General features: G+C 60.1%; 114 protein-coding genes (1 of these 114 running past the window's edge). 49 read left to right on the forward strand and 65 right to left on the reverse strand.

The window, feature by feature from the left end:
* Positions 1–111 precede the first annotated feature (111 nt).
* Together ACR0DB_RS17595 and recR are read left to right on the forward strand one after the other, a co-directional pair.
* Positions 112–456: a YbaB/EbfC family nucleoid-associated protein gene (locus ACR0DB_RS17595; protein WP_170355334.1), complete on the forward strand. Its 345-nt coding sequence runs from the start codon at positions 112–114 to the stop codon at positions 454–456.
* A gap of 63 nt (positions 457–519) precedes the next feature.
* On the forward strand, positions 520–1,113 hold the full coding sequence (gene recR, locus ACR0DB_RS17600) for a recombination mediator RecR (protein ID WP_480552288.1): 594 nt from the start codon (positions 520–522) through the stop codon (positions 1,111–1,113).
* 70 nt (positions 1,114–1,183) lie between these two features.
* Here the strand turns inward: recR and ACR0DB_RS17605 are convergent, their stop codons facing one another.
* Positions 1,184–1,681: a lactoylglutathione lyase family protein gene (locus tag ACR0DB_RS17605; RefSeq protein ID WP_480505333.1), complete on the reverse strand. Its 498-nt coding sequence runs from the start codon at positions 1,679–1,681 to the stop codon at positions 1,184–1,186.
* A gap of 197 nt (positions 1,682–1,878) precedes the next feature.
* Here ACR0DB_RS17605 and ACR0DB_RS17610 point away from each other — a divergent pair, with 197 nt between their 5' ends.
* Positions 1,879–2,367, forward strand: coding sequence for a hypothetical protein (locus tag ACR0DB_RS17610; RefSeq protein ID WP_480552289.1), 489 nt, complete (start codon positions 1,879–1,881; stop codon positions 2,365–2,367).
* On the opposite strand, the gene ACR0DB_RS17615 is transcribed toward ACR0DB_RS17610, so the two are convergent.
* Positions 2,364–3,005, reverse strand: a complete 642-nt coding sequence (locus ACR0DB_RS17615; RefSeq protein WP_480552290.1) for a ribonuclease T2 family protein — start codon at positions 3,003–3,005, stop codon at positions 2,364–2,366. The genes ACR0DB_RS17610 and ACR0DB_RS17615 overlap by 4 nt on opposite strands.
* 131 nt (positions 3,006–3,136) lie before the next feature.
* Between ACR0DB_RS17615 and ACR0DB_RS17620 the strand changes: the two genes are divergently transcribed.
* On the forward strand, positions 3,137–3,898 hold the full coding sequence (locus tag ACR0DB_RS17620; RefSeq protein ID WP_170774713.1) for a DUF1013 domain-containing protein: 762 nt from the start codon (positions 3,137–3,139) through the stop codon (positions 3,896–3,898).
* Positions 3,899–3,951: 53 nt separating this feature from the next.
* Positions 3,952–4,344, forward strand: a complete 393-nt coding sequence (locus ACR0DB_RS17625; RefSeq protein ID WP_170783039.1) for a hypothetical protein — start codon at positions 3,952–3,954, stop codon at positions 4,342–4,344.
* 38 nt (positions 4,345–4,382) lie between these two features.
* Here the strand turns inward: ACR0DB_RS17625 and ACR0DB_RS17630 are convergent, their stop codons facing one another.
* Together ACR0DB_RS17630 and ACR0DB_RS17635 are read right to left on the reverse strand one after the other, a co-directional pair.
* The gene (locus tag ACR0DB_RS17630; RefSeq protein ID WP_480552291.1) at positions 4,383–5,414 is read right to left on the reverse strand and encodes a permease; all 1,032 of its coding nucleotides are present in this window, start codon (positions 5,412–5,414) and stop codon (positions 4,383–4,385) included.
* A complete protein-coding gene (locus ACR0DB_RS17635; RefSeq protein ID WP_480505327.1) occupies positions 5,407–5,715 on the reverse strand; it encodes an ArsR/SmtB family transcription factor in 309 nt (102 codons plus the stop codon). Before ACR0DB_RS17635 ends, ACR0DB_RS17630 begins: the two co-directional genes overlap by 8 nt.
* Before the next feature lie 118 nt (positions 5,716–5,833).
* On the opposite strand from ACR0DB_RS17635, the gene pdxR reads away from it, so the two are divergent.
* The 6 genes from pdxR to ACR0DB_RS17665 all read left to right on the forward strand — a co-directional run bounded on the left by pdxR (position 5,834) and on the right by ACR0DB_RS17665 (position 14,840).
* Positions 5,834–7,294: a MocR-like pyridoxine biosynthesis transcription factor PdxR gene (gene pdxR, locus ACR0DB_RS17640; protein ID WP_480552293.1), complete on the forward strand. Its 1,461-nt coding sequence runs from the start codon at positions 5,834–5,836 to the stop codon at positions 7,292–7,294.
* A 126-nt stretch (positions 7,295–7,420) separates the two neighbouring features.
* On the forward strand, positions 7,421–9,199 hold the full coding sequence (xsc, locus tag ACR0DB_RS17645; RefSeq protein ID WP_480552294.1) for a sulfoacetaldehyde acetyltransferase: 1,779 nt from the start codon (positions 7,421–7,423) through the stop codon (positions 9,197–9,199).
* A gap of 5 nt (positions 9,200–9,204) precedes the next feature.
* Entirely contained in the window at positions 9,205–10,218 is a 1,014-nt protein-coding gene (pta, locus tag ACR0DB_RS17650; RefSeq protein ID WP_480552296.1) for a phosphate acetyltransferase, read from the forward strand.
* Between the two features lie 56 nt (positions 10,219–10,274).
* Entirely contained in the window at positions 10,275–13,121 is a 2,847-nt protein-coding gene (locus ACR0DB_RS17655; RefSeq protein ID WP_480552297.1) for a molybdopterin oxidoreductase family protein, read from the forward strand.
* Between the two features lie 97 nt (positions 13,122–13,218).
* A complete protein-coding gene (locus ACR0DB_RS17660; protein ID WP_170783045.1) occupies positions 13,219–13,968 on the forward strand; it encodes a 4Fe-4S dicluster domain-containing protein in 750 nt (249 codons plus the stop codon).
* On the forward strand, positions 13,968–14,840 hold the full coding sequence (locus tag ACR0DB_RS17665; RefSeq protein ID WP_480552299.1) for a dimethyl sulfoxide reductase anchor subunit family protein: 873 nt from the start codon (positions 13,968–13,970) through the stop codon (positions 14,838–14,840). Before ACR0DB_RS17660 ends, ACR0DB_RS17665 begins: the two co-directional genes overlap by 1 nt.
* Positions 14,841–14,937: 97 nt before the next feature.
* Here ACR0DB_RS17665 and dapA read toward each other — a convergent pair whose 3' ends face one another.
* Positions 14,938–15,810, reverse strand: coding sequence for a 4-hydroxy-tetrahydrodipicolinate synthase (gene dapA, locus ACR0DB_RS17670; protein WP_170783047.1), 873 nt, complete (start codon positions 15,808–15,810; stop codon positions 14,938–14,940).
* A gap of 134 nt (positions 15,811–15,944) precedes the next feature.
* On the opposite strand from dapA, the gene ACR0DB_RS17675 reads away from it, so the two are divergent.
* Positions 15,945–17,909 carry a lytic transglycosylase domain-containing protein gene (locus ACR0DB_RS17675; RefSeq protein WP_480552301.1) on the forward strand — a complete coding sequence of 655 codons (1,965 nt, stop codon included), beginning with the start codon at positions 15,945–15,947 and terminating at the stop codon, positions 17,907–17,909.
* Here the strand turns inward: ACR0DB_RS17675 and ACR0DB_RS17680 are convergent.
* Together ACR0DB_RS17680 and mnmC2 are read right to left on the reverse strand one after the other, a co-directional pair.
* Positions 17,883–18,752: a DMT family transporter gene (locus tag ACR0DB_RS17680; protein WP_480552303.1), complete on the reverse strand. Its 870-nt coding sequence runs from the start codon at positions 18,750–18,752 to the stop codon at positions 17,883–17,885. The two genes, ACR0DB_RS17675 and ACR0DB_RS17680, sit on opposite strands and share 27 nt — an antisense overlap.
* Positions 18,749–19,414 (reverse strand): tRNA (5-methylaminomethyl-2-thiouridine)(34)-methyltransferase MnmC2, encoded by a 666-nt coding sequence (gene mnmC2 / locus ACR0DB_RS17685; RefSeq protein WP_480552304.1) that lies wholly within the window; start codon positions 19,412–19,414, stop codon positions 18,749–18,751. Before mnmC2 ends, ACR0DB_RS17680 begins: the two co-directional genes overlap by 4 nt.
* Before the next feature lie 55 nt (positions 19,415–19,469).
* Here mnmC2 and ACR0DB_RS17690 point away from each other — a divergent pair, with 55 nt between their 5' ends.
* Complete coding sequence (locus ACR0DB_RS17690) at positions 19,470–20,504, forward strand: NAD(P)/FAD-dependent oxidoreductase (RefSeq protein WP_480552305.1); 1,035 nt, start codon at positions 19,470–19,472, stop codon at positions 20,502–20,504.
* Here ACR0DB_RS17690 and ACR0DB_RS17695 read toward each other — a convergent pair.
* The 4 genes from ACR0DB_RS17695 to ACR0DB_RS17710 form a co-directional block, all read right to left on the reverse strand.
* On the reverse strand, positions 20,496–21,287 hold the full coding sequence (locus ACR0DB_RS17695; RefSeq protein ID WP_480552306.1) for an HTD2 family dehydratase: 792 nt from the start codon (positions 21,285–21,287) through the stop codon (positions 20,496–20,498). The genes ACR0DB_RS17690 and ACR0DB_RS17695 overlap by 9 nt on opposite strands.
* 39 nt (positions 21,288–21,326) lie before the next feature.
* Entirely contained in the window at positions 21,327–21,869 is a 543-nt protein-coding gene (locus tag ACR0DB_RS17700) for an NADPH-dependent FMN reductase (RefSeq protein ID WP_480552307.1), read from the reverse strand.
* A gap of 112 nt (positions 21,870–21,981) precedes the next feature.
* A complete protein-coding gene (locus ACR0DB_RS17705) occupies positions 21,982–22,644 on the reverse strand; it encodes a YiaD family glycine zipper/OmpA-like lipoprotein (RefSeq protein ID WP_480552309.1) in 663 nt (220 codons plus the stop codon).
* A gap of 118 nt (positions 22,645–22,762) precedes the next feature.
* Positions 22,763–23,455 (reverse strand): helix-turn-helix transcriptional regulator, encoded by a 693-nt coding sequence (locus tag ACR0DB_RS17710; protein ID WP_170774750.1) that lies wholly within the window; start codon positions 23,453–23,455, stop codon positions 22,763–22,765.
* Positions 23,456–23,557: 102 nt separating this feature from the next.
* On the opposite strand from ACR0DB_RS17710, the gene ACR0DB_RS17715 reads away from it, so the two are divergent.
* Entirely contained in the window at positions 23,558–23,743 is a 186-nt protein-coding gene (locus ACR0DB_RS17715) for a hypothetical protein (protein ID WP_170774752.1), read from the forward strand.
* Here the strand turns inward: ACR0DB_RS17715 and ACR0DB_RS17720 are convergent.
* The gene (locus ACR0DB_RS17720; protein WP_480552311.1) at positions 23,740–24,387 is read right to left on the reverse strand and encodes an RluA family pseudouridine synthase; all 648 of its coding nucleotides are present in this window, start codon (positions 24,385–24,387) and stop codon (positions 23,740–23,742) included. The genes ACR0DB_RS17715 and ACR0DB_RS17720 overlap by 4 nt on opposite strands.
* Before the next feature lie 95 nt (positions 24,388–24,482).
* Between ACR0DB_RS17720 and ACR0DB_RS17725 the strand changes: the two genes are divergently transcribed.
* Both ACR0DB_RS17725 and ACR0DB_RS17730 read left to right on the forward strand, forming a co-directional pair.
* A complete protein-coding gene (locus ACR0DB_RS17725; RefSeq protein ID WP_480552313.1) occupies positions 24,483–24,893 on the forward strand; it encodes a nuclear transport factor 2 family protein in 411 nt (136 codons plus the stop codon).
* Entirely contained in the window at positions 24,880–25,599 is a 720-nt protein-coding gene (locus tag ACR0DB_RS17730) for an SGNH/GDSL hydrolase family protein (protein WP_480552315.1), read from the forward strand. Before ACR0DB_RS17725 ends, ACR0DB_RS17730 begins: the two co-directional genes overlap by 14 nt.
* Here the strand turns inward: ACR0DB_RS17730 and rarD are convergent.
* The 9 genes from rarD to ACR0DB_RS17775 all read right to left on the reverse strand — a co-directional run bounded on the left by rarD (position 25,590) and on the right by ACR0DB_RS17775 (position 36,191).
* Positions 25,590–26,474: an EamA family transporter RarD gene (gene rarD, locus ACR0DB_RS17735; protein WP_480552430.1), complete on the reverse strand. Its 885-nt coding sequence runs from the start codon at positions 26,472–26,474 to the stop codon at positions 25,590–25,592. The genes ACR0DB_RS17730 and rarD overlap by 10 nt on opposite strands.
* A gap of 189 nt (positions 26,475–26,663) precedes the next feature.
* The gene (locus ACR0DB_RS17740; protein ID WP_480552316.1) at positions 26,664–29,117 is read right to left on the reverse strand and encodes a GcvT family protein; all 2,454 of its coding nucleotides are present in this window, start codon (positions 29,115–29,117) and stop codon (positions 26,664–26,666) included.
* 89 nt (positions 29,118–29,206) lie between these two features.
* Positions 29,207–30,151 carry a GlxA family transcriptional regulator gene (locus ACR0DB_RS17745; protein WP_480552318.1) on the reverse strand — a complete coding sequence of 315 codons (945 nt, stop codon included), beginning with the start codon at positions 30,149–30,151 and terminating at the stop codon, positions 29,207–29,209.
* Between the two features lie 4 nt (positions 30,152–30,155).
* Positions 30,156–31,049 (reverse strand): homocysteine S-methyltransferase family protein, encoded by an 894-nt coding sequence (locus ACR0DB_RS17750; protein ID WP_170774764.1) that lies wholly within the window; start codon positions 31,047–31,049, stop codon positions 30,156–30,158.
* Between the two features lie 14 nt (positions 31,050–31,063).
* On the reverse strand, positions 31,064–32,116 hold the full coding sequence (locus ACR0DB_RS17755; protein WP_480552319.1) for an alcohol dehydrogenase family protein: 1,053 nt from the start codon (positions 32,114–32,116) through the stop codon (positions 31,064–31,066).
* A gap of 3 nt (positions 32,117–32,119) precedes the next feature.
* A complete protein-coding gene (locus ACR0DB_RS17760) occupies positions 32,120–34,567 on the reverse strand; it encodes a GcvT family protein (protein ID WP_480552321.1) in 2,448 nt (815 codons plus the stop codon).
* A 15-nt stretch (positions 34,568–34,582) separates the two neighbouring features.
* Positions 34,583–34,963 carry a GFA family protein gene (locus tag ACR0DB_RS17765; protein WP_480552323.1) on the reverse strand — a complete coding sequence of 127 codons (381 nt, stop codon included), beginning with the start codon at positions 34,961–34,963 and terminating at the stop codon, positions 34,583–34,585.
* A 4-nt stretch (positions 34,964–34,967) separates the two neighbouring features.
* Positions 34,968–35,591 carry a LysE family translocator gene (locus ACR0DB_RS17770; protein WP_480552325.1) on the reverse strand — a complete coding sequence of 208 codons (624 nt, stop codon included), beginning with the start codon at positions 35,589–35,591 and terminating at the stop codon, positions 34,968–34,970.
* Positions 35,592–36,191: a helix-turn-helix domain-containing protein gene (locus tag ACR0DB_RS17775; protein WP_480552327.1), complete on the reverse strand. Its 600-nt coding sequence runs from the start codon at positions 36,189–36,191 to the stop codon at positions 35,592–35,594.
* A gap of 102 nt (positions 36,192–36,293) precedes the next feature.
* Between ACR0DB_RS17775 and ACR0DB_RS17780 the strand changes: the two genes are divergently transcribed.
* A complete protein-coding gene (locus ACR0DB_RS17780; protein WP_237215654.1) occupies positions 36,294–36,560 on the forward strand; it encodes a DUF1294 domain-containing protein in 267 nt (88 codons plus the stop codon).
* A 6-nt stretch (positions 36,561–36,566) separates the two neighbouring features.
* Here ACR0DB_RS17780 and ACR0DB_RS17785 read toward each other — a convergent pair whose 3' ends face one another.
* Together ACR0DB_RS17785 and ACR0DB_RS17790 are read right to left on the reverse strand one after the other, a co-directional pair.
* Complete coding sequence (locus tag ACR0DB_RS17785; RefSeq protein ID WP_170774774.1) at positions 36,567–37,019, reverse strand: GAF domain-containing protein; 453 nt, start codon at positions 37,017–37,019, stop codon at positions 36,567–36,569.
* Positions 37,020–37,113: 94 nt separating this feature from the next.
* Complete coding sequence (locus tag ACR0DB_RS17790; protein ID WP_480552329.1) at positions 37,114–38,286, reverse strand: acetyl-CoA C-acyltransferase; 1,173 nt, start codon at positions 38,284–38,286, stop codon at positions 37,114–37,116.
* Positions 38,287–38,391: 105 nt separating this feature from the next.
* On the opposite strand from ACR0DB_RS17790, the gene ACR0DB_RS17795 reads away from it, so the two are divergent.
* The 3 genes from ACR0DB_RS17795 to ggt all read left to right on the forward strand — a co-directional run bounded on the left by ACR0DB_RS17795 (position 38,392) and on the right by ggt (position 40,990).
* Positions 38,392–38,730 (forward strand): STAS domain-containing protein, encoded by a 339-nt coding sequence (locus ACR0DB_RS17795; RefSeq protein WP_480552331.1) that lies wholly within the window; start codon positions 38,392–38,394, stop codon positions 38,728–38,730.
* A gap of 32 nt (positions 38,731–38,762) precedes the next feature.
* The gene (locus tag ACR0DB_RS17800) at positions 38,763–39,203 is read left to right on the forward strand and encodes an ATP-binding protein (RefSeq protein WP_170791198.1); all 441 of its coding nucleotides are present in this window, start codon (positions 38,763–38,765) and stop codon (positions 39,201–39,203) included.
* Between the two features lie 209 nt (positions 39,204–39,412).
* Positions 39,413–40,990 carry a gamma-glutamyltransferase gene (gene ggt / locus ACR0DB_RS17805; protein ID WP_480552333.1) on the forward strand — a complete coding sequence of 526 codons (1,578 nt, stop codon included), beginning with the start codon at positions 39,413–39,415 and terminating at the stop codon, positions 40,988–40,990.
* A gap of 24 nt (positions 40,991–41,014) precedes the next feature.
* On the opposite strand, the gene hspQ is transcribed toward ggt, so the two are convergent.
* Complete coding sequence (hspQ, locus tag ACR0DB_RS17810; protein WP_170774786.1) at positions 41,015–41,341, reverse strand: heat shock protein HspQ; 327 nt, start codon at positions 41,339–41,341, stop codon at positions 41,015–41,017.
* Between the two features lie 80 nt (positions 41,342–41,421).
* Here hspQ and ACR0DB_RS17815 point away from each other — a divergent pair, with 80 nt between their 5' ends.
* Together ACR0DB_RS17815 and ACR0DB_RS17820 are read left to right on the forward strand one after the other, a co-directional pair.
* Positions 41,422–42,303, forward strand: coding sequence for an AEC family transporter (locus ACR0DB_RS17815; RefSeq protein ID WP_170791202.1), 882 nt, complete (start codon positions 41,422–41,424; stop codon positions 42,301–42,303).
* A 60-nt stretch (positions 42,304–42,363) separates the two neighbouring features.
* On the forward strand, positions 42,364–42,945 hold the full coding sequence (locus ACR0DB_RS17820) for a transglycosylase SLT domain-containing protein (protein ID WP_170774790.1): 582 nt from the start codon (positions 42,364–42,366) through the stop codon (positions 42,943–42,945).
* Positions 42,946–42,957: 12 nt separating this feature from the next.
* Here ACR0DB_RS17820 and ACR0DB_RS17825 read toward each other — a convergent pair whose 3' ends face one another.
* The 4 genes from ACR0DB_RS17825 to ACR0DB_RS17840 form a co-directional block, all read right to left on the reverse strand.
* Entirely contained in the window at positions 42,958–43,554 is a 597-nt protein-coding gene (locus ACR0DB_RS17825; protein ID WP_170791204.1) for a LolA family protein, read from the reverse strand.
* A gap of 39 nt (positions 43,555–43,593) precedes the next feature.
* Entirely contained in the window at positions 43,594–46,491 is a 2,898-nt protein-coding gene (locus tag ACR0DB_RS17830; protein WP_480552335.1) for a DNA translocase FtsK, read from the reverse strand.
* Between the two features lie 14 nt (positions 46,492–46,505).
* Positions 46,506–47,687 (reverse strand): aminotransferase class I/II-fold pyridoxal phosphate-dependent enzyme, encoded by a 1,182-nt coding sequence (locus tag ACR0DB_RS17835; RefSeq protein WP_480552337.1) that lies wholly within the window; start codon positions 47,685–47,687, stop codon positions 46,506–46,508.
* A 107-nt stretch (positions 47,688–47,794) separates the two neighbouring features.
* Positions 47,795–49,123 carry an amidase gene (locus tag ACR0DB_RS17840; protein ID WP_170791217.1) on the reverse strand — a complete coding sequence of 443 codons (1,329 nt, stop codon included), beginning with the start codon at positions 49,121–49,123 and terminating at the stop codon, positions 47,795–47,797.
* Positions 49,124–49,176: 53 nt separating this feature from the next.
* Here ACR0DB_RS17840 and ACR0DB_RS17845 point away from each other — a divergent pair, with 53 nt between their 5' ends.
* Entirely contained in the window at positions 49,177–50,439 is a 1,263-nt protein-coding gene (locus ACR0DB_RS17845) for an FAD-dependent monooxygenase (protein ID WP_480552339.1), read from the forward strand.
* Here ACR0DB_RS17845 and ACR0DB_RS17850 read toward each other — a convergent pair.
* From ACR0DB_RS17850 to ACR0DB_RS17875, 6 genes are all read right to left on the reverse strand, one after another.
* Entirely contained in the window at positions 50,436–50,615 is a 180-nt protein-coding gene (locus tag ACR0DB_RS17850) for a Trm112 family protein (RefSeq protein ID WP_170355381.1), read from the reverse strand. The two genes, ACR0DB_RS17845 and ACR0DB_RS17850, sit on opposite strands and share 4 nt — an antisense overlap.
* Positions 50,612–51,253, reverse strand: a complete 642-nt coding sequence (locus tag ACR0DB_RS17855; RefSeq protein WP_480552341.1) for an LON peptidase substrate-binding domain-containing protein — start codon at positions 51,251–51,253, stop codon at positions 50,612–50,614. The genes ACR0DB_RS17850 and ACR0DB_RS17855 overlap by 4 nt, the downstream gene beginning before the upstream one ends.
* 27 nt (positions 51,254–51,280) lie before the next feature.
* Positions 51,281–52,198, reverse strand: coding sequence for a thioredoxin (gene trxA, locus ACR0DB_RS17860; RefSeq protein ID WP_480552343.1), 918 nt, complete (start codon positions 52,196–52,198; stop codon positions 51,281–51,283).
* 76 nt (positions 52,199–52,274) lie between these two features.
* A complete protein-coding gene (locus ACR0DB_RS17865) occupies positions 52,275–53,063 on the reverse strand; it encodes an exodeoxyribonuclease III (protein WP_480552345.1) in 789 nt (262 codons plus the stop codon).
* A gap of 75 nt (positions 53,064–53,138) precedes the next feature.
* Positions 53,139–54,131: an NAD(P)H-dependent flavin oxidoreductase gene (locus ACR0DB_RS17870; RefSeq protein ID WP_480552347.1), complete on the reverse strand. Its 993-nt coding sequence runs from the start codon at positions 54,129–54,131 to the stop codon at positions 53,139–53,141.
* A gap of 250 nt (positions 54,132–54,381) precedes the next feature.
* The gene (locus ACR0DB_RS17875) at positions 54,382–55,068 is read right to left on the reverse strand and encodes a response regulator transcription factor (RefSeq protein ID WP_170355386.1); all 687 of its coding nucleotides are present in this window, start codon (positions 55,066–55,068) and stop codon (positions 54,382–54,384) included.
* Positions 55,069–55,230: 162 nt separating this feature from the next.
* On the opposite strand from ACR0DB_RS17875, the gene ribA reads away from it, so the two are divergent.
* On the forward strand, positions 55,231–56,325 hold the full coding sequence (ribA, locus tag ACR0DB_RS17880; protein WP_480552349.1) for a GTP cyclohydrolase II: 1,095 nt from the start codon (positions 55,231–55,233) through the stop codon (positions 56,323–56,325).
* A complete protein-coding gene (locus tag ACR0DB_RS17885; RefSeq protein WP_480552351.1) occupies positions 56,322–56,822 on the forward strand; it encodes a L,D-transpeptidase family protein in 501 nt (166 codons plus the stop codon). Before ribA ends, ACR0DB_RS17885 begins: the two co-directional genes overlap by 4 nt.
* On the opposite strand, the gene ACR0DB_RS17890 is transcribed toward ACR0DB_RS17885, so the two are convergent.
* Both ACR0DB_RS17890 and ACR0DB_RS17895 read right to left on the reverse strand, forming a co-directional pair.
* Positions 56,806–57,465 carry a YggS family pyridoxal phosphate-dependent enzyme gene (locus ACR0DB_RS17890; RefSeq protein WP_480552353.1) on the reverse strand — a complete coding sequence of 220 codons (660 nt, stop codon included), beginning with the start codon at positions 57,463–57,465 and terminating at the stop codon, positions 56,806–56,808. The genes ACR0DB_RS17885 and ACR0DB_RS17890 overlap by 17 nt on opposite strands.
* A gap of 102 nt (positions 57,466–57,567) precedes the next feature.
* Positions 57,568–58,632, reverse strand: a complete 1,065-nt coding sequence (locus ACR0DB_RS17895; protein ID WP_480552355.1) for a porin — start codon at positions 58,630–58,632, stop codon at positions 57,568–57,570.
* Positions 58,633–58,915: 283 nt separating this feature from the next.
* Here ACR0DB_RS17895 and ACR0DB_RS17900 point away from each other — a divergent pair, with 283 nt between their 5' ends.
* The 4 genes from ACR0DB_RS17900 (at position 58,916) to holA (ending at position 63,517) form a co-directional block, all read left to right on the forward strand.
* On the forward strand, positions 58,916–59,407 hold the full coding sequence (locus tag ACR0DB_RS17900; protein ID WP_480552431.1) for a DUF3576 domain-containing protein: 492 nt from the start codon (positions 58,916–58,918) through the stop codon (positions 59,405–59,407).
* 72 nt (positions 59,408–59,479) lie between these two features.
* Positions 59,480–62,014, forward strand: coding sequence for a leucine--tRNA ligase (leuS, locus tag ACR0DB_RS17905; protein ID WP_480552357.1), 2,535 nt, complete (start codon positions 59,480–59,482; stop codon positions 62,012–62,014).
* Positions 62,001–62,492, forward strand: a complete 492-nt coding sequence (locus ACR0DB_RS17910; protein WP_170774815.1) for an LPS assembly lipoprotein LptE — start codon at positions 62,001–62,003, stop codon at positions 62,490–62,492. The genes leuS and ACR0DB_RS17910 overlap by 14 nt, the downstream gene beginning before the upstream one ends.
* Positions 62,489–63,517 carry a DNA polymerase III subunit delta gene (holA, locus tag ACR0DB_RS17915; RefSeq protein ID WP_480552359.1) on the forward strand — a complete coding sequence of 343 codons (1,029 nt, stop codon included), beginning with the start codon at positions 62,489–62,491 and terminating at the stop codon, positions 63,515–63,517. Before ACR0DB_RS17910 ends, holA begins: the two co-directional genes overlap by 4 nt.
* Here the strand turns inward: holA and ACR0DB_RS17920 are convergent.
* The gene (locus tag ACR0DB_RS17920; RefSeq protein ID WP_480552361.1) at positions 63,514–64,692 is read right to left on the reverse strand and encodes a TIGR03862 family flavoprotein; all 1,179 of its coding nucleotides are present in this window, start codon (positions 64,690–64,692) and stop codon (positions 63,514–63,516) included. The genes holA and ACR0DB_RS17920 overlap by 4 nt on opposite strands.
* Before the next feature lie 45 nt (positions 64,693–64,737).
* Between ACR0DB_RS17920 and ACR0DB_RS17925 the strand changes: the two genes are divergently transcribed.
* The gene (locus ACR0DB_RS17925; RefSeq protein ID WP_480552363.1) at positions 64,738–65,034 is read left to right on the forward strand and encodes an HNH endonuclease; all 297 of its coding nucleotides are present in this window, start codon (positions 64,738–64,740) and stop codon (positions 65,032–65,034) included.
* Here ACR0DB_RS17925 and ACR0DB_RS17930 read toward each other — a convergent pair whose 3' ends face one another.
* The 3 genes from ACR0DB_RS17930 to ACR0DB_RS17940 are packed head-to-tail and all read right to left on the reverse strand — an operon-like array spanning position 65,035 to position 67,117.
* On the reverse strand, positions 65,035–65,772 hold the full coding sequence (locus ACR0DB_RS17930; protein ID WP_480552365.1) for a VOC family protein: 738 nt from the start codon (positions 65,770–65,772) through the stop codon (positions 65,035–65,037).
* Positions 65,769–66,377 (reverse strand): enoyl-CoA hydratase/isomerase family protein, encoded by a 609-nt coding sequence (locus tag ACR0DB_RS17935; protein WP_480552367.1) that lies wholly within the window; start codon positions 66,375–66,377, stop codon positions 65,769–65,771. Before ACR0DB_RS17935 ends, ACR0DB_RS17930 begins: the two co-directional genes overlap by 4 nt.
* Entirely contained in the window at positions 66,374–67,117 is a 744-nt protein-coding gene (locus tag ACR0DB_RS17940; RefSeq protein ID WP_480552369.1) for an SDR family oxidoreductase, read from the reverse strand. The genes ACR0DB_RS17935 and ACR0DB_RS17940 overlap by 4 nt, the downstream gene beginning before the upstream one ends.
* Positions 67,118–67,257: 140 nt before the next feature.
* Here ACR0DB_RS17940 and ACR0DB_RS17945 point away from each other — a divergent pair, with 140 nt between their 5' ends.
* From ACR0DB_RS17945 to lpxK, 5 genes are all read left to right on the forward strand, one after another.
* Entirely contained in the window at positions 67,258–68,781 is a 1,524-nt protein-coding gene (locus ACR0DB_RS17945; RefSeq protein WP_480552370.1) for a DUF2125 domain-containing protein, read from the forward strand.
* Positions 68,782–68,969: 188 nt separating this feature from the next.
* Positions 68,970–70,316: a TldD/PmbA family protein gene (locus ACR0DB_RS17950; protein ID WP_480552371.1), complete on the forward strand. Its 1,347-nt coding sequence runs from the start codon at positions 68,970–68,972 to the stop codon at positions 70,314–70,316.
* Positions 70,303–71,103, forward strand: a complete 801-nt coding sequence (locus tag ACR0DB_RS17955; protein ID WP_480552372.1) for an inositol monophosphatase family protein — start codon at positions 70,303–70,305, stop codon at positions 71,101–71,103. Before ACR0DB_RS17950 ends, ACR0DB_RS17955 begins: the two co-directional genes overlap by 14 nt.
* Positions 71,100–72,335, forward strand: a complete 1,236-nt coding sequence (locus tag ACR0DB_RS17960; protein ID WP_480552373.1) for a 3-deoxy-D-manno-octulosonic acid transferase — start codon at positions 71,100–71,102, stop codon at positions 72,333–72,335. The genes ACR0DB_RS17955 and ACR0DB_RS17960 overlap by 4 nt, the downstream gene beginning before the upstream one ends.
* A complete protein-coding gene (lpxK, locus tag ACR0DB_RS17965; RefSeq protein WP_480552374.1) occupies positions 72,322–73,320 on the forward strand; it encodes a tetraacyldisaccharide 4'-kinase in 999 nt (332 codons plus the stop codon). The genes ACR0DB_RS17960 and lpxK overlap by 14 nt, the downstream gene beginning before the upstream one ends.
* Before the next feature lie 38 nt (positions 73,321–73,358).
* Here lpxK and ACR0DB_RS17970 read toward each other — a convergent pair whose 3' ends face one another.
* On the reverse strand, positions 73,359–74,015 hold the full coding sequence (locus ACR0DB_RS17970; RefSeq protein WP_480552375.1) for a DsbA family protein: 657 nt from the start codon (positions 74,013–74,015) through the stop codon (positions 73,359–73,361).
* 14 nt (positions 74,016–74,029) lie between these two features.
* Positions 74,030–74,536, reverse strand: a complete 507-nt coding sequence (locus ACR0DB_RS17975) for a DUF721 domain-containing protein (RefSeq protein ID WP_480552376.1) — start codon at positions 74,534–74,536, stop codon at positions 74,030–74,032.
* Between the two features lie 81 nt (positions 74,537–74,617).
* Between ACR0DB_RS17975 and mutY the strand changes: the two genes are divergently transcribed.
* Positions 74,618–75,673, forward strand: a complete 1,056-nt coding sequence (gene mutY / locus ACR0DB_RS17980) for an A/G-specific adenine glycosylase (RefSeq protein WP_480552377.1) — start codon at positions 74,618–74,620, stop codon at positions 75,671–75,673.
* A gap of 57 nt (positions 75,674–75,730) precedes the next feature.
* On the forward strand, positions 75,731–76,867 hold the full coding sequence (locus ACR0DB_RS17985; protein WP_480552378.1) for an alkane 1-monooxygenase: 1,137 nt from the start codon (positions 75,731–75,733) through the stop codon (positions 76,865–76,867).
* A gap of 60 nt (positions 76,868–76,927) precedes the next feature.
* Here ACR0DB_RS17985 and ACR0DB_RS17990 read toward each other — a convergent pair whose 3' ends face one another.
* The 4 genes from ACR0DB_RS17990 to ACR0DB_RS18005 form a co-directional block, all read right to left on the reverse strand.
* The gene (locus ACR0DB_RS17990; RefSeq protein ID WP_480552379.1) at positions 76,928–78,328 is read right to left on the reverse strand and encodes an adenylate/guanylate cyclase domain-containing protein; all 1,401 of its coding nucleotides are present in this window, start codon (positions 78,326–78,328) and stop codon (positions 76,928–76,930) included.
* 138 nt (positions 78,329–78,466) lie between these two features.
* Positions 78,467–79,570 carry a DNA methyltransferase gene (locus tag ACR0DB_RS17995; protein ID WP_480552380.1) on the reverse strand — a complete coding sequence of 368 codons (1,104 nt, stop codon included), beginning with the start codon at positions 79,568–79,570 and terminating at the stop codon, positions 78,467–78,469.
* A 107-nt stretch (positions 79,571–79,677) separates the two neighbouring features.
* Positions 79,678–80,295, reverse strand: a complete 618-nt coding sequence (locus ACR0DB_RS18000) for a ribonuclease HII (protein WP_480552381.1) — start codon at positions 80,293–80,295, stop codon at positions 79,678–79,680.
* 109 nt (positions 80,296–80,404) lie between these two features.
* Entirely contained in the window at positions 80,405–80,854 is a 450-nt protein-coding gene (locus ACR0DB_RS18005; RefSeq protein ID WP_480552382.1) for a hypothetical protein, read from the reverse strand.
* Between the two features lie 178 nt (positions 80,855–81,032).
* On the opposite strand from ACR0DB_RS18005, the gene ACR0DB_RS18010 reads away from it, so the two are divergent.
* From ACR0DB_RS18010 to ACR0DB_RS18020, 3 genes are all read left to right on the forward strand, one after another.
* Entirely contained in the window at positions 81,033–81,320 is a 288-nt protein-coding gene (locus ACR0DB_RS18010) for a hypothetical protein (RefSeq protein WP_480552383.1), read from the forward strand.
* Entirely contained in the window at positions 81,292–81,993 is a 702-nt protein-coding gene (locus ACR0DB_RS18015; protein ID WP_170774855.1) for a winged helix-turn-helix domain-containing protein, read from the forward strand. The genes ACR0DB_RS18010 and ACR0DB_RS18015 overlap by 29 nt, the downstream gene beginning before the upstream one ends.
* A 106-nt stretch (positions 81,994–82,099) precedes the next feature.
* Positions 82,100–83,671, forward strand: a complete 1,572-nt coding sequence (locus ACR0DB_RS18020) for a DUF427 domain-containing protein (protein WP_480552384.1) — start codon at positions 82,100–82,102, stop codon at positions 83,669–83,671.
* An 11-nt stretch (positions 83,672–83,682) separates the two neighbouring features.
* Here ACR0DB_RS18020 and ACR0DB_RS18025 read toward each other — a convergent pair whose 3' ends face one another.
* From ACR0DB_RS18025 to ACR0DB_RS18050, 6 genes are all read right to left on the reverse strand, one after another.
* A complete protein-coding gene (locus ACR0DB_RS18025) occupies positions 83,683–84,474 on the reverse strand; it encodes a DUF1217 domain-containing protein (RefSeq protein ID WP_480552385.1) in 792 nt (263 codons plus the stop codon).
* A complete protein-coding gene (gene flbT, locus ACR0DB_RS18030; protein ID WP_480552386.1) occupies positions 84,471–84,872 on the reverse strand; it encodes a flagellar biosynthesis repressor FlbT in 402 nt (133 codons plus the stop codon). The genes ACR0DB_RS18025 and flbT overlap by 4 nt, the downstream gene beginning before the upstream one ends.
* Complete coding sequence (flaF, locus tag ACR0DB_RS18035) at positions 84,872–85,246, reverse strand: flagellar biosynthesis regulator FlaF (protein ID WP_480552387.1); 375 nt, start codon at positions 85,244–85,246, stop codon at positions 84,872–84,874. The genes flbT and flaF overlap by 1 nt, the downstream gene beginning before the upstream one ends.
* A 77-nt stretch (positions 85,247–85,323) precedes the next feature.
* The gene (locus tag ACR0DB_RS18040; RefSeq protein WP_170774865.1) at positions 85,324–86,571 is read right to left on the reverse strand and encodes a flagellin; all 1,248 of its coding nucleotides are present in this window, start codon (positions 86,569–86,571) and stop codon (positions 85,324–85,326) included.
* A gap of 209 nt (positions 86,572–86,780) precedes the next feature.
* Positions 86,781–87,140 carry a flagellar protein FlgN gene (locus ACR0DB_RS18045; protein WP_237215658.1) on the reverse strand — a complete coding sequence of 120 codons (360 nt, stop codon included), beginning with the start codon at positions 87,138–87,140 and terminating at the stop codon, positions 86,781–86,783.
* The gene (locus ACR0DB_RS18050) at positions 87,124–87,405 is read right to left on the reverse strand and encodes a rod-binding protein (protein ID WP_170774867.1); all 282 of its coding nucleotides are present in this window, start codon (positions 87,403–87,405) and stop codon (positions 87,124–87,126) included. The genes ACR0DB_RS18045 and ACR0DB_RS18050 overlap by 17 nt, the downstream gene beginning before the upstream one ends.
* Before the next feature lie 111 nt (positions 87,406–87,516).
* Here ACR0DB_RS18050 and ACR0DB_RS18055 point away from each other — a divergent pair, with 111 nt between their 5' ends.
* The 3 genes from ACR0DB_RS18055 to ACR0DB_RS18065 are packed head-to-tail and all read left to right on the forward strand — an operon-like array spanning position 87,517 to position 90,295.
* Entirely contained in the window at positions 87,517–88,707 is a 1,191-nt protein-coding gene (locus tag ACR0DB_RS18055) for a flagellar hook-length control protein FliK (RefSeq protein ID WP_480552388.1), read from the forward strand.
* Between the two features lie 3 nt (positions 88,708–88,710).
* Positions 88,711–89,373, forward strand: coding sequence for a flagellar hook capping FlgD N-terminal domain-containing protein (locus ACR0DB_RS18060; RefSeq protein WP_480552389.1), 663 nt, complete (start codon positions 88,711–88,713; stop codon positions 89,371–89,373).
* 55 nt (positions 89,374–89,428) lie between these two features.
* Positions 89,429–90,295 (forward strand): phosphotransferase family protein, encoded by an 867-nt coding sequence (locus ACR0DB_RS18065; RefSeq protein ID WP_480552390.1) that lies wholly within the window; start codon positions 89,429–89,431, stop codon positions 90,293–90,295.
* Between the two features lie 5 nt (positions 90,296–90,300).
* Here ACR0DB_RS18065 and ACR0DB_RS18070 read toward each other — a convergent pair whose 3' ends face one another.
* The 5 genes from ACR0DB_RS18070 to ACR0DB_RS18090 all read right to left on the reverse strand — a co-directional run bounded on the left by ACR0DB_RS18070 (position 90,301) and on the right by ACR0DB_RS18090 (position 95,587).
* On the reverse strand, positions 90,301–91,602 hold the full coding sequence (locus ACR0DB_RS18070) for an NAD(P)/FAD-dependent oxidoreductase (protein ID WP_480552391.1): 1,302 nt from the start codon (positions 91,600–91,602) through the stop codon (positions 90,301–90,303).
* Complete coding sequence (locus ACR0DB_RS18075) at positions 91,599–92,417, reverse strand: ABC transporter permease (protein ID WP_170774875.1); 819 nt, start codon at positions 92,415–92,417, stop codon at positions 91,599–91,601. Before ACR0DB_RS18075 ends, ACR0DB_RS18070 begins: the two co-directional genes overlap by 4 nt.
* Positions 92,414–93,304 carry an ABC transporter permease subunit gene (locus ACR0DB_RS18080; RefSeq protein ID WP_170774877.1) on the reverse strand — a complete coding sequence of 297 codons (891 nt, stop codon included), beginning with the start codon at positions 93,302–93,304 and terminating at the stop codon, positions 92,414–92,416. Before ACR0DB_RS18080 ends, ACR0DB_RS18075 begins: the two co-directional genes overlap by 4 nt.
* Positions 93,304–94,431 (reverse strand): ABC transporter ATP-binding protein, encoded by a 1,128-nt coding sequence (locus tag ACR0DB_RS18085; protein WP_170774879.1) that lies wholly within the window; start codon positions 94,429–94,431, stop codon positions 93,304–93,306. Before ACR0DB_RS18085 ends, ACR0DB_RS18080 begins: the two co-directional genes overlap by 1 nt.
* A 70-nt stretch (positions 94,432–94,501) precedes the next feature.
* A complete protein-coding gene (locus ACR0DB_RS18090; protein WP_170791284.1) occupies positions 94,502–95,587 on the reverse strand; it encodes a polyamine ABC transporter substrate-binding protein in 1,086 nt (361 codons plus the stop codon).
* A 140-nt stretch (positions 95,588–95,727) separates the two neighbouring features.
* Between ACR0DB_RS18090 and ACR0DB_RS18095 the strand changes: the two genes are divergently transcribed.
* Both ACR0DB_RS18095 and ACR0DB_RS18100 read left to right on the forward strand, forming a co-directional pair.
* Positions 95,728–96,411 carry a GntR family transcriptional regulator gene (locus ACR0DB_RS18095; RefSeq protein WP_170774884.1) on the forward strand — a complete coding sequence of 228 codons (684 nt, stop codon included), beginning with the start codon at positions 95,728–95,730 and terminating at the stop codon, positions 96,409–96,411.
* Positions 96,412–96,486: 75 nt separating this feature from the next.
* Positions 96,487–97,884, forward strand: a complete 1,398-nt coding sequence (locus ACR0DB_RS18100; protein WP_480552392.1) for an aspartate aminotransferase family protein — start codon at positions 96,487–96,489, stop codon at positions 97,882–97,884.
* 72 nt (positions 97,885–97,956) lie between these two features.
* Here the strand turns inward: ACR0DB_RS18100 and ACR0DB_RS18105 are convergent, their stop codons facing one another.
* The 4 genes from ACR0DB_RS18105 to dapE form a co-directional block, all read right to left on the reverse strand.
* On the reverse strand, positions 97,957–99,255 hold the full coding sequence (locus tag ACR0DB_RS18105; protein ID WP_480552393.1) for a lytic murein transglycosylase: 1,299 nt from the start codon (positions 99,253–99,255) through the stop codon (positions 97,957–97,959).
* 145 nt (positions 99,256–99,400) lie between these two features.
* The gene (gene rnr / locus ACR0DB_RS18110) at positions 99,401–101,659 is read right to left on the reverse strand and encodes a ribonuclease R (RefSeq protein ID WP_480552394.1); all 2,259 of its coding nucleotides are present in this window, start codon (positions 101,657–101,659) and stop codon (positions 99,401–99,403) included.
* A gap of 48 nt (positions 101,660–101,707) precedes the next feature.
* Positions 101,708–102,283 carry a TIGR04282 family arsenosugar biosynthesis glycosyltransferase gene (locus ACR0DB_RS18115; protein ID WP_480552395.1) on the reverse strand — a complete coding sequence of 192 codons (576 nt, stop codon included), beginning with the start codon at positions 102,281–102,283 and terminating at the stop codon, positions 101,708–101,710.
* Between the two features lies 1 nt (position 102,284).
* Entirely contained in the window at positions 102,285–103,424 is a 1,140-nt protein-coding gene (gene dapE / locus ACR0DB_RS18120; protein WP_480552396.1) for a succinyl-diaminopimelate desuccinylase, read from the reverse strand.
* Between the two features lie 207 nt (positions 103,425–103,631).
* On the opposite strand from dapE, the gene ACR0DB_RS18125 reads away from it, so the two are divergent.
* Entirely contained in the window at positions 103,632–104,690 is a 1,059-nt protein-coding gene (locus ACR0DB_RS18125) for a transporter substrate-binding domain-containing protein (RefSeq protein WP_170783110.1), read from the forward strand.
* On the opposite strand, the gene ACR0DB_RS18130 is transcribed toward ACR0DB_RS18125, so the two are convergent.
* Positions 104,687–105,031, reverse strand: a complete 345-nt coding sequence (locus ACR0DB_RS18130; RefSeq protein ID WP_480552432.1) for a hypothetical protein — start codon at positions 105,029–105,031, stop codon at positions 104,687–104,689. The two genes, ACR0DB_RS18125 and ACR0DB_RS18130, sit on opposite strands and share 4 nt — an antisense overlap.
* 95 nt (positions 105,032–105,126) lie before the next feature.
* Between ACR0DB_RS18130 and ACR0DB_RS18135 the strand changes: the two genes are divergently transcribed.
* Entirely contained in the window at positions 105,127–105,462 is a 336-nt protein-coding gene (locus ACR0DB_RS18135) for a cupin domain-containing protein (RefSeq protein ID WP_480552397.1), read from the forward strand.
* A 51-nt stretch (positions 105,463–105,513) separates the two neighbouring features.
* Here ACR0DB_RS18135 and dapD read toward each other — a convergent pair whose 3' ends face one another.
* The 3 genes from dapD to ACR0DB_RS18150 form a co-directional block, all read right to left on the reverse strand.
* Complete coding sequence (gene dapD, locus ACR0DB_RS18140; protein ID WP_480552398.1) at positions 105,514–106,341, reverse strand: 2,3,4,5-tetrahydropyridine-2,6-dicarboxylate N-succinyltransferase; 828 nt, start codon at positions 106,339–106,341, stop codon at positions 105,514–105,516.
* Positions 106,342–106,468: 127 nt separating this feature from the next.
* Complete coding sequence (locus tag ACR0DB_RS18145) at positions 106,469–107,068, reverse strand: GntR family transcriptional regulator (RefSeq protein ID WP_480552399.1); 600 nt, start codon at positions 107,066–107,068, stop codon at positions 106,469–106,471.
* 44 nt (positions 107,069–107,112) lie between these two features.
* Positions 107,113–108,024 (reverse strand): threonine/serine dehydratase, encoded by a 912-nt coding sequence (locus ACR0DB_RS18150; RefSeq protein ID WP_480552400.1) that lies wholly within the window; start codon positions 108,022–108,024, stop codon positions 107,113–107,115.
* Positions 108,025–108,103: 79 nt separating this feature from the next.
* Here ACR0DB_RS18150 and ACR0DB_RS18155 point away from each other — a divergent pair, with 79 nt between their 5' ends.
* Both ACR0DB_RS18155 and ACR0DB_RS18160 read left to right on the forward strand, forming a co-directional pair.
* Positions 108,104–108,946, forward strand: coding sequence for an LOG family protein (locus ACR0DB_RS18155; protein ID WP_480552401.1), 843 nt, complete (start codon positions 108,104–108,106; stop codon positions 108,944–108,946).
* 3 nt (positions 108,947–108,949) lie between these two features.
* Positions 108,950–109,937, forward strand: the 5' portion of a protein-coding gene (locus ACR0DB_RS18160) for a cystathionine gamma-lyase (RefSeq protein ID WP_480552402.1). 110 nt of this gene lie beyond the right edge of the window; only the first 988 of its 1,098 coding nucleotides appear in the window; the start codon lies at positions 108,950–108,952; its stop codon lies off the right edge, out of view.

A 109,937-nucleotide genomic window follows, 5' to 3' on the forward strand; every position in this document is an offset into this window, starting at 1 on the left:
AGGAGAGGTCTTGCAAAAGACCGCGACGACGGGCGGGAGGGCACTGCCCCCTTGTGCCGCACGGGCGCTGTCCGTATCTAGGCGACAAACCGATTAGCAGGAGAAAACGTAATGCTTAAAGGACTCGGCGGTCTGGGCGATATGGCCAAGATGATGAAATCCGCGCAGGATCTGCAGACCAAGATGACCGACATGCAGGAAGAACTGAACAATCTGATGGTTGTCGGCGAATCCGGTGCTGGTCTGGTCAAAGCCACTGCCACCGCCAAGGGCGAACTCAAAGGTCTGGACATCGACCCCTCGATCTTCAACGGCGACGACAAAGAGGTCGTCGAAGACCTGATCCTTGCCGCTATCAAGGACGCGCAGACTAAAGCCGCCGAACGCGCGCAGGCCGAGATGGCCAAGCTGACCGAAAGCATGGGTTTGCCCGCAGACATCAAGCTGCCGTTCTGATAGACACTCCTGACGGTCCAAAGGCCGGGCACCCTGCCCGGCCCCTGTGCAGGGGTATGCGCGTTGAGTTCGAACAGCGACATCGACAATCTGATCGACCTGATGGCCAAACTGCCGGGGCTTGGGCCCCGCTCGGCCCGTCGTGCGGTGCTGCACCTGATCCGCAAACGTGCGCTGCTGCTGACACCCCTGTCGGACGCCATGCAGCAGGTCGCCATCACCGCCCGCGAATGCTTGAACTGCGGCAACGTGGGCACCACGGACATCTGTGACATCTGCGACGCCGAGGCCCGCGCCACCGGAGAGCTGTGCGTAGTCGAAGACGTAGCCGACCTCTGGGCGATGGAACGCGCAGGCGTGTTCAAAGGCCGCTATCACGTGCTGGGCGGGACACTCTCGGCACTGGACGGCGTCGGCCCGGACGAACTGCGCATCCCGCGCCTCAAGCACCGGGTCGCGGCCGAAGGAATCACCGAAGTCATCCTCGCCCTGAACGTCACCGTAGACGGCCAGACCACAGCCCACTACATAGCCGATCAGTTGGAGGGGCAGGTCCGCCTGACCTCACTAGCCCAAGGCGTGCCGATTGGGGGCGAGCTGGACTATCTGGATGACGGGACGATTACGGCAGCACTGAGGGCACGAAAAGAGCTCTGAACTTAGCAAAACGGCAGCATCTGGAACGCTTTGGCCCCTTCCGGCCACACACAAGCTTCGGTCTCATATGTCAGGTGTAAGCCCCCGACGAGTAGGTCAATTCGTAGGAATGGCTATAAATCTCGAAGACAATGCCAAAGGGGTCTTCGACATAGACCATACGGTAGGGCTTCTCACCGGGATAATAGTATCGAATTGGCATCCGCTGCTTGCCACCCGCTGCAACGATTTTTTCCACCAAGCCTTCGACATCCGGGTCTTGGACGCAAAAATGGAACGTACCATTCTGGCGAAAGTCGATATTGTTTTCCGGTACATAATTCCCGTCAAACTCGAAAAGCTCGAACCCAATGCGATCAGCAGTCGCGAGATGTGCAATACGTAGTTTTTTCCATTCCGGACCAAACACATCGGTACACATGACACCAATATCCGTATCATCCTCTACTACATCGGTCGGCGGCATGATCACGTAGAAACCAAGGACTTCGGAGTAGAACTGTACAGCCTCGTCAACGTTTGGAACGGACAAGCCGATGTGAGAGAAAGCTCTTGGATGTTGCGGCATAGCTCGCTCCTTGTTTTATGAGACGAAAACTATTGTGCGACAGCCAAGTTTCAAGCGTTCCCTTGGCAAGGCAAAGCCGGGTTCCGCCATGCACATAGGTGTTCCTTCGTGGCGACATCAGTCAAGAATGGCCTTTGCCTGCCGCACGCGGCGTGTACTATGGCTTTGACCTTGTCCATTTGATTTTAGGAACTGTAATGAAACGCCTTTTTGCTGTCGCACTTGCCGCCTTTACAGCCACTACTACGTTTTCGCAGCAGCTAATCGACAAAGGCTTTGTCGACGGCTGGAACATCATGATGGACCCCGCGCTCGGCAACGGGTGCTTGATCCAGACGGTGTATCAGGACCTCTCGGTCGTGCGTATCGGCTATGATGCGTTGGACAATCGCGGGTATTTTGCCGTCTACAACAAGGCTTGGGGTGATATCAAACAGGGCGAAAGCTATCCGATCCGTTTTGAACTGGACGGCCAGAGCTTTGATGCCACTGCCATCGGGTTCAACCAGCGCGATGTGCCCGGTGCCACCGTCTTTTTCACCGACCGCAGCTTTGTCGAGGCAATCGCAAAGAACAGGACGATGACCGTCTACAACCCAGCAGGCGAAGTTGTGATGGCGATTGACCTTAAAGGCACGGCCAAAGCGCTGGACTATGCGCGCGATTGCCAGAACCGCAAGCTCTAGCGAATCGGGTCGAACAACGCATCCTTGGCCGCGCAGTCGCGGATCACGTCCAGGCCACAGGGCACAGGCGACAGATCGCGGGACAGGCACAGGCGGACCTCTTCGATATAGCCCTGTTTGCAGGTGACGGTGATCATGTCGCGCTCCAGCGCGGGGTTGGCCTTGAGAAACGCCTCTTCCACCACCGAGGCGGGCAGCTTGACCGAAGCGTCCAATTGACGGAACACCTGTGGACGGGCGACGCCCTCATAAGCCCGCCGCGACAAGGCGTAGTAGTCCAATGCAGACAGGCCCGAACAGGTTCCGTGCTTTTTCCACTGGTGCCACGCCAGACCTGACGACCCCTGAATATCCGCCATCTCGCGCGTCATCGCGCGCGACGGCGGGGCGTTGGAGGTCGGGCAATAAGACGGCCAGCCTTGATGAAATTGCGGCCAAAGCCCGTGCAGGATCCACCCATGATCATGCCGCGCATCGCATTGATCAGAGCCGCGCGCATCGCCTTCGCGCGCGCACCAGTTGGGCGACCAGCTCAGCGACAGGACGTAATAGTCGAACACGCCCGCTTTCTCGCCGTCGGCCAATGCGACCAACCCGCTGAACGCCCAAATGACCAGCGCTAAAATCCCGTGGCGCATTCGCCTCTTCCCTTCTTGTCTTTGCGCGACTATATAGGCGCGAAGTTCCCCGACAACGGAAACCTGCCCCAAGATCACGGGGCCGCCGAATTCCGGCGACGGGACAGATGTATGCATTAGGAGGCAGGCTGATGGCAAAACCGCTTATGGCCAAAGCAACCGCCGTTTGGCTGGTGGACAACACCACGATCAGTTTCAAGCAGATCGCGGATTTCGTAGGAATGCACGAGCTTGAAGTGCAGGGCATCGCAGACGGCGACGTGGCTGCTGGCGTCAAGGGTTTCGACCCCATCGCCAACAACCAGCTGACCCAGGACGAGATTGACTCGGCGCAGAACAACCCGCTGCACAAGCTGAAGCTCAAGTTCAACGCCGCTGCGGCAGGTGAGGAAAAGCGCCGTGGCCCGCGCTATACCCCGCTGTCCAAACGTCAGGACCGTCCGAACTCGATCCTGTGGCTGGTTAAGTTCCACCCCGAGCTGAGCGATGGACAGATCGCCAAGCTGGTCGGCACCACCAAGCCCACCATCCAGTCGATCCGCGAGCGCACGCACTGGAACATCGCCAACATGCAGCCGATCGACCCGGTTGCGTTGGGCCTGTGCAAACAGTCCGAGCTGGACGCGATTGTCCAGAAAGCCGCCGCGAAGAAAGCCGCCGAAGGTGGCGTCATGAGCGATGATGAGCGCCGCAAGCTGGTTTCGACCGAGCAGTCGCTGGAAATGGACGCCGCACCGAAAATCCCGACCGCCATCGAAGGGCTGGAAACCTTCTCGCTGTCCGATGACCCGGTCGAGGAAAAAGACGATGAGCCGATCATCGACGCCGATAGCTTCTTCAACCTGCCCAAAGGCGGCGGCAACGAGGAAGAAGACGAAGATCCGCGCTTCTGATACTTAATCAGCCCCGGTCCGAAACGGCCGGGGCTTTTTTGCACGAGATACCTATGCTGAATGCTTTGTCCTCTGTCTTCGGCCCGCACCGTGCGGTGTCGATCTATGCATTTCTGAAAACATGGGGCCTGCTGATGGTGGCGATCGTCGGCACAGTCTCGGTCGCAGCAGCGCTGCTGATACTCAACGATGACGGCGCGCATGAACACGACTCGTACCTGACGGTTGCGGTTTTGACGGCGACCCCGATGAATGGAGACTTGAAACACGGCGTCATCGCGTCGGTTCAACTGCCCGACGGGTCCACCATCTCGATCGACGAATCCAAGGAACACGTAGCTCGCACCGTCGGCGATACCGCCTGCGTCGAAAAACGCGTCTACGTCAAAAGCCAAGAGCCCCGGTACCGGTTCAAAATGCCGAGCCTCTGCGAGGCCAACCAATAAGCAAAACCGCCCGGAGGCATCTCCGGGCGGTTTTTCCTTTAGATCATCTGAAAGATAACCCCTGCGATGATCGCCCCGGTGACCCCCAGCCCAAGGTAGGTCGCAAAGACCCGTGGCTTGACCAGCGACCACACTGCCGCCATCGCTGGGATCGAACTGACCGCACCCGCAATCATGAAAGACATCGCCGCGCCTGCGCTCATCCCCTGCTCGGTCAACCCCGCCAGCAGCGGCGGCGCGACGTAAGAGTTCAGATAGGCGGGCATTCCGACCAGCGCCGCGATCACGATGGGCACCACGCCCTCACCGCCCACCACACGGGCAATCAGATCAGCCGGCACATAGCTGACCAACAGCGCCTCAAGCACATAGGCCAAAGCCAGCCATTTCAGCAGGAACATACCGTTCTGGACGAACTCGGCGCGGAAGCGCGTGCGGCGTTCGGGCTCTTTCCAGAAGGCCCAGACCGGTTTCTCGTCCTGTTTAGGTCCACAACCGCAGCACCCGGCAGGTTTATAAACGCGCAGAGGTTCGGCGAACGCTCCGCCGCGCATCAAGGCACGCACCACGAAGCCTCCGAACAGACCCAAAGCGACGGCGGCGACGGCCTTACCGATGGCAAACGGCCACCCCAATGCACCCGCCGTGATCAGCAGGGTCGGCGGGTCGATCAGAGGCGAGCTGAGCCAGAACGCCATAACCGCAGATAAAGGCGCGCCCAGCGCTAGCAGACCGGCGATAAAGGGGATCACCTCGCAGGAACAGAACGGGGCCAACCCTCCGAACAGGGCGGCGAGGAATATCATCCGCGTTTCGCGCCCTTCAAAAGCGCGGGCGACCATGACCTCGGCCCCCGTTGCTTTGAGGTAGGACAGTAGCAACACAGCGAAAAGGATATACTGCCCGGTATGCGCCAACGCCTTGCCTGCAAACGTTACCACTTCGGTCCAATTGGCCGGGTCCAGAACGGCGACCCCAATCAGAAGGACCAAGATCACCGCCCAAGGTGTCTTGATCAGGTCCTGCGCAACTTTCGCCGGAACCTTCGGGTTTTGTGTTAGCTCAGCCATCGTTTGCGGCCTTTCCCACTTCGTCGGCGCAGCACTCGGACAGGATAAACTGCGCCAGTTTCCTCAACTCGTCATAGTTCGCGCGGTTGATCGTGGTTCGGCCGATCTTCTCCTGCTGCACCACCCCTCCGGCGGCCAGAAACCGCAGGTGATGTGCCAGCGTTGACGGTGCAATCCCGGTTCGGTCCTGGATCTCTCCAACCGTCAGACCGGCCTCACCGGCGCGGACCAGCGTTTTTAGAACCTTCAGCCGGGCCTCGGACCCCATGGCAGAAAATCCCGCAGCGGCGGCTTCCCACATTTCACAACTCCATTAAACTAGATTTCTAGTTATTTAAGTTATTCGCATCGCCCCGTCAACAGTCAAAAATGCGTAAGTCCAGATTGCTCCCCCCATAAGTCCACCCTATAAGATACGCATGGGTATTTCGGTCGACACTTTCTTTCTGGAACTCAACGGTCAGGGCACTCTGCAAGCGCAGATCCAGCAGATGATTGCCGAAGGTATCCTGTCAGGCCGTTTTCATGTAGGTGAGAAACTGCCCTCATCCCGCAAACTGGCTGCCCATCTGGGCGTCAGCCGGATCACGGTGACGTTGGCCTATACGGAACTTCTGGCCAATGACTATCTAACAGCCAAGGGGCGGTCGGGGTATTATGTGTCGGAAAACGCGCCGGTTCCCCCGAAATACACGCCCACCCCGCGCGGCGACGAGACTGTGGATTGGAGCACCGCCCTGGCGCGCAAATTTTCGGACGGGGACACTCTGACAAAGCCCAGCGACTGGCGCGATTACCGCTATCCATTCATCTACGGTCAGGCCGACCGGTCGCTGTTCGATCATGCCAACTGGCGCCTGTGTGCGGTGCGGGCGCTGGGACACAAGGATTTCGATTCCCTGACCGGGGATTATGTCGACCAGGACGACCCTCTTCTGGTCGAATTCATCGCCCGCCATACCCTACCCCGCCGCGGGATCGCCGCAAGACCCGAAGAGATTCTGATCACGCTGGGCGCGCAGAACGCATTGTGGTTGGCCTCGCGCATCTTATTGAACCGCAATCGAACGGCGGTGATCGAGGACCCTTGCTATTATGCTCTGCGCGATCTTTTAAGCCATTCAGACTGCAAAATGGCTCCGGTCGCCGTGGACCGTGACGGGCTGCCGCCAGATGCGCTGCCCGAGCAGACCGATGTGATCTTTACCACCCCCAGCCACCAAAGCCCTACCACTGCCACCATGCCGGTCGAACGCCGCACTGCCTTGCTGGAGCGCGCCCGCGCTTTGGATGCGATGGTGGTCGAAGATGACTATGAATTCGAGATGGCCTTTCTGGGTGCGCCCTCTCCTGCTCTGAAATCCATGGATCAGGACGGGCGGGTGATCTATGTAGGCAGCTTCTCGAAGTCGCTGTTTCCCGGACTGCGCCTTGGCTACATGGTCGGGTCCGCCCCGTTCATCCGCGAAGCCCGCGCCCTTCGGTCGCTGGTTCTGCGCCACCCGCCGGGGCATGTCCAGCGCACGGCGGCCTATTTCCTGTCGCTTGGCCATTACGATGCACAGATCAGGCGCATGTCCAAAGCGCTGGCGTATCGACGCGCAGCGATGGACAAGGCGGTTGAACTCCATGGTCTGACCGTCGCCGGTCGGGGGATCATGGGTGGCTCATCTCTGTGGATGTCAGCCCCCGAGCATATAGACACGACCGATCTGGCCCGAGCCTTACAAGACCAAAGCGTGCATATCGAGCCCGGCGCGCCCTTCTTTTCTGGCGCAAACCGGCCGCGGAATTTCTATCGCCTGGGCTATTCTTCGATCCCGCAGGACCGAATTGATCCAGGAGTGAAACGGATCGCCGAGACGATCCGCAAAGCTTGACTTCGATCTGGACCTAACCCGCCCTGACTTCTGGCCCTAACGCCACCCTGTCCCTTGCGCCAAAACCATATCTAAAGGCGGGGCTGCCAGCCCGGCCAAACTCATATATGCGCGGAGATCAACCAGATGAAAATGACCACCGAAGAGGCCTTTGTTAAGGTTCTGCAAATGCACGGGATCGAACATGCGTTCGGGATCATCGGCTCGGCCATGATGCCGATCTCAGACCTGTTCCCCAAAGCGGGGATCATGTTCTGGGACTGCGCGCACGAGGGCAGCGCCGGCATGATGGCCGATGGCTATACCCGTGCCACCGGCAAAATGTCGATGATGATCGCGCAGAACGGCCCCGGTATCACCAACTTTGTCACCGCCGTCAAAACCGCCTATTGGAACCACACCCCGCTGCTGCTGGTCACGCCGCAGGCCGCGAACAAGACCATCGGTCAGGGTGGTTTCCAGGAAGTCGAGCAGATGAAACTGTTCGAAGACATGGTCGCCTATCAGGAAGAGGTCCGCGATCCGACCCGCGTGTGCGAGGTTCTAAACCGCGTGATCATGCAGGCCAAACGCGCCAGCGCCCCTGCGCAGTTGAACATCCCGCGCGATATGTGGACTCAGGTTATCGACGTCGACCTACCCGCGATTGTGGAATTCGAGCGTCCCTCGGGCGGTGAAAGCGCCGTAGCGCAGGCGGCCGAGCTGCTGTCGAACGCCAAGAATCCAGTGATCCTGAACGGTGCGGGCGTGGTTCTGTCCGAAGGCGGGATCGAGGCATCCAAGGCACTGGCCGAGCGTCTGGATGCGCCGGTATGTGTCGGCTACCAGCACAATGACGCCTTCCCCGGCTCGCACCCGCTGTTCGCTGGCCCGCTGGGCTATAACGGCTCTAAAGCCGGGATGGAGCTAATAAGTGAGGCAGATGTGGTTCTGTGCCTTGGCACCCGCCTGAACCCGTTCTCGACCCTGCCGGGCTATGGCATGGAATACTGGCCTGCCGATGCCAAGATCATTCAGGTCGACATCAACCCTGACCGGATTGGTCTGACCAAAAAGGTCTCGGTTGGCATCATCGGCGATGCGGCCAAGGTGGCCAATGGCATTCTGGCAAATCTCAGCGACACAGCTGGCGACGCCGGTCGCGATGAGCGCAAGGCGAAAATCGCTCAGAAGAAATCCGCGTGGGCGCAGCAGCTGTCCAGCATGGACCACGAGGATGACGATCCGGGCACCACATGGAACCAGCGCGCCCGCGCGGCCAAGCCCGACTGGATGAGCCCCCGCATGGCGTGGCGCGCGATCCAGTCCGCCCTGCCGAAAGAGGCGATCATCTCGTCCGATATCGGCAATAACTGCGCCATCGGCAACGCTTATCCGTCCTTCGAAGATGGCCGCAAATATCTGGCCCCTGGTCTTTTCGGTCCCTGCGGCTATGGCCTGCCGTCGATCATGGGTGCCAAGATCGGCTGTCCGGACGTGCCGGTTGTGGGTTTTGCGGGTGACGGTGCCTTTGGCATCGCAGTAAACGAACTGACCGCCATTGGACGCGAAGAATGGCCCGCGATTACGCAGATTGTCTTCCGCAACTTTCAGTGGGGGGCCGAAAAACGGAACTCGACGCTGTGGTTCGACGATAACTTCGTAGGCACCGAGCTGGACACCAAGGTCTCTTACGCCGGTATCGCGCAGGCGTGCGGCCTGAAAGGCGTTGTCGCGCGCACCATGGACGAGCTGACAGCAGCCCTGAACCAAGCCATCGAGGACCAGAAGAACGGCATCACCACCCTGATCGAAGCCATGATCAACCAAGAACTGGGTGAACCCTTCCGCCGCGACGCGATGAAGAAACCGGTGGCCGTTGCAGGCGTCACCGCCGATGACATGACCCCGCAGGCCGGGGCGTAATCGGCGTGAAGCCTCTGCGCGCCATTCTCGGGACGGCAAGCGCGTCGGACAAGATCATCGCCCTGTCCGAGGGCGACGATCCCCGCGTTGTCGAAGGGGCCGTCAAGGCCGTGAAAGAGAATGTGGCGCGGATCATCCTGATCGGAGACAGGGCCGAGGTTTCGACCCTTCTCAACGCACATCAGGGATATGACCCGGATTGGATCGACATTCACGACCCGGCCACCTCTGACCTGACGCCCGGCCTTGCGCAGGCCCTGTATGAGCGGCGCAAGCACAAGGGTTTGACGCTGGATGAGGCGCGCCAGCAGATCACCAACCGCCTGACCTATGCTGCCATGCTGGTGCAACAGGATATCGCCGACGGCACGGTCGGCGGAGCGGTCGAAACCACCTCGGACACCGTGCGCGCCGCGTTGCAGATCATCGGCACCGCGCCCGAGGCGGCGATGGTGTCCAGCTTCTTCCTGATGCTGTTCTGTCAGGACCATCACGACGTCAAAGGCGCCCGCATCTTCGCCGATTGCGGTCTGGTCGTGGACCCTGACGCGCAAGAGATGGCGGAAATCGCCCGTGCCTCGGCTGACTCCTACACCACCCTGACTGGCGACACAGCGCGGGTTGCGATGCTGTCCTTTTCTACCTCGGGCAGCGCAGACCACCCCAAAGTTTCCAAAGTGGTCGAGGCCACACAGATCGCCCGCGCCAAGGACCCAACCCTGCTGATCGACGGAGAGCTGCAATTCGACGCTGCCTTCGTTCCCGAAGTCGCCGCCACCAAGGCCACGGACTCACCGCTCAAGGGTGAGGCAAATGTCTTTGTCTTCCCCAGCCTGAATGCTGGGAACCTCGGCTATAAAATCGCCCAGCGCATCGGTGGGGTCGAGGCCATCGGCCCAGTACTGCAAGGGCTGGCGAAACCCGCGAACGACCTGTCGCGCGGTTGTTCGTCCGAAGACATCCTGCACATGATCGCCGTCACCGCCGTTCAGGCGCAACACAATGATGCCGGGACATAAGTCGTCCCAAGGCATGAAAACGAAAAAATTATTCCGATTTTTCGCAAAACGTGGGAATGATCGGGTCGCAAGCTGAAAAGGGGGCGCATTTGAACCAGCCAGTGATCGACACCTCGCCCAAGGTTTCCGACGAGGTCCGCAAGACCACCTGCTACATGTGCGCCTGTCGCTGCGGCATCAATGTCCACATGAAGGACGGCAAGGTTGCCTATATCGAAGGCAACCGCGACCACCCTGTGAACAAGGGCGTTCTGTGCGCAAAAGGCAGCGCCGGGATCATGCAGGTCAACGCGCCCTCACGCCTGCGCAAACCGCTGCGCCGAGTTGGCCCACGCGGCTCGGGTGAGTTCCGCGAGATCGAGTGGGACGAGGCAATCAGCACCGCTGTCGGCTGGCTGAACGAGCTGCATGAGACCGCCCCGCAGAAACTGGCCTTTTTCACCGGCCGCGACCAGAGCCAAAGCTTCACCAGCTTCTGGGCGCAGAATTTCGGCACTCCCAACTATGCAGCCCATGGCGGGTTCTGCTCGGTCAATATGGCGGCGGGTGGCATCTACACCATGGGCGGCGCGTTCTGGGAATTCGGCCAGCCCGATTGGGAGCATACCAAGCTGTTCATGCTGTTCGGCGTGGCCGAGGACCACGACAGCAACCCGATCAAGATGGGGATCGGCAAGATCAAGGCACGCGGCGCACGGGTGATCGGTGTGAACCCGATCCGCTCGGGCTATAACGCGGTAGCCGACGATTGGGTCGGGATCACACCCGGCACCGACGGTCTGTTCATCCTGTCGCTGATAAATGTGTTGATGAAAGCGGGCAGGATCGACCTCGATTATCTCAGCCGTTACACTAACGCGCCTGTTCTGGTGAACGCCGCCGAAGGCCCCGAGAAGGGGCTGTTCCTACGCGACGACGACGGCAAGCCACTGGTCATCGACCGCATGACTGGCGAACCAACTGCCTTTGACAAACCCGGTGTCCGTCCGGACCTTTCAGCCACCTATGACAAAGACGGCGTTACGCACCGCCCGGTCTTTCACCTGATGGCCGAGAAATACCTGTCCGACGACCACGCCCCCGAAAAAGTCGCCGACCGCTGCGGCATCCCGGCCAAACGCATCCGCGCGATTGCGGCCGAAATCGCGCGCGTCGCCTTTGACGAGGCGATCGAGCTGGACCACGAATGGACCGACTTCCGGGGCGAGACGCACTCCAAAATGACAGGCCGCCCGGTCAGCTTCCACGCCATGCGCGGCATCTCAGCCCATGCCAACGGTTTTCAGACCTGCCGCGCCCTGCACGTGCTGCAAATCCTGCTGGGCACGGTCGAGGTCCCCGGCGGTTTCCGCTTCAAACCACCCTACCCCAAACCGGTCGAGGCGCACCCCACCCCGCACGGAGACCGCCGCCCCGGTCGCCCTCTGGAAGGCCCACACCTTGGCTTCCCACGCGGCCCCGAAGACCTGCTGCTGGACGAACACGGCAACGCGCAGCGCATCGACAAGGCGTTCACCTGGGAAAACCCGATGTCGGCCCATGGGCTGATGCATATGGTGATCTCGAACGCCGCCGCTGGTGATCCCTACAAGATCGACACGCTGTTCATGTATATGGCGAACATGTCGTGGAACTCCTCCATGAACACCAAGGGCGTGATGGAGATGCTTTCGGCCAAAACCGAAGACGGCAAATATGTCATCCCCAAGATCATCTACTCGGATGCCTATTCCTCGGAAATGGTGGCCTATGCCGACCTGATCTTGCCCGACACCACCTATCTCGAACGGCACGACTGTATCTCGCTGCTGGACCGCCCGATCTGCGAGGCCGATGCCGCCGCCGACGCGATCCGCTGGCCAGTGGTCGAGCCCGACCGCGACGTACGCGGGTTCCAGTCGGTTCTGATCGAACTGGCCAACCGCATGAGCCTGCCGGGCTTCACAAACGAAGACGGCACGCCCAAATGGAAGGACTACGCCGACTATATCGTCAACCACGAACGCAAACCGGGTATCGGACCGCTTGCGGGGTTCCGGGGCGAGGATGGCGACAAAGAAGGGCGCGGCGCGGTCAATCCAGACCAGCTGAACCGCTATATAGACAATGGCGGCTTCTACGTCGCCCATATCCCCGAAGGTGCGGATTACTACAAACCGTGGAACACGGCCTATCAGGACTGGGCGGTCAGCATGGGCCTCTATGACAGCCCGCAACCCTATCTGTTTCAGCTCTACTCCGAGCCGATGCGCAAGTTCCAACTGGCCGCCGAAGGGCACGGAAACAAACAACCCCCCGAGCACCTGCGTCAGCGCCTCAAAGACACGATGGACCCGCTGCCCATCTGGTACGAGACCGACCAGCAGGGCAACGAAGGCTTCACCATCAACGCCCTGACCCAACGCCCGATGGCGATGTACCATTCCTGGGGCACCCAGAACGCGTGGCTACGGCAACTCCATGGACGCAACCCGCTCTACGTGCCGACCAAACTGATGCGTGAACACGGGCTACAAGACGGCGACTGGGCCAAAGTCACCTCGCCCCACGGCGAAATCACCGTTCCGGTGATGGAGATGGCCGCGCTCAACGACAACACCGTCTGGACGTGGAACGCGATCGGCAAACGGAAAGGCGCATGGGCCCTGCAAGAGGACGCGCCCGAAGCCACCAAGGGCTTCTTGCTGAACCACCTGATCCATGAACTCCTCCCCCCAAAAGGCGACGGAATGCGCTGGGCCAACTCGGACCCGATCACCGGGCAGGCCGCGTGGTTCGACCTCAAGGTGAAGATCGAAAAGGCCGATCCGCCATCCGACGCCGAAAGCCAGCCGGAATTCGCCCCGATTCAGTCCCCAGTCGGCACCGGCCCCAAGGACTTGGCATGGAAGGTTGGCAAATGAGCAGGATCCAATCTTCATCTGGCCAAAAATATCCCGGGGAGCGCGAGGGGCTGGCCCCTCGCACCGACCCTCACCACCTACGCGGAGGTCAAAGCACATGACCCAGCTCCCCTCATCGACCGACCGCAAAATGGGCCTCGTCATCGACCTTGACACCTGCGTCGGTTGCCACGCCTGTGTGATCTCTTGCAAAGGCTGGAACACCGAAAACTACGGCGCGCCACTGTCGGATCAGGACGCCTATGGGGCCGACCCCTCGGGCACCTTCCTCAACCGCGTGCATTCCTACGAGGTGCGACCCGCTGAAGGTCCCGCACAACTCATCCACTTCCCCAAGTCTTGCCTGCATTGTGAGGATGCCCCCTGCGTCACCGTCTGCCCCACCGGGGCCAGCTATAAACGGGTCGAGGACGGGATCGTTCTGGTCAATGAAAGCGACTGCATTGGGTGCGGGCTTTGTGCGTGGTCCTGCCCCTATGGCGCGCGCGAATTGGATCAGGCGGAGGGCGTGATGAAGAAATGCACCCTCTGCGTGGATCGCATCTATAATGAGAACCTGCCCGAGGTGGATCGCGTGCCGTCCTGCGTGCGCACCTGCCCCGCCGGCGCTCGTCATTTCGGAGACCTCGGCGACCCGGAAAGCGATGTCAGCAAGCTGGTCGCCGAACGCGAGGGCATGGATCTGATGCCTGAAATGGGCACCAAACCCGTCAACAAATACCTGCCGCCGCGGCCCAAGGACCAGATTGAGGACCAGATCGACATCCTCGCCCCGCTTCTGGCGCCAGTCGCTGAAGAACCCAAAGGCTTCCTTGGCTGGCTCGATAAAACACTGGAGAAGCTCTGATGCATCCAGCCCCTTCCGTCATCATCTTCACTACGCTTTCAGGCCTGGGATTTGGGTTGCTGTTCTTTCTGGGCCTCGGGATGCCCAACGTTTCGGGCTGGGTGGCCTTTGTGTTTTTTGTCATCGCCTACGGCCTTTCGGTCGGAGGGCTGATGGCCTCGACCTTCCACCTTGGCCACCCGGAACGGGCTTTGAAGGCATTCACCCAATGGCGTTCCAGCTGGCTCAGCCGTGAGGGTTGGTGTGCTGTGATCGCTTTGCTCGTGATGGGGCTTTATGCCATTGGTCTTGTTTTCTTTGGCCAACGTTGGGGGTTTTTCGGCCTTATCGGCGCCGGATTCGCCTTGGCGACCGTTTTCACAACCTCGATGATCTATACCCAACTCGAAACGATCCCCCGCTGGAACATGAAACTGACACCAGCCATGTTTCTCAGCTTCAGCCTTGCAGGTGGGTCGCTCTTGGCGGGTCAGACGAGCCTCGCCGTTCCGCTTTTGCTGGCGGCGGCGTTTGTTCAGGCATTTTATTGGTGGCTAGGGGACAAAGCCTTTGCCACCTCTGGCACAGACCTTGGCACTGCCACCGGACTGGGTGCGCGTGGCGCGGTACGGGCCTTTGAACCGCCGCATACGGGAACCAACTACCTTTTGCGCGAATTCGTCTTTGTAGTAGGTCGCAAACACGCCGAGAAACTGCGCATCATCGCGTTTGTTCTGGCCTTCATGGTCCCGGTGTTACTGCTGGTTCTGCCGTTCAGCCATTTCTTTGCCGCCTTGGCGGTGTTGTCTCATATGGCAGGAGTTGCGGTGTCGCGTTGGTTGTTCTTTGCGCAGGCCGAGCATGTTGTTGGCCTGTACTACGGCAAACGATAGGGCACGAGGGGGCCAGCCCCCTCGTGAGCCTGCGGCTCAATTCACCCCCGGTATATTTATGGCCAGATGAAGATCGGACCCGGGTTGAGGCCCGGCGTTACAGCAAGCCCGCGTGTTTCATCGCAGCCTCGATCGCGGCTTTGGTGCTGTCTTCCAATTCCGTGAGCGGCGAGCGGACCTCGGTGCTGCACAGGCCCAGTTTGGACAGTGCGTATTTGGCACCGACAAGGCCGGGTTCGATGAAGATCGCCTCGTGCAGAGGCATCAGACGGTCCTGATAGTCCAGTGCCTTGGCATAGTCGCCCGCGAGCGTGGCCTGCTGGAACTCGGCGCAGAGTTTGGGGGCTACGTTTGCAGTGACCGAGATGCAGCCAACGCCGCCATGCGCGTTGAAGCCCAGCGCTGTGGCGTCCTCGCCCGACAACTGGCAGAAATCCGGGCCGCAGGTGGCGCGTTGCTGGCTGACCCGCGCCAGATCGCCTGTCGCATCTTTGACGCCGATGATACGCGGCAGTTTTGCGAGTTCGCCCATGGTTTCGGGCGACATATCGATGACCGAACGACCCGGAATATTGTAGATGATGATCGGGATATCCGCGCATTCATGCAACGCGCGGAAATGTGCGATCAGCCCTTTTTGCGTGGGCTTGTTGTAGTATGGGGTCACGACAAGAGCCGCATCTGCCCCAACCGTTTGAGCAAATTGCACAAAGCGGATGGCTTCATCGGTATTGTTCGAGCCCGCCCCCGCGATCACCGGCACGCGACCGGCGGCAGCTTTGACCACCTCGGCCACGACGGTTTCGTGTTCATCGTGGCTGAGTGTGGGGCTTTCACCCGTCGTGCCTACAGGGACCAATCCGGTCGAGCCTTCCTGAATGTGCCACTCGACCAGGTGTTTGAGCGTATCCAAGTCCAACGCGCCGTTTGTGAACGGGGTGACGAGGGCTGGCATTGAGCCTTTGAACATGACACGCTCCTTGGTGTGCGGTTAGCAATTTTTTGCCTCGCGCGGCATCACAATCTTGGCGATGTGTGTTGATCCCGGCGGTGCAAGGTTTATCCTGAATGGCTCTATCCTTGGTTGGTTGGGAAATGCAAGGCATGACACGCGTTCTGGCGCTTTTGACAGCTGTGATTCTGATTTCATTCGGGCAAGCAAGGGCCGATGCGGTGGGTGATCTGCGCGCCGGGATGAATGAGATGCGTAAGGGTGACTGGAACGCAGCGTTGCGCGAATCCGGTGCGCGAGGATCGGTGTCGCGCGATATCATCGTCTGGCATTGGCTGCGTGAAGGGTTCGGGACCTCGGGCGATGTACTGGTATTTCTGGATCGACGTCCTGATTGGCCAGGCCTGGCCTGGTTGCGGCGCAAGAGCGAGCCGGCCTTTACCGGGGCTGATCCCGACCGGGTGGTGAAGTTCTATGACGACCTCCCTCCGCAAACCGCTGAAGGGGCACTGAACTACGCCGTGGCACTGAAGGCCAAGGGACGCACCGGAGATGCCGAGGCCGATATCGTGACCGCATGGCGGACCATGCCCATGGGGGCGGGTCTGCAAAAAAACTATCTTGAGAATTTTGAGGCCATGCTGCGGCCTCATCACACGGCGCGGCTGGATCGGATGCTGTGGGATGGCCATTTGGTCAGTGCGGGACAGATGCTGCCTTTGGTCAGCGCCGATCAGCGCAAACTGGCAGAGGCGCGGATTGCCTTGCAAAAACGCCAACCCGGCGTGGATGGTAAGGTTGCCGCCGTACCTAAATCACTGGTGGATGCGCCTGGGCTGGCCTTTGACCGCTTTGTCTGGCGCGACAAGAAAGAGCTGGACGACAGCGCGATTGACCTGATGCTCGCGCGCTCGACCGGGCCCGATGCACTGGGTGAGCCCGACAAATGGGCCGAGGGCCGCCGCCGGTTGGCACGGCTTGAAATGCGCAATGGCAGCGCGGCCAAAGCCTATAAAATCGCGGCCAATCACCATATGACGCCCGAAAATGGGTATGGCTATGCCGATCTGGAGTGGCTGGCCGGGTTTCTGGCGCTGCGGAAACTGAATGACCCGGCCACGGCGGCGCGGCATTTCCAGAATTTCTCGGATGCAGTGGCATCTCCGATCTCGAAAGGACGCGGCGGGTATTGGCTGGGGCGAGCCTACGCGGCGCTGGGCGATGCGGACAAGGCTTATGCGGCCTATGCGATGGGGGCGGACTACCAGACTTCGTTTTATGGTTTGCTGGCAGCCGAACAGATTGGGCGTCCGTTTGACAGCGAATTGGCGAACCCGCGCCGGGCACCACATTGGAAGCAGGCGGATTTTGCCGATTCCAGCGTGTTAGAGGCCGGTTTATTGCTGTTGCAGGCTGGTGAGGACAACCTGTCGGAACGGTTCCTGACTCATCTGGTCGAAAGCCTGGACTCCACGCAAGCCAACCAACTGGGCGATTTGGCCATTGAACTGAAAGAACCCCATCTGGCCGTAATGATTGCCAAGCGCGCAGCCACAGTGGGCATTGTTTTGCCTGCGGCCTATTACCCGGTGCATCCGGTGGCTGATCTGGGTCTTCCGATGGCCAAGGAGATGACGCTGGCCATTGCCCGCCGCGAAAGCGAATTTGACCCCGTCGTGATCAGCGGTGCAGGTGCGCGGGGACTGATGCAGGTGATGCCCGCCACCGCCCAGAACGTGGCGCGGAATCTGGGCATCCTTAGCGGGCACAAGACCTCGAGCCTCACGTCGGACTGGCAGTATAACGCCAAGCTGGGGGCGAATTACCTGTCCGGTCTGGCCGAGGACTTCAACGGCAATGTGGTGATGATGGCGGCTGGCTATAACGCCGGGCCGGGCCGTCCGATCTCGTGGATGGAACGCTATGGCGACCCGCGGGCAGGCGAGATTGACGTGGTCGACTGGATTGAAACGATCCCCTTCAGCGAGACCCGTAACTACGTGATGCGCGTGGCCGAAAGCCTGCCGGTTTACCGCGCACGGCTGGGGCAGCCTGCCCTGCCGGTGCCGTTCTCGCAAGAGCTGACGGGTTCAACCCTGGCGGCGTTCGCGCCATAGGGTGAAGAGGCCCGCCGCAACCACCAAAGCTGCGCCCAGAATGACCGCGGGGCGCAGGGCTTCGCCAAAGACAGAGATACCGATGATGGCGGTCCAGACCAGATGGGAATAGGCAAAAGGCTGCACTGCGCTGGCCTCGGCCAGCTCGTAGCATTTGATCAGCAGCCAGTGGCCCGAGACACCTCCGACGCAGAGCAGTAACATCCACGCCCAATCGGCACGGGCCATCGGCTCCCAGAACCACATGCCGACCAGGGTCATCGCCACTGCCCCGGCTATGCCGGTCCAAAAGAAACTGGTGGCCGCACTGTCCTTGCGGGCCGCATAGCGGGTCAGCAGGCCATACAACGCAAACAGAAAGGCCGAGATCAGCGGCACGATGGCCCACGGGTTGAACACGCCCACGCCCGGTTGCAGGATGATCAGAACCCCGACGCACCCCACACCGATTGCCAGCCAACGCCGCCAGCCGACCTTTTCGCCCAGAACCGGCCCGCTGAGCGCCGCCACCAGCAGCGGATAGCAGATGAACACCGCCATGCTGTCGATCAGCCCCAGCACCGTAAAGGCGAACACGGCCACGCAAACCTCGACCGCCAGCAAGACGCCCCGGAAGACCTGCAAGCCCAACTGGCTGGTCTGTGCCGCTGCCTTTAGCCCTCCGGACGCACGTGCGGCCAATGCGATCACAAAAGCCGCAAAGAACCAATAGCGGATCATGACGACCATGTAGGTGTTGTAGGTCGCCGCCAGATGGCGCGAGATCCCGTCCTGCAACGCAAACACAACCGTCGCCGCGATCATCAGCGCGATACCGGCGCGGATATTGTTCTGCTGGCTCATTCCTTAACCGCGCGGGTCATGTGACGTTTGCGGCCATATCCGGGGGTTCGGGCCACGGTGAAGCCCGCATCGGCCAGTCCGCGCCGAACAAATCCGGCCGCCGTATAGGTCGCCGCAGTGCCGCCTTTGGCCGTGTGATCCGTCACCTGTTGCATCAGGTCCGCGCCCCATAGTTCAGGGTTTTTGGCAGGCGAGAACCCATCCAGAAACCACGCATCCGCCTGCCCTGACCACGCAGGCAGAGTCTTCCGCGCATCGCCTTCGATCACCTCCAGCCGCAGGGTGCCTAGATCACAAGTCCCACCCTGCCATGCGCTTAGAAACCGCTCGGCCCACGGGGTCAGATCGGGAAAGGCAGCCAAGGCACGGGACATGTCATCGCCATCCATGGGGTAGGCCTCGAAACTGGTGAAACTCAGCGGGGCTGTCTGGCCCGAGATCTCCCACGCGGACCAAACCGTCAGCATGTTCAGCCCGGTGCCGAATCCCAGCTCGGCTATGCGGAATCCCGGCGCGAACCGTGCAGGCAGATCATTGCCCGCCAGAAAGACATGCCGCGTTTCCTCCAGCCCGTTCTGGAGCGAAAAATAGGGATCGTCGAAACGGTCCGAGACGGGGATCTGCCCGTCCCGCCATGTCAGTTCGGCACGCTGGTCTGCCATTGGGGAATCCTGTAGCTAAGCGGCGCGACACTGAACAAGGAAATGAGGTTTGGCAATGGTCGATGTGACGGTGCGGGGCGCGGGTATCTTTGGCCTGTCCATCGCTTGGACCTGCGCCCGACGTGGCGCCAAGGTGCAGGTGGTGGACCCGTTTGGCCCCGGCGCAGGCTCCAGCGGCGGGTTAGTGGGTGCGCTGGCCCCGCATGTGCCCGAGAACTGGAACGCCAAGAAAGCCTTTCAATTCGACAGCCTGATCATGGCCGAGCCGTTCTGGACGCAGGTTGAGGCCACGGGCGGCGTCTCGCCCGGTTATGGGCGATTGGGGCGGCTGCAACCCATCGCGGATCAACGCATGTTGGAACTGGCCCACGCTCGCGCGGTGACGGCGACCGAACTATGGCAGCGCCGGGCTGAGTGGCGCGTGGTCGAGACCACTGAAGTAGGCGCATGGTGCCCGCCCAGCCCCACTGGTTTTGTGATCCACGACACGCTCAGCGCCCGGATGCACCCGCGCCGGGCCTGCGCCGCATTGGTCGCGGCGTTGCAGGTTATAGGTGTGCATGTGCAGTCCGATGCACCTGACGTGGGGCAGGTTGTCCACGCCACCGGGTTGGCCGGTTTACAGGAACTCAATAACGCCTTCGGCAAGACGGTCGGCAATGGCGTAAAAGGACAGGCCGCACTTTTGCGCTTTGATGCAGGAGAGGTGCCGCAGCTTTTTGCCGATGCCATTCACCTCGTCCCCCATGCGGATGGCACGCTGGCGATTGGGTCGACCTCGGAACGTGATTATGACGATCCAACCAACACCGATGATGCACTGGACGACGTATTGGACCGCGCCATCCGGGCTGTGCCGCTGCTGCACGGGGCCGAGGTAATCGAACGCTGGGCCGGGGTTCGCCCACGCAGCAAAAGCCGCGCCCCGATGTTGGGGGCACATCCGCTGCATCATGGACAGTTCATCGTCAACGGAGGGTTCAAGATCGGCTTCGGCATGGCCCCGAAAGTGGCCGAGGTCATGGCCGATCTGATGTTGGAGGAACGCGACACCATCCCTGATGATTTCCGCCCCGAGGCCTCACTCTGACCGGCGATGCGCCTCGGCCTGCATACATAGACGCCCGTCGGGGCCGCGCACCCACAGGTCGGATCCGTTCCGGCACAAGGTTGCGGTTTCGAAATGCATCAGCGGCGACGACGCCCGGAAGGAAAACCGCGCCAAAGGTCCCATCTGTGCCTCGGCAAACAGCATCAGCAACTGCGCCAATAGCGGGCCGTGAACGACCAGCCCCGCATATCCTTCGACATCGCGCGCGTAATCCAGATCATAGTGGATACGGTGGCCATTGAAGGTCAGGGCCGAGTACCGAAACAGCAACGTGGTGTCGAAGGCGACTTGCTGCGTCTCGGTCTCATCTGTCCGCGCCTTCGGGGGTGTGGGGGCTGGGCCAGTTGGGTCTTCGCGGTAGACCAGATCCTGCCATTCGGTCACGCACAGCCTGCCCCGCTGCGAGATCTCATGGCGCAGTGTCACAAATCCCAAAGGCCCGCTGCGTCCGGTTTTCCGCGCGGTGCTTTCGCAGACAGAGCGACGCTCGGCCTGCTCACCGGCGACCAGAGGGGTGTGGAAGCTCAGCCGCCCACCCGCCCACATACGGCGTGGCAGGCCCATATCGGGGATCAGGCCGCCCCGTTTCGGATGGCCGTCGCGACCCAGTCCTTGTGGCGGCTCGGTCGTCCAGAAGTAAAGCTGATGAAAAAAAGGCGGCAGCACCGTGTCTGCCGAGATGGAGGGCTTCTGACCCAGCGCGGCCTGCATCGCACAGGCGCGCACCGGGTCGATCATATCGGTCTGGATGTCCTGTTGCATGGGGCCAGACTAGGCATCCGGCCCGTCCCGAACAACCGGTCAGAGACCTGCTTCGGCGCGCAATTTTTGCATCAGGCTCCGCAGCATGTTCTCGTACCTGTCGCTGCGTAGCCGGCCAGCCTCGTCAAACTCATTCGAGCTGTCTGCCAGATGGAATTCGGGCCCTTGTAGAATGCGCGGCTGAAACGGCACCATAAAGCCGCGCAGCACCATCTGGGCGCGCTCACCCCCGGCGCGACCTGCGGCAGCCGACATCACGGCAACCGGCTTGTCAGCCCAGGGTTTTGTCTTGGTGCGGCTTACCCAATCCAGCGCGTTTTTCAGAACACCCGACGGCCCTTTGTTGTATTCCGGGGTCGAGATAATCACCGCATGGGCCTGCGCGATCTGGTCGGACAGTGTTTGAACCGCTGGGGGAATACCCTCGTGCGCCTCCAGATCACCATCATAAAGGGGAAGGTTCAGGTCAGCGTCAATGAAAGTGCCCGCCTCGAACAGGCGTGCCGCCTCGTGCAGCAGCTTGCGGTTGGTGGCGTCTTTGCGCAATGAGCCAGAGAGGCCCAGCAGGATCGGTTCGGACATGAGGAAACTCCGGGTTGTTCGTTTCCTTTTAGTTAGTCCAAGAATGCTGCGCGCCAAAGCATGGTTGACGCGCAGTCACTGTGCATAAATCGCTCTTATCAGAGCGGCCCCGTCAGTTGGGCGTGATCTCGATATCTACGCGTCGGTTTCGCGCTTTGCCCGCAGCGGTCAGGTTCGATGCGATCGGGCGGCTTTCACCCAGACCGATGGTGGTGATCCGCGATCCGTTCACGCCGTTGGCCTGCAGGATATCCGCGACCGAGCGTGCACGGCGTTCGGACAGACCCTGATTATACGACGCCTCACCATCGCTGTCGGTATGGCCGATGACCTCAACATTCGAGTTGGGGTATTTGTTCAGGTTCTGCCCGACCTTTACCAGATCGGCCCGCAGCGCCGGACGCACCGTTGCGCTGTCGGTGTTGAACGTGATGTCGTTTGGCACAGTTACGATCAGGCGGTTACCGGCATTGACGATGATGATACCGTCATTGGCCAGTTGCTGGCGCAGCTCGGCGGCCTGCTGGTCCAATTGGTTACCAATCAGACCGCCACCAGCGGCCCCGATGGCCCCACCGGCCAATGCGCCCAACAAGGGGTCGGAATCATTGGCAATCGCGCCAACGCCCGCGCCAACCAGACCACCCAAAATCGCGCCTTGCTTGGCGTTTTGATTGGGATCAGCGGGCAGGTTCAGCGTACCGGGGTCCGTACAGGCCCCCAAAACCAAAGCCGAGCTAAGCCCGGCGGCAACAAAAAACTTGGAAATCGTCATAAGTTCACCTTCTGCTCTGGCGCCCGTTTGCCGGGGCCACGTTCTTTCCCGCATTATATCGCGCCGCTTGAACGCAGGCTCAAGCAACAATCGGGTGAACGTGGCGGGATCACGCCGTTCAGTGCGGTGGCGTGGGATCAGTCCAAGGGTCCTGTTCCTGCCAGATCGAACGCAAAGGCGCGCCTTGCCCGCAAAAGTGATCCTCGGTCGGGGCGCAGGCCCAGATGCGGTCGGTGCGGAAATGGCGAAACCCGTTGCGCAGCTCGCACCACGCCGCCAGCATGGTGCATTCGATGTGGTAGATCAGCGCGACAGGCCGCACGATACGTTCGGTCCGCTGGCCTTCGGCGTTCACATAGGTGATGCGCAGTTTGCGTTCCGAACGGATCGCCTCACGGTAATTGACAATCGGGACACATCCCTTGGCAGGGTCATCCATTGGCGCGCCCCAGGGGGCCACTTGCAGCCAATCCGCAGGCGCACGCAGGGCTTCGATCTTGCGACACACCCGGTCGGCAGCCTGCTGCAGGGTACTGTCACCCGTCCGGGCCAGCATCGACAACCCAACCCACAGGGCCTCAACCTCTTCGGCGTCGAAATTCAGGGGCGGCAGGTCATACCCCCGCCGCATCATGTAACCGACCCCGGCTTCGCCCTCGATCGGAGTGCGTTGCGCTTGAAGCGCGGCGATGTCGCGGTACACCGTACGCACCGACACTTCGAGCTTTTCGGCCAGTGCCTCGGCTGTGACCGGCGCGTCTGTGGCGCGCAGGATCTGGATGATTTCAAACAAGCGGGTCGAGCGGCGCATCGGCGTCTCCGGGGTTGATCTGCTGACACCTTAACACAGCCCCCTGACAAGGTGGTGTCAGCAGTGACCCGCCAGATTGGACCTGCAACAAAGGAGGTCCCCATGCCAAGCCGCGACAATCATGTGATGATGACACTGCAATTGGGCCCGTGGTCCCAAGGCCACAGGCTGCGCGCCTTCGAGATCGAGCGCGAGATCATGGCCGCGCGCCAACCTTGCGCCCCGCGTCGGCGAAGAAGGCGCTTGTCTCTTGGGAACTTGAAACTGCTATGGGTTGGGCTGTTCTAAAAGTCTGCCTTGGCGCGAAACTTCATCGACGCGCCGCCATCGGGGCTTTTTAGCCTTAACTCCTCGGAATGCAGCATCAGGCGCGGGAAGTCCCGCGCCGGACCCTCGGCATAAAACGGGTCACCTAGAATGGAATGGCCCAACGCCTGCATATGCACCCGCAACTGGTGCGAGCGACCGGTTTTCGGGAACAGCCGAATGCGGGTCGTCTGCCCCTCATGTTTTACTACGCGCCAGTCGGTCACGGCGGGCTTGCCGGTTTCATGACACACCATCTGGCGCGGACGGTTGGGCCAATCGACGATCAGCGGTAGGTCAACGGTGCCGATCTTGTCAGCAACCTGCCCCCAGACGCGGGCGACATAGGTCTTGCGGGTCTGACGCTTTTCGAACTGCATGCTCAGATGTCGCTGCGCATGGGGCGTCTGCGCAAATACCATCACGCCCGACGTATCCCGATCCAGCCGATGCACCAACAGCGCCTGCGGGAACGCGGCCTGAACCCGCGTCAGCAGGCAATCGGCCAGATGGTCACCCCGCCCTGGCACGGATAGCAGCCCCGAAGGCTTGTTGACCACGATCAGGTGGGCATCTTCGTGCAGCACATCCAAGGGTGTCAGGGGGGGATCATAGGCGTCGCTCATGCGCGCCTGCCTATCCTACAGCGCAACCTCCCGCAACGTCGGCCTTGCCTGAACTCAACAGTTCAGCAAATCTAGCCAAAACCCAAGGAGAACACATGCACCCCATAATCGCCCGCATGCAAGAGGTCGTCGCCAAAGGGGACGAAACCCTGATCCATGAATTGCTGGCCGAGGACGTGCGCTTCTCGCCCCCAACCTACTACAGCACATGGACGGGCCGCGAACCCGTGGCCGCCGTGCTGGGGCATGTGGGGCAGGTGTTCTCGGACTTCCGCTATCGCCGGATCATGGGAGAGGGCAAGGACTGGGCGCTGGAATTCCAATGCAAGGTCGGAGAACTGGATGCGGTGGGTGTTGACCTGATCACACTGAGCGACGATGGTCTGATTCAGGAATTCGAGGTCGTCATGCGCCCCTACAAAACCATTGGCGCCCTGCGCGAAGCGATGATGTCCCGTGTTATGACCGACGCGCGGTTCCTCAAGTTCAAAGATGCGCTCAGCTAAAATGCCCTTCGCCGCCGATCAATTGCTGCGGGTCCCGCTGCTGCCGGTCTTGGCGGCACAAGGGCTGGCCGTGCGGCGCAACGCGGGGCTGCTGCCCGAACCCACAGGCCCCCGTGCCGGGCGTTTCGGCCGCGGTCCGCGCCTGCGCTTGCTGATTGCCGGTGACAGTTCGGCTGCTGGGGTGGGCGCTGGCACACAAACGCAAGCTCTGTCAGGATGCGTGGTGCGCAATCTATCCCGTCACTACTGCGTCGAATGGCGGTTGGAGGCCACCACCGGCCACACCACCGAAGACACGATCGCCCGACTGGAGGGCCTGGACGGTCCCTTCGACATGGCAATCACGGCTCTGGGCGTCAACGACGTGACCCGTCTTGTATCTGCGAAGGTATTCGCAGACCGGCAGGCCCGGTTGATGGAACTTTTGACCGGTCCATTGGAGGTGCGACGCGTTGTTGTGACGGCGGTTCCACAAATGCACCGCTTTCCCGCGCTACCCCACCCTCTGGCCTGGGTGCTGGGGCAACAGGCAGCCAGGCTGGACCGGGCGCTTCAAAAGATTGTCGCACAATATGCTCAAACCCGGCACCTGGCCCTAGACTTACCGGACGACCCTGCACTGGCCGCACCGGATGGCTATCATCCCAGTCCCAAAACCTATGCGATCTGGGCAGAGGCCGCCGCCCATCTACTGCATCAAGGCTGAGCGCGCATCTGCCGGATCATCGGGATCGAATAGATAACAAGTGCAGCCCAGATCATCGGAAAAGCGATCATGCGGCCTTGGTCGATCTGCTCGCCAAACATAGTGATAGCGGTGATGAAGATCATGGTCGGCGCGATGTATTGGAGTATCCCCATCGTAGACAGGCGCACCAGCTTGGCCCCATTGGCATAAACCAACAACGGAATCGCGGTTACGATACCACAGCCAAGCAGCAGCATCGTATCCGAAGCCGCGACCCCAAACCGCCCTGTCCCCTGCGCACCTAGCCACGTCACATAAACCAAGGCCGGGATCAGCAGGATCAGCACTTCAAGCAAAAACCCCTGATTTGGTCCGATGGGAAGCGAACGTTTGAAAAAGGCGTAGAACCCCCAGCTCACCATCAATCCCAAGGCTGCCCATGGCAGGCTGCCCGCCTGCCAGATCAGAACCAAAACGCCCGTCGCTGCCAACCCCACAGCGACAAGCTGCGCACGGTTCAACGGCTCCCGCAGCAACACAGCGCCCAGCGCAATGCTGAACAACGGGTTGATGTAGTAACCCAGCGCCGCATCCAACGCATTCCCGCTCGCAATGGCCCAAACATAAATCGCCCAGTTCACTGAGATCAGCGCCGCCGTCAAACACGCCATGCCCAACATCTTCGGATTGCGCAGCGCCGCCTTCAAATCTTGTGTTCGTCCCAACACGACCAGCAGCGCCCCGGCGACCGGTACTGACCAGATGATCCGATGCGCCACAATCTCAACCGGCCCGACATGCGCCATCGCTTTCATGTAAAGAGGCAGAAAGCCCCACAAAACATAGGCCGTTACTGCTAAGGCCAACCCCTTTGGCGAATCTTCACGGTTCATTGGTGTGGGGGTATCTGCCACGTTTGGTCTCCGGTTGGTGCCCATTTCCTCTATGGCAAATCAAATGGTTTTTGGAACCAAGAAAACTGTGAAGAACCCTATCAAGAAATCTGATACGTCGCACCGAAGTCTGCGCATCAAGATGCGAGGCTCTGCCTCGGCGGGGGCAGCGCCCCATTTTCCCGCGCTTCAGACTTTTACGCGTTCCGATTTGGGATCGTACATCGGTTTCAACGAGGATTCTGCTTTGACCTTCACGCCGCAGACGTCGATCTCATAGCTAGAAGCCAGAACATCGGCAGCCTTTTCACCCGCGCACGGCACATACCCCAGGCCGATTGCCGCGCCTAGCGTGTGACCGTAGTTTCCCGAACTCAGATAGCCCACATATTCGCCGTCCCGCAGAATGGGTTCGTTGTGGAACAACAGCGGCTCAGAGTCAGTCAGTTTGAACTGAACCAACCGGCTTTGCGGTCCACTTTCTTTACGGGCAATAACCGCCTCACGACCGATGAAATCACTGCCCTTGTCGGTTTTAACGGCAAAACCCAACCCCGCATCGACCACGTGATCCTCGCAAGTAATGTCATGGCCGAAATGGCGAAAGCCCTTCTCGATCCGGCAAGAGTCCATCATATGCATCCCGCAGAGTTTCAGACCCATATCTTGCCCCGCCTCGTAGAGGGTTTCGAACACGTGGCCCGCCATTTCGGAGGAGACGTAGATCTCCCACCCCAGTTCACCCACATAGGTGACGCGATGCGCGCGGGCGAGGCCCATGCCGATCTCGATCTCTTGCGCTGTGCCAAACGGATTTTCCACGTTCGAGAAATCGGCAGGCGAAACTTTTTGCAGCAGTGCGCGCGCGTTGGGACCCATGACGGCCAGCACACCTTCGCCTGCGGTGACATCGGTGATGACCACGTTGAAGGCGCTCGCGTGGCGTTGCATCCAGGTTTGGTCGGCCAGACGGGTGGCGGCGGGGGTGACCACCAGATAGGCGGTCTCGGTCAGGCGGGTGACGGTCACGTCTGCCTCGATCCCACCGGTGCGGTTCAGGAACTGGGTGTAGACGATCTTGCCATTGGGCACCGCGTAGTCGCCACCGCCGATATAGTTCATGAACGCCTCGGCATCCGGCCCTTCGACGCGGATTTTGCCGAAAGAGGACATGTCATACATGCCGACATTCTCACGCACCGCGCGGTGTTCGGCGGCAGAGTTTTCGAACCAGTTCTGACGTTTCCAGCTATAGTGGTATTCGCGTTCCTGACCTGCGTTGGCGAACCAGTTCGCGCGCTCCCACCCGGCCAGTTCACCCATGACGGCTCCGTGTTCCACTAGGTGATGGTGGAACGGCGTGCGCCGCACGCCACGCGCGGTGGCCTTTTGGCGATAGGGATAGTGGTCGGCATAAAGCAGGCCCAGCGTTTCCTTAGACCGTTCAAACAGATACTTCTTGTTGCCCTGAAACGGCTGCATCCGGCTGATATCCACATCGCCCAGATCAAACGGCTTCTCACCGCTATCCATCCACTCGGCCAGCGCCATACCTGCACCGCCTGCGGATTGGATACCGATCGAGTTGAACCCGGCGGCGACCCAGACATTGTCCATCTCAGGCGCGAGGCCCAGATGATAGGCGTCGTCGGGCGTGAAGGATTCCGGCCCGTTGAAGAAGGTATGAATCCCCGCCTCGGCCAGCATTGGCATCCGATTGACCGCCGCCTCAAGGATCGGCTCAAAGTGGTCGAAATCCTCGGGCAACTGGTCAAACTCGAAACTGTCGGGAATGCCCTCCATCGCCCAGGGTTTTGCGTTGGGTTCAAACGCGCCCAGCAGGATTTTACCCGCGTCTTCCTTGTAGTAGGCGCACTCATCCGGCACGCGCAGAACCGGCAGCTGGGTCAGGCCGTCAATGCCTTCGGTAACGATATAGAAATGCTCGCACGCGTGTAGCGGTACGTTCACGCCTGCCATACGACCGACCTCATGCCCCCACATGCCCGCGCAGTTCACGACCATATCGCATTCGATATGGCCCGAGGCGCTGCCGTCATCGGCAATCCAGTCAACGCCCGTGACTGTACGCCCCTGCTTGACGATCTCGGTGACTTTCACCCGTTCCTTGACGATCCCGCCGCGTTGCCGCGCGCCCTTGGCCAGCGCCAGTGCGATATTGGCCGGGTCGCCCTGCCCGTCCAGCGGCAGATAGACCGCGCCCTTGACGTCTTCGACATTTAGGTGTGGGTACATCTCCTTGACGCGCTCGTTCGAGATTTCTTCGACCTCGACCCCAAAGGCGCGGGCCATGGCAGCCTGACGATAGATCTCTTCCTTACGCTCCTCGGTCAAAGCTACGGTGATCGAGCCGCAGCGTTTGAACCCCGTGGCAACACCGGTTTCTTCTTCGAGCGAGCCGTAAAGTTCCTGACTATATTTCGCCAGTTTGGTCATGTTCGCCGTCGCCCGCAGCTGTGCGATCAGACCGGCGGCATGCCATGTGGTGCCGCTGGTCAGCTGCTTGCGCTCCAGCAGAACGACATCACTCCAGCCCTTCTTGGTCAGGTGATATGCGACCGAGCATCCGATGACGCCGCCGCCGATGATGACCACACGGGCCTTTGGGGGAAGATCAACCATCCTGAAATCTCCGCACTGTCAGGTTTGGGCCAAAATGCCACGAAGGATCGACAATAAATGCACTAAAAGCGTCACAAAACGAGTAATTTTCACCGATGTGTCGCGCGCTTTTCGCGACGCAGAACAAAGGGCGTGACGCCGAAAAAGCTTTTGTAGACCGAGGAAAACCCGTTTGGGAATCCACAGGCAAGGCCGATCTCGCGCACACTCATGGTGGTGTTCAGAAGCAGGTTATTGGCCTTGGCCAGCCGCATCTCGCGGTAGAAACCGTTGGGGGTGGTGCCGAAGAAGGTCTTGAACTTCCGCTCAAGCGAGCGGTTGGACAGATGCAGTTCCTCGACGATCTGATGGATCGGCAGGGGATCTTCGATATTGGCCTGCATCAGCTTGATGCACTGGTCCAGTTTGGCATCCCCGGTGGCGGTCAGACGTGTGCCGGAAAACGGCTGCATCGAAGAAAAATCGCGGATGTTCTCGTGCAACATGATATCGGCCACGGTCATCTTGGCGGGCCCCGAGATGTGACGGCCAATCACCGACAGCGCCACATCCGTCGTCGCCTCCATCCCCGCGCAGGTGACGACGGCGCCTTGCTGGGTGGCGATGGAGAGCTTGGCCTCGAACCGGGCGCCGCGTTCGCGCAGGAATGAGGCGTTTTCCCAATGGGTTGCCATATCCTCGGTACCGTGTTCGTCGATGTAACGACTGGCGGCTTCGGCCAGCAGAAACACCTGTGCGCCGCGATATGTGTAATCCGAAACCACGCGGCCCAGCGAAAGGTCGGGATGGTCAGGGTCGGTATTGCCGATGACAAACAGGTAATCCGCCTTGGGCTGGGTGCAGACAGCCTTGGTCTGGATCATCGCATCGCTGCTGGAATGGATCGCTCCACCCTTCAGGGATTTATACGCATAGGTAAAGGGCGGGTGCGGGCAGACGCGATTGGCCAGCCGCAGCACCTCGACCAGCGACGCCAGTTCCAGCAGCACATAGCCGGGGGCGACGAGGATATCGAAATGCTGCTGACCCGCCATCGCCCTAGACGATCCGGTGTCGGGCGGCGTGCAGCGCGTGGGCCAGCGCCTCGATATGATCGGGGCCGACCTCGCAGCAGCCGCCGACAATGGTGGCCCCGTGTTCGACCCACTTCATCGCGAAATCGGCATAGGCTTCGGGGGTCAGGTCACGACGTTCTTCCAGCGCATCAACAGTGGGGGCGTCTTCCAAAAACCCTTGCGTGATGCCGGTGAAGCCATTGGCATAGGCCCCGTAAGGGCGGCCCATCGTTTCAAGGATCATCAGCGCGGGCATCACCGATTCCGGGCGAGTACAGTTGATCAGAACCGCATCGGGCGCGAAGCGATCGACCAGCGGCGCAACCTGCGCCAGATGCTCACCCGAACGCAGGCGGGTGCCGTCATTGTCCATCACTGACAGCGCCAGCCAGACGGGTTTGGTTGCGCTTTCCGTCCCGCGCAACGCGCCTTCGGCCTCTTGCAGGGACGAGACGGTTTCCAGCAGGAATAGGTCCACCCGGTCGTTCATCATCTGCACCAGTTCGGAAAATTTCACCGCTGCATCGTCCACATCGGGCTTCAGGTCTGGTCTGTACGACGCCAGCAGAGGCCCCAGCGCCCCTGCAATCCGCTTGTGGCGTGATCCGCGCGCACGTTCGGCCTGGGTCAACGCTTGGTCAATCAGATGAGGCAGTTGATCCTCGATCCCTTCCCGTACCAAGCGCGAGCGGTGCACGGCATAGGTATTGGTGGTGGCAACCGTCGCGCCCCGTTGGAAGTAATCCGCGTGGACCTGACCCACCAGGTCGGGTTGGTCGATCATTACGCGCGTCGACCATAGAGGTGTTGGTTTTTCGCCGCCGCGCTTGACCAATTCCTGCCCGATCGAGCCGTCCAACAGGGTGATATCCGCCATAGCCTTACCTTTCCTCAGGGAATGAGAACCAGTTTTCCCGCAAATGCCTTGGACTGAAAGTCCTCTTGCGCTTTGGCGATATCTCTTAGCGGATAGGTTTTTGAGATCAAAGGTTTGATCCGGCCTGCATTCATCAGTTCGACTAATCGTCCGAAGACCTCGAACGCCTGATGGGTGCAGCCGTGGATGGTGATGTCGCGCAAATAAATGTCGCGCAGATCTGCCTGAACGATGGGTCCGGCGATGGCACCGGAAACCGCATACTGCCCGCCGGGTTTCAGCGACAGGATCAGGTTTGGCCAAGCAGGGCCACCGACGACGTCGATCACCACATCGAACATGTCTTTCGGCAAGGGCGCATCACGATCGAACGTATCCGTTGCCCCCTGATCCTTTACCACCTCAGCCTTGGCTGGACTGGTGACGCCCCACACGGTCGCCCCGCGCAGTCGGGCCAGTTGCACGGCGGCCAGACCGACCCCGCCCGAGGCCCCGGTGATCAGAACCTTGTGTCCGGCGGTCACGCCTGCGCGGGTCAGAAGGTTCTCGGCCGTTCCAAAAGCGCAGGGAATGGCCGCGATCTCGGCATCAGATAGCGGAGACGCTGAGACGTCATACAGGTCCGACGCCTCAACCAGGCAGTATTGCGCGAAGGCCCCGTCGATCTCAGACCCCAGCGCGATGAAGCCGGTCGGGTTACCCGGACGCGGGCGCGGCAGGTTGATAGGGCAAGTTACGCGTTGGCCTTTGGTGAAGCCAGTCACTGGCCCTGCGAGTTCAACGATACCGCACAAGTCACCGCCCTGAATGCGCGGGAAGCGTAACGCCCCGCCCCAACCCCCGGCCTCGACCTCCTGATCCACCGCATCCGTCGCGCCGGTCACATCCGAGGAATACCAGCCGACGCGCGTATTGATGTCGGTGTTGTTGACCCCGGCTGCCGCGACCCTGACTAGAACCTGACCAGGTCCGGGTTGCGGCACCGGGATATCCTCGCGCCACTCCAGCGCCTCTGGTCCGCCGTGACGGGTCAGGTAGACGCCCTGCATAACGCGCGGAACAGCCATGGATCAGGCCCGCAGCCGGTCGTTGGCCGGATCCCAGAGAGGTTGGTCTTCTTGCACCACGGCGGGATATTTCTGGCCGTAGATCTCGACCTCCAACGCGGTGCCCGGATTTGCCAGTTCCGACTTGATCATGCCCAGCGCGATGGATTTGCCGACGCGATAGCCCCATGCGCCCGATGTGGTTTCACCTACGATCTGATCGCCTTGCCAGATGCAGGACATATAGGGCGCGTCGCAGTCACCGGCCTCGACCGTCAGGGTGACAAAAGACTTCTTCACCCCCTGCTGCTTTTCGTTCAGGATCGCGGCCTTGCCCGGGAAGTCCTGCGGCTTGTCCAGCTTGACGAACCGCCCTAACCCACCTTCCAGCAGCGAGTAATCGGTCGACAGGTCGCCCTTCCACGCGCGGTAGCCTTTTTCGATCCGCAGCGAGTTCAGCGCATACATGCCAAACGGCGTGGCACCAGCCTCAAGGATCGCGTCATAGATCGCAGGCATGTCGTCGTTCAGAGCGTGAACTTCCCAACCCAGTTCGCCAGCAAAGGATACACGGATCAGATAGGCGGGTTTCCCTGCCACAGTGGCGGCCTGATGGGTCAGCCAGCCCAGCGACAGATCGGCATCGGTCAGACCCGACAGGATCTCACGCGATTTTGGGCCGGTGACGATCAGCGTGTCGCGTGTGGTGGTAACATCCTCGACACTGACACCCGAGGGCATCGCATTCACCAGAATGTCCCGGTCGTGCCATTGCGCGGTGGCGGCGGTGATCATGACGAACTCATCCTCACCCAGACGCAGGCAGGACATCTCGGTCAGGATGCGGCCCCGGTCGTCGGCGATATAGACCAGATTGATCCGGCCCACCTTGGGCAGACCGCCCGTCACCAGCCCACGCAGCGCCTCGGCCGCGCCTTCTCCCTTAACCATGAAGCGCGAGAAACCCGGCAAGTCCAGCACGCCGCAATGGTCGCGCACGGCCTCGCATTCTTCTTTGATCCGCTGCTCCCACGGGCCAGAGCGACCCCATGTATGCGTCGCATCCAGCGAGGTATCGTCGCCCGGCTTGGCGAACCAATTGGCGCGTTCCCAGCCGTTATAGGCACCCATCACGCCGCCCAGTTCCTTGATCTTGTCATGAACCGGAGACAGCTTCTTGTCCCGCGCCGCAGGCCATTCGTGATGGGGGAAGTGCATGGCGTATTCGTTGCCATAGACCTCCATGCCCTTCTGGTTGCAATAGTCTTGATCGGTGTAGTCGGTGTAGCGGCGTGGATCGACGGCCCACATATCCCATTCGGTCGCGCCATCGACTATCCATTCGGCAAGCACCTTGCCAGCGCCACCGCCCTGCGCGATGCCGAAGGTGAAGGTGTGCGCCTCGAATGCGTTTCGAACACCGGGCATCGGCCCGATAAGGGGAAGCCCGTCGGGCGCGTAAGGGATCGGGCCATTGATGACACGTCCAACGCCCGAGGTTGCCATCAGCGGCACCCGCTCCATCGCGTCGGTGACGATGTCTTCGATCCGGTCCAGATCGTCGTTCCAAAGCTGGAAGCTGAAATCCTCGGGCATCGGATCGTCTTCGGTCATCCAATGGCCCTTGCAGTTGGGCTCATACGGCCCAAGGTTGAAGCCGTTCTTCTCCTGCCGCAGGTAGTACGAGATATCCACGTCGCGCAGCAGCGGCAGCTTGCCGCCGTTTTCCTTTGACCACGCTTCCACCTCGGGGATTTCATCGGTCAGCAGGTATTGGTGGCTCATGACCATCGCAGGCACCGTGCGCCCGCCAAAGGGTTTGAACCATTCGCCCACGCGCTGCGCATAGTACCCAGCGGCGTTGACCACATAGTCACAGGCAATGTCGCCCTTTTCGGTGTGAACGGTCCATGTGCCATCGTCGTGCTGAGTCACCCCGGTTGCGGGGCAGAAACGGATGATCTTTTGCCCCATGTCCCGCGCGCCTTTGGCCAGAGCCTGCGTCAGCTGCGCCGGGTCAATGTCGCCGTCGGTCGGATCATACAGAACGCCCTCAAGATCATGGGTTTCAAGGAAGGGATAGCGCTCTTTGGCCTCTTCCGCTGTCCACATCTCCATCGGGATGCCTTGATAACGACCCATGGACAGGGCGCGTTCGAACTCTTGCATCCGTTCCTTGCTGTGCGCCAGACGGATCGAGCCCGAGACGTGGTAGTTCATCGGGTAATCGACCTCATCCGCCAGCCGCGAATACAGCTCGGTCGAGTAGCGCTGCATGTTCATGATCGCCCATGAGGTCGAAAAGGTCGGCACATTGCCCGCCGCGTGCCACGTCGAGCCCGCTGTCAGTTCGTTCTTTTCCAGCAGAACGCAGTCGGTCCAGCCCTTCTTGGCCAGATGATAAAGCGATGAACAGCCGACGACGCCGCCGCCGATGATGACCACACGGGCTTTGGTTGGAAAATCACTCATGGTTTTGCTTCCCTGTTAGTGTGCCCGCTGGGGCAGATCGTCTTTGATGTCGTAGTAGTCGCCCTTGTCGGCGACGAAGATATGTTGGGCGAGTTTCAAGCCGGTGGGCTCGTCCAGAGACCCTATTGAAACCGCAATCGTGTCCTCATCATTGTGCTTCCAAAACAGGAACGAGCCGCAAGCGCTGCAAAAGCCGCGCTTGGCGATGTCCGAGGCGCGATACCAGCCCAACGTCTCTCTGGAGGTAAAGCTGAGGTTGTCTTCATGCGTCTCGCAGGAGGCCCAGAGATGCCCAGATTGCCTGCGGCATTGGCCGCAATGGCAAGCATTGGGTGCAGCGAGGTCTCCGTCAATGGTGAACGCCACCTTGCCGCAGAGGCAGGAACCGGTGTGCATGTCTTTACCCCCTTGCTGTAGGCGTTGCGCTGGTACCCAGCAACACGCCGTAGATGATGAAACAGGTCGCCATCACGCGGCGGACCCAGATGTTGAACACAGCCCCCAGCGCAGCCTTGCCCATCAGCGCGCCCAGCAAGGTGAACCCGGTATAGCTGAGCGTTGTGATGACCAACGCGGTGGGCATGATCACTCCCATCTGCTGCCAGACCGGAACCTCGGGCTGCACGAATTGCGAAAACGCCGCCAGATACCCGGCCACGCTTTTGGGGTTGATCGTCGCCACCGCCAGCGCGTGCAGATAGACGTGGCGCGCGGGTCGCTCAGAGGCTGGCGCGGGTTTGCTGGCATTGATCCAGCCGCGGATGCCCATCCAGATCAGGAACCCCGCGCCGATCAGTTTGGCGATGAAAAACCCGGTGGGTGAGGCCGCAATCAGCGCCGTGACGCCCAACGCGGACAGAATCAGAAAGGCGCTGGCCTGTGTCAGGATCGCCAGCACGCCCAGCATCGCCTTGGGAAAGGGCAGGCTCATCCCGTTTGAGATACAATTGACCGCATTCGGTCCCGGTGTGGTGACGAACACCACCCAGAACAGGGTGAATATGGTCCAAGCCTCGAAGCTCATTCAATACACCGGCGGGGCGATAACCCAGATGGCCACGGCGGGCTCATCATAGGGGTTCGCCCAGTGATAGGGTTCGTGTTTGATGCGGAAACTGTCCCCCGGCCCAACCGAGAATTTCCGTCCGCCAATCGTCAGGTCCAACCGCCCCGAGATCATATAGCCCACCTCTTGCGTCGGGCGGTTGGCGGGGGTCTGCATATGCGAGCGGGGCTCGAAGGTGGAATGCACCATCTCAAAATCATCGGTCAGATCGGGCGAGAGCAACTCCTCGATCAACCCTTCCTCACCCGATCCCATTGGGCGGCGCGAGCCTGCGCGGACCACATAACCCTGTTCATCTGCCGGGGCGGCAGAATGGGCAAACAGCATCGACATGGGTACACCCAGACAATCGGCCATCTGCCGCAGGTCAGAGATGGACGGATCGGACATATCCCGCTCAACCTGGCTGAGCCAGCCGACCGAGCGGTTCAGCTTTGCCGCAATCTCGCTCAGCGTCAGCCCGCGCGCTTTGCGCAGGGCGCGGATATCGGCACCAAGGGTCGCGCTTTGGGGGGCCTGAGAGTTCAATTGCCGCTCCGCGTTGTCGTGAAATTTCATCCCTGTTTTTCACGATGGCGCGAATCGATGAAAAAACCAAGCGTTTTTTCACTTGGGTCACGCGGCCGGGTTCGGTATCGGTCACGCATGTGGATTGCAGTGATGTATTTGTGGGCGATCAATACCCTGACTCTGCTGGCCTTTGGCTGGGACAAACTTCGCGCGCGGCGGCGCAAGCGCCGGGTGCCGGAACGCCGCCTTTTGTGGCTGGCGGCGCTGGGTGGCGGCCCCGGAGCCGTGGTTGGGCGCTGGATTTTTCGCCACAAAACCCGCAAAGGCCGGTTTTCAGCATGGCTGTTTGCAATTCTGATAGTTCAGGCCGCTGCTTGCTATGCGGCCTTCACCTATCTGCCCCCGTTGCTGGGCTAACCGACCTTAACGCGCAAACACATCGCGCAAGATGGCAGCGAGCTCATCAGCATCCGCTTGGGTAAACGCATCTGGTAGATCGCTGTCGATATCAAACACCGCGATCACCTCACCCTGCGAGTCGAAGACAGGCAGTACCAGTTCCGACCGGGTCGAGGACGCACAGGCGATATGACCAGGAAAAGCCTCCACATCGGGTACAATTTGCACTTCTCCGGTGCGGGCTGCTGCTCCACAGACGCCGCGTGCAAACGGGATCACCAGACAGCCATGTCCGCCCTGATACGGCCCGATCTTCAACACCTCGGGCTCGGTCACGCGATAAAACCCGGTCCAGTTGAAGCGGTCATCGCTGTGATGCACCTCGCAGGTGACAGTGGCCATCAGGGCGACCTGATCCGTTTCGCCTTCGGTCAGGGCGGCGATGGTTTTTGCGAGGGTGGAATAGTCAACGGTCATGGCAGCACTTTGAGGCAAGGGTATCAGGGGGCGCTGCCCCCTCATGAGCCGGTGGCTCAATTCACCTCCGCCGTATTTGAAACAAGAAGAATGGTCAAACGCGTTCTATGGCAATGGCGGTGCCTTCGCCACCCCCGATGCAGATGGCCGCAACGCCGCGTTTGAGGTTTCGTTTCTCGAGCGCATTCAGCAATGTGACCATGATCCGCGCGCCGGATGCGCCGATGGGATGGCCCAGAGCGCACGCGCCGCCATTCACGTTCACCTTGTCGCGCGGCAAACCCATTTCGTGCATGAAGGCCATGGGCACGACGGCGAAGGCCTCGTTCACCTCCCACAGGTCCACATCATCAGTGGTCCAACCGATCTGCGTCAGCAGTTTTTGCGCGGCAGGCACCGGGGCAGTCGTAAACAGGCCGGGGGCCTGTGCGTGGCTGGCATGGCCCAGAATACGGGCGCGGATGGTCAGGGCTTGCGCCTGGGCGGCTTCCTCCGACGCCAGCACTAAGGCCGCAGCCCCGTCCGAGATCGACGAGGCATTGGCCGCTGTCACCGTTCCATCCTTGCGGAAGGCCGGTTTCAGGGTCGGGATTTTCTCGGGCCGGGCCGAAAGAGGTTGCTCGTCGGTGGATTGCGTGACGTCCCCTTTGCGCGTTTTCAGGGTAACAGGCGTGATCTCATCCGCAAAGGCGCCGGTTTCTTGTGCCTGCAGCGCGTTCGACAGAGACTGCAGCGCGTAGTCATCCTGTGCCTCGCGGGTGAACTGATAGGCCTCGGCACAATCCTCGGCGAAGGTACCCATCAGACGACCCTTGTCATAGGCATCTTCAAGCCCGTCCAAAAACATGTGGTCAACCACCTGCCCATGGCCGATCCGGGCGCCGCCGCGCATTTTGGGCAACAGATAGGGGGCGTTGGTCATGCTCTCCATCCCGCCGGCAACCATCGTGTCTGCGTGCCCCAAGGCAATCTGGTCATAGGCCATCATCGCAGCTTTCATCCCTGATCCGCACATCTTGTTGAGGGTGGTCGCGGGCACCTCTTCACCCAGACCGGCGGCGAAACCTGCCTGTCGCGCAGGGGCTTGGCCCTGACCCGCGGGCAGGACGCAGCCCATCAGCACCTCGTCCACAGTGTCGGCCCCGGCGCCCTTCAAGGCGGCGCGGATTGCCGTTCCGCCCAGATCAGCGGCGCTGACGCCATCGAACATCCCTTGAAACCCACCCATCGGGGTCCGTGCTGCACCTGCGATTACAACTTGCTTCATCGGGAGGCTCCTTTTCTGCTTTTCCGTATGGATGGATACCGAATGGTAAGAATTGGCGTCTAGCGTATTTCTACGCATGATTTGCAATTCAAAGGACCGGCGCGCATGAGCCTGACCAGCAAGACAACCGATACAGCCCAGATCATTACCGTTCATTCCGACCGGATCGACGCCGCCATGGCCATCCAGTTCAAGGAAGAGATGCGGCAAGAGGCCGAAGGCGGTGCTGCGCGGGTGGTGCTAGATCTGACGAGGGTGGAATTCATCGACTCCAGCGGTCTCGGGGCGATCGTCGCCGCCATGAAACAGCTTGGCAGTGATCGCAGGCTGGATCTGGCGGGGTTGCACCCCTTTGTCGAAAAGGTTTTTCGCCTGACCCGTATGGACACGGTTTTCAAGCTATACCCGACGCTGGGCGACGCGCTTGCGTCCGCCGCCGACTGAGCCCGCAGATCGAATGAATAAGCGCCCTGCCCATGTGTACCGGTAACTGCCTGGATCTTCAGTTCTCAGCCACAGCGTCCGATGCCAGCGCGGGCATCGCTCAGCTCAGCGCCTGCCTGAAAGCGCAAGGCCTGCCCGCGCACAAGGCGGGGGACGTAAAAATCGCGCTAGCCGAGGCAATCAACAACGTGGTCGAGCATGCCTATGCCGGGGTCACACCCGCTCAGGTCAAGGTGCGGTGTCGGCTGAACCAAGACTGGCTTGAAATACTGATTTCGGACACCGGCAACCCTCTGCCCGGATTTCGGGTGCCCGAAGGCATGCCGGCGGCGCTGGGGTCATCGCGCGACGAACTGCCCGAGGGCGGATTTGGCTGGTTCCTGATCCATGAATTGACCAGCGATATCCGGTATGAGCGCAGCAACGGCTGCAACAGGCTGTCCCTGCGCTTTGATTTCCCGGATGCCGAGTGACAGGCAAAAGGTCACAATAACGCCCAAATCGAACCATTGTCGCGCCGCAAATCAGGGTCATACACTTACCTGTAGCTCAGATAGCTTCCCTCGGCGCCAAGTGTCACAGCCCCCACCCAGTGAACGGCGCCGAGGAATTTCCCCTTGATTTGACTGGACAATAAACCGCCGCGCGATACCTTCGGCGCGAGTTAATGGGGAATACTGATATGCGCGATTTTCACGTTCCGGGTCGGTCCGAAGTCCTGTCAACGGAAGGCATGTGCGCAACATCGCACCCGCTGGCTGCGCAAGTTGCGTTAAGTATTCTGGAACAGGGCGGCAATGCCATGGATGCCGCGATTGCGGGCGCAGTTCTGCTGGGACTGTGCGAGCCACAGATGACCGGATTGGGCGGAGATTGCTTTGTCCTGTTCAACCGTGCTGGCGAAACCAAAATCCGCGCCCTTAACGGATCAGGCCGCGCTCCCGCGATGGCCAATGCGGACGCCTTGCGCTCACAGGGTCTGAGTGCGGTTCCCCTGACCTCGCCCGAGGCGGTGACAATACCAGGCGCGGTCGATGCCTTTTGCCACCTGGCCGAAACCGAGGGCCGGATCGGGTTGGATTCGGTCCTTAGCCCTGCCATCCACTATGCGGATACCGGCGTGCCTGTGGCCCCGCGCGTGGCTTTGGACTGGAATATTGGAGCAGCCACGCTGCAAGGATCCGCGCGAGATCACTACCTGATCGACGGTAAGGTCCCCAAAACGGGGCAAATCTTCCGCTCTCCGGGTCAGGCAGAAGTTCTACGCCAAATCGCACAACACGGGCGCGATGCGTTTTATACCGGCGACATTGCCGAGGACATGGTTGCCGCACTGTCGCAATTGGGCGGTGTTCACACGATCGAAGATTTTCGGACCACCCAATGTACCGTCACCCTACCAGTCAACAGCAGCTACAACGGTGTCGAGATGTACGAACACCCCCCGAACGGTCAGGGGGCGACGGCGCTTTTGTTGTTAAATATCCTGAAAAACTTCGACCTTTCCGGGATGGAACCCTTCAGCGCGGATCGTATTCATATCGAGGCCGAGGCCTCAAAACTGGCCTATGACGCGCGCAATCGCTTTATCGCCGATCCTGATCACGCCACGCAGGCTGAAAAGTTCACCGATCAGGCGCTGGCAGATCGGCTCGCCGTCCTGATCGATCCTAAGCGGGCGATGCCAGCCGCCGCTCCGCTGACCGAGGCGATCCACAGGGACACGGTTTATATTACCGTCGTCGATCGGGATCGGATGGCCGTGTCTCTGATCTATTCGATCTTTCACAGTTTTGGGTCGGGCATCGCCTCACCAAAATACGGGATACTGCTTCAAAACCGGGGCGCTGGCTTTACCTTGCAGGCCGGACATCCGAATGAGATGGGGCCGGGCAAGCGCCCGATGCACACGATCATTCCCGGTATGCTGAAACAGAACGACCGCATCACCATGCCATTCGGCGTAATGGGCGGGTCGTTTCAACCCACCGGACACGCCCGCCTGTTGTCCAACCTGACGGATCACGGGTTGGGATTGCAGGACAGCATCGACGCCCCGCGCGCCTTTGCCGATGGAAACGTTATGAAACTGGAACGCGGAATTCCGCCCAGCGTGGTGCAACAATTGTCAGATCTGGGCCACAACGTTCAAATCCCGGAAACGCCACTGGGTGGAGCGCAGGCTATCCGAATCCGCGATGACGGTGTTCTGGAAGGTGCCAGCGACCCCCGAAAAGACGGTTGCGCTCTTGGCTACTGATCCTGAACGCGCACGATGCGCCGATCAGTTTAGGTGGAAATGCAGCGGGTATGCGCCGTTTTCAAACGGGCCGAACATGTCTGGAATATCAGGATGTTCCACCGGCTCGCCGGACTGATCGGCAACCAGATTTTGTTCAGAAACATAAGCAACATAGAAGGATTGGTCGTTTTCGGCCAACAAATGATAGAACGGCTGATCCTTGATCGGGCGGCTATCTTCGGGGATGGCCTGATACCATTCTTCGGTGTTCGAGAATTCCGGGTCCACGTCAAAAATCACCCCTCGGAAGGGATGTTTCTTGTGGCGGACCACCTGGCCCAATTTGTACTTGGCATGTGTCTTCAGCATATCTTCAGCCCCCAAAGAACTTACTACTCTTTTCCCGGCGGAAATGCCAATCAATGATCGGATTTTAAGGGAAACAGTCTGTGAACCTTCTACTAACAGTGTTCGAAATTGCGGCTCCGGTCTTTCTTTTGGCCGGGATCGGATTTGCGTGGGTCAAGCTGGGGTTCGAATACCGGCTGCAATTTGTGACCCGTCTGGGCGTTACGCTGGCGGTGCCCTGTCTGATCTTTGTCGCCCTGATGCAGACCGAGATCACAGCCACCGAGCTGACGCGGTTCACGTTGGCGGCCATCACCGGGCATGTGGTGCTTGCGGTGGCCTTTGGCCTGTTCGTGCGGCTCAGCGGCTTGGATCGCCGCACATTTCTGGCCCCGCTGATCTTTGGCAACACAGGCAACCTGGGGGTGCCGCTGTGCATCTTCGCCTTTGGGCAGGCAGGGCTGGGTTTTGCGGTGGTTTTTCTGGCTGTAACGGCGCTCTTTTCCTTTACCTATGGGATCTATCTTGTGGCGGGCAAAGGTGCGTTCGGCAAAGCCGCACGCGAACCGATGGTCTGGGCCACCCTGCTGGGTGCCCTGTTCCTGTGGCGCGGTTGGGAAACGCCCGTGTTCCTGACCAATACACTGGACCTACTTGGGCAAATGGCCATCCCCCTGATGCTGATCACGCTGGGCGTGGCGATCGCGCGACTGACTTCGCGCAGTTTGGGGCAGGCGCTTTGGCTGTCTGCGCTAAAACTGGCGGTGTGCTTTGGGCTGGGCTGGGGCATAGCGCTGGCATTTGACCTGGATAGCGTCGCTTTCGGCGTTCTGGTCCTGCAAATGTGCACGCCGGTTGCTGTGACCTCTTACCTGCTGGCCGAACGGTTCGAAGCGGATGCAGACGCCGTCGCAGGCCTGGTTATGGTGTCAACTGTCCTATCTGTGGGCGCGTTGCCTTTAATTCTAGCTATTGTGTTGTAGCGATTGTGATTTCCTAAAGGCTCAATCTGCGCTAGAATAAAGAAAAAAGGCACGAGGCACATGAGCAGAATTCTTATCGTACTCTTCGGGGTGCTGCTTTTGGCATCCTGTAGTGGCGGCTCCAAACAGCCGCCCAGCAAGCTGAATGACGCGTGCAGCATTGCCCGCGAACGGCCCGATTTTATCAAGGCCTTCAAAAGCACCGAGCGGAAATGGGGTGTCCCCGTCCACGTTCAGATGGCGACGATCTATCAGGAAAGCCGCTATCGCCACGATGCGCGCACCCCGCATAAATACGTGTTGGGTGTCATCCCGATGGGCCGCCAAAGCAGCGCCTATGGGTTCAGTCAAGCTTTGGACGGCACGTGGGAGGAATACCAGCGCGAAACCGGCAAGCGCCGCGCCAAGCGCGACCGTATCCGCGACGCGTCGGATTTCATCGGTTGGTACATGAACAAAACCAACCAGCGCAACGGCATCCAGCTGCATGACACCCGCAACCAGTATCTGGCCTATCACGAAGGCCATACCGGCTACGCTCGTGGGAGCCATTACAGCAAAACATGGTTGTTGAACGTGGCCAATGATGTGGACGCGCGCGCCAAACTCTATCAGGCGCAGCTGGCGGGCTGCCGAATTTAACAGCCCAGCGGGTCAGCGATCGCCTGACCCGCTCCGCGTCCTTTTCGTGAACAGGTCGCTGTTCAGCTTGCCATCAGTTTCCAGCTGACCCAGCAGAACGGTCGTTTGGCTGCCTGCGTTATCGTGGATCACCCATTTGCGCAGCTCAACCGGATCGCCGGTAAACATCAACTCGATCCGACCCGAATCCGGGTTCTTGGGATCCTGCGCCGTCACGACCGTGGCGGTACCGTCGAAATCGTGACCAACCACCATATTGGCCTGTCCCAGATTCACATTCCGCGCCAGCACCAGCGACAGGGGCGTACGCTTTAGTGGATATTGCTCAGCCGGCTGGTTGGACTTGGGATCAAATATCTGAACGGTTCCAGCCCGCGCCAGTACCACTGCGCTGTTGGGCGGATCATATTCGAACCGCATCTTGCCAGGGCGTTCTATCCACAATTTCCCGGTGCTGAGCGAGCCATCGTCGTTGACCTGCGTGAACGTGGTCTCAACGGTTTTCAGCTCGTTCAGGTAGTTTGATATCTGCGATAGCGGCAGCTTGTCCGCCGCCCACGCGGCGGGTGCGGACAATGTCAAAGCAAGGGCAAAAGCAATCTGTTTCATGAGGCACAGATAGGCCTTCTGCCCCTGTTATTAAATATCCTATTGCTCGGGGACGAGGATTTCGCGCTTTCCGACGTGATTGGCAGCGGAAACAACGCCTTCGTCCTCCATCTGCTCAACCAGACGCGCGGCTTTGTTGTAACCGATGGCAAGTTTCCGCTGGATATAAGAGGTCGAGCACTTGCGATCCTTGATCACAATCGCCACAGCCTGATCATAGAGAGCGTCCTCGCCATTGGTGTTGCCACCGGTATTCAGGCCAAGAACTGCATCGATATTGTCGGCCTTTTCCTCGGCCGGACCATCGACGACACCGCTCATGTAATCGGGTGGGCCGAACTGTTTCAGGTGGTTGACGATTTCTTCGACCTCTTCGTCCGACACGAACGGGCCGTGGCAACGGGTGATCTTGGCACCGCCCGCCATATAGAGCATGTCGCCCTGCCCCAGCAGTTGCTCGGCGCCCATCTCGCCCAAAATGGTGCGGCTGTCGACTTTCGAGGTCACCTGGAACGAGATCCGGGTGGGGAAGTTTGCCTTGATTGTGCCGGTGATCACATCAACCGAAGGCCGCTGCGTCGCCATGATCAGGTGAATACCCGAGGCCCGCGCCATCTGCGCCAGACGTTGGATGCAAGCTTCGATCTCTTTGCCCGCGACCATCATCAGGTCGGCCATCTCGTCGACGATAACGACGATATAGGGCATCGCCTCGGGTGCGAATTCTTCGGTCTCGAAGGTGGGTTCTCCGGTCTCGTCGTCAAAGCCCGTTTGGACCGTGCGGCTGAACATCTCGCCCTTGGCCAACGCATCCTTCACACGGCCATTATAGCCCGCGATATTGCGCACGCCCATTTTGGACATCTTGCGATAGCGGTCCTCCATCTCGCCCACGACCCATTTCAGGGCGACAACCGCCTTTTTCGGGTCAGTCACAACGGGCGACAGCAGATGCGGGATACCGTCATAAACCGACAGTTCCAGCATCTTGGGGTCGATCATGATCAGGCGGCATTCATCGGGTGTCAACTTATAGAGCAGCGACAGGATCATCGTGTTGATCGCCACCGATTTACCGGACCCTGTGGTCCCTGCGATCAGCAGGTGAGGCATCTTGGCAAGGTTCGCCACGACCGACTCACCGCCGATATCCTTACCCAAGGCCAACGGCAGCGCATGGTTGCCGTCGCCGAAATCACGGCTGGCAAGGATTTCACGCAGCACCACCATCTCGCGATTTTCGTTGGGCAATTCGATCCCGATGACCGAGCGCCCCGGCAGGGTCGAAACACGCGCCGACAGCGCCGACATCGAGCGTGCGATATCGTCGGCCAGACCGATCACACGACTGGCTTTCAGGCCGGGCGCGGGCTCCAGTTCGTACATAGTGACAACGGGGCCGGGGCGAACACTGACGATCTCACCCTTGACGCCATAGTCATCCAACACGTTTTCCAGCATCCGGGCGTTTTCCTCCAACGCTTCATCGCTGAGGTGATGACGTTGAATGTTCGCCGGGTTGGCCAGCAGGCCCAAAGGCGGCAATTCGAAATCGGAATGCTTGTCCTCGAACGACAGCGCAGGCTGCGCTTCGGCTTGCGCGCGGCGCGAAGGCTGAGGCGCGCGGCGTACAGGCTGTGCGACAACCGGTTTGCGCGGTTCAGCCACCGGAATTTTCATCGCCGGGCGCGACTGAGGGGCGGGCTCGGGTTCAACCATCGGCTCATCCTCGAACACGGCCTCATCATAGTCCGGCTCGGGCGCAAAATCCTGATGCAAGGGCTCCTGCCATTCGGTCGGTTCTGCCGTCAGCATCGGCTCGGGCGGCAAACCAGTCGAAGTCATCGGCGGTTCCGGCGGCAATTCGCCCGCACCAGAGTTCAGGATCAACGGATCAGGCCCGCGCCCCCGCCCCTTGGTCAGCGGCAGGTTCGGGTCATATTCGGGCGCCATCTCACCCGCGGCGACCTTGCGGTTGCGTACAGCGGCGGAAATCTTCGACCGGATGCGGTCCTCGCCTGGCATCTCGTCAACATCGACCAGAGATTCCCGGTCAATGAGTTCGGGCTCGGGCATCGGATCGGGGCGGCGGATCAGATCGGGGATGCGTGACAGCAGGCCCAGTTTCGCGGGCTCGGGCGCGGTCAGCGGCGGTTCGTCAAAGACCGGGTCGGCGTAGGCCAGTTCATCTTCGAATACAGCCTCCGCGGCCTCGGCGCGCGCGACCTTGCGCTCATCCCATTGCGCTCGGCGATCACGGGCGGCCTGCGCGGTCGCGGCGGCCCCACGACCCAGCAGGTTCATCAACCCGTCATAGGACATAACCAAACCCAGCAGAAACGCCCGGAATCCTTTGCGCACATCGTCGCGCGTGAAGCCCAGAACAAAAACGCCAAGCGCCAGCATTCCGAGCGCCATGGCCAGTGACATCAGCTTGACCATGAAATGCGATGCGACCGGCAACAGTGTCAGCAACGCGCCCATGACGGTGTCGCCAAACAGCCCGCCCAGACCAAAACTATGGGTCGAACGCCAAGCCTCATCGGGCACCAAAGTCGCTGCATAGACCGAGACGACGGCAATCCAAATCGGCGCAAAGATCAGCCGTGCAATCGCGCGATCCTCGCCAAAATGCCCGGCAAAGCGCACGCCCCAGCCGATCAGGACCAAGGCGATGCTCCAACTGCCCCAGCCCACGATCATGAACAAGGGTGCCGCGATCGAGGCCCCAATCCGCCCCATCCAGTTCTGCACAGGCGCATCGGTCGAGACCATCCAGTTCGGATCATCCGGCGTGTAGGACCAGATCATCGCCGCCGAGGCCAACCCCAGCAGGATCAAGGCAATCCCGATCAGCTCTTTGCTGCGCCGTTCAATGGCGGCTTGCGTTGTACTGTCCAGCAATGGATCGCGGTTGCGCGCGTTCAATGATGCCATTTTGCCCTCGTACCTCACGAATAGATGCAGTCGCGGAGCGTGATTAGCCCCTGCTGCAACTCTGTTTTTGGAGCCACAAGCGCGGCCCGTATAAAATGCTCGCCCGGGTTTTGCCCCGGATCGCCTTGGGAAAGATATGCGCCCGGTAGAACCCGAACCCCGGTATCACGCCACAGCTTCAATGCGGTCTCTTCGCCGTTGTCGACCGGTAGCCACAGGAAGAACCCGGCCTCGGGTGACATGTAACCTTGCACGCCCGCAAACACCTCATCCGCGATAGCGTATTTTTCCTGATAAAGCGCGCGGTTTTGGATGACATGCTCTTCGTCGGCCCAAACACGTGCAGCGGCGGCCTGCAACGGCAGGGGCAGTGGCGATCCGGCATAGTTGCGCAGCTGCTTGACCCGTTTGATCGTATCCGGCCCGCCCGCAATCAGACCCGAGCGTAACCCTGCCAGGTTCGACCGCTTCGAGAGTGAGTTGAACAGCACCACACGTTCGGGGTCTGCGCCCATCTCTTGCGCGACGGTCAGGGCGCCCACTGGTGCCTCTTCACGGTAAATCTCGGAATAGCATTCATCCGCAAAGATGCGGAAATCGTACTTTTCGGCCAACCCGATGAGTTCGGCCCAATAGTCGCGCGAGGCCACAGCGCCCTGCGGGTTGGCGGGCGAACAGATATAAGCCGCGACAGTGCGGTTCAGCACATCCTCGGGCAGGCCTACATAGTCGGGCAGATGGCCAGTGGCGGCAGTGGCCGATACAAAAACAGGTTCCGCCGCGACCGAGATCGAGGCTACCATATAGACCTGATAGAACGGGTTCGGGCACAGGATGACCGGCTTCCGGCCATTCTTTTCCTCGGGGCACAGCGCCATGGCGGCGTTATACAACCCCTCGCGCGTGCCGTTCAGTGCCATCACGTTGGTGTCGGGGTCCATCGTCACGCCATAGCGGCGCGCGATCCAGTCGGTGATCGCGCCACGCAGCTCGGGTGAGCCTTCGTTGGGCGGATAACCTTGAAACCCTGCGGCATTCTCAGAGATGACATCCGTCACCCAGGCCGGGAAATCATGCATCGGCGCGCCGATAGTCATGTGAATCACATCGCCGCCCGGCTGATGGTGGTCCAACAGGGTGCGCAGACGCGGGAAAGCGTATTCCGGTAGGTTCGAAAACCGCTCGGGGAAATTCATATCTACTGCCTCAAGTTCGGGATCATACCGCCCCGTTTTAAGGCAGGTTACAGGCCGCACCCCACTTCGTCCAGACAAAGTGGCGGCGAATCAGGGGATTGTGGCATTCAGGCCAATGCCGCCTCGGCCGCTGATCCGATCCGTAGCAGAGCCTCCTCGGACCCCGGATAGCCCATCATCATCAACCCGCAGCCCGGTGTTCCTGTCGGCAAGGTCAGCGCGGCCAGACCCATCAGGTTGCCGATCCGCGTGTTGCGCAGGGCCAGCAGGTTTTCGGTGACGTAGTAGTCGTGATCGGTCAGCAAACGCTCCAGATTGGGCGGCAGAATCGGCGCTGTTGCAGCCAGAACAGCATCAAACCCGGATGTGGCCGCATCCCAGGCAGCGCGAGAGGCCTTCAGCTTGGACCACGCCGCGATGTAATCCGCACCCGAGACATTCTTGCCCGTGCGGAACCGTTCGAGGATTTCTGGATACATCGCATCCGGGTTGGCTTCGATCACATCGCGCCACAGCCCATAGGCCTCGGTCGTATAAAGCACACCAGACAGCGCCATCGCATCCGCCAGTTCGGGCACTTCCAGCGGCACGATCTCGGCCCCTGCATCGCGCAGACGCTCCAGCGCGCTGTCATAGGCGGCACGAGGAGCGTCGCGCAGGTCATCCTTGGCGATATTTTGCAGATCGGCAAAGCGGCGCCCTTTCAGGCTGGCCCCGCGCAGATCGGCGGGTGTGCCGCCTTCCAACAGGGCCAGCATATGCGCGGCATCCTCAACCGACCGGGCCAGCGGGCCCACAGTGTCGAAGCGCAAGCACAGCGGCACCGTGCCTTCAAGACTAACCCGCCCTGCGGTTGTTTTCAGACCCACCAGATTGTTCCATGCGGATGGAATACGAACCGAGCCTCCGGTGTCGGACCCAATCCCACAGGCCGCCAAGCCCCAAGCGACCGATGCCGCCGCGCCCGAGGATGACCCGCCCGGCACGGCATCCACATCATCAATGCAGGGCGGTGTGTCGGTGATGGGGTTCAGACCAAGGCCCGAGAAGGCCAGCTCGCTCATATGAGTTTTGCCCAGACAAACCGTGCCCATGGCCGTGGCGTTGCGCACGACTACCGCGTCCGCCTGCGGCACCCGGCCTTTCAGCAGGGCCGATCCGGCCTCGGTCCCGGTGCCCGCGGTATCGAACAGGTCTTTCCAGCTGATCGGCACCCCGTCCAGCAGTGACCGGCGCAGGCCCAGCGCGGCGCGATCCTGCGCGGCTTTCGCCTCGGCCCGGGCGCGATCATGGGTGACGCGCGCATAGATGCGGTCGCGGTAGGGATGGGCGTCGATGGCGGTCAGATAGGTCTCGGTCAGCTCGACCGGGTCAATCTGGCCCATACCGATCCCCCGCCCCAGATCACACGCCGTCATGGTCAGCCAGTCCTGCATCCCTACCCCCTTGGAAATTCTGCTATGAGGCGACGGTAGCGACAGGACCGCACATGGACAATCCCGAAAGGGCGCGCATATTGCGAGGCATGGAACACAAGACCGATATCCTGATCATAGGCGGCGGGCTGAACGGCCCGGCTTTGGCTTTGGCGCTGGCCCAAACAGGGCATTCTGTCACCGTGATCGACAGTTTGGCCCAGAAAGTCCGCAAGAACGCGGCGTTTGACGGACGTGCCTATGCGCTGGCGCTGGCCTCGCAACGGCTGCTGGATGCCGTGGGCGTGTGGGGCAAGGTCGCCGATCACGCCCAGCCCATGCTTGAGATCAAGGTCACGGATGGACATGCGGGTGCGGGTCCTTCGCCGTTCTTCATGCATTTCGACCATGCCGAGATCGAAGAGGGTCCGATGGGCTACATGGTCGAGGATCGCCACCTGCGTCGTGCCTTTCTGGACGCCATGGCCGAGGAGACCCGGATCACGCAGATCAACGGACGCACAGTTGTCGCGCAAGAGGCTGACGCGACCGGCGTGACCCTTACACTGGATGATGGTGCGACCGTTTCGGGTGGGCTGCTGGTGGGCTGCGATGGTCGTCGCAGCGGCACCGCCGCGCGCGCAGGGATCAAGCGGATGGGGTGGGATTACGGCCAAACCGCGCTGGTCTGTGCGATTGAACATGACCTGCCCCATCACGGCATTGCCCATCAGTTCTTCATGCCCCCCGGCCCGCTGGCCATCCTGCCGCTGACCGGCAATCGCAGTTCGATCGTCTGGAGTGAACGGTCTGATGCCGCGCAACGGATCAACGTCCTGCCCGAGGGTGACTATCTGCAAGTCCTGCGCCCCCGGTTCGGCGATTTTCTGGGCGACATCCGGCTACAAGGCGATCGGTTCACCTACCCGCTGAACCTGACCATCGCCAATTCCTTTATCGGCGACCGCATGGCGTTGGTCGGGGATGCCGCCCACGGGATGCACCCGATTGCAGGCCAAGGGCTGAACGCCGGTCTGCGCGATGTGGGCGCATTGGCCGAGGTTCTGACCCTAGCTGGGCGACGGGGTGAGGATATCGGATCGGTGCTGGTGTTAGAGCGTTATCAGGAGTGGCGGCGCTTTGACACGGCCTCGCTGGCGATGGCGACAGACGTGTTCAACAAGCTGTTTTCAAACGACAATCCGCTTCTGCGTGCAGGCCGCGATATCGGGATGGGAATCGTCGGATCACTGCCAGGCCTACGACGCGGCTTTGTGCGCGAGGCCGCAGGGTTGACCGGAGACCTGCCGAAACTGCTGCAAGGCCGCGCGATCTAGTCCAGCTCGCGCGCCTCATCCACCAGCATCACCGGAATGCCATTGCGGATCGGAAACGCCAGCCCGGCGGCTTTCGACACCAGTTCTTGTTTGTCCGCATCATAGTGCAGGGTCGTGTGGGTTTGCGGGCAAATCAGCGCCTCGAGCATGTGGCGGTCAAACGCGTGTTCAGTCATTGCAAATGTTCCTCGCTCGATCCGCCGCGCATGGCGAATTCGATCAGTGTTACCAACGTCTCGCGCCGCGTCCGTAAGCAAGGGGCCTCAAGCAGGGCTTGTTTTTCTTCGGGGTCGAAATCCAGCAGCATAGACAGCGAATTCACAAGCAACTCATCATCCGCGTCTTTCAGCGTATCCCAATCGGTCGAAAGATGCTGCGACGAAAAGAATTTTTCCAACAGATTCAGGAAGCGCAGGCGATTGAACCCGTCATCCTGTTCGGTTTTGCCAAGGTCCCGATCGAACCCGTCCCATGACACCGCGCACCGCCGATAAGGGGTAAAGGCGTCAAGTTCAGATTTCACCCGAAACCTGGAAATGCCGGTCAGCGTGATCAGATAGCGCCCATCCTCGGTTTCAGAGAACTGCGTGACGCGTCCGGCGCAACCGATCTGATGCAGTTTGGCTTCGTTGCTCTGACAGGGGTTCGGCTGCACCATTCCAATCAGACGCTCGGGCGTCTTCAAAGCGTCGTCCAGCATCTGCAAATAGCGCGGCTCGAAAATGTGCAGCGGCAGGCGCGAACGGGGCAGCAGCAACGCCCCGGGCAAAGGAAAAACGGATACCGTTTCCGGCAGGTCGGCGGGATGCATCATAGACCGGAGTGTAGCTCTGTTCAGAAATTAGGCAAATATCATCGAGCTAAGTTTACGCCGCCCGTTCAAAACAATCGGGTCATTTGGCTTGAGCGCATCAAAGATCGTGAAGAGCTGCGCCTTGGCGGCGCCGTCATTCCACTCGCGGTCGCGGCGAAACAGGTCCAGCAATTGCGCGACGGCCTCTTCCACGTCCCCGTTCGCGTGCAGCGCCTGCGCCAGATCGAAGCGTGCCTGATGGTTGTCGGGGTCCGCCTCAACCGCCGCAGTCAGCTCGGCCACGGGGCCCGCATCCGCAGCCTGCTTGGCCAGTTCCAACTGCGCATGGGCGGCTTCCAGTTCCGGAGTGTTGGAGATTTCGGCCGGGGCCCCGTTCAGAATTGCCTCGGCCTGTTCCAGATCATCTGCGGCGATATGCGCGCGCACCAGACCGCCATAAGCGCCGGCATGGTTGGGATCTTCGCCCAAAATCGCGGCAAAAGTCTGGGCCGCATCGCTTGCCGCACCTTCGGCCAGCATTTCCTCGGCCGCCGCGACAGCTTCGTCCAACTGACCACCGGGGCTTTCGCCGCCTGCCGCCTCGATCACCCGATCAACGAACGCTTTGATCTCGGACCCCGGCAGCGCGCCCTGAAACCCGTCGACAGGCTGACCCTTGAAAAAGGCATAGACCGTCGGGATCGACTGAATGCGCATTTGCGAGGCGATCATCTGCGCCTCGTCCACGTTGATCTTGACCATCTTGACCGCGCCCTTGGCGGCGGTGACGGCCTCTTCCAGCATCGGGCCCAGCGTTTTGCACGGGCCACACCACGGGGCCCAAAAATCGACGATGACCGGCACCTCTTGCGAGGTTTCCACGACGTCGGCCATAAAGGTGGCCTCGGACCCGTCCTTGATCAGGTCGGCAGCGGCAGAGTCGGGGGCGGTATTCAGAAGATCCATGGCAGTCACTCTTTCGTTCGAACTTGCGCCCTATATGCAACCGCAACAGGCAGAAACCAAGGGCTGACTTGCGCGATTACAGGTCGAATGTGGCAAAGACCGGGGCGTGGTCGCTGGGTTTCTCCCATCCGCGCGCGTCGCGCAGAACGCGGCTGGAATGTCCCGCGTTCGAGATATCGGGCGTGGCCCAGACGTGATCCAACCGCCGCCCCTTGTCCGCCGCATCCCAGTCACGCGCGCGATAGGACCACCAGCTATAGAGCTGCCCTTCGGGGATGTCCTGACGGGTAACATCAACCCAACCGCCTGCATCCTGCGTCTCAGCCAGCGCCTCGACCTCGATCGGGGTGTGCGAGACAACCTTGAGCAGTTGTTTATGCGACCACACGTCATCTTCGCGTGGGGCGATGTTCAGATCGCCGACCAGAATGGATTTTTCGGGCTTTTCAGCGCGGAACCAATCGCGCATGTCGGCGAGGTAATCCAGCTTTTGCCCAAACTTTTCATTCACCTCGCGGTCGGGCACATCGCCACCGGCGGGGACATAGAAGTTCTGGATGGTCACTCCATTTTCCAGCCGTGCCGCAATGTGGCGGGCGTGGCCGAGACTGGCGAAATCCTTGTCGCCCACCTCCTCCATCGGGATGCGGGACAAGATGGCGACGCCGTTGTAGCCCTTTTGCCCCCGCGCGACCATGTGGGTATACCCCAGTTCGGCGAAGCCTTCGGTCGGGATCTTCTCGACCGGTGACTTGCACTCTTGCAGACACAGCACATCTGGGGCCTCTTCCTGCAACAATTTCAGCACGATAGGCTCGCGCAGGCGGACCGAGTTGATGTTCCAGGTGGCAAGAGTAAAGGGCATGGGGGACTCCTCTGTCGCGGTTGAGCGCGACGTTAGCGCGGTGCGGGGCGGGGTGCCATCGGAAAAACCGGTATGTCAGAGCCGGCATGGCACCGCATTCAGCAGGGCTTGCGCCTCGTTGAATATCTCATCGACGATCTGTGCGGCGGGCATCACCTCGCGCACCATCGAAACGCCTTGCCCGGACCAAAGCGACATTGCCTCGACATCGCCCTGTGTTTCGGGCAGCGGGGTATAGCTTTGGTACCGCACCACGGCCTCACCATCAGGACGGTGGCCGATAATTTCCTGTTCGTTGGGACGCTGGCCCGGCGCGGCGGACCCTGCGTCTTTCCACTTTTGCGCGGTGGAATTGGTCAGCGCGCGATGCGGGGCTTGCGGCCATTTCACATCATAGAGGTCGTAGTACCATTCGGTCTGCGCCTCGGTCGCGTTCAGGACGCGGCGGCGGTATTCGTCATGAATCGTGGCCTCAACGCTGGCTAGAAACCGGGTGCCGACCCAAACGGCCGAAGCCCCCAGCATCAACGCAGCCGCCATGCCGCGCCCATCCGCTATGCCCCCCGCCGCAACAACCGGAACCGAAACCGCGTCCACAACGGCGGGAATCAACGCCATGGTGGCGACCTGGCCCCAGACGTGGCCTCCGGACTCCCACCCTTGGGCGACAATGATATCTGCGCCAGCCTCTTCCGCCGCCTTGGCCTCGGCTGCGTTGCCGACGCTGGCCATCACCAGCAAGCCGCCCGTTTTGGCTTTGGAAATCGCCTCAGGCTCCATCCCCCAGAACAGCGAAACCGCGTGAACCTGTTTGTCGATACAGGTCTGAAGCTGTTCCTCATACGGAAATTCAAGGTTGATATTGACCGCAAAGTTCCGGTCCGTCAGGGCACGCACCGCCTCAATGCCGCTTGCAACCTGCGCCGCGGGCTTGCCCCACAACGGGATGACGCCATAACCGCCCGCATTGCAGACAGCCGCCACCAGATCCGGTCCCGCCGCGCCCCCCATCGGCGCTGAGAAAATTGGCTTTTCAATCTTCAACAATTCACGAATGTCACTGGACAAATCCCATCCCCCCCAAAACGATGGGCCGAGTTGGCACCGGTACCGTGGGACAAGTCAAGCGCGTCCGGAATTTGGGTGGTCACGGACGGTGGCCGGGCGTCATACAGACTCGTTCCACAAAAAAAGGCCGGGCCATCAGGCCCGGCAGTCCAACAGGGAGGTGCATGTCATAACCCGGACATGCGCGGGTTGGGAGTAACTTAATGATGACTTCAGGGTATCACTTTGATCCACATCAATCCACCGGCAGTTAAGAGACCAGACGGTATCCGCCCGATTCTGTGACCAAAAGGCGAGCATTGGACGGATCAGGCTCGATCTTCTGACGCAGGCGATAGATGTGGGTTTCCAGCGTATGGGTAGTGACACCAGCGTTGTAACCCCACACTTCGTGCAGCAGCACGTCGCGCGCGACAACGCCATCCGCCGAGCGGTAGAGGAACTTGAGGATGTTCGTCTCTTTCTCGGTCAGGCGGATTTTGCGATCCTCCTCTGTGATCAGCATCTTCATCGCAGGCTTAAACGTATACGGCCCAAGAACAAAGACGGCGTCTTCGGACTGTTCGTGCTGGCGCAGCTGGGCACGGATGCGGGCCAAAAGAACCGGGAACTTGAACGGCTTAGGAACATAGTCATTGGCACCGGCATCCAGGCCCAGAATGGTGTCGGCGTCGCTGTCGTGACCGGTCAGCATCAGGATCGGGCTTTTGACGCCCTGCTTGCGCATCAGGCGGCACAGCTCGCGCCCGTCCGTATCAGGCAGACCGACGTCCAGAATAACTAGGTCATAAATCGCCTCGCGGGCTCGCTCCATGGCCGAGGCACCATCTGACGCTTCGAACACGTCAAAGTCTTCTGTCATCACGAGCTGCTCACTCAGCGCCTCGCGCAGGTCTTCATCATCATCCACCAGCAGGATTTTCTTAAGCTGTGCCATTCCCGGTCCTCCTAAGCCTTTTCGGACACTTGCGTGTCGAATATGCAATCAACAAGGTTTGCTGCAATCGTCTCACGCCCTCGTGTCCGGCGAGTAGGAATTATTTCACATTTCCTGCGGATCAGGATACAGAAAGAGGCTGATCGTTACAGGGTAACATAAATGAGTCTTATCCCCGACATATCGGAACTGCTGGCACGCGCCCGCGCGGACCTGCGTATGGGTGTCCCGGTCGTGCTAACGGATGACAGTGGGTTCAGCGTGCTGGCCATTGCCTCAGAAACCCTGAACGCCCAACGGCTTGCGGATTTGCGCAGCCTTGGCGGCGAGCCAGTGGTTGCAATCACCGTAAGACGAGCTGAGACTCTGAAAGCGCGGGCCTATGATGGTGATCTCGCGCGGGTGGTCATTCCGGCAGATACCGATATCGGTTGGGTTCAGGCTGTGGCCGACCCTTCGGACGATCTGAATGCACCTATGAAGGGCCCCCTGATGACGGAACGTCAGGGTAATGCCAATCTGCACCGCATCGCCATTGCGCTGACCAAATCAGCGCGTCTGCTGCCCGCAGCCGTTGTGGTCCCGGTCGAGGACGGGCGCGCATTTGCCGCGGCGCACGGTCTGACCTGCATCGACCACACTCGCGCCGCACCGCATCTGGCCGATCGCAGCATCCTGAATGCCGTTGTCGCCGCGCGCCTTCCGATGGAGGTGTCCGAGGCAGGCCGGTTGCACGTGTTCCGCCCCGAAGATGGCGGCGAAGAACATTACGCCATCGAAATCGGCCGCCCGGACCGAAGCAAACCAGTATTGGCGCGGCTGCATTCGGCCTGCTTCACCGGCGACCTGATGGGCAGCTTGAAATGCGATTGCGGCCCGCAACTGCGGGGGGCACTGGCGCAGATGGGTTCGGAGGGCGCCGGGGTGCTGCTCTACCTCAACCAAGAGGGGCGGGGCATTGGGTTGGCCAACAAGATGCGCGCCTATTTCCTGCAAGATCAGGGGTTCGACACGGTCGAAGCCAACCACCGGCTGGGTTTCGAGGATGACGAGCGTGATTTCCGATTGGGTTCGGATATTCTGAAATCGCTGGGGTTCAACTCGGTCCGGTTGCTGACGAACAACCCTGCCAAGATTGCGATGATGGAGAAAACCGGCATCGCCGTGACCGAACGTGTACCGCTGAAGGTGGGCGAAACCGCGCATAACCGCGGATATCTGGCAACCAAGGCGGCCAAGTCCGGCCACTTGCTGTGACCCCGCAAGATCTGGTTCTGACCCCGCGCGGCGTTCGGTTTGCCGGGCGTATGTTTCCTTGCTCAATCGGTAAAGGCGGGCTGAGCAACGACAAACGCGAGGGCGATGGGGCGACCCCGACCGGCATTCATCACATCGTCGGGCTTCTGTACCGACCGGATCGTGTTGTGGCGCCGATCTCTTGGGCGATCCCGACTGGACCGCAGGATCTGTGGTCCGATGACGCAAGCGATTCTCGATATAATCAATTGGTACGTGCGCCCTACCCGTTCAGCCACGAGAGACTGCGCCGCGCTGATCCGCTCTACGATGTTGTGCTGCTGACGGATTGGAACTGGCCCAATGCAGTTCCGGGTCGTGGGTCGGCCATTTTTCTGCATCAATGGCGGCGACCCGGATTTCCGACCGAAGGTTGCATTGCCTTTCGGCGCGATCATCTGCACTGGATCGCGAAAAGGGTGCTGCCCGGGACGCGGGTAGTTATTCCTCGGGCCTGACGCGTTCGCCAAAGATCGCCGAGCCGACACGCACATGGGTTGCACCCAAGGCGATGGCCTTTTCGAAATCGTCGCTCATACCCATCGACAGCCCCTCAAGCCCATTGCGGGCGGCAATCTTCGCCAGCAATGCAAAATGCAGTGCGGCTTCTTCATCGACCGGAGGGATGCACATCAGCCCGACGACCGGCAGATCCAGCGCCCTGCATTCGGCAATAAACGTGTCAGCTTCGGATGGTATAATGCCAGCCTTTTGCGCCTCTTCCCCCGTGTTGACTTGAATGAACAGGTCAGGGCACGCGCCCACTTCTTGCGCCAATCGTGCGAGGGTCTTGGCCAGCTTGGGGCGATCAACCGAGTGTATTGTACTGAACAGCTCGATCGCCTGACGGGCTTTGTTGGTTTGCAACGGGCCGATCAGGTGCAAATCGACATCGGGATATGTTTCCATGAAACCGGGCCACTTTCCGGCCGCTTCCTGCACCCGGTTTTCCCCAAAGCACCTTTGGCCCTGCGCCAGAACGTCCAGTACGCGGTCGTTCGGCTGAACCTTGGACACCGCGATCAGCTTGACACTGCCAGCAACGCGTCCTGCGTCGGCCTCGGCCTTGGTGATACGGGTTGAGATATCGTGCAGCGGCATGGGTTACCTCGAATTGACCTGCGCGCAGGAAAACACCAAGTCGGCGCAAAAGAAAAGGGCAGGTCCGAAGACCTGCCCTTAAACCATGCGGTTCAGCTCAACTTAGAATGCAAAGAATGCACCGAAGTCTGCGCGCAGTTGCGAGTCTTCACATGCGTCGCAGTCGCTGTTGCCGATACCACCGCGCAGCGATGCACCGCCACCCAGGTCGTATACCGCGCCGATACCATACTGCTGAGTGTCGCCGTCTGCGTTACCGTCGCCGTAAGCGAAGCTCAGAGTTGTCGCGGCGCCCAGGTTGTAGGCTGCCGACACACCCCATGCAGTGCCGTCTGTTTCAACTTCACGAGTTCCGATGATGGTAGTCGGTGTGTCTTCGTCTGCAACAAACCCAGTCAAATTCCAGTCACCGAAATCTGCACCCAAGGTGAAGACCAGCAAGTCTGAATCTTCGCCGCTGTCACCGCCGTCGGTTTCACCATAGGCCAGCGCCGCAGTAACATTGTTGAAGGTGTAAGTTACGCTAACGTCCCAGCGGTCGCGATCTTCGGTACCGCCCAGGCCATCGTTCAAGAACAGAGTATTCTGGTCATAAGACGCGCCAAACGCGAAATCGCCAACTGCATACTGGAAGAACACAGCATTCGAACCCGAGCCGGTCGACGAGAAGGCTAGGAAGTTATAGTCAACACCCGAGTACTGACCGATGAAGCTTTCCAGACCGGGCTCGTTACCGTAGTAGTTGGCCAAGTTGTCGAAGGCACCCGAAACGTTACCCGCGTCAACACGCAGACCTTCGTACTGAACGGTGAAGCGTGCACCGCTCAGCTGAGCCGAGCCAGCTTCGCCTGTGCTGGCGTTTTCGTCAGCCTGCAGACGAACACGAGCCGAGAACTCAACGCCGCTATCGGTATCGACAACGCCGTCGATGTTCAGGCGGAAACGCGAGACCAGGATGGTTTCGTCAGCTTCTGCAGTCGTAGCAACGGTTGTTGTCGCCGTGCCGCCGTCGATTGTGGTGATGGTGATATTGGTAGTACCAGTCGCGTTTGCGCGATCTTCCAAGTACCCGATACCAAAGCGACCGTAGCCGCTGAATTTGATTTCGGCCGACGCCATGCTTGCGGTTGCCAGCAGAGCGGTCGATGCGAAGAGAACTTTTTTCATCTTGTTTCCCTCGGTTTCAAAGTTTTTCTACTCGACACATGTCTTTGCACGTGTCTCAGCACGGGAACCGTTTCGCTCTTTTTGCCCCCTTCACGCAAGCTTGGCATAAAGCCTCGCGCCCTATTGGCCGCGGATTGGTGCAAGGATGCCACAGTTGATTGCCTGGCCCGCCACACCAACAAACCCATCCTTAGAGTGACAAGAATAGGCTTGTTGCGGCACCTGACCTTGTCTAGGAGTATCTCTGAACGAGTGAGACCCAATGATACAGGACCCTTCGACGATGCGCCCGCAGACGATTTTCGGTATGATCCTTGTGACCGCCCTGGTGTCATCTTGCGGGCTGGGCAACTCTGAACCACCGAACCCAAACCTGCAACTTTCGTCAGACGGCACCAGCACTGCTGAGCGCGAGTTGAATGACCCGAATCGCTCGACGATCTGGGATGTGTTCGATACCGCCGATGCCGAGCAGGTCACCAATGTGAATCGCTATCTGTGGTCGGCGTCTCTGGACATTCTGAACTTCTTGCCTGTCGAAGAGGTGGACCCGTTTACCGGTGTAATCGTAACGGGTTATGGCACACCTCCGGGTGGTGGCCGTCAATATCGCGCCACAGTGCATATCAGTGATCCGGCCCTCGCGGCGCGTTCGCTTTCGGTATCGCTTCAAACCAGCGGAGGCGCTCCTGTCAGCGCTGCAACCACGCGCGCGGTTGAAGATGCAATCCTGTCTCGTGCCCGTCAGTTGCGGATTGCGGACAACAAGCTCTAGCCACCCGCTGCAAATCACAATATTACCACGCCGGGCTCTGTCCCGGCGTTTTCATTCACGAAGGACCGCACGATGTCGCGCTACTCGGCCAACGAAATCGAAGCAAAATGGCAAGAGGCCTGGGACAAGGCCGGAATCTTTGCCGCTAATCACAAGGCGGACAAGCCGAAATACTACGTGCTTGAGATGTTCCCCTACCCGTCTGGCCGAATCCATATGGGACACGTACGCAACTACACGATGGGCGACGTGATCGCGCGGCACAAACTGGCGACTGGGCACAACGTGCTGCATCCAATGGGCTGGGACGCATTCGGGATGCCTGCCGAGAACGCTGCGATGGCTATCGGCGGCCATCCCAAAGACTGGACCTACGGCAACATCGCCGACATGCGAGGGCAAATGAAACCGCTTGGCCTGTCGATCGACTGGTCGCGCGAATTCGCCACTTGTGACCCGGAATATTACGGCCAGCAACAGGCGTTGTTTCTGGATATGCTTGAGGCCGGGCTCGTCTACCGCAAGAACGCCGTGGTGAACTGGGACCCGGTGGACATGACTGTTCTGGCCAATGAACAGGTGGAAAACGGGCGCGGCTGGCGCTCGGGCGCTCTGGTCGAGCGGCGCGAACTGACGCAGTGGTTCTTTAAGATCAGCGACTATTCCGAAGAATTGCTCGGCGCGCTGGACACACTGGAAAACTGGCCCGCCAAGGTACGGTTGATGCAGGAAAACTGGATCGGCAAATCGCGCGGCCTGCAGTTCAGCTTTGAACGCACCGATGGTGCCGAGCCGATCACCGTCTACACGACTCGCCCCGATACGCTGATGGGCGCGTCTTTTGTGGGTATCTCCCCCGATCACCCGATTGCCAAGCAGTTGGAGGCTGAAAACGCCGAAGTCGCTGAATTCGTGGCCGAATGCCGCAAGGGCGGCACCACCGAAGAAGCGATCGAGACCGCCGAAAAGCTGGGCTATGACACCGGCATCACCGTCAAACACCCGCTGGACCCGAATTGGGAACTGCCAGTCTGGATCGCGAACTTCATCCTGATGGATTACGGCACCGGCGCAATCTTTGCCTGCCCAGCCCATGACCAGCGTGATTTGGACTTCTGCCGCAAATACGGTCTGCCGGTGGTCGATACATTCTTTGCACTGGACGATGACACCCCGGTGGACAAAATCGCTTTCGTTCCGCCGAAAACCGAGAAAGTCCGCTGGGTGAATCACTTCGCCGGCCTCACTGAGGCGACGGGTGATGAGGCCATCAACACCACCGTCGATTTCGCCGAAAAGGCGGGCTGGGGCGAAGGTGTCACCAAATATCGCCTGCGCGACTGGGGTCTGAGCCGCCAGCGCTACTGGGGCTGCCCGATTCCCGTGGTGCATTGTGATTCCTGTGGTGTGGTGCCCGAAAAGAAAGAGAACCTGCCAGTTCGCCTGCCCGACGATGTGACATTCGACAAACCCGGCAACCCGCTGGATCGTCACCCGACCTGGCGTGACTGCGAATGCCCGTCCTGCGGGGCCCCGGCCAAACGCGAGACCGACACGATGGACACGTTCGTCGATTCGTCGTGGTATTTCGCCCGTTTCACCGCGCCTCGTGCCGAAACCCCGACCGATCTGGCCGAGGCCGAATACTGGATGAACGTGGATCAGTATATCGGCGGCATCGAACATGCGATTCTGCACTTGCTATATTCGCGCTTCTTTGCGCGGGCCATGCAGATCACCGGCCACTTGCCCAAAAAGGCCATCGAGCCGTTCAACGCGCTGTTCACCCAAGGCATGGTCACGCATGAAATCTACCAGACCCGCGACACCAATGGCCGCCCGGTCTACCACCTGCCCGAGGACGTGACCGACGGCAAACTGGCCGACGGTACCGAGGTCGAGATCATCCCTTCGGCCAAAATGTCCAAATCTAAGAAAAATGTGGTGGATCCGGTCAGCATTATCTCAGCCTTTGGTGCAGATACCGCGCGCTGGTTTGTGCTGTCCGATTCGCCGCCCGAACGCGACGTGGAATGGACCGCATCCGGGGCCGAGGCCGCCTTTAAGCACCTCAGCCGCGTGCATCGCATCGCCACTGAGATCGCCGAATCCGATGCGCCCGCCAATGCCGAGGATGAAACCCTGCTGCGTGAAATGCACAAAGCCATTCATGATGTGTCAGGCGGGGTCGAATCCTTTGGTTTCAATGCCTCGATCGCCAAGCTTTACGCCTTTACCAATACACTGGCGAAATCCAAGGCGGGCGCAGCTGCCAAACGTCAGGCGGCCAAAACACTGGCGCAGCTGATGTCCCCGATGACCCCGCACCTGTCAGAAGAGCTGTGGCAATTGCTGGGCGGTGAGGGGCTGGTTGCCACCGCCGCGTGGCCCGTCGCAGATGAGGCGATGCTGGTCGACGATACCGTCACCCTGCCCATTCAGATCAATGGCAAGCGCCGCGCGGAAATCAGCGTTCCATTGGAAATGGACAAGGCCGAGGTTGAAAAAATCGCGCTCAGCACCGAAGCTGTGCAAAAGGCGCTGGATGGCAATGCGCCGAAAAAGGTGATCGTTGTACCGGGCCGGATCGTGAATGTCGTTGTTTGACCGCAGAACCCTGTTGATGCTGCCGCTGGCACTCGCTGCCTGCGGCTTTGAACCGGTCTATGCCCCCGGTGGCGCTGGCGCGGCTCTGGACGGGCGTGTCACAGTATCGGCGCCGAATTCAACCAACAGTTTTCTGCTGGTCCAGAATCTGGAACAACGGCTGGGCCGCAGTGCAAATTCGGGTAACGCCTATAATCTTGATGTCGATGTCTCGACTGTAGTTCGTTCTGCCGCGATCACCCAGACCAACGAGACCAACCGTCTGAATATCGAAGGCACCGCGACCTACGCGCTGCGGTCGAATGAGACCGGGCAGATTTTGGCCTCGGGCCGGGTAAACAATTTCGTCGGCTATTCCGCAGCCGGTTCAACCGTGTCGACTCTGGCGGACGAGCGGGATGCGATGCAGCGGCTGATGGTGATTCTGTCGGACCAGATCGTAACCGAGCTTTACACCGTCCCGGGACTTGGCACATGAAGCTCAGCCCACGCGAGGCTGAGGGGTATTTTGCGCGGCCTGACGCCGACAAGCTTGGGTTGCTGATATACGGCTCGGATGCGATGCGTGTGGCGTTGAAGCGCCAGCAGGTTCTGGCGGCCCTTCTGGGCGCAAATGCCGAAGAAGAGATACGCTTGACGCGGATGCCCGGCAGCGATCTGCGCGGCGACCCGGCCCTGTTGCTGGATGCGGTAAAAGCCGTCGGGTTCTTTCCCGGCCCACGCGCTGTGTTTGTCGAGGATACCACCGACGTGGCTGCCCCTGCGATCCTTGCAGCCTTCGAGGATTGGGCGCCCGGTGACGCTCAGATCATCGTCACCGCCGGGCTATTGAAACCCAGCTCGAAAATCCGCAAGGCCTTTGAAGCACACCCTTCTGCCTATGCGGTCGGCATCTACGACGATCCCCCATCGCGGGCCGAGGTCGAACGGGTTCTGTCCGAGGCCGGGTTGAAGAACATCCCGTCCGATTCCATGTCGGCGATAACCGAACTTGCAGCCGGAATCAGCCCCGGAGACTTTGCGCAAACCATTGAAAAGCTGTCCCTATACAAGCGCGGAGACAGCTCTGAGCTGACCATCGAGGATATCGAAGCCTGCGCCCCCCGCTCGACCGAGGCCGCGCTGGACGATGTTCTGAACGTGGTGGCCGAGGGCCGTGCGGGCGAAATCGGCCCGCTGATCCGCCGCTTGCAATCGCAGGGCACCAACGCGGTGACTTTGTGCATTGGGGCCACCCGGCATTTTCGCACGCTCTACGCCTGCGCATCGGACCCTGGTGGGGCGGCGCAGGGAATCGGCAAGCTGCGTCCGCCAGTCTATGGCAAACGGCGCGACCGGATCCTGCGGCAGGCGCAGGGCTGGGGTGCGCCAAAGCTGCAAACCGCGCTGACCGTTCTGACCGATACGGACCTGTCCTTGCGGTCCGCTGGTCAAACCGCACCCGCCATGGCATTGGTGGAACGCGCCATGATCCGTCTGGCAATGCTGGCCCGGTCGCGTTAGCGCGCCAGCCATTGCACAGCCCCACGCCCGGCCCAGCGCCCAGTGGCGAGGCACGCGGTCAGAAGATACCCCCCCGTCGGGGCCTCCCAATCCAGCATCTCACCCGCGCAGAACACGCCGGGTTTGGCCATTAGCATCAGGTGGTCATCCATAGCGTCTCGCCGGATCCCACCTGCGGTTGAGATCGCCTCATCCATCGGGCGCAGCTGCGCGCCAACGATGGGTAAGTGTTTGAGCGACGCCGCTTCGCGCCCTTGCGGCGCACCTGCGTGCTTGGACATCTCATGAAACAGAGCAATTTTCTGTGGCGGTAGTTTCAGAGCCTTTTTCAGCCATTGAGACAACGTTGTTTTCGCGCTTTTTGCCTCAAACCTCGCCTGCAAAGCTTTCGCACCCAGATCGGGCACCAGATCGACATTAAGATCCGCTCCCCGACGTAGCGCCGGTGTAAGCGAATACAGCCCGCCGCCTTCCAGCCCGGTGGCAGAGATCGTGGCCTCACCCCTGCTGTGCAACTCTCCGGCCATCCAGCGCACCGATTTCAGCGCCTTGCCGAAATGCGGCTGCATATGCGGGCTCCACGCCACCGACAGCGCCGAATTCGCCGGTTCGAACGAAGCCAGCGACACGCCTTTCTCTGCAAGCATCTGCGCCCATTGACCATCTGACCCTAGCCGCGCCCAACTGGCCCCGCCCAGCGCCAGCACGGTCGCGTCGGGTTTGATAACCTGCGGCACCTCAGACGTGTCAAAACGCAGCGCGTCGCCATCCCAACCCAGCCAGCGCCAGCGGGTTCGGATCTGCACACCCGCCTCGTCCAACCGCCGCAGCCAGGCCCGCAACAGCGGCGAGGCTTTCATCACAGTGGGAAACACCCGTCCTGTCGAGCCGGTGAACAGCTCTTGTCCCAGCCCACGCGCCCAATCCTGCACGGCGTCGGCATCAAATTCGGCCACCATCGGGCGCAGCCAATCCGCTGCGCCGCCATAGTTGGGCATCAGCGCTGCGAACGGTTCATCCTTGGTCAGATTCAAGCCGGATTTGCCTGCCATCAGAAACTTGCGCGCGACAGAAGGCTTGGCCTCGGCCACCAGCACGTCGTGACCCGCTGCGGCAAGCTGCTCTGCCGCCATCAGACCCGCAGGCCCGGCCCCGATTACAACTGCTTTTGCCATTGCTGTCCTCTTGCCTTTCACTCGCCCAGAGGCACAGTCTGCCCCATGTCCGACCGCGACCCCATCTGCCCACTATGTGACCGCCCCATTCCTAACGGGGGCGGAAGCCTGCACCATCTGATCCCAAAACTCAAAGGGGGCAAGGGCGGGCCCACGGTTTTACTGCACGTGATCTGCCACAAAGAGGTCCACGCCACATTGTCCGAAGCCGAACTGGCCCGCAATTTCAACACGGTCGAGGCCCTGCGTACACACCCTCGAATTGAGAAATTCCTGAACTGGGTGCGCAAACGCCCGCCCGGCTTTCGCTCAAAAGTTCCGGGCAAGCGGCGCGGACGCTGATCAGCCCGGCCAGACCCGATCCCCGAACGCATCGTGGATAGGCGCGGGTAGCCCTTCGATCTCAATCCCGCGATAATCCGGCGAGGGTGCGAATTGCGCACCTGCCACGTTCTGAAATTCCAAGGTCGTGTAGGGACGTTTCCACAGCCATTCCCGGTTCGCCACGGCCCACGGATCGGCATCCGGGGGCGTATCGTCGGTGAAGGCATAGAAATGCAGATCGAACCCATACTGGGCAACATCCTGCATCGACAAAAGGCGCATGCCCTGCGCGCGGCAGAACCTGTCCTCGGCCCCGATATCGCCTGTGCGCAGGGTGATCTGACCGATCCGAGCCTGCGCAAACGGATCACTGGGGTCCGCCGCGTTTTCCGGGCGGTTGCCCTCAAAATCATGTTGCAGCAGTTCGATGACAAACCCCTCAGGGTCGGTCAGGTGGCACATATAGCCGATGTCCAGAAACTGCCGAGGGGCCGAGACCTCAACCCCCTTTCGCCGCAGATAGGCCGCTGCCAGATCGACGTTGGGAAGGGTAATGCCAATCTTCCAATAGCGCTGGCCTTGGTCGTTGCTATAGCCCCCACCCCCTGGCATCAGCAGCAGATCGGCATCTTCGCCCGCATATCCCAGACGCAGGCTCGCCCCCTGTTCTTGCGCGCGCATGCCCAGAAGCCCAGTGTAGAACGCGGACAGGCGTTCAGGGTCCGCGACCCGAAGACGGATAGCAGATAATCTCATGGGCAAAGCTCGGCAATTCCAGCCGCGATTTTCGGATCGGCGCTCAGGCTGTCTAACACCAGATCCTGTGCCGTCTGCATCAACGCGTCAGGTTCAACCACACGATCGACCAGACCGAAGGCAAAGGCTTCATCCGCAGCGATCTTTTGCCCGGCCATCAGGATCATCTTGGTCCGGGATGGCCCGATCAGCGCTGCCATACGACCCGGATCAGACGGTTGAGGCAAAAACCCCAGCTTCATGACCGGGTAGAAAAACTTGGCCGTGGGCACGGCAATGCGGATGTCACAGGCCAGAACCATCCCGTTGGCCCCGCCCGCCAGCGTCCCGTTCAGGGCCGCCACGGTCAGGCATGGCAGCGCTGCAATGGCTCCGGACAGACGTTCCCACAAATCCGAGGTTGCCAGCCCTGCCCGCGCCTCATCCAGATCGGCACCAGCGCTGAACACCTTGCCCGCGCCGGTCAGGATCAAGGCGCGTGCCTCTGTCGCGGCTTCGGCTATTTCGCATAGTTCGGTCAGCATTGCCCCGGTCAGCGCATTGGCCTTTCCGGGGTTGTTCAGCGTAACGGTCCAAAGCCCGTCCGCCTTACTTAACTCAATCACGTCAGACCTACCCGTTGTCGAATGTCCTCGCGGCGTAGCGATATCTCATCACCCAGAAACTCATCGGCGTCCTTGGTGCACATCCATAGCAACGCGCGCGCGGGCCAATCGGCGGGGATGTGATCGCTCCACTCCAACTGGCTGACAGCGTTGATGCCGCTGGCTTTGATCACGCGCTGCATATCCGTGGCCACAGTACCCGGAGATAGCCCCATCGCGCGGATGCCGTGAATGGATTCCTCAAGATGCAAACACTCGGTCAGCATCTTCGCCCCGGCCTTGGAGGCGCAATAGTGGCTCCACGCCTCAATCGCGTTCGAGGCCGCGCCGGACGAGATGGTGATCACCGTCCCTCCACCGGCTGCCCGCATAATCGGCAACGCGGCGCGCATCCCGTAGAAAACGCCCTTGAGGTTAATATCGATCGCCTTACACCAAGCCTCGACATCGGCATTCGACAGATGAAAGATCGGATCAATCACACCCGCATTGCCGATCAGCACGTCCAGCCCGCCAAAGCGGTCCACGCAATCGGCCACGGCCTGTTCGACCTGCGCAAAATCGCTGACGTCACATTGCAACGCAATCGCATTCTCCCCCAGCGAAGCCGCCAGAGCATCGATCTGGTCCCTGTTGCGCGCAACAAGGGCGACATTCGCCCCGGCCGCGGCAAAAACGCGCCCTGCTTCGGCCCCGATGCCGCGACTGGCCCCAGTTATCAGTACGGTTTTTCCTTGCATGTGGACCCTGTACCTCCGTTGTTTTGAGATTGTGTAAACCTCTACCTCGCTAACGGGGAAAGGGTCCAGCCCTTGCCCCTTGACGCCCGACGCCACAGGCACGACGATGCCCGCAAAATTGATCAAGAAGGGTTCTTGTAATGTCCGTTTTCCTTCGCCGCAGCAGCGGCGCTGTTTTGGCCTATGCCGTCATTTCCCAAGGCGCGTTTGCCGATGTTACTGCACAGGATGTGTGGAACGACTGGCAAAGCTATCTGTCCCAGATGGGCTACACGGTCGAGGCGCAGCAATCAGCCAATGGCAATGTACTTAGCATCACGGACATGAACCTGAACATGGTTCTGCCCGAAGAGGACAGCAGCTTTAAAATGCAGGTCCGGCAGATGACGCTGACCGAAAACGGCGATGGAACCGTCAGCATTTCCCTGCCCGAAACTCTGCCGATGACTGTCTCGGGTGAGGGTGAGGGCGAGGCGTTCTCGGCCAAGATCCTATACACCCACAAAGGTCTGAACATGGTCGTGTCGGGCAGCCCGGATGAGATGACCTATGACTACACCGCCGACACGTTGGGGATCACGCTGGACGAGATAACGGCCAATGGTGAAACTCTGCCCAGCGACGTTTTGGGTGTGGCCGTGCAGCTTGCCGATCTGGCAGGCAGTTCACGCATGAAGATCGGTGAAAACCGCGATATAGACCAGACCTTCACCGCCAGCGCACTCAGCTATGATCTGGCCTTCGACGACCCTGAAAACGACGATACCGGCAAGATCGACGGCAATTTGGAACAGCTTGCATTTGAAGGCACCAACGTCATCCCGTCGAATTTCGATGTCTCGGACCCTCTGGCCTTTTATCAAAACGGTTTCGAATTCTCGGGGCTGTTTACCTATGCCTCGGGCAAGACGGCCATCGCGGGAACCTCGGACGGAGAAGCATTTGACATGAGCAGTTCCTCTGAAGGGGGGCGGTTCGGTGCCAGTTTTGACGCGCAGCGTCTGGCCTATGATCTGGAGCAGAACAGCACCAAGCTGGCTGTGACCACGGCAGACCTGCCTTTCCCAATCGAGATTGCGATGGCCAATGCCGGGCTGAAATTCGAATTCCCGGTGCAGAAATCCGAAGAAATCCAACCGTTCGGCTTTGCCTTCAACCTGACCGATTTCACCATGTCGGACGTATTGTGGAGCATCTTTGACCCCGCAGGTGCGCTGCCGCGTGATCCGGCCACCATTGCTTTGGATATGGCGGGCACTGCAAAAATCCTGACCGATTTCTTCGACCCCGAAGCAGTCGAGTCGCTGGCCTTGTCCGAAGACGCGCCGGGTGAGTTGCATTCGCTGAAGATCAACGAGCTGCTGGTGTCTCTGGTCGGTGCAAAACTGACCGGTGAGGGCGACTTCACCTTCGACAACACCAATACGCAAGAACTGGGCGGCCTGCCCACACCTGTCGGCAGCACCACATTGCAACTGGTCGGGGCCAATAAGTTGATCGACACGCTGATCAGCATGGGATTGGTTGCGGAAAGCGATGCCCTGGGCGCGCGGATGATGATGGGTCTGATGGCCGTTCCTGGCGAAGAACCCGATACGCTGAATTCCAAGATCGAATTCACCGAGGATGGCCAAATTCTGGCCAATGGTCAGCGCATCAAGTGACCTGCACTGTCAGAGGGTGGTCATCACCTGCCCTCTGACGTCCTTTCCGGTTCGAACCCGGTGACGATTTTCCATTGCCCTGAAATGCGCCCTGCGTTCACGCAACTTCGTTGTGCCCAATGGCATTGGGGGCCTTGCGGGACGCCCGGTCCGGGGCTAGGTCCAATACAACCACACCCGGAGGCCTTATGACCCGCGCACTCGAAGAAATCAGCCAGAACCTGCTGGATGCGGCTCGCAAAGCGGGGGCCGAGGCTGCCGATGCCATTGTATTGGACGGCTCCTCCGTGTCGGTCGAGGTGCGCGCCGGGGCGTTGGAACACGCCGAACGGTCGGAAGGTACCGATCTTGGGTTACGTGTGTTTCTGGGCAAGCGGCAGGCGATCGTATCCAGCTCGGACAGCCGCCCCGAGACCCTGACGGCAATGGCAGAACGTGCCGTCGCCATGGCAGGCGAAGCCCCCGAAGACCCATTTACCGGCCTTGCTGAACCCGACCAGCTTGCCAAAACTTGGGACATGCAGGCGCTGGAGCTGTTCGACCCATCCCCCGAACCCACGGCCGAAGCCCTGTTACAGGACGCATTGGCCGCCGAGGCCTCGGCGCTGGCTGTTGATGGGGTGTCTCAGGTCTCGGATGCGGCGGCGGCCTATGGGACGCACCGGGTGCATTTGGCAGCCAGCAATGGATTTTCCGGCGGTTATACTCGGTCCAGCCGGTCAACATCCTGCGTGGCGATCTCGGGCGAAGGCACCGGGATGGAGCGGGACTATGATGGTGACAGCCGCACCTTTCAGACCGATCTGCGCGCACCCGACGAGATCGGCCGCACCGCCGGGGAGCGTGCGGTTCAGCAAGTGGGCGCACGGAAACCAACCACCGGCACCTTTCCGGTTCTGTTTGACGAGCGCATCTCGTCCTCGCTGATCGGGCATTTGCTAGGGGCCAGCAACGGCGCAGCCATTGCGCGCGGCGCATCCTGGCTGTCGGATTGTCTCGGCAAACAGGTTCTGCCCAAGCATATATCCCTGATCGAAGACCCGCATCGCCCGCGCATTGCCGGATCCCGCCCGTTTGACGCCGAAGGCCTGCCAACCCGACGTCGGGCGATTGTCGAAAACGGCGTTCTGACCGGGTGGACCTTGGATCTGGCCAGTGCGCGCAAGTTGGACATGACCTCGACGGGTAACGCTGCACGTGGCGTCTCGGGCCCCCCGTCACCCAGCAACTGGAACCTAGGCCTGACGCAAGGCGATCAAAGCCGGGCGGACCTGCTGCGCGACATGGGAACCGGGCTGTTGGTGACGTCGATGATCGGGTCAACCATCAACCCCAATACAGGCGACTATTCCCGTGGCGCATCGGGCTTTTGGGTCGAAAATGGCGAGATCACCTATCCGGTCAATGAATGCACCATTGCGGGTAATCTGCGCGACATGTTGAAACGGATCGTTCCGGCCAATGATGCGCGCCCCTATATGTCTCGCGTGGTGCCGTCGTTGCTGATCGAAGGGATGACACTTGCCGGCAACTGACCTGCCTCTGCTGATCGACGCCGCATTGGAGGCCGGAAAGATCGCTACCCGCTATTCGGGCACCACGGCCCAGCGCTGGGACAAACCCGGCGGCGCGGGCCCGGTGACCGAAGCCGATCTGGCGGTGAACGCGATGCTGGAGCAGAAGCTGCCTGCTGCCCGGCCCGGCTATGGCTGGCTCAGCGAAGAGACCGAGGATTCCCAAGCGCGGCTTACAAAAGACCGGGTGTTCATCATCGACCCGATCGACGGCACGCGCAGCTTTGCCGAAGGCTCGCGGACCTGGGCGCATTCGCTAGCCGTTACAGAAGGCCAAGAAGTTACGGCAGCTGTTATATACTTACCCCGCCGCGACCTGCTTTTTGCGGCAGCCAAAGGGCAGGGAGCAACGCTAAACGGCACCGCAATACGCGTGTCTGGCATCGACGATCTGAACAGCGCTGAAGTTCTGGCAGCCAGACCAAATATGGACGCCAGCCATTGGCGCAATGGCACAATTCCCGGCTTTCAGCGCAACTACCGCCCGTCGCTGGCTTATCGCATGGCTACGGTTGCGCAAGGGCGGTTCGACGGGATGCTGACGCTGCGCCCAAGCTGGGAATGGGATATCGCCGCCGGTGATCTGATCATCCGCGAAGCGGGCGGAGTGTGTTCCGACCGAATGGGCGGGCCGCTGCGCTTCAACAACCCGCATCCCCGCCTAAATGGGGTCGTCGCTGCAGGGGCCGCCTTGCACAGCCGTATAACCAAAATGCTGGAGCCGGAAAGCACCGGACCCTGGTCATGACCAAGACGCGCTCGATGAGCTTGACGGCCTATCGCGTCCTGTCTTGGGGGGTGTCCAGCGCAGGAGACACCGCCTACGCCCCACGCCCCGGGGGTGAATTGATCTGGATACATATCGGCGCGCGGGACCGGCAGCGGGCAGTGGTCGATTTTTGCCAGCGCCTGCAACAGGTCCGACCCGATCTGTCGATCCTGTTGACAGCCCCGCCGGATGCAGACCTGTCTCGCTGGCCGTCGGGCGACTATCCCCTGATCAACCTGCCATCCGAACAGACCGGCGCCGCGCGCGCTTTTCTAGAGCATTGGCGCCCAGATATCGGCCTTTGGATTGGCGGCGGGCTGATGCCCAACCTGATCACGCGGGCGCAGGAAAGGGGCATCCCTCTGATCCTTGCCGAAGCCGCCTATCACTTCAACATCGCACCGGGTGGACGCTGGCTGCCAGACCTGACCCGACTGACCTTCGACAGTTTCACCTCCATCCTAACCACGAATAACGAAGCCGCCCGGCAAATCCGCCGGCTGGGTATCTCGTCCTCGAAAGTGGGCACAGCTCCGCCCCTTCTGGTCAGCCCCAACCCCCGCCCCTGGCCTGAGGATGAGTTGATCGAGATGACGCATGCCCTGTCTGGTCGCCCCGTGTGGCTGGCTTCCTGGGTGCAGGACAAGGAATTCATCTCGGTTCTCAGCGCCCATAGGCAAGCGACCCGAATGCTGCCCAGGCTGGCCCTTGTGCTGCATGTCGCGGATATCTACGAGGCAGCCCCGCTGCACCGACGGCTCGAGGCGATGGACCTGCGCTGCGTCAACTGGGATGAAGGCGGAACAATCGAGGACAACACGCAGGTGATCCTGTCCTCGGATGCCGAAGCTTTGGGTCTCTGGCAGCGCGTTTCGGCCGTGACCTTCATCGGCAGCACGCTGGAGCGGGGGTCAGGCGGGCGGGATCCGTTGATTGCGACTGCCCTGGGCTCGGCGGTTATTCACGGCCCGTTTGTACATCAACACCAACAGATATACGATCAACTTGACTGGGTGGGTGCCGCAAGAGTGGTCAGAAGTGCAACCGAACTGGGCGACGCTGTTGTGGAAAGCCTGGCCCCGGACCGCGCCGCCGATATGGCGCTGGCCGGATGGCAGGTCGTGACCGAGGGCGCACCGCAGGCGGACCGCCTGATCGAATTGGTGCAGGACACATTGGATCAGCGGGGATCAGATCATGCGGGCACCTGATTTCTGGCATACCGCACCTGACCGATTGGCAATCCGGGCACGACTGCTATCTCCGCTTGGGCGACTATACGCGGCCGCAACCGCCCGGCGCGTTGCGGCCCAGCCGGGTCTAACACCCGGCGCACCAGTGATCTGCGTTGGCAACCTGAATGCGGGCGGCACCGGGAAGACCCCCACCGTGATCTGGATGATCGAACAGTTGCGCGATGCGTGGCATCAGACCCATGTGGTGACACGCGGCCATGGCGGATCGCTGGACGGGCCGGTGCGTGTTGATCCGGCCAAGCATTCCGCAGCCGAGGTCGGGGACGAGCCGCTGTTGCTGGCCGCCTTTGCCGATGTCTGGGTGGCAAAGGACCGCGCCGCCGGGGCCAAAGCCGCCGCCGAGGCCGGAGCGACGGTGATCGTGCTGGATGACGGGTTTCAGAACCCCTCGGTCGCCAAGGATTTCTCGGTCATCGTGGTGGATGCCCAGCGCGGGTTCGGCAACGGGTTGTGCCTGCCTGCCGGACCGTTGCGCGAACCGGTCGATGTGGGCCTGAAACGTGCCGATCTCGTCCTGTCACTAGGGGATGCCGCCGCGCAGACCGAATTTACCAACAGATGGGGGCTGAAGCTGACCGTTCCCCACGCCACGGGTGTGGTCGAGGCGCTGCAAACCGGGATGGACTGGGCCGACACGCCGGTTCTGGCCTTTGCCGGGATCGGCCACCCGGAGAAGTTCTTTGCAACCCTGCGCCAGCAAGGCGCAACCCTGTTGAGAGCCGAAGCACTAGACGATCACCAGCCACTGACCCCAGCCTTGATGACCCGGTTGGAAAATGAGGCGCGCCTGCTCGGTGCACAGATGGTCACGACCGAGAAAGACGCCGTTCGCCTGCCCGCAGCGTTCCGCAGCAAGGTCATCACCCTGCCCGTTCGCCTAAATGTCGCGGACGGCGACAGGGTCAAACAAATGCTGTTGCAAGTTGCCCCATCGCCCTAAAAAGCGACCAGCCGAAAAGGGCCGGTCGCCATATAGGCTTAGCTGCCCAGTTCGTCTTCGATCAGCTTCTTGAACGCGTCATAGGACTGGTTCTCGACCGCTTTGCCGTTCACGATGAAGGACGGAGTGGCCTGAACGCCGTCACGCTCGGCGTTTTCCTGATACCAGGCCACCAGAGTGCGGGCACGGTCGCCATCCTGCAAGCACGCCTCAAGCTGGTCATTGTCGATCCCGGCCAGACGCCCGATCTTGCGCAGCTCATCCACGATCTCAGCCGGGCCACCCGCGCGGGTCCATTCGGACTGGCCTTCATAGATCAGATCCGAGATGCCAAAGAACTTGTCAGGACCGGCGCAACGCGCCACCATCGACGCCCACAGGCCGTAGCGGTCGAAATACACCTCGCGGTAGATGAACTTGACCTTGCCAGTGTCGATGAAATCCTTCTTGAGCTGCTTATACGGCCCTTTGTGGAAATTCGCGCAATGCGGGCAGGTGTAGGATGCATATTCGATGATCTCGACCGGTGCGTCCTCGGCCCCCAGCGTCATCTCGACGATGGTCGAGGTGTCCAGCTCGGCCTCTTGCGCCTCGGCGCTGCCGATCAGCGAAAACGACGCGTTCGGTGACGACAGCAAAAAACTGCCTGCGGCAATGGCGACGGCCGCGCAGATTCCGGTTGCAATACGGCTCATGTATCAGCCCTTTCTCAGCGTTTTTGTTTGGATAGAACGTTACGGCCCAGACGTTCAAGGGCTGCACGCAGATCGCCATCATGGACGCCTTGCGCTGCCCGGTCCGCCTCGGCCGCGATTTCCGGTTTCAGTATGGGTTTCGCCGGCTTCGCTTTGTGATCGAAACTGGCCTGCCCCTCGGCAAATCCTGTCGGAGCGGTTTGGGTAATGCGCACCCGGCTGATGGCGTTATAGCCGTAGACCGCATTCACCTTGCCGCGCAGCTGTTCCTTTTGCATTTCCAGCATCGGGGCTTGCGGGCCAGTGGTCAGCACGGTCAGCGTTGCCCCCATGCCGCCCTTGCCATAGCCCACATTCACAGGGCGCGCGATGGCAGCCATATCCTGCCCTACAATCTCGGCCCAGTGGGTCAACAGGCGCGACACAGCAAAGCCCCGGCTTTCACCGGCGCGTCTGATCTGGTCGTTCAGCAATGTCGCGGTGCGTTTGAACCCGCGGGTCGAAGAACGTCTGCGCTGCATCTGGTTTCCAACTCCTGCACTACTATTGTAGAGGGCAGGACACCGGGCGCCAGCGAAACCCGACAGGGAGATGATTAAAAATTGCGTGACACAGGCGAATTTGACGTCAGCAGCGAATTGCTGGACTGGTACGACCGCCACGCCCGCAAGATGCCGTGGCGCGTCAGCCCCGTTGACCACGCCGCCGGAGTGCGGCCTGACCCCTATCGCGTCTGGCTATCCGAGGTAATGCTGCAACAGACCACCGTGGCCGCCGTGCGAGACTATTTCATGCGGTTCACAACGCGCTGGCCCACGGTGCAGGCGCTCGCCGCCGCCCCAGATGATCAGGTCATGGGCGAATGGGCCGGGCTGGGCTACTACGCCCGCGCTCGCAACCTGCTGAAATGCGCGCGAGCGGTGGCTGAAGATCACGACGGCATCTTCCCAGACACCTATGACACGTTGCTGGACTTGCCCGGCATCGGCCCTTATACCGCCGCCGCAATCTCGGCCATCGCCTTTGACCGCCCCGAAACCGTGCTGGATGGGAATGTCGAACGCGTCATGGCCCGGCTCTACAACATTCACGACCCGCTGCCCGGCTCGAAACCTGCGCTAAAGAACAAAGCCGCAACGCTGACACCTGACGTACGACCCGGAGACTACGCGCAGGCTGTCATGGATCTGGGGGCCACGATCTGCACGCCCAAATCACCTACCTGCGGGATTTGCCCGCTGCGCGATCCCTGCCTGTCGCGCAAGGCCGGAACGCAGGCTGACCTGCCGCGCAAAACGCCCAAAAAACCAAAGCCCACGCGCTATGGCCATGTCTATATCGCCCAGCGTAACGATGGCGCGCTGCTGCTTGAGCGTCGCCCGGACAAAGGCCTGCTGGGTGGGATGTTGGGCTGGCCCGGATCAGATTGGTCGGATGCGCCAGCCGAGACACCGCCCTTCCCGGCGGATTGGCAGGCACTGCCCGGCGAGGTGCGCCACACCTTCACCCATTTCCACCTGATTCTGCGCATCTGGACCGCCCCCCTGCCGGGAGATCTAGCCCCGAATGACCTGATCATCATGGACAAACACACGTTCCGACCCAAAGTTCTTCCAACTGTGATGCGCAAGGCGCTTGACCTCTGGCTCGGGCAGTAACAGGTTTTTCAAAAAGGCCTCTGGAGCATCCCAGAAGCGGTCATTCGGAGTTGGCGCATGATTTCATCCGACACCCTGTCCCGCTGGCAATCAGCGCTGCCCTTCTGGGTATCCTTCATGCTGATTCCCATAATCTGGATATCGGCCACCCTTGGTGGCTGGTGGGTTCTTCTTGTGCCGATTTTCACCTGGTGGGCCTTTGCGATACTGGACCTGCTGACCGGGCTGGAGCTGAACAACGCGGACCCCGACACCCCCGACAAAGGCCTGCGCTGGTACATCCTGCTGACCAATATCTGGGTCCCGGTGCAGTTCATCTCGCTGTTCGGTCTGATCTGGTTTGCCACCCACACTGATCACCTGTCCTTGGCGTCCAAGATCGGGTTGTTCTTCGGCATGGGTGTCATCTCTGGCACAATCGGGATCAACTACAGCCACGAACTGATGCATCAAAAAGGCCGGTTCGAGCGTTGGCTGGGCGATATTCTTCTGGCCATGGTCCTCTATTCGCATTTCCGGTCCGAGCATCTGCTGGTGCATCACCGCTATGTCGGCACCCCTCGAGACCCAGTGACCGCCCGCTATAATGAAGGGTTTCACCGCTTTTATCCCCGCGTCCTGCAGCAGTGCCTGACCTCGGCCTTCAAGGCCGAGCGCGACAAGCTGGCGCGGAAAGACCGCCCATGGACGGACGCTTCGAACCCCTTCTGGCGCTATTGGGTGTTGCAAGGCGGTATGGTGCTGCTGGCCCTTGGGGTCGGAGGGTGGTCCGGCGTCGCCCTGTTCCTGCTTCAGGCCGGTGTCGCGATCTGGCAGCTGGAGTTGGTCAACTATGTCGAACATTACGGCCTGACCCGCAAGCATCTGGGCGATGGGAAATACGAACACGTCAAGCCGCATCATTCCTGGAATGCATCACAAAAAGCGTCAAACTGGCTGCTGATCAATCTGCAACGGCATTCGGACCACCACTATAAACCCAATCGCCGTTTTCCCCTTTTACAACACCATTCCGAAGACGCCGCTCCGCAACTGCCCTACGGTTACCCTGTGATGACCGTCGCCGCCATGATCCCACCCGTTTGGCGGCGCGTCATGAATCCGCGCGTTCGCGCCTGGAGACGCCACTACTACCCCGAGGTCAGCAACTGGAAGCCCTACAACAAGTCGCAAAACCCGCTGCCTCGAGCGTGACCGCAGCGCGCGCCCGCGCGCTGCCCGGCCCAACGATCTGCCTTGCATCTATGATGCAATTTAGATCGGCGGGAGCGCCCGCATCACCCAGATATCCATGGGGTGCGCAACCCCGCGCACGGACTGGCCCGGCAGCTTTTCAAACCCCTCTATCAGGGTCGCGGCATTGAGTCCTTCCATTGTAAGCTGGCTGCAAACCTCGTCGCTCAATATCACCTGAGCCATTTTGACTCGGGTCAAAGCCTCGAGCTTGGCCGCCACATTGACCGCGTCTCCGATCACTGCAAATTCCAACCGGTTCGCGCCGATATCGCCCAAAACCACCGGCCCATAGTGCACTCCGATACCCACGTGGATTTCCGGCTCACCCGCGCGGCGCCTGTCAGTATTCCATTGATTGATCACACGGGTCATGTCGCGCGCGCAGGCCACCGCATTGCTGGCATCCAAAGGCGTCGGCACCGGCGTGCCAAAGGTCGCCATCAACCCGTCGCCCAGATATTTGTCCAACGTGCCATGATGGCGAAACACTTCAGTTTCCATACGCGCATGAAACCCGCGCAGCACCTCGATCACTTCATAAGGATCACGACCCGCCGCGTATTTTGTAAAGCCCACGATATCAATAAACAGAACCGCAATACTCTCTTTTCGCACCTGCTTCAGCGGTTCGTCATTCTGGCTCAGCTCATCCACCACATTGGGCGAGAAATAGCGCGACAGGTTTGCCCGTTCCCGCTCAAGCCCGGCGTTTGTCATCAGCAAGCGATTCAGCCGCCTCATCGAAATGCCCAGCGTGACCGCGACCATGATAAAAACAACCACCTGCTGAATGCGTTGCGAGGGCATAAAACTGTTTGGGTCCATCAACTCAGCCACATCCGGGTACTCTGCTAATGCTTCGGCAACGCGCTCGCTGATACCGGGGATCGGCGTGGCGACCCACCATGCAATGATCCAGCCAACGGTCCACATCATCGCGGTCCAGGACCCGATCGCCACAACCGTCCGCCAAGAATAAGCCAATGTCCCGGCGGCCAGAATGATGAAGAAATACTGGAAGTTGTCGAACCGGTACTGCATCGCCAACGGGCGCACATCGTCACTGAACGGGTTCGGGACGATCATCCCCAGCGTCATGATTAGAAGGTCCACAAAGATCAGCAGCAACTCGGTCCGCGACTGCCCGACCTGCCCCGCCCGTCGGATCAACCAGCCATTGGCGCAGATCAGCAACAGGATGAAATGGTACCACAACACCTCCCAATGAGGGTTCAGGAATACCAGCAGAATGCCGGTCAACCCCATGGCGATCCAACGTGCGCGTACCGCCAGCTCCAGTCCTTCTCGCTTGTGTCTCTCTAGCGCGGCCTCGGTGTATTTGTTGTCCAAGTCGACCGGATCCGGGCGAGTGACGAAAAACCGGCTGAAGCGGGATTGACTGGCTGTGGTGTCCGACATGGCTGAGGCTCCCTCGATGCGCGGCGGGCTTTGCAGAAGTCATATAGAAGTGAGAATGTGTTGAAAACAAAAGACCCCGCCGAAGACCGGCGGGGCAAGGCTTAGTGCCTTGTGTCAGGCCACAGGCACCGGCGGTATTCAGTTGTGCATTTCAGCCCGGATTTGCTGACGCAGCACGTCGATCGGCACGGTCTTGCCGTCGCGTTTGAAGCACCAATAGGTCCAGCCGTTACAGGAAGGCGCGTTTTCCAAATGCGCCCCCACCTGATGGATCGAGCCTTTGACATTTTGCCCGACCAGCGTGCCATCGGCGCGCACCTTGGCCTTGTGACGCTGGTTCATGGAATAGAGCTCTTCCCCTGGACGCAGCATGCCGCGTTCGACCAACTGGCCAAAGGGCACGCGCGGCTCGGCGCGTTTGCTGGCGCTGACTTCCAGCGCCTCGCGGTCGAATTTGCGAACCTTGGCGATGCGTTTTTCGGCCACTTTGCGATAACTTTCCTCGCGTTCGATCCCGATGAACTCGCGGCCCAGCATCTTGGCGACAGCGCCGGTCGTGCCCGTACCAAAAAACGGGTCCAGCACCACATCGCCCGGATTGGTCGAACCGACCAGCACCCGATGCAGCAGCGATTCAGGCTTTTGCGTTGGATGCGCCTTATCGCCGTTTTCATCTTTCAGACGTTCATGCCCTGTGCAAATCGGCAGCACCCAGTCGCTGCGCATCTGTACGCCCTCATTCAGCGCCTTCAGCGCCTCGTAATTGAACGTGTATTTTGCACCTTCACGTTTGGACGCCCAAATCATCGTTTCATGCGCATTGGTGAACCGCTTGCCACGGAAGTTAGGCATCGGGTTCGATTTGCGCCAAACCACGTCGTTCAGAATCCAGTATCCCGCATCCTGAAGGGCCGAGCCAACCCGGAAGATGTTGTGATAAGAGCCAATAACCCAGATCGCCCCATTGGGCTTCAACAGACGATGCGCTGCTTTCAGCCATTCGCGAGTGAACTGGTCATAGGCCCCGAAGCTGGAAAACTGATCCCAGTGATCATCAACCGCATCCACCTGAGAGTTATCCGGGCGGTGCAACTGGCCTTTCAGCTGCAAATTATACGGCGGGTCCGCAAAGATCAGGTCAACCGACGCCTCGGGCAGACTGTTCATCACATCGATGCAGTCCCCGGATAGAATCGTGTTTAAAGGGAGCGCTTTTGCGCCCTTTTTGGTGGTCGTAGTCATATCACTGCCTCAAGTGTCCACGGCGCTTTTGCGCTCATTTGGTTGAGACAAGGATGAGTCAAAGACGAATCGCCGTCAATTTCTTTTTTGAATCAGCGACTTACGATTTACTCTTGATACAAGATATTGTGGACCGGTTTAAACGAACGTCTATGGTGTGGGGTCACACCAAGATTTCGCAGCGCTTCGCGATGCATTTTTGTCGGATAACCTGCATTCGACTCCCACCCATAGCCGGGATGCTGTTGCGCCAAATCCACCATCAACTGATCGCGCCAGTTTTTCGCAAGGATCGAGGCCGCCGCAATCGACACCGACCGCGCATCTCCTTTGACAACCGCTTGCGCAGGGATGGTCAGCCCGCGCGGAACCATGTTCCCGTCGATCAGCAGATAATCCGGCGGAGGGTTCAAAGCAGCCACCGCGCGCTCCATTGCCAGATGCGAAGCGCGCAAGATGTTGTGCTCGTCTATCTCGGCCACTGTCGCCTCGGCCACTGCGAAATCAGCCTGTTCGCGAATGGCCGCATCCAAAGCCGCGCGACGTTTGGCTGTCAGCTTCTTGGAATCATTCAGTCCCTGAGGTATGTCGACCGGGTTCAGAATCACGGCTGCGGCAACAACAGGCCCGGCCAAGGGGCCCCGGCCCACCTCATCCACCCCGGCGATCCGAAGAAACCCGTCAGCCATGGCGGTCTGTTCAATATCGTAGGTTGGTGTCGTCATCCTTTTGGAAAATCCTGTTTCGGACCTTATCGCAACAAAAAAGAGAGGGCGGCTTGCGCCACCCTCTCCTGCGCGGCGCTTCTGCGACGCCGCTCCTGCTCGAAAACGGTTACTTGTAAACGACACGATAACCTTGCTGGCGCAGGCAGGCGGGTTCATAGGCCCGCTTGACCTTTTTGCCATTCCAGAAACCGACTTTGCACTCTCGCGGCAGGTTATTGGCATATTTGTAGTGTTTCTTGAGGCACCCGGTTCCAAGCAATTGATGACGGGGTGAATAGTGATCAAAGGTGCGCAGACATTTCTGCGGCAGATCGTATTTCGCCAGATGGTGCGGGCGGGGCCGCACGGGGTGATGGGGCTGGATATGTGTCTGGTGACGGCTGGCGCGTTTCTTGTCCTTTTCCTTGTTATAGTAGTGAACGCCCGCGCCGATGATGGCGATGGCGGCCAGACCGCCCAGAATATCCTTGGCATCCGCAGCCCGCGCCTGCGAGGCTGAAACACCCGTAACAGCGACGGCAGTTGCGATGATCAGGGCGATAAATTTCCGGTGCATGATGCGTGTCCTTTTGACCGTGTTGCGACGAACCCGGCTGGGCTCGTGAATTCGTTGGGTCAACACTGGGTTCACCGCCCTCCGACAAGCAATATCGGGACATTGTTATCGAATATCAGGGCCCGCAAACCCCTTAGGATATTGAATATCAGGGCTACCCATGCGCAGGATGCAGCCTATGAAACCTATCCTCTCTTCTCTGGCCTTTGCGGCCCTGGTATCGCTCGGCACGGCAGCGTCTGCGGCGGATTGCTTTGCGGATTACAAAGCCAAGCAGGACAATCCGTTGCGATTGCATTACGGCGTCATGCAGGTGTCGTCCTGCAACAAGGGTCAGGCGCAGCAAGAGGTGTCCCAGCGGCTGCGCGCCTCGGGCTGGACCCTGCTGAACGTGATGTCGGTTTTCGGACCGGAAGGGTTAGACAAGAGGAAGGCCGATGCCGGAAAATTCTATCTCCGTTACTGACGCGCGGCGATCCGGGGTACGGTTGGTCGGTGCTGGCATTGCCGCGATTGTCCTGATCCTGATCACTGCCGCAGTCTTCCTGTTCTGGTCCCTGCCCGACGCCAACGCGTTCAATGCCCGGGTCGAGCGGTTGTTCGTCGAAAGCGACCTGACCACACAGGCCGAGATCCGCCTGCTGGAGATTCTGGCGCAATCCGGCACTGCATTTGCCGACACTTTGTCCAGCTACCGTATGGTGATCTTCGTGCTGTTGGTCTTTGCCAGCGCGATGCTGGTCACGGCGTTGGTGTTTCTGGTGATGCTGGTCCTGTTGAACCGCCGCATGGCCCAGATCGAGCGTACCGGCATTCAGGTCACATCCCTGCTGATCAGCCGCGAAGAAAACACCGTCTACCTCAACAATATGGATTTCAAACTGACCCCTGCCGCGATGGAGACCTTGTCGGTTCTGGCGGAATCCCGACTGGATGACGAGGTCCTGTCCGGTGCCCAGATCGAGGCGGTTATCTCGGGCAAGGACGCCGCCGATTGCGAAGAGGCCGCAGGAGCAACCCGGATCAAACGCCTGCGCGACGCGCTAGGCAATCAGATGGTCAGTGAGTTGCTGGTCAAGAATATCGCCAAACGGGGATATATGCTGTCGATCGAAAAAGACGTGATCCAGATGGTCTGACCCCTCTGGCGCGCACGCCGCATGTGCAAAAAACTGTGCGCGGTCCCTCTTGGCATTCCCGGTCCGAAGTCCCATCCTTATAGGACCCCGGACAGGGAGGTCGATGATGAACGTCCACACCACTCCGCATTCCACAGGCTATCGCATCTCGGTTGAACGGCTAAAAGGTCGGATCGCAATCTACCGTGGTGACGTGCTGCTGGCTGAAAGTGCCAACGCCGTGGTGATGTATGAAACCCGCTTGCCTCCGACGATCTACATCCCCCGCGCAGATGTGACTGTCGAATTGAGCGAAGAGACCGAATTGCAAACCTTCTGCCCGTTCAAGGGAACGGCAACCTATCATGACGTGGTCCTTGGGGATCAGCGCCTTGCGAACTCGGTCTGGGCGTATGAGGACGCGCTGCCCGAAAGCAAGGCCATTCAGGGCCATATCGGGTTCCTGCCCAACGCCTATGACCGGCTTGATCTGGGTGGCAATACGCTTGAACAACCCCAAGACGGCAATATCAGCGGCCCTTTGATTGACTGGCTGATGCGCGGCGCCTCGGAAATCGAAACCTCGGAAGCCTTTACCAAAGCGCTGTCCGAGAAGATGCTGGAGCACGGCATTGCCATTCAACGCCTCAGCATTTTGGTCTGGTCGCTGCATCCGCTGATCGCGGGCAAGCACTACATTTGGGAAAAGGGCGAGGATGAGATCTCGACCAATGTGCCAACCTATGAAATTCACGACCATCCGGCCTATATCAACAGCCCGTTGCGACATGTCTCGAACGGGTTGGGCGGAGTTCGCCAGCGGCTGAGTGACGACAACCCGCATAACAGTTTTCCCATTATCGAGGATTTGCGCGCCAAAGGTGCAACCGACTACGTCGCCATGCCCCTGCCATTTTCCGATGGCCGCACCAATGTTCTGACTCTGACCAGCGACCACCCGGATGGGTTCACGACCGAGAATCTAGGTCTTGTCTTTGAATGCTCGGCGGTGATTGCCCGGTTCTACGAGGTGTTCATGCAGCGCGAAAATGCGCAGGTTTTGTTGGAGACCTATGTGGGCAAACGGTCCGGCGCGCGGGTTCTGGGTGGTGAAATCCGACGCGGCGACGGGGATGAGATCGACGCCGCAATCATGTTCTGCGATCTACGTAACTCGACCCGGTTAGAGGAAAAACTGGGCCGCACCCGCTATATCAGCCTGTTAAATGGGTTTTTTGAAACCGTTTCGGGCATCGTGCATGACAATGGCGGCGAGGTTTTGAAATTTATCGGCGACGCTGTTTTGGCCGTGTTCCCCGCAGGTGAGAACTCGATCACGGCCCGTGCCAATGCGCAGCGCTCTGCTATCGGTATTGTTGAAAAGCTTGGTGAGTTTCGGGCCTCAGGCTCTGATGCCCATTGCGATTGCTCCATCGGCGTCGCCTATGGGCGCGTGACCTATGGCAATGTCGGATCCCGCGAACGGCTTGATTTCACCGTGATCGGTCAGGCTGCCAACATCGCCGCGCGATTGGGGGAATATGGTAAGACCGTGGGTCACAGGATCGTGGTCTCGTCTGACATTGTCCCCGCCTGCGCCGACGCGCTGCCCCTTGGGGATGTCGCGCTCCATAATGTGTCTCAGCCGGTGCCATCCTTTGCGCTTAAAACAGCCGCTGATCACATATTGGACCGGTGAACGCCGAGACCCTAGCCGCCCAAAAGGATCAAAGCCGTTTGCGCGGGCGATATCGTATTTTGTAGTTGCGAGATCTGGCTGCGCGCCAGATACCTGTCCGTCAGTTCGGCTATGGCCCCGTCATCCGTGAACTGCGCCAGATCGTCCGAGCCCGTCAGGCGCGATAGCCTGTCTTTGAACACGCTCAACTGTTTATCGATATCCAACTGGCCCAAACTGGACGGAAGTCCAAGCGCGGTTTCCATCATATTGCGCAGCGGTGGCAAACCCATCAAATCAAACCACTTGGTATCTGCACTGCCCTCCTGCGTCGCCAGATCTGCCAGGGCGTGCTGGGCAAAGAGCGAGATACGCATGGATTCGTCAGATTGACCCACCGCGACCTCAAATCGGGACACGACATTGTCCCGCGCAATGTCCTCCATGAATGTGACCAAGCCGGTTCTACGAATTTCCCCCGGACCAAGACCGAACGCTTCGGAAAACTCACGATACCGTTTGTCAGACAGCCGGTTTGACAAGGCGTCATCCGCTGAAGTGCCGTCTGACAGCACCTTCTGGATGAAAAACCGATTGTTGATATCGTCCTCCAACCCAAAAGCGCCTAGTGCCACCTGCAGCAACCGTCGATCTGAAACCAAATCCTCGGCGGTCTGCACTTTGGAGATATTGTCCAGAAAATACCGCGTCTCGCGTTCATTGACCGCTGACGTTGCGAAACTGTCGAGTTGCGCGTCATAAGTACGCTGCAAAAACCGCCAGCCAACCAGACCGCCAGAAGGTATGACGGGCTGAAAGGTCATTGCTGATAGGCCATCAACCGCTCTTCCCGCGGCAACAACGTACGCAGGGACTTGAGGCACTTGTAGAATTGCTCAGCCAAAAGGGCTTCTGTGGCCTCAGCCAACACCTTTCGGCTATCGGCGTCAGTGAACACCTGGCTCAACTCCTCGACACGTCGCAGCAGTTGTTGGCGCGCCTGATCCCGCTCCATGTCGCCCGACAGCACCAGCTGTGCCGCATAACAAACGCGGCGGACGGGCGTGTTTACTTCATCCGGGTGAATAGCATCGCGCAAACGCAGGACATTGGCTTGCGGCGTCATGATTGAAAACCGGCTGCGCCGGTCCCCGTTCTCGACGACCACGCCGTTGATCAGCACCCGTTCTTTCGGGGCAAGTTTCAGCACCAGCCCACCCATCAGGTTGCCCCCATCTGCCTGAGCCCGCGCAACACTGCCATATTGATCTCCAACAAGGGTTCAACCGTCGCCTTGTTGCCCAACACCTGACCGCTGTGTTGCTCGGTAAATTCCGCAAGGTAAAAAATCCGCGCGCGCAGATCATTGGGCAGCGCATTGTCGGAATCCGCGACGCCACTGGCCAAGACGTTCCACAACCGACGGTTTTCGTGCAACGCCAGAACAAAGGTTCCGAAATCGGATTTCTGACGAGCTGCTGCTGCCTTGAGGCGATGCGTAATCTTGGAAATCGCCTCGTATTCGGTGTCGCGCGGCGTGCGCGTCGGGGCGGCGGTTTGTACGTAGGCACGCTGTGCAAGAGTTTGCGGTATCACTTGAAATCCTTCCAATGGGCCGTCTTAGGGCGGTCAGAACCGGGGCGCGCTTCCACGCCCCGGCCAAGTTCCGAAGATTAACGGAACAGCGACAGGATCGACTGCGGCGCCTGATTGGCGATCGACAGCGACTGGGTGGCCAGCTGCTGCTGCACCTGAAGGGCTTGCAGACGGGCCGAGGTCTCTTCCATGTCGGCGTCAACCAGCGAGCCGATACCGGATTTGAACGAGTCCGCCAGGTTCGAGATGAACTCTTTCTGGGTCTCAATCCGGCCTTGCGACGAACCGAAGGCTGCTGAAGCATCAATCGCGGTGTCGATCAGCGATTCGATGGTTCCCAGCGCAGCCTGTGCGCCTGCATCCGTGGACACGTCTATCGAAGCCAAAGCACCCAGGCCACCCGCGTTCGCATTGGTGAACTGCGCCGAAACGGTCACGTCACGGTCCGCATCCGCGCCCGCTGTTGCGGTACCCGTTACAAAGGTCAGCGTGCCAGGAGATCCCGAGTCGTAGTCAATCGCGACGCCGGTAATGCCTAGGGAGTCGATCTGATTCTTCAGGCCAACTGCAACGATGGCATCCGTATAAGCCGCATCGTAAGTCCCCGAGGGGTCCAGATCAGCGTCTTGAACGGTGTAGGACGCAACCTTGTCGCCAATCGTGATTGACACTTTGTCGCCCGCCGCAAAGTTGTCGGTAGAGCTGTCGATCACGATATCTCCGGTGCCGCCGGACTTGTCCATCGTGAAACCCGCCGCATCGTTGTCAGAGGTCACATTGTCCGAACCCGCCAGAACACCCTTACTGGTATAGCCGCCGGTCGACAGGTTTTGCGACGCAACCGAAATCGACGATGCGGTCACATTCCCCGCAGAGTCGCGATCCAGAGACGCTAGGATCGAGGCTGTACCGGCCGAACCGTCAACCAGGTTCAGACCATTGAATTGTGCAGCGCTGACAACAGAAGAAATCTGATCTTTCAACGCAGTTACGTCATCGTTGATCTTGGCCCGATCCACGTTGTCTTCTTGCGCTGCGACGATCTTGCCCTTCATCTGGTTCAGAAGATCGGTCACGGTTTCCGAAGCATTCCGCGCCACAGCAACAGTCGATTCGCCCAAAGCGAGGCTGTCTTTGATCGCGTTGAATCCTTTGACGTCGGATTCCATAACTTTCGAGATCGCCCAAACCGCTGAATTGTCCTTGGCCGTGGCAACGTCTTTACCGGTCGAGATCGCGTTCTGGGTCATCGCCAGATTTTTGTTGACCGATTTCAGAGTCTGCAGCGCAACCATTGCGCCATTGTTGGTCAGAATGCTGGACATAGCGTCTTCCTTTTTACGTATGGGCCCTTTTCGCCCGTGCCAACCCCGCACCACTTGCGGGCTTTAACGTCTTTCTGATCTGTGCGATCCGCCGTCCGGCTGTTCGCGCCACTTGCTGTTTCAAGTGCCCGATCACCTTGGCCCCTGATCTCCTAACGGAGTGCTAAAGCCCCTAGGCTGGAAATTTTGGATTTGAATCAAACCGCCACCTAGGCGCGTTTTTCCAGCTTGGCGTGGCTGCGCACGGCAAAATCGCTGCGCTGCCCGTCGGCACCGTAGGTGCTGAATTCGCCGTGTACCCGGCGCAGTTCGGCCATGCGGTCTGCAACGGCGCGAATTCCGTCCGCTGCACTGCCAAGCAACGCCTGATTGCGCGCGACCTTGTCTTGCAGACGAATCAGATCTTCGCTGTCCAGCACCTGCAAATCATTGACTGCATCGATAAGCTTTTCCTTCTCGGGCGCCATCTGGGTCAGCTGATCCAGATCACCCTGCACCAGCGCGTTGCGCTCAAGGTCCAGAACCTCTTCCAAAGACTTAAGAAGCCCCATGTCAGGTTTGGTCATCATTGGTTGTCTCCATCATTGATTGAAACAGAATTTCCGACAGGCCCACGCCACCGGTTTCGGCCAGTTGACGGGCCTGATGCTGGACAAGGAACGAGGAAAACTGATCTTCGCCCGCACCGCCTCCGAACGAACTGCGTGCCTCCCCCAACCCGGCGGAATTCAGCATTTCCGACAGGAATGCCGCCTCAAGCTCGACCGCTGCGGCCTTGATTCTATCCGCCGAGGACGCGGGCATTGCAGGGAAGGCTGGTGCTGTAATCTTCATCGCTTTCTCCGAAATTTGCATCGAACTTTCTCGATCAAAAAGGAAAGCAGTTAAAATAAACGTAACTTCCTGCGGGCAGGTTTGTGGCCAGACAACCTGAGTGGGAGCAAAATGCCCAATCCTCTTACAGCGGTGATGCCCGCCCAAAATAACGCCAAAATTTCTCCCCAACCTGCCGATGGTTCAGGACAAAAGGCCGATATGTCTTTTCAATCCGTTCTGGATGATCAGGCGCCGCCCGAGCAGAGCCTATCCGAATCGACAGAAGATCTTGTTTCTCTGCTGGATACCGAAACGGTGCCCGACTCGGATGGGGAAGAAGCCAAGGATCTGCAGATAGTCGTGGAAAAAGGTTTGCCTGTTGAAACAGGTTCGCAGACGATCAAATCGCACCCACCATCGCGACCTGACGCTGCGCCGGCGGTCGCTGGGATTCCGCACAACTTGGCGGAAACAGGTGATAGCATACGATCTGACGAAGCTCTTGCAGAACCTCCGAAGCGCAATATGGGCGATCGACGCGCCGAGGTGTCGCCTGTTTTCAACGATGACTTGCCTGAGGATTCACCAAATCTTCCGACATCGCCAAAAGCAGAGAGCAGGTCAGTTCCTGCTTTTGCAATCGCTGCGGCTCCAACGCCGTTTTCCGCAAAGAAGGAAGTTCTAACTTCGCCGATTTCCCAGGAGCCACATGTTGAGTCGGCTGCAAATCCAAAACTACCTGCTGCACCGACCCAAGTACCCAACCTTATGCAGATGCAACTTCTGGTATCCGAAAATGCCGCTGCACACACCGATTCAACTCCTCTCCCCGAGGTAGAGGACGGCCTGATCGTGAAGGAAACCGGCGCGACCGCATCGGTGCGCGAGACGGCGACGGCAAATCTGCCAGCGACCGCACGGTCCGAGGTTGCTCGGGCCATTGCCGGACAGATGGCGGCAGCGATCACCGCACGGCCTCAATCAGGTGCGGTGGAAATCGCGCTGAACCCCGAAGAACTGGGGCGCGTCTCGATGGTTCTGAATGGGCGTGATGATGGGCTGCATCTGACCATCGCGGCGGAACGTCCCGAGACGCTGGACTTGATGCGCCGCCATCTTGCTGTGCTTGAGGCCGAGTTCAAAAGCCTCGGCTTCGGCGATCTGTCTTTCGATCTTGGCAACTCCGCCGACAAGGGACAGGACTCATCGGACTCCGGCGAAAACTCTATTTCTGAGACGGTACAATCCGAACTCACCTCTGCCACTCTCCAGCGCCCGGTCAACCTTGGCACGTCCGGGCGCATCGACATAAGGCTGTGACCCATGATCTCTCCTATCGCTTCAACCACGCAGAACGCTAATCCATTGGCGGCGTCCTCAGGTCAGACGGCCGCGCTGGCCTCGGATTTTGAGACCTTTTTGCTGATGCTGACAGCTCAAGCCCGTCACCAAGACCCGTTGGAGCCGTTGGATTCCTCGGAATACGCCGCGCAACTGGCGCAGTTTTCGATGGTGGAACAACAGGTGCAGACAAATGACCTGCTGACGGCCCTGACCCTGTCGATGAGCAGCATGAATCTGGAAGAGCTGGCCAGTTGGGTCGGCATGGATGTGCGCAGCACCTCTCCATTCCAGTTCGACGGCGCGCCGGTGACACTTTACGGCCAGGCCGCTCCGGCGGCGGACGGTGTCGTTCTGGTTATCCGCGACGCAGACGGGGCCGAGGTTGAACGGATCACCGTTCAAACCACCGATTCCGTGTTTGTCTGGGCTGGAACCAAAGAGGACGGCACGCCGCTTCCGGCTGGAACCTACTCTGCCGCATTGGAAAGCTATGACGGGGAAGAGGTTCTGTCGACGCAGCCCATGTCCTCATACGCGCAAGTGATCGAGGCGCAGGTGGGCGAGGATACGGTGTTGCTGACCCTCGAAAACGGGCAGGTCATACCGGCCGGTCTGGTCTCGGGCGTTCGAACCGGAACTTGATCTGCGCGCCGGGACAGGCCAAAGCTGTGCAACGCGCGACTCAACTCCTGACCCGGTGATCCCTCTGCCCGCTTCAAACGCACCTCCGCCCCGCCTTGTGGAAGATCTGTGCCGCTCAGGTATGGTCGAGACCGGGGCGCGTTTTCAGACCCTTTATGGCGGGCGCACCAATCAGGTCTGGAAGGTTCTGGGCGGAGACAGAGACAAGGTGCTCAAACTGTATCGTTCAGGGCTGCGCAATCCTTTGTTTCGAAACGATGCCCGGCTTGAGGCGCTCTGCCTTACGGAGCTTGCCCCCACAGGGTTTGCCCCGCGCTTGCGGGCGGCGGGGCAGGATAGTGATGGGCATTGGGTGTTCTATGATCACGCGCCCGGTGCGCCCTGGCAAACCGGGGCCGCGCAGGTGGCTCAATTGCTGCGCAGGCTGCACAGTATGGAAATCCGGATCGACGCACCCGACGGATGCAATGGCAGCGACGACCTACGGGATCATACGCGGCGCATTCTGGGTCTGTGCAAGACACAAGTTCGCCAGCGGTTGGAACAGCTTTGCCCGCAGACCCATGTTGCCGCCACGCCGGACACGTGCCTCATCCATGGCGACCCGGTAGCCGGAAACATCCTGGTTTCGGATATGTGTCTGACGCTGATTGACTGGCAATGCCCAGCGCTGGGGGACCCCTGCGAAGATATCGCCTTGTTCCTGTCCCCAGCTATGCAGCGTCTCTATCGCGGGGCACCTTTGACGCCCGAGGAGGAGGAGGCGTTTCTGACCTCCTATGACCAGCCTCAAATCCTCGCGCGTTTCAGCGCGCTGCGCCCCTGGTATGCATGGCGGATGGCGGCCTATTGTTTGTGGCGGGTCGAGAACGGGGCCGACGATTATGCCGCCGGGCTAGAACTGGAAATCGCGTCCCTCTGACCGCGCTACAAATCCGCAAGCCCCATCATCGCGTAGGCAGGCGGCATCAGGGCGCGTCGCCACCGCCCCAGGGGGAACCGACCGGGCCTGCGGGTCATCGGCTCTGGCAAGTCCGGGTTATGCCCCAATGCCAGTTGAGCCAGAGCCCGTCCGCAAAAGCTTCCCATCGCGACACCGTTGCCGTGATAAGCAAACCCGGCGAACATGCCAGGCTGATCTGGCACCGGACCGGCATAGGGCATCAGGTTGCGGGACAGGCACACCATCCCCGACCACATATGAGTGACGTCCACCCCGCGCCACTCGGGAAACATCGCCGCAAAGTCATGGCGAACCTTTTGGCGAATGGCGGCCTCGGCACGCGACGAGGACCGAAGGCCGCCGCGCATTCCGAACAGGAACCGACGATCCGGCATCAGGCGGAAATAGTGCAACAAATTCCGGGTGTCATATGACATCTGATCCGAAGTCCAACCCTGCGCCTGCAGTTCGGCCTGCGTCAAAGGCCGCGTCACCAGAACGGTCGACTGCGCAGGCATATAACGCCCAGACATCCAGGCCGGAACATCCTCGCTGGAATATCCGTTGGTGCAGATCAGAACGTTTGTCGCCTGTATCCGGCCAGTTGGCGTCTGGACATCAAAGCCGTTCGCTGTTTTGACAATTTTTGACACCGGGCTTCTCTGAAAGAGCTGGACGCCGCGCGCTTTGGCGGCGTCTGCCAGCCCGTACAGGTACTTCCTTGGGTTCAGACCAAACCCGACGGGGGTGGTATAGCCGCCATGGAACGCGCCACCGAACCCCAAGGCGGGCAGGTCTGCAGCTTCGTGCAAAACACCCAAGGCCTCGGCGCTTTTCCTCAGCCTCTCCATTGCCCGCGCATTGTGCGCCAGTTGGGTTTCACCTTTGGAATGGGTATCGGCGTCGATTTCATAACTGCTCAGAAGATCGGCGACCAGATGGACGGCATCTTCCTCGGCCTGCGCATAGCCCGCTGTCGCCGCCTCACCGAACAGACGGGTCATGGCCTTGGGGTTAAGCTTCGACCCGCCCAGACAACAGAACCCACCATTTCGGCCAGACGCCCCCCAGCCGGGCGTTTCGGCCTCAAGCACAGCGACGGATGCCCCGGCCTTGGTCAGATGCAACGCGGCGGACAGGCCAGTGAAACCCGCGCCAACAATGGCTACGTCAACGACCAAATCCCCAGACTGTTCCGGCCAATTGGGGGCGGCAATTGTTTCGTCCCACCAGCATCCCTGCCTTGGGCCGGGACCATAGGTATAGTCCGGAAACAGCCGTTTCATTCGGCCCGTGCCGCGGCCATTTCATCCTGCTTTTGTCGCATCATGGCGCGTTTTGTCACCAGCGACGCGGTAATGACGCCCACTGTCACGACGGCGATCATCAACGTTGACAGCGCGTTGATCTCGGGGCTGACGCCCAGCCTGACCGCCGAGAAAATCTTGATCGGCAAGGTCGTCGCCGACGGCCCCGAGGTAAAGGACGCAATCACCAGATCATCCAGCGACAGGGTAAAGGCCAGCAACCAGCCGGAAATCACGGCAGGCGCAATGATCGGCAATGTCACTAGGCGAAACGCTTGCGCGGGCGAACAACCAAGGTCCAGAGCGGCCTCTTCCAGCGACTGATCGAACGTCACCAAACGCGACGAGACAACGACCGAGACGAAACACATCGAAAAGGTCGTATGCGCCAGAACGATGGTCAGGATACCGCGATCCAGCCCGATGCCGATGAACAGCAGCAGCAGCGACAGGCCGGTGATTACCTCGGGCATCACCAGAGGGGCGTAGATCATACCGGAGAACAGCGTTCGACCGAAGAAACGCCCCCCACGCACCAGCACATAGGCGGCGGCGGTGCCCAGAATGGTCGCCAGCGTAGATGAGAACACAGCCACCCGGATTGTCACCCATGCCGCATCCAGAAACGCCTCGTTCTGGACCAGCTCACCATACCATTTGGTCGAGAAGCCAGCCCAGACGGTGACCAGCTTGCTTTCGTTGAAGGAAAAGATGATCAGGATGATCATCGGGATATAAAGGAACGCAAATCCCAGCGTCAGCGAGACCGCGTTGAACCAGCTTAGCCTGTTCATTGCTCGGCCTCCGTCTGTTTCTGCTGGTTGCGCTGGAACAGCACGATTGGGATCACAAGGATCAGCAGCAATACTACGGCCACGGCGCTCGCCACGGGCCAGTCGCGGTTCGAGAAGAACTCCTCCCACAAAACCTTGCCGATCATCAATGTGCCTGACCCACCCAGAAGCGAGGGGATGACGAATTCGCCAATCACCGGGATCATCACAAGGAAACAGCCTGCTATGATACCGGGGCGCGACAGCGGGATTGTCACAAGCCAAAAGGCTTGAACCCGCGAACAACCAAGGTCTTCGGCGGCCTCGATCAGGGATTCGTCCATCCGTTCCAGCGCCGAATAGATCGGCAGGATCATGAACGGCAGATAGGTGTAGACGATGCCGATATAGACGGCAGTGTTGGTGTTCAGAATGGTCAGCGGGGTCGAGATCAGCCCTGTCCACAGCAGCAACTGGTTCAGATAACCTTCGTTCGACAGGATACCCATCCACGCATAAACGCGGATCAGGAACGAGGTCCAGAAGGGCAGGATCACCAGCATCATAAGCGTCGGGCGCCACTCGGCAGGCGCGCGGGCCATGCCATAGGCGATCGGATACCCCACCAGCAGGGTCAAAAACGTCGAAATCAGAGCGATTTTTACGCTGGACAGGTAGGCTTTCCAGTAAAGGTCATCCTCGGTCAGCCAGACATAGTTTTCCAGGTCAAGCTGGCTGAAGAAATCTTTGATGCCCGACCAGCCCTGCGAAAAGTCCAGCGTCGGCGTATAAGGCGGAATCGCCAGCGCGATATCCGACAGCGAGATTTTCAGGACGATGAAGAACGGCACCAAGAACAGCGCCAGCAGCCAGACATAGGGGACGGCGATCAGAAAGGCGCGGCGCATCAGTCGGCCAGCAGAACCGCAGCCGTTGCTGTCCAGGACAGCCAGACCGGGTCTTCCCACGTGAATGAACGGCGCGAGATACGGCGGGTATTGGCCGTCTGCGCCTTGATGATCGTGCCGTTGGGCAATTCGACGTGATAGGTGGACAGGTTCCCCAAATAGGCGATGTCGTGCACTTTGCCTTGCACCGCATTGATCGCGTCCGCCGGGCGGTCGGCCGAGATAGTTACCTTCTCGGGGCGGATGGCCAGATGACAGGCCTGCCCCCGCGCAAACCCTTTGGCCGAGGTCGCGGTCAACGGGGCCTGCCCTTCGGCCCAATCGATCTGATAGGTGTCTTCACCATTGGCGGTGGCGCGGCCTTCAATGATGTTCACGTCGCCAATAAAGTCTGCGACATAGACCGAGTTGGGGTTCTCATAAATCCGGTCCGGCGTGGCGACTTGCATCAGCTGTCCCTGATCCATAACGGCCACGCGGCTGGCCACGGTCATAGCTTCCTCCTGATCGTGGGTCACGATGACAAAGGTGGTGCCGGTCTTTTCCTGAATATCCATCAGCTCGAACTGCGTGTCCTGCCGCAGCTTCTTGTCCAGCGCGCCCAACGGTTCGTCCAGCAGCAATAGTTTTGGCGCTTTCGCCAAAGACCGTGCTAAAGCGACCCGCTGCCGCTGCCCGCCCGAGATCTGGTGCGGTTTACGACGCGCGAATTGCGTCAGCCGGGTCAGGCGCAGCATTTCTTCGACTCTGTCCTCAAGGTCGCGTTTGGGCATGTTGTCCCGGCGCAGACCAAAGGCGATGTTTTCCCAGATGCTCAGATGCGGGAACAGTGCATAGGATTGGAACATCATGTTCACCGCCCGCTTGTTCGGTGGGATCGGGTCGATATCCTGACCGCCCAACATGATGTGGCCTTCGGTGGGCGTCTCGAACCCGGCCAACATCCGCATCATTGTGGTCTTGCCGCAGCCCGAAGGCCCCAGAAGAGCGAAAAATTCTTTCTCGAAAATATCCAGAGACAGGTTGTCGATTGCCGTAAAGTCTCCAAACCGCTTGGTGACATTCTGGAATTGGATCAAGGGTTTCGCCTGTGGGTCTTCCCACGGCGCAAAGACGTCAGAGTTCACTACAGCCCCCGTTCGGCAATCTTGGGAAAAACGGCAGGGCGGAAAACCCGCCCTGCCTTAGGAAATCGGATCAGGTACCCGATTTGATCTTGGTCCACAGACGGGTCACAACCCGCTGCGTTTTTGCCGGGTAGGGCGTGGTGATGTAGAGATTCTGCATCGTTGCGTCGTCCGGATAGATCGCCGGATCGCCGATCACGTCTTCCTCAAGAAACTCTTGCGAGGCCTTGTTGCCATTGGCGTAGTACACATAGTTCGACGCCGCAGCCATGTTGTTGGCATCCAGGATGAAGTTCAGAAACTTATGCGCACCTTCCGGGTTCGGTGCATCCGCCGGAATCGCCATCTGGTCGAACCACATCAGCGAGCCTTCGGCGAAGGGGTGATATTCAATCTCGACTCCGTTGTCGGCCTCGGCGGCACGGTCACGGGCCTGAAGAATATCACCCGACCAACCCACGGCCACGCAGATATCGCCATTGGCCAGCGCGTTAATGTATTCCGAGCTGTGGAATTTCTGGATGTAGGGGCGCACGCTGGTCAGCACTTCTTCGACCTTGCCGATCACCTTGGGATCATGGCTGTCAGGGTCTTCGCCCAAAAATTGCAGCGTCATCGGAATCATTTCCGCGGGCGCATCCAGGAAATGAACGCCGCAACCGGCCAGCTTTTCCATATTCTCAGGTTTCAGCACCAGTTCCATGCTATTCAGCGCAACATCGTCGCCCAGCAGCTCACGCACTTTGCCGACATTCACACCGATCCCGGTGGTGCCCCACATGTAGTTGATCGAATAGGCGTTGTCGGGGTCATAGCCCGCAGTGCGTTCCTGAATGACATCCCAAAGGTTGCCCGAGTTGTCCAACTGCGAGGTATCCAGAGGCTGGAAAGCACCCGCCTGGATCTGGCGTTGAAGGAATGTGCCCGAGGGCACAACCACATCATAGCCCGATCCGCCAGCCAGCATTTTGGTTTCCAGAACTTCGTTGCTGTCGAACACATCGTAGATCAGCGTCAGGCCGGTTTCGGCCTCGAACTTCTCCAGCAGCTCCTCGTCGATATAGTCCGACCAATTGTAGACACGCACCTCTTCGGCGAAGGCCGCCGAAGTCCCCAATGCGATGACCGCTGTCAGTGTCAGCGTTTTGATTGACATTTTCTTCTCCCTGCAAGTGTGCGGGTATTTTCCCGTTTTTTTGGATTTGATCAAGTTTTGCGTTTTCCCCCGATCCATCGTATGGTTTCACGAGGTCAGATTCCTGGCAAGTCAACATAGTCGAAAATAGGGTAAACCACTTGGATTTGATCAAAAATAAGGCGGTTTCACAGGTCTCCGGGGATCAGAAACAGCCGGCGCATGAACAGGTCTATCAGACACTGCGCGCACAGATCATGTACGGCGATCTGGTGCCCGGACAGCCTGTCACCATACAAGGACTGACTGATTCGCTTGGAGTTGGCATGACCCCTGTACGTGAGGCGATCCGAAGGCTGATCTCGGACGGCGCACTGGTGTTTCAGGGCAACCGTCGGGTCAGTGTACCTTTGCTGAAGGACAGTGATGTCGGGCAAATGATTTTTGCAAGAATTGCAATAGAATCAGAGCTTTCCAGACGTGCAACCCTTAACATGAGCAAGGCCGAGATAGACGCGCTCGCCCGCATCGATCAACGATTGGACCGCACCATCGCGGACGGAGATGTCGGCGGCTATCTGCGCCTGAACCACCAGTTCCACCAAACTCTGTACGCCCATGCCGACGCCCCGATTCTGAACGATTTGGCCGAAAGTCTGTGGCTTCGGTTCGGCCCGTCCCTACGAGTCGTATGCGGCCGGTTCGGAACTCAAAGCCTGCCGGATCGCCATAAGGACATCGTCTCGGCACTGCGTGATCAAGACCCCCAGCGCGTTGCAAAAGCCACCGCGCAAGACATCGAACAAGGGATGGAACTGATGGCCGGAGCACTATCGACGTCCTAGAATAATGCGATTCGATTGACAGGGAAAAATTTGATCATATTGTGATCGCCAACCGCTCTTGCAGGAGATTCCCCGATGTCGACCATCACCAACCACATGCCGACCGCCGAGTTGCAGGCGCTGGACGCTGCCCACCATATGCACCCTTTCTCGACCAATGCGGACCTGAGCAAGGACGGTGTGCGAGTCATTACCGGCGCCAAAGGTATCTATTTGTCCGACAGTGAAGGGGAACAGATTCTGGATGCCATGGCCGGGCTTTGGTGCGTCAATATCGGCTATGGCCGCGATGAACTGGCGGATGCCGCCGCCCGCCAAATGCGTGAGCTTCCCTACTACAACACCTTCTTCAAGACGACCCATGTCCCCGCCATCGCCTTGGCCAACAAACTGGCCGAACTGGCGCCAGGCGATCTGAACCATGTATTTTTTGCGGGCAGCGGGTCCGAGGCAAATGACACCAATATCCGCCTCGTTCGCACCTATTGGGCCGAAAAAGGCCAGCCTGACAAGAATATCATCATCAGCCGCCACAACGCCTATCACGGCTCATCCGTGGGCTCAGCGTCGCTTGGCGGAATGGCTGGGATGCATGCTCAGGGTGGCATTCCGATCCCAAATGTCCATCATATCAATCAACCCAACTGGTGGGCTGAAGGCGGCGACATGGCGCCAGAAGAGTTCGGACTGGCCCGTGCGCGTGAATTGGAAGAGGCGATTCTGGAGTTGGGCGAAAACCGCGTTGCAGCCTTCATCGCCGAACCCGTGCAGGGCGCGGGTGGCGTGATTGTAGCTCCCGAGACCTATTGGCCGGAAATCCAGCGCATCTGCGACAAATACGAAATCCTGCTGATCGCCGATGAGGTGATCTGCGGCTTCGGTCGCACCGGAAACTGGTTCGGCTCACAAACCATGGGCATCCGCCCGCACATCATGACCATCGCCAAGGGCCTCAGCTCGGGCTACGCCCCCATCGGCGGGTCCATCGTCAACGACGACATTGCCAAAGTTATCGGCGATACCGAATTCAACCACGGCTATACCTATTCCGGTCACCCTGTTGCCGCTGCCGTGGCGTTGGAAAACCTGCGCATCCTCGAAGAGGAACGCTTAGTGGACCACGTCCGCGACGTCGCCGCCCCCTACCTGAAAAAAAAATGGGAAGCTCTGACCAGCCACCCGCTGGTGGGTGAGGCGAAAATTGTCGGCATGATGGGCTCAATCGCCCTAACCCCGGACAAATCCAGCCGTGCAAAATTCGCATCCGAAGCTGGAACGATCGGCTTGATCTGCCGCGAGCGCTGCTTTGCCAACAATCTGATCATGCGCCATGTCGGCGACCGCATGATTATCTCGCCACCGCTGATTGTGACACCTGCGGATATCGACGAAATGTTCCTGCGCATCCACAAATCACTGGACGAAGCGCATGCAGAAATCACCAAACAGGGATTGATGAGAGCCGCCAATTGATCCGCGCAGCTTCATCTGGCCAAAAATATCTCGGGGGGGTCGCGGCCTGCCGCGGCGGGGGCAGCGCCCCCTTTACCTCAACCGCTCAAGCAACCGCAGGGACGGGTAGCCATCCGGCACCAACCCCTGCGCGAGCTGATATTCTCGCACAGCATTGACCGTATTTGGGCCCGTGCGTCCATCCACGCCCTGCGTATCAAACCCGGCTTCAGTCAAGCGGGTCTGAAGCTCTTTCTTCTCGGTAAAGCTCAGCACCCGGTCGCCACGTGGCCACGCGCCTTGAAACGGCGCGCCACCCGCCAAACGGTCTGACAGGTGCCCTACCCCGATCACATAGGCATCCGCGCTGTTGTACTTCTCGATCACCCGGAAATTGTCGAAGACCATCAACGCAACCCCCTGCCCACCAGCAGGCAGCAGGATCGCGGCCTTACCATGGTTGGGAACCGCACGGCCTTGCGGTGTCACCACCCCCTGCCGCGCCCATTGCGATGGTTTCAGAGTATAATCCCGCCGCGCCTGGCTATAGTCGAACCCTTCAGGCAACCGCACTTCGACCCCCCAGGGCTGACCCTTTTTCCACCCATGGCGCGCCAGATAAGACGCGGCCGAGGCTAGTGCATCCGTTGGATCATCGGCCCAGATATCCCTGCGACCATCGCGGTCGAAATCCACCGCATGTTCCAGATACGAGGTCGGCATGAACTGCGTATGCCCCATCGCACCCGCCCAACTTCCAACCATATTGGACGGCGCTACATCCCCGGCCTCGACAATCTGCAAAGCCGCAACCAGCTGCGCCTCGAAAAACTGCGCGCGGCGGGCGTCAAAGGCCAATGTCGCCAGCGAGCGGATCGTCTGATCCCCGCCTTTGAACGATCCATACGAGGTCTCAAGCCCCCAGATCGCGGTCACAACCTCTTTTTCGACGCCATATTTCTTTTCGATCTTGTTCAGGGTTTGACTGTAGTCATCCAACCCGGCACGCCCACCAGCGATGCGTTTGCTCGACACAGCGGAATCCAGATAGTCCCAGATCGGTTTTGAGAACTCGGCCTGATTGCGGTCCCGTTTGATGACGTCCTTGTCATAGGTCAGCCCGGTCAGTGACCGGTCCAAAGTACCCGCCGAAATCCCCTGTTCCACCGCCCGTTTGCGAAAGGCGCCCAACCATGCCTGAAAGCGTGCGTTTCCTTCGGTTGCCACCCGATACTCCTGTGTCGATGGCCGCAAGGCCGGACGCAGCGAAACCGTCACATCCGCCGAGGCCACCTGAAAAGCCCCTGACCCGTCTTCTGCGTGACCCGGCGATACCTGCAAAAGGGACGCCCATAGCGCGACGGTCACGGCGCCGCTGATGCTTTTACGCATGTCGAATGTCCTGATAACTGCTCAAGGCCAAGAATAGCGCAAAACGGGACATTCACAAAGCGCGCAAAAGACCGATGCGCCGTGTTTTGCCCAGCGAACGCATGCTGACGGCACCGGTTCGTGACCTGAGGCCCGGCCAGGGCGCCTACTTCTGCCGGCGCTTGCGTTCGACCTTGCGCTTGATCTTTTCTTTCTTTCGCTTGTTGCTGAGCGCCTTTCGCCGCGCGCCGCGTTTCACCGGACCCCGCCCACGCGGCAGGGTCTGATCGTCGATGGACAGCAGCTCCAGCTCCAGCCCGCCCGTAACCGGCGTCGCCTCAGTCAGGCGCACGGTGACGCGTTGGCCGATGGCGATAATCAGCCCGGTGTCTGATCCCATCAGCGTACCGGCTTCGCGGTCGAAGTGGAAGAACTCACGCCCCAAGGATCGCACGGGCACCAACCCATCAGCGCCGGTTTCGTCCATCTTCACAAAGGCCCCGAACCGCGCGATGCCGCTGATGCGGCCGGTGAACTCATTGCCCACCCGCTCGCTCAAATAAGCCGCCAGATAGCGATCGGTTGTGTCGCGCTCAGCCATCATCGAACGCCGCTCGGTGTCCGAGATATGGGTGGCGGTTTCGTCCAGTCGCGCGATTTCATCCTCGGTCAGCCCATCCTTGCCCCAACCATGGGCCGAGATCAGCGCCCGATGCACGATCAGGTCCGCATAGCGGCGAATGGGCGAGGTGAAATGTGCATAATTCCGCAGCGCCAAACCGAAATGGCCGAAATTCTCTGGGTTGTAGTAGGCCTGCGCCATCGACCGCAGGGTGGTCAGGTTGATCAACTCGGCATCTTCAGTGCCCGCAGCAGCGTTCAGCAGCGCGTTGAGGTGACGTGTTTGCAGCACCTGCCCTTTCGCAAGGTTCAAACCTGCAGCCTGAGCAGTTTCCCGCAGGCTTTCCAACTTCTCGGGCGCGGGTTCTTCGTGGACACGGAACAGCAGCGGGCGGCGTTTGGCAATCAGCGTTTCAGCGGCGGCCACGTTGGCGAGGATCATGAACTCCTCAATCAGCTTATGAGCATCCAGCCGGTCGCGAAACGCCACGCTAGTCACTTCACCGGTGTCGCTGAGGACGATCTTGCGTTCGGGCAGGTCCAGCTCCAATGGCTGTCGCACCGCACGCGCGGACTTCAACGCGGCATAGGCAGCGTAGAGAGGTTTCAGCACTGTCTCCAACAGGGGCCCGGTGCGGTCATTGGGAGTACCGTCGATGGCCTCCTGCACCTCGGCATAGTGCAGCGACGCGGCCGAGCGCATCAGCCCGCGCACGAAACGGTGGCCGATCTTGTTGCCCTCGGCGTCGATCTGCATCCGAACGGCGATACAGGCGCGCGGTACGCCTTCATGCAGTGAACACAGATCGCCCGACAGACGGTCAGGCAGCATCGGTACCACGCGGTCTGGGAAATAGCTGGAATTGCCGCGCTTGCGTGCCTCGCGATCCAGTGCAGTGCCGGGTTGCACATAGGCGGCGACATCGGCGATGGCGACCCAGATCACGTGACCGCCGGGGTTCTTCGGATCATCGTCCGCATGCGCATAGCACGCGTCGTCATGATCCCGCGCATCCGAGGGGTCGATGGTCAGCAGCGGCATATCCCGCAGGTCTTCGCGGCCCTTCAGACCGACGGGTTTGGCCTTGTCGGCCTCGGCGATCACCTTGTCCGGGAAGTCGTCAGGGATACCATGCTGGTGGATAGCAATCAGCGAGACCGCCTTGGGCGCGGTGGGGTCGCCCAACCGTTCAACGATGCGGGCGCGGGGCAGGCCCATGCGGTTCTTGGGCCCGGCCTGTTCGGCCTCGACCAACTCACCGTCCTTTGCGCCCAACACAGCGCCATCGGGAACAAGCCATTCATTCTGGCCCGCTTTGTCGATGGGTACGATCCGCCCGCCCTCGGCCCCTTTGCGGAAAATGCCGACGATCTTGCGCGGGTTGGTGCCGATGCGACGGATCAGGCGGGCTTCGTAGTTGTGGTCTTCCTCATGCACCACGGTCAGGCGGGCCAAAATCCGGTCGCCCTCGCCCAGAGCCGGGTCACTGGCGCGGGTAATCAGCAGAACGATAGGCTCGACCCCTTCGCCATGCCACTCCAGCGGGCGCGCAAACAGGTCGCCATCCTCGTTCGGAGCCTTGACCTGCAACACACTGACCGGTGGCAGACGATCAGGGTCGCCATAGCTGCGCTTGCGTTTTTCCAGATGGCCCTCGGCCTCAAGCTCGCGCAGGATGCGTTTCAGGTCGATCCGCGCCGCACCCTTGATCCCAAAGGCTTTGGCGATATCGCGTTTCGAAGTCAGGGTGGGGTTCGCCGAGATCCAGTCAAGGACCTCCTGCTTGGTGGGTATGCGACTCATATATTTGGCGTAACACGGGCGTGCGACGGCGTCATGACCAAAAACGGTTCAGGGTTTCAGATCCGCCACCGTGTCCACATCACGCAACGGGTCCAGCAGCGACACCCGCGCGCCGGGGATCGATGCCAGCGTATCCGCCAGTGCATGTTCGGTGGACCAGCGCACATTGCCAAATAGACCGTCGGGCAGCGCACCGTTTCTTTGCGCGCCCACCAGCCAATACCCGCCATCGGGCGCAGGGCCGAACACCATCTGCGCTCCGCCAAGCGCTGTGAACGCGCGGGCAATATGGCTACGCGTGATGCCCGGAATATCCGCCCCGATCAGACAGACGGGTCCTTTTGGCATCCTGCGCAACATTCGCCCCATCCGGTCACCCAGATCTCCCCGCCCTTGCGCTGCGCGCGGCAGGTCGGTGGGCCAGATGCGGCTGGTCAGCCCTTCGCGGTCGGGCGAAACCGCCAGCACGATCTGCCAGCGCGGGTCGCGCAGCCGCCGGATCAGGTTTCGGGTCTGATGGCGAAACCACCACGCTGCACCAACCATGCCGATATCCCGACCCAGCCGGGTTTTCACCCGACCGGGGCGCGGCTCTTTCACCAGGATCACGAGAGTGCGCTGCATGTCAGGCGAAATAGTCCCGCAGGATGCGCGTGTAGATGGCCTTGAGCTGTTCGATCTGTGCCACCTCGACGCATTCATCCACCTGATGCATGGTGCGGCCCACAAGGCCGAATTCCACCACCGGGCAGTGGTTCTTTACAAATCGCGCATCCGAGGTGCCGCCCGTGGTCGACATCTCGGGCACCACACCGGTTTCCGCCTCAACCGCCTTGGCGACCAGTGCGGACAGGGGGCCCGGCGGGGTCAAAAAGCTCTCGCCCGAGATCTTGATGCGCAGGTCGATCTCAACCCCGAACTCATCGGCCACTGCAGCGGCCTCGGCCCGCAACCAATCGCTGAGGCTGGCCCCGGAATGCAAATCGTTGAACCGGATATTCACCGCCCCTGTAGATTGCGCGGGGATCACGTTGGTTGCAGGGTTGCCCGTGTCGATCGTCACCACGGCCAGTGTTGAAGCGTCGAAATGGTCTGTACCCTGATCCAGCTCGTGGCTGGCCAACCGATCCATCAGCCGCGCCATTGCGGGCATCGGGTTCTTGGCGCGGTGCGGATAGGCCGCGTGACCCTGTACCCCGGTCACGGTGAACCAGATGTTCATCGAGCCACGCCGCCCGATCTTCATCATCTCGCCCATTGTGTTGGGGCAGGTCGGCTCGCCCACCAGACAGACCGACATCTTTTCCCCGGCGCTGTCCATATAGTCCAGCAGGGCGGTGGTGCCGTCCAGCGCATCGCCTTCCTCATCCCCGGTGATGGTCAGGATCACGGCCCCATTAGGGGGTGTGTCGCGCACGAAATCAACCGCAGCAGCAGCGAAGGCCGCCACGCCGGACTTCATATCCGTGGTGCCACGGCCATACATCACGCCGTCTTTCACCTGCGCCCCGAAGGGCGGCGTGGTCCATGCGGCCTCATCGCCGACGGGAACAACATCGGTATGGCCGTTAAAACCAAAACTACGCGGATGCGCCTTGTCGCCCCAACGGGCGAATAGGTTGCTGACCCCACCGCGATCAACGCGGGTACAGTCAAAGCCTGCGCCGGACAGCAGATTTTCCAGCAGAACCAGCGCTCCGCCCTCCTCGGGTGTGACCGATGGGCAACGGATCAGCTCCGCCGTCAACTCTACCGGGTCTGTCATCTTTGCCCCTTTCCCATTCCTCAAACGCAGGTTCGCGCACAGATTCAACGAATTGGCCCAATTGCCAACCCCTGAGTCGGCCACTTCACCTCGTTTTTTGACAGAACTCTCGGGGTGATACCCCAACAAAACATCAGGTGTGACCCAGCGACCACCTTGTCCCGCACGATAAATTCGCGTTACAGGGCCGCGAAACAGGTAATTTTGATGACTCGCATTCTTGTCACATGGATCTGCCTGACTTTCGCGGTTCTCGCACAGCAAAGCCAGGCGCAGACATTGTCGGTCACCACCGTGACCCGTCCTCCGTTCTCATATGTCGAGGATGGGGCGGATGTGGGATTCTCGATGGACCTGCTGGCCGCTTTGGCCGAGGCCCTGAGCTGGGATTACGAGATCGACCGCGTGGACGGCTTCGGCGACATGCTGGTTGCGGTGCAAGACGGCACGTCTGATCTGGCCATCGCCAATATCTCGATCACCGCCGCGCGTGAAACGCAGATGGATTTCAGCCAACCGATTTTCGAGGCCGGTTTGCAGATCATGGTTCCCTCGGACGCGGTGCGACGCCCATCTCTGCTGCAAGCCTTGCTGTCGGTTGAGCTGTTCATCGCCATCGGGCTGGCCTTTGCCATCCTGCTGGGCGGAGGGATGCTGATGTGGGTGTTCGAGCGCCGCTCGCAGCCCTATTTCGACCGCAAGCTGGACGAGGCATGGTTTCCGTCCTTCTGGTGGGCGCTTAATCTGGTCGTGAATGGCGGGTTCGAGGAACGGATGCCGCGCACCCCCTTTGGCCGCCTGCTGGGCGTGGTGCTGGTGGTGTCGTCCCTGTTCATCGTTTCGGTGTTCACCGCGCGCATCACCTCGGTCATGACGGTGGATGCGATCAGCGGCAACGTGAATTCGGTCAATGACCTTTATGGCAAGCAGGTCGGCACGATCTCGGGCTCGACCGCTGCCAGTTTCCTGAACCGGCGCGAGATCGAGTTTGCAGGCTATGACAGTCTTGATCCCTTACTGGCCGCGTTCGAAGCCGAGGATCTGGACGCCGTCGTGTTTGATGCCCCGATCCTGTCCTACTATGCGACGCATCAGGGTCGGAGGTTCGCTTCGATGACCGGCGGTATTTTCCTGCGCGAAAACTACGGGATCGTTTTCCCGACCGGCTCGCCCTTGGTGGAAGACGTCAATCAGGCACTGCTGGCCCTGCGCGAAGACGGCACCTATGACGAGATTTACCGAAAGTGGTTCGGCGCGCGGAACTAGACCGCGTCTTCATTCCCGAAAAACGGCGTCATCTGCGCAACAATGACCGCGTTCTCGTCCAGCGCGCGCTGCATCAGGGCGCGCTCATCCGGGTCGATGTCATGGCCCTGCGCTTCGCGCTCGGCCAATGTGCCATAGCCGGTCACGTCCAAAGGCGCAGTGTCGGCCTGTTTCAGGATTGCTACGGTTTCGCGCACCGCCTCGGCCTCATCCACGCCGCTGGCAAAGCACATCAACGCCGCCCCGGTCGCGCCTTCGGGCAGGCCATCGCCTTCTTTGCGGCCGATCTGCACAAGCAGGGTGTAAACTTGCTGACGGGAGGGTTTCTTTTGCTTTTCCATGTTGGGGGCCATAGCCGCGCGCCCCTGTCCGGTCAAGCGATTGCATGAGAGCGGGCATCTGGCCATAGTGACGCCATCAGCCAAGAGGGGGCCATATGACCTATCCAGATTTCATTACCAATTTTCCCAGCCTCGACGTCCCGTTCCCCGAGGACGTGGTACAATCCGCCGTGATCCGCTCGGACGTCGGTTTGGTGGCATTTTTTACCTTTTTGCAAGACTTCGAACTGCCCATGCATTCGCACAAGGCGCAATGGGGCACGGTCATTGAAGGCGAGATCGAACTGACCATCGGGGATGAGACACGCATCTACCGGCCCGGCGACAGTTACTCGATCCCTTCAGGTGTGGAACATGGCGGCAAGATCAAAGCCGGGTCGCGGGTGATCGACGTGTTCGAAGAAGCCGACCGCTATCCGGTCAAAGGGTAACAAAAAAGGCCGCAGCACGGGGCTGCGGCCTGTATTCGACTGGCGCGGGGTTTAGTCGCGCAGCAGTTCATTGATCCCGGTTTTCGAGCGGGTCTTTTCGTCCACCCGCTTCACGATCACCGCGCAATAAAGGCTGATGTTGTTCTTGGTCGGCATCGAGCCTGCAACAACCACCGAATAGGGCGGAACCTCGCCATAGGTGACCTCACCGGTTTCGCGGTCGACGATCTTGGTCGACTTGCCGATGAACACGCCCATCCCCAGAACAGAGCCTTCGCGGACGATGCAGCCCTCGACCACTTCCGAGCGCGCGCCGATAAAGCAGTTGTCTTCGATGATGGTCGGGCCGGCCTGCATCGGCTCCAACACGCCGCCAATGCCGACGCCGCCCGACAGGTGGACGTTCTTGCCGATCTGCGCGCAGGATCCGACCGTGGCCCATGTGTCGACCATGGTGCCTTCGTCAACGTAAGCGCCGAGGTTCACGAACGAAGGCATCAGAACCGCGCCGGGCGCGATATAGGCCGATTTGCGGACCACACAGTTGGGCACGGCGCGGAAGCCTGCGGCTTTCCACTGGTTCTCACCCCAACCGGCGAACTTGCTGTCCACCTTGTCCCACCAGCCACCGGCCTGCGGACCACCGGTCTGGATTTCCATGTCCTTGATGCGGAAGCCCAGCACGACCGCTTTCTTGGCCCACTGGTTCACGTGCCAGTCGCCACTGTCCAGCTTTTCGGCCACCCGCAGCGTGCCACTGTCCAGCGCGTTCAGCGTGTCTTCGATGGCCTCGCGTGTTTCGCCGGTGGTGGCGGGGGTAATGGTATCGCGTGCCTCCCATGCGGCTTCGATGGCGGCTTCCAGTTGCGCGTTGGACATTTCGGGGCTCCCTGACGAATCTGTTCACGTTGGTGTTGCCTATACGCAGCCGAAAACAATGACGCAATGCGACGAAGGCGGGCGCGTTTACGGCAGGACATAGATACTGCGGTGTTTTGCGGGTCGTCTAACTGGCCCGCCGAATGTGACGCACAAGGATGGCAACCGCTCCGGCGGTGTCTTTCTTTTGCATCGCCTGCATCAGCGCGGCGTGGTCGTTGTCGACCCGCTGCACCCATTTCGGCTGCCAATGCGCGAACAGATACCGCGCACTGGCAATGTGCAGGTCGTCGATTGTACGCAGCAAACGCGGCAACCCGCAGGGCGTCAGAATGGCACGATGAAAGGCGCGGTTCCTGGCTTCCCATTCCGGCATGGTTTCAGCCGCATCACAGGCAAGTCGCGCCTCTTCTGCACGTACCAGGGCATTAGGTGTCAGGTTCTGTACCGCGTATTGCAGCGCCAGAGGCTCCAGCGCGACGCGCATCTCGATCACTTCGCGCATCTCAACCGGGTCCAGCGCTGTTACGCGCATTCCACGACGGGGTTCGCTTTTGGCCAGCCCATGGGCCTGCAACCGTAGCAAGGCCTCGCGCACCGGCACATGACTGGTGTCAAAGGCCCGTGCAATATGATCCTGACGCAGCTTTTCCCCGGCGGTCAGTGCGCCAGTTATGATCTGCTGGCTTAGGTTGTCGTAAATGGTGTCGGCAATGGTCGCGCTCATGGATTATAGATAAAATCCGACCCTGCAGATCACAAGCCGCATTCTCAGCCCATCAGCGGGTCGGGTGAGATATTGCCCCCGCACACCAGCACGGCCACTTTTTCCCCCGGCGCGAGCTTATACGCGCCAGAGGTCAACGCCGCCAAAGCCGCAGCACCTGCCGGTTCGACCAGAATCCGATGCGCTTGCCAAAGGCGCTTTTGCGCATCGGCAATGGCCGCGTCGCTGACCAGGACCGAGGTCATGCCCTGCGCCAGACCAAAACAAATCGACCCGATCCGCCGCGCGCCCAACGCATTGGCAGCAATGCCCGAGACCGAGACATCGACCGGCTCCCCAGCCTGCAACGCGGCATTCAAAGCGCATGAGGTCTCGGGCTCGACCGCCACGACCTTGCGCGCACCCTGCAACCACGCCAGCGCCCCGGCGATCAGCCCTCCACCACCAACGGCGACCAAAACTGTGTCGGCTTGAAGACCTTGCGCCTCCCATTCGGCGAAACACGTGCCCTGCCCGGCGACGGTGCCCGGCGCGTCATAGGCGTGGATCTGCATTGCGCCGGTCTGCGCCTCATGATCCTGCGCCGCCGTAAGCGCGTTCGCATATTCCCCGGACACAACGCTCAGGTCCGCTCCGGTTTGTTCGATCAATGCGATTTTGGACGGACCCGCCAGTTCAGGTACGAAAATCTTGGCCGGATAGCCCAGCGTCTGCGCCGCATAGGCCGCCGCTGCCCCGTGATTGCCACCCGATGCGGCCACGACACCGGCCGCGGGAACATCCATGCTTAGCAACGTATTAAACGCCCCGCGCGCTTTGAAGCTGCCAGTGTGCTGCATATGCTCCAGCTTCAACTCAATCGGGTAGCCCGGAACGCGGCTCTCCATCACGGGTGTAACCTGTGCGTACCCAGCGATCCGGTCTGCGGCTGCTGAAATTTCGTTCTTCCAATTCATTCTTGTACTTCCGTGACTGGCGCTCTGACCGCGAACCCTATAGCTGTTTTGCAAACACGCAAGCAGGGAAACCTCACATATGAGAGAAGACCGCCACAGCCCGTTTCGCGACGCGCAGACCGACCGCTCGACCGCGAGCGAGGTGCCGGACACGCCGCAGACACGCTCGCCCGCCTATCGTCTTGCCTTTGCCGATGACGAGTTTCTATGCCGCGATGAGCTGCGCCCGGTACGCCTGCAACTGGAACTTCTCAAGCCCGAGATGATCATGTCCGAACGCGAGATCACCTCGACCATCGTCATGTTCGGCGGCGCGCGCATCCCGGAACCGTCGCAAAAACACACTGCGCGCACGAAAACTCTGGCTGACTTGTCTGAGTATTATGACGAAGCACGTGAATTTGCCCGGTTGATGACCGAGAAGTCGAACCAGACAGGCTGCCGCGAGAACGTGATCGTCACCGGCGGCGGCCCCGGCGTGATGGAGGCTGGCAATCGCGGCGCGCAAGACGCGGGTGGCTGTTCCATCGGGCTGAATATCGTGCTGCCGCATGAACAGGCGCCGAACCTTTATGTGACGCCCGAACTCAGCTTCAACTTCCACTATTTCGCCATCCGCAAGATGCATTTCCTGATGCGCGCTCGTGCCATCACCATCTTCCCCGGCGGCTTTGGCACCATGGATGAGCTGTTTGAATCTCTGACTTTGATCCAGACCGGCCGGATGGACCGCGTGCCCTTCCTGCTGTTTGGCCGAGAGTTCTGGGAAAAGGTGATCAACTGGGAGGCGTTGGCAGATGCGGGCACCATCTCGGACGAAGATCTGGACCTGTTCCGTTTCGTCGACACCGCGCAAGAGGCGGTCGAGATCATCGAGAACTGGGAACCCGCCCCGCCCCGCGACGACATTCCGGGGCGCTGAACGATGGCCCCGAAACCCGGAGAGATGCTGCACCTGCGCGGCAATGCCCTGAATGCAGGCGACCCTGTGGCGTTGCCGCTGACCCAAAGCAGCATGTACCACCTGCCCGGCGCGCCGGACGGCCTGCCGACCTATGGCCGCGTCGACAACCCTACATGGGTGCATCTGGAACATGTTCTGGCCCATCTGGAGGACGCGCCTTGCCTCGTGTTCCCTTCAGGCATGGGGGCGATCTCGGCCGCTTTGTTTACCACCATCAAGGCCGGGTCGCGTATCCTGATCCCGTCCGACGGCTACTACGTCACCCGCGTGCTGGCGGATCGGTTCCTGTCGGGTCTGGGCGTGTCGGTCACCGAACGCCCCACGACCGGTTTCACTGAGGGCGGGTTTGACGGGTTCGATGTGGTCTTTGTCGAAAGCCCTTCGAACCCTGGTCTGGACATGATGGACCTGCCCGCGATTGCACAATCCGTCCGCGCAGCCGGAGGGATCACGATTGCTGACAACACCACCATGACCCCGCTGGGCCAGCGCCCGCTGGATCTGGGTGTGGATGTGGTAGTGGCCTCAGACACCAAGGCGATGGGCGGGCATTCCGACCTGCTGATGGGCCATGTCTCCAGCCGCAATTCGCAGATCATGGAGAGGGTTGAGGAATGGCGCAAGGTCTCAGGCGCGATCCCCGGCCCGCATGAGGCATGGCTGCTGCATCGCGGGTTGGAAACGCTGGATGTGCGGTTCGACCGGATGTGCGCCTCGGCGCAGGTACTGGCAGAACGGCTGGCGGATCACCCCGCGGTGAAGGCCATTCGTTACCCCGGCTTGCCCTCTGATCCCGCGCACGCTTTGGCCAAAGCGCAGACTGCGCGGTTCGGGTTTCTGCTTTCGATCACGCTGGACAGCGAAGACAAGGCCGAAACTTTCATCAACGCCTGTCCCATGTTGCGGCCCGCCACATCTTTTGGCGGCGTCCACAGCTCGGCCGAACGCC

Source organism: Ruegeria sp. AB6, from assembly GCF_056542685.1.

Bases quoted from the DNA above. Each gene is read 5' to 3' on its own strand.
- ACR0DB_RS17595 (WP_170355334.1), top strand. From the start codon at position 112: ATGCTTAAAGGACTCGGCGGTCTGGGCGATATGGCCAAGATGATGAAA.
- ACR0DB_RS17605 (WP_480505333.1), bottom strand. From the start codon at position 1,681: ATGCCGCAACATCCAAGAGCTTTCTCTCACATCGGCTTGTCCGTTCCA.
- ACR0DB_RS17610 (WP_480552289.1), top strand. From the start codon at position 1,879: ATGAAACGCCTTTTTGCTGTCGCACTTGCCGCCTTTACAGCCACTACT.
- ACR0DB_RS17615 (WP_480552290.1), bottom strand. From the start codon at position 3,005: ATGCGCCACGGGATTTTAGCGCTGGTCATTTGGGCGTTCAGCGGGTTG.
- ACR0DB_RS17620 (WP_170774713.1), top strand. From the start codon at position 3,137: ATGGCAAAACCGCTTATGGCCAAAGCAACCGCCGTTTGGCTGGTGGAC.
- ACR0DB_RS17625 (WP_170783039.1), top strand. From the start codon at position 3,952: ATGCTGAATGCTTTGTCCTCTGTCTTCGGCCCGCACCGTGCGGTGTCG.
- ACR0DB_RS17630 (WP_480552291.1), bottom strand. From the start codon at position 5,414: ATGGCTGAGCTAACACAAAACCCGAAGGTTCCGGCGAAAGTTGCGCAG.
- ACR0DB_RS17635 (WP_480505327.1), bottom strand. From the start codon at position 5,715: ATGTGGGAAGCCGCCGCTGCGGGATTTTCTGCCATGGGGTCCGAGGCC.
- pdxR (WP_480552293.1), top strand. From the start codon at position 5,834: ATGGGTATTTCGGTCGACACTTTCTTTCTGGAACTCAACGGTCAGGGC.
- xsc (WP_480552294.1), top strand. From the start codon at position 7,421: ATGAAAATGACCACCGAAGAGGCCTTTGTTAAGGTTCTGCAAATGCAC.
- ACR0DB_RS17655 (WP_480552297.1), top strand. From the start codon at position 10,275: ATGATCGGGTCGCAAGCTGAAAAGGGGGCGCATTTGAACCAGCCAGTG.
- ACR0DB_RS17660 (WP_170783045.1), top strand. From the start codon at position 13,219: ATGACCCAGCTCCCCTCATCGACCGACCGCAAAATGGGCCTCGTCATC.
- ACR0DB_RS17665 (WP_480552299.1), top strand. From the start codon at position 13,968: ATGCATCCAGCCCCTTCCGTCATCATCTTCACTACGCTTTCAGGCCTG.
- dapA (WP_170783047.1), bottom strand. From the start codon at position 15,810: ATGTTCAAAGGCTCAATGCCAGCCCTCGTCACCCCGTTCACAAACGGC.
- ACR0DB_RS17675 (WP_480552301.1), top strand. From the start codon at position 15,945: ATGACACGCGTTCTGGCGCTTTTGACAGCTGTGATTCTGATTTCATTC.
- ACR0DB_RS17680 (WP_480552303.1), bottom strand. From the start codon at position 18,752: ATGAGCCAGCAGAACAATATCCGCGCCGGTATCGCGCTGATGATCGCG.
- mnmC2 (WP_480552304.1), bottom strand. From the start codon at position 19,414: ATGGCAGACCAGCGTGCCGAACTGACATGGCGGGACGGGCAGATCCCC.
- ACR0DB_RS17690 (WP_480552305.1), top strand. From the start codon at position 19,470: ATGGTCGATGTGACGGTGCGGGGCGCGGGTATCTTTGGCCTGTCCATC.
- ACR0DB_RS17695 (WP_480552306.1), bottom strand. From the start codon at position 21,287: ATGCAACAGGACATCCAGACCGATATGATCGACCCGGTGCGCGCCTGT.
- ACR0DB_RS17700 (WP_480552307.1), bottom strand. From the start codon at position 21,869: ATGTCCGAACCGATCCTGCTGGGCCTCTCTGGCTCATTGCGCAAAGAC.
- ACR0DB_RS17705 (WP_480552309.1), bottom strand. From the start codon at position 22,644: ATGACGATTTCCAAGTTTTTTGTTGCCGCCGGGCTTAGCTCGGCTTTG.
- ACR0DB_RS17710 (WP_170774750.1), bottom strand. From the start codon at position 23,455: ATGCGCCGCTCGACCCGCTTGTTTGAAATCATCCAGATCCTGCGCGCC.
- ACR0DB_RS17715 (WP_170774752.1), top strand. From the start codon at position 23,558: ATGCCAAGCCGCGACAATCATGTGATGATGACACTGCAATTGGGCCCG.
- ACR0DB_RS17720 (WP_480552311.1), bottom strand. From the start codon at position 24,387: ATGAGCGACGCCTATGATCCCCCCCTGACACCCTTGGATGTGCTGCAC.
- ACR0DB_RS17725 (WP_480552313.1), top strand. From the start codon at position 24,483: ATGCACCCCATAATCGCCCGCATGCAAGAGGTCGTCGCCAAAGGGGAC.
- ACR0DB_RS17730 (WP_480552315.1), top strand. From the start codon at position 24,880: ATGCGCTCAGCTAAAATGCCCTTCGCCGCCGATCAATTGCTGCGGGTC.
- rarD (WP_480552430.1), bottom strand. From the start codon at position 26,474: ATGAACCGTGAAGATTCGCCAAAGGGGTTGGCCTTAGCAGTAACGGCC.
- ACR0DB_RS17740 (WP_480552316.1), bottom strand. From the start codon at position 29,117: ATGGTTGATCTTCCCCCAAAGGCCCGTGTGGTCATCATCGGCGGCGGC.
- ACR0DB_RS17745 (WP_480552318.1), bottom strand. From the start codon at position 30,151: ATGGCGGGTCAGCAGCATTTCGATATCCTCGTCGCCCCCGGCTATGTG.
- ACR0DB_RS17750 (WP_170774764.1), bottom strand. From the start codon at position 31,049: ATGGCGGATATCACCCTGTTGGACGGCTCGATCGGGCAGGAATTGGTC.
- ACR0DB_RS17755 (WP_480552319.1), bottom strand. From the start codon at position 32,116: ATGGCTGTTCCGCGCGTTATGCAGGGCGTCTACCTGACCCGTCACGGC.
- ACR0DB_RS17760 (WP_480552321.1), bottom strand. From the start codon at position 34,567: ATGAGTGATTTTCCAACCAAAGCCCGTGTGGTCATCATCGGCGGCGGC.
- ACR0DB_RS17765 (WP_480552323.1), bottom strand. From the start codon at position 34,963: ATGCACACCGGTTCCTGCCTCTGCGGCAAGGTGGCGTTCACCATTGAC.
- ACR0DB_RS17770 (WP_480552325.1), bottom strand. From the start codon at position 35,591: ATGAGCTTCGAGGCTTGGACCATATTCACCCTGTTCTGGGTGGTGTTC.
- ACR0DB_RS17775 (WP_480552327.1), bottom strand. From the start codon at position 36,191: ATGAAATTTCACGACAACGCGGAGCGGCAATTGAACTCTCAGGCCCCC.
- ACR0DB_RS17780 (WP_237215654.1), top strand. From the start codon at position 36,294: ATGTATTTGTGGGCGATCAATACCCTGACTCTGCTGGCCTTTGGCTGG.
- ACR0DB_RS17785 (WP_170774774.1), bottom strand. From the start codon at position 37,019: ATGACCGTTGACTATTCCACCCTCGCAAAAACCATCGCCGCCCTGACC.
- ACR0DB_RS17790 (WP_480552329.1), bottom strand. From the start codon at position 38,286: ATGAAGCAAGTTGTAATCGCAGGTGCAGCACGGACCCCGATGGGTGGG.
- ACR0DB_RS17795 (WP_480552331.1), top strand. From the start codon at position 38,392: ATGAGCCTGACCAGCAAGACAACCGATACAGCCCAGATCATTACCGTT.
- ACR0DB_RS17800 (WP_170791198.1), top strand. From the start codon at position 38,763: ATGTGTACCGGTAACTGCCTGGATCTTCAGTTCTCAGCCACAGCGTCC.
- ggt (WP_480552333.1), top strand. From the start codon at position 39,413: ATGCGCGATTTTCACGTTCCGGGTCGGTCCGAAGTCCTGTCAACGGAA.
- hspQ (WP_170774786.1), bottom strand. From the start codon at position 41,341: ATGCTGAAGACACATGCCAAGTACAAATTGGGCCAGGTGGTCCGCCAC.
- ACR0DB_RS17820 (WP_170774790.1), top strand. From the start codon at position 42,364: ATGAGCAGAATTCTTATCGTACTCTTCGGGGTGCTGCTTTTGGCATCC.
- ACR0DB_RS17825 (WP_170791204.1), bottom strand. From the start codon at position 43,554: ATGAAACAGATTGCTTTTGCCCTTGCTTTGACATTGTCCGCACCCGCC.
- ACR0DB_RS17830 (WP_480552335.1), bottom strand. From the start codon at position 46,491: ATGGCATCATTGAACGCGCGCAACCGCGATCCATTGCTGGACAGTACA.
- ACR0DB_RS17835 (WP_480552337.1), bottom strand. From the start codon at position 47,687: ATGAATTTCCCCGAGCGGTTTTCGAACCTACCGGAATACGCTTTCCCG.
- ACR0DB_RS17840 (WP_170791217.1), bottom strand. From the start codon at position 49,123: ATGCAGGACTGGCTGACCATGACGGCGTGTGATCTGGGGCGGGGGATC.
- ACR0DB_RS17845 (WP_480552339.1), top strand. From the start codon at position 49,177: ATGGACAATCCCGAAAGGGCGCGCATATTGCGAGGCATGGAACACAAG.
- ACR0DB_RS17850 (WP_170355381.1), bottom strand. From the start codon at position 50,615: ATGACTGAACACGCGTTTGACCGCCACATGCTCGAGGCGCTGATTTGC.
- ACR0DB_RS17855 (WP_480552341.1), bottom strand. From the start codon at position 51,253: ATGATGCATCCCGCCGACCTGCCGGAAACGGTATCCGTTTTTCCTTTG.
- trxA (WP_480552343.1), bottom strand. From the start codon at position 52,198: ATGGATCTTCTGAATACCGCCCCCGACTCTGCCGCTGCCGACCTGATC.
- ACR0DB_RS17865 (WP_480552345.1), bottom strand. From the start codon at position 53,063: ATGCCCTTTACTCTTGCCACCTGGAACATCAACTCGGTCCGCCTGCGC.
- ACR0DB_RS17875 (WP_170355386.1), bottom strand. From the start codon at position 55,068: ATGGCACAGCTTAAGAAAATCCTGCTGGTGGATGATGATGAAGACCTG.
- ribA (WP_480552349.1), top strand. From the start codon at position 55,231: ATGAGTCTTATCCCCGACATATCGGAACTGCTGGCACGCGCCCGCGCG.
- ACR0DB_RS17890 (WP_480552353.1), bottom strand. From the start codon at position 57,465: ATGCCGCTGCACGATATCTCAACCCGTATCACCAAGGCCGAGGCCGAC.
- ACR0DB_RS17895 (WP_480552355.1), bottom strand. From the start codon at position 58,632: ATGAAAAAAGTTCTCTTCGCATCGACCGCTCTGCTGGCAACCGCAAGC.
- ACR0DB_RS17900 (WP_480552431.1), top strand. From the start codon at position 58,916: ATGCGCCCGCAGACGATTTTCGGTATGATCCTTGTGACCGCCCTGGTG.
- leuS (WP_480552357.1), top strand. From the start codon at position 59,480: ATGTCGCGCTACTCGGCCAACGAAATCGAAGCAAAATGGCAAGAGGCC.
- ACR0DB_RS17910 (WP_170774815.1), top strand. From the start codon at position 62,001: ATGTCGTTGTTTGACCGCAGAACCCTGTTGATGCTGCCGCTGGCACTC.
- holA (WP_480552359.1), top strand. From the start codon at position 62,489: ATGAAGCTCAGCCCACGCGAGGCTGAGGGGTATTTTGCGCGGCCTGAC.
- ACR0DB_RS17920 (WP_480552361.1), bottom strand. From the start codon at position 64,692: ATGGCAAAAGCAGTTGTAATCGGGGCCGGGCCTGCGGGTCTGATGGCG.
- ACR0DB_RS17925 (WP_480552363.1), top strand. From the start codon at position 64,738: ATGTCCGACCGCGACCCCATCTGCCCACTATGTGACCGCCCCATTCCT.
- ACR0DB_RS17930 (WP_480552365.1), bottom strand. From the start codon at position 65,772: ATGAGATTATCTGCTATCCGTCTTCGGGTCGCGGACCCTGAACGCCTG.
- ACR0DB_RS17940 (WP_480552369.1), bottom strand. From the start codon at position 67,117: ATGCAAGGAAAAACCGTACTGATAACTGGGGCCAGTCGCGGCATCGGG.
- ACR0DB_RS17945 (WP_480552370.1), top strand. From the start codon at position 67,258: ATGTCCGTTTTCCTTCGCCGCAGCAGCGGCGCTGTTTTGGCCTATGCC.
- ACR0DB_RS17950 (WP_480552371.1), top strand. From the start codon at position 68,970: ATGACCCGCGCACTCGAAGAAATCAGCCAGAACCTGCTGGATGCGGCT.
- ACR0DB_RS17960 (WP_480552373.1), top strand. From the start codon at position 71,100: ATGACCAAGACGCGCTCGATGAGCTTGACGGCCTATCGCGTCCTGTCT.
- lpxK (WP_480552374.1), top strand. From the start codon at position 72,322: ATGCGGGCACCTGATTTCTGGCATACCGCACCTGACCGATTGGCAATC.
- ACR0DB_RS17970 (WP_480552375.1), bottom strand. From the start codon at position 74,015: ATGAGCCGTATTGCAACCGGAATCTGCGCGGCCGTCGCCATTGCCGCA.
- ACR0DB_RS17975 (WP_480552376.1), bottom strand. From the start codon at position 74,536: ATGCAGCGCAGACGTTCTTCGACCCGCGGGTTCAAACGCACCGCGACA.
- ACR0DB_RS17985 (WP_480552378.1), top strand. From the start codon at position 75,731: ATGATTTCATCCGACACCCTGTCCCGCTGGCAATCAGCGCTGCCCTTC.
- ACR0DB_RS17990 (WP_480552379.1), bottom strand. From the start codon at position 78,328: ATGTCGGACACCACAGCCAGTCAATCCCGCTTCAGCCGGTTTTTCGTC.
- ACR0DB_RS17995 (WP_480552380.1), bottom strand. From the start codon at position 79,570: ATGACTACGACCACCAAAAAGGGCGCAAAAGCGCTCCCTTTAAACACG.
- ACR0DB_RS18000 (WP_480552381.1), bottom strand. From the start codon at position 80,295: ATGACGACACCAACCTACGATATTGAACAGACCGCCATGGCTGACGGG.
- ACR0DB_RS18005 (WP_480552382.1), bottom strand. From the start codon at position 80,854: ATGCACCGGAAATTTATCGCCCTGATCATCGCAACTGCCGTCGCTGTT.
- ACR0DB_RS18010 (WP_480552383.1), top strand. From the start codon at position 81,033: ATGAAACCTATCCTCTCTTCTCTGGCCTTTGCGGCCCTGGTATCGCTC.
- ACR0DB_RS18015 (WP_170774855.1), top strand. From the start codon at position 81,292: ATGCCGGAAAATTCTATCTCCGTTACTGACGCGCGGCGATCCGGGGTA.
- ACR0DB_RS18020 (WP_480552384.1), top strand. From the start codon at position 82,100: ATGAACGTCCACACCACTCCGCATTCCACAGGCTATCGCATCTCGGTT.
- ACR0DB_RS18025 (WP_480552385.1), bottom strand. From the start codon at position 84,474: ATGACCTTTCAGCCCGTCATACCTTCTGGCGGTCTGGTTGGCTGGCGG.
- flbT (WP_480552386.1), bottom strand. From the start codon at position 84,872: ATGGGTGGGCTGGTGCTGAAACTTGCCCCGAAAGAACGGGTGCTGATC.
- ACR0DB_RS18040 (WP_170774865.1), bottom strand. From the start codon at position 86,571: ATGTCCAGCATTCTGACCAACAATGGCGCAATGGTTGCGCTGCAGACT.
- ACR0DB_RS18045 (WP_237215658.1), bottom strand. From the start codon at position 87,140: ATGATGACCAAACCTGACATGGGGCTTCTTAAGTCTTTGGAAGAGGTT.
- ACR0DB_RS18050 (WP_170774867.1), bottom strand. From the start codon at position 87,405: ATGAAGATTACAGCACCAGCCTTCCCTGCAATGCCCGCGTCCTCGGCG.
- ACR0DB_RS18055 (WP_480552388.1), top strand. From the start codon at position 87,517: ATGCCCAATCCTCTTACAGCGGTGATGCCCGCCCAAAATAACGCCAAA.
- ACR0DB_RS18060 (WP_480552389.1), top strand. From the start codon at position 88,711: ATGATCTCTCCTATCGCTTCAACCACGCAGAACGCTAATCCATTGGCG.
- ACR0DB_RS18070 (WP_480552391.1), bottom strand. From the start codon at position 91,602: ATGAAACGGCTGTTTCCGGACTATACCTATGGTCCCGGCCCAAGGCAG.
- ACR0DB_RS18075 (WP_170774875.1), bottom strand. From the start codon at position 92,417: ATGAACAGGCTAAGCTGGTTCAACGCGGTCTCGCTGACGCTGGGATTT.
- ACR0DB_RS18080 (WP_170774877.1), bottom strand. From the start codon at position 93,304: ATGCGCCGCGCCTTTCTGATCGCCGTCCCCTATGTCTGGCTGCTGGCG.
- ACR0DB_RS18090 (WP_170791284.1), bottom strand. From the start codon at position 95,587: ATGTCAATCAAAACGCTGACACTGACAGCGGTCATCGCATTGGGGACT.
- ACR0DB_RS18100 (WP_480552392.1), top strand. From the start codon at position 96,487: ATGTCGACCATCACCAACCACATGCCGACCGCCGAGTTGCAGGCGCTG.
- ACR0DB_RS18105 (WP_480552393.1), bottom strand. From the start codon at position 99,255: ATGCGTAAAAGCATCAGCGGCGCCGTGACCGTCGCGCTATGGGCGTCC.
- rnr (WP_480552394.1), bottom strand. From the start codon at position 101,659: ATGAGTCGCATACCCACCAAGCAGGAGGTCCTTGACTGGATCTCGGCG.
- ACR0DB_RS18115 (WP_480552395.1), bottom strand. From the start codon at position 102,283: ATGCAGCGCACTCTCGTGATCCTGGTGAAAGAGCCGCGCCCCGGTCGG.
- dapE (WP_480552396.1), bottom strand. From the start codon at position 103,424: ATGACAGACCCGGTAGAGTTGACGGCGGAGCTGATCCGTTGCCCATCG.
- ACR0DB_RS18125 (WP_170783110.1), top strand. From the start codon at position 103,632: ATGACTCGCATTCTTGTCACATGGATCTGCCTGACTTTCGCGGTTCTC.
- ACR0DB_RS18130 (WP_480552432.1), bottom strand. From the start codon at position 105,031: ATGGAAAAGCAAAAGAAACCCTCCCGTCAGCAAGTTTACACCCTGCTT.
- ACR0DB_RS18135 (WP_480552397.1), top strand. From the start codon at position 105,127: ATGACCTATCCAGATTTCATTACCAATTTTCCCAGCCTCGACGTCCCG.
- dapD (WP_480552398.1), bottom strand. From the start codon at position 106,341: ATGTCCAACGCGCAACTGGAAGCCGCCATCGAAGCCGCATGGGAGGCA.
- ACR0DB_RS18145 (WP_480552399.1), bottom strand. From the start codon at position 107,068: ATGAGCGCGACCATTGCCGACACCATTTACGACAACCTAAGCCAGCAG.
- ACR0DB_RS18150 (WP_480552400.1), bottom strand. From the start codon at position 108,024: ATGAATTGGAAGAACGAAATTTCAGCAGCCGCAGACCGGATCGCTGGG.
- ACR0DB_RS18155 (WP_480552401.1), top strand. From the start codon at position 108,104: ATGAGAGAAGACCGCCACAGCCCGTTTCGCGACGCGCAGACCGACCGC.